Here is a 111,304-nt window from a genome sequence, read left to right on the forward strand (position 1 = left end):
AATAGTTGCTTGATCAAACGTCTGCAAGATGGACAGTCATCCTTCCTGCAGGCGCCTTCACAAGATACCTGCGCATACTTTCAAAGATCCGGGGAAGTGGCCTCAGCGCCGCTCCCGTGTGCTGCGAAGTTTCCTTCGTAGCGAGCCGCCCATTATGCCAGACTTTTGCAGTCCGTCAACACCTTCGTTCGATCATCTCGTTCGGGGTGGTGGGCGCCCTGGTGTCGCTCAAGCCCCTTGTTGGCGGCCCCTGCGACGGGGGAGGGAAAGTATGTCCCTGTTCGCCCCATTTGTGAAGGGGGTGTGGCGACTTTTTTCATCGGATGTTGGCACCGTTCATCCGACAGGCGCCCGATGAACGGCGCCACGAGCGGCCGGGTGTGTGCCCGGCGCTCGTCCGACAGGTCTCAGGCTGCGATCAGGCGCACACGGGCGAATGTGCGCTTACCCACCTGCAGCAGACCTTCGAAGCCCGGCCGCAGCACCTGCTGACCATCTTCCACGACCTCGCCATCCACCTTGACGGCGCGCTCCTTGAGCTTGCGGTTGGCTTCGGAGTTGCTCGGGGTCAGCCCGGCAGCGGTCAGCAGCGCCGCGATGCGCAGGCCTTCGGCCGGAATCGCCACGTCCTGCAGCGGCAACTGGGTGATGTCGCCCTGTCCGGTCACCGCCGCTTCCCAGCCCGCAATGGCCTGTTCGGCGGCGGCTGCGTCGTGGAAGCGGGTTGCCAGCTCCCGCGCCAGGCGCAGCTTCACCACGCGCGGGTTGAGACCGCCGCTGGCCACCTGCTCCCGCAGCTGCGCGGCCTCGGCCTGGCTGATATCGAAGGACAGCAGTTCGATCCAGCGCCACATCAGGGCATCGTCCACCTTCATGGTCTTGGTGACGATGTCGATGGCCGGCTCGCTGATGCCGATGTAGTTGCCCAGCGACTTGGACATCTTGTTGACGCCATCCAGGCCTTCCAGCAGCGGCATGGTCAGCACCACCTGCGGCTTCTGCCCGTGGTGCTCCTGCAGGCCACGACCCATCAGCAGGTTGAACTTCTGGTCGGTACCGCCCAGTTCGACGTCCGCCTGCAGGGCGACCGAGTCGTAGCCCTGCACCAGCGGGTACAGGAACTCGTGGATGGCGATGGACTGCTGTGCGGCGTAGCGCTTGGCGAAGTCGTCGCGCTCGAGCATGCGTGCCACGGTGTGCTGGCCGGCCAGGCGGATCATGTCGGCCGCCCCCATGCTGCCGAACCACTCCGAATTGAAGCGGACTTCGGTACGGCTGCGGTCCAGCACCTTGAACACCTGTTCCTCGTAGGTGCGGGCATTGGCCAGCACATCCTCGCGGCTGAGCGGCTTGCGGGTCAGGCTCTTTCCCGAAGGGTCGCCGATCATGCCGGTGAAGTCGCCGATCAGGAAGATGACCTGATGACCGAGGTCCTGGAACTGGCGCATCTTGTTCAGCAGCACCGTATGACCCAGATGCAGGTCCGGCGCGGTGGGGTCGAAGCCAGCCTTGATCCGCAGCGGACGGCCTTCCTGCAGGCGCGCACGCAGATCCTCGAGCTTGAGGATCTCGTCGGCACCGCGGCCGATCAGGGAAAGGGCTTCTTCAATCGAGGACACGTGACTACTCCCGGCAACGCCGATTCTTGTGTGGGGGTGTTAAAGCCAAGTTAACCCGATTGGCTTCACAAAAGCCAATGGGCACAAGGGTTTGACGCGCTTTTCTCAGGTGTCTATGGTAACCGGCGTTCAGGCCCGCGCTCCCGGGCCAGCCAGGAAAAACCGCCGATGCACAACTCCGAACAAGGGCGCGCACGCAAGCAGCGCTTCCAGGAACGCCTTCACGTCCTGCACGACAACGCCCTGCATCGGAAGCTCAGGCAACATCTTCCCGCCGCCTTCAATGAGCGCTGGACCCGGCGTCACTGGATGCATGCCAGCCTGTTCGCGACCATCGGTGCGCTGGTCGCCACGATCGTCCCCGGTTTCTCGCACACCATCGACGCCCCCTACGCCGACAGCCACACCAGCCTGGCCCTGCCCTTGCCGCCGCTGTCGCTGGCCCGCCAGCAGCAGGTGCCCGGTGACAGCTGGCAGGTCCTGCGCGTACAGCGTGGCCAGACCCTCAGCGAGCTGTTCGACCAGGCCGGCATTCCGGCGACCACCCTGCACCGCGTACTGGACCACCCCGGTGCCCGCGAATCGCTGACGAAGCTGCGTCCGGGCGCCGAGATCGCCTTCGACATGCCGCTGTCCGGCGACCTGCGCAGCATCCGCTTCGACCGCGACGGCGAGAACCGGGTCGAGCTGAGCCTGGCCGGCGACAACATCAAGGAAACCGTGACCAAGCGCGAGACCTCCACGCGCACGGTGGTCACCAGTGGTGAGATCACCAGTTCGCTGTATGCCGCAGCGCGCCGGGCCGGGCTGTCACCGTCGGCGATCGCCACCATGACCGACGACATCTTCAAGTACGACATCGACTTCTCCAAGGACCTGCAGCCGGGCGACCGCTTCAGCGTGGTGATGGATGAGACCTGGCGCGAGGGCGAAAAGGTCGATACCAGCAAGATCCTGGCGGCGACCTTCACCACCGGCGGCAAGACCTATTCGGGCTTCCGCTTCGAACGCAACGGCAAGTCCGAGTACTACGACATCAATGGGCGCTCGCTGAAGAAGAGCTTCATCCGCATGCCGATCCCGTTCGCGCGCCTGAGCTCGACCTTCGGCGCGCGCAAGCACCCGGTGCTGGGCAAGATGCGCATGCACAAGGGCGTGGACTACGCCGCCCGCACCGGCACGCCGATCATGGCGGCCGGCGATGCGCGCGTGCAGTTCGCCGGCGTGCAGCGCGGCTACGGCAATGTGGTGATCCTCGACCACGGTCGTGGCCACACCACCCTGTACGGGCACATGTCGCGCTTTGCGAACATCCGCACCGGCCAGCGCGTGGCGCAGGGCACGGTGATCGGCTATGTCGGCTCGACCGGCCTGGCCACCGGCCCGCACCTGCACTACGAATTCCGCGTCAACGGCGTGCACCGCAACCCGCTGACGGTGACCATGCCGCCGCCGGAGCCGCTCAAGGGCGCCGAGCTGGCCGCCTTCCGCGCCCAGACCGCGCCGGCGATGGCGCGCATCCAGGGCATGGAGAAGCTGATCTACGCCGACGCCAGCCCGGCGCCGACCGGTCGGGACGAGGCGGCCACGGAGGTGGCCAGCGCCAAGGACACGCAGACCCGCGGGCGCAAGCGCGGCTGAGACCTGCGTTGACGAACAAGGACGCGGCAGCCCAAGCTTGCCGCGTCCTTTTTTTTTGCGCGCCATGAGCACACCTGTCGACGCCAACACTCCCCTGTACCTGGGCCTGATGTCAGGCACCAGCGCCGACGGTATCGATGCCGCACTGGTGCAGTTTCCCGACGAGGGCGGCTGCCGCTTCGTGCATGGCCTGACCGCGCGCTGGGAGCCGCTGCTGCGCGCGCGGCTGGTGGCGCTGGGCGAAGGGGGGCCGCTGGCGTCGCTGGAGGAGCTTGGCGAACTCGATGCGCGGATCGCGATCGCCTTCGCCGACGCCGCCAACCAGTTGCTGGACGAATCCGGCGTGGACCGCACCCGGGTGCGGGCGATCGGCTCGCATGGGCAGACCGTGCGCCACCGGCCGCTGGCCGATCCGGCCTTCACCGTGCAGCTGGGCGACGGCAACCGCATCGCCGAGCTGACCGGGATCACCACGGTGTGCGATTTCCGCCGCCGCGACGTGGCTGCCGGCGGTCATGGCGCACCGCTGATGCCGGCCTTCCACCTTGGCATGCTGGGCACGGCCGACGAGGACCGGGCCGTGCTCAACCTGGGCGGCATCGCCAATCTGACCCTGATCCCGCGGGAGGGTGCCGTACGCGGCTTCGACACCGGTCCAGCCAATGCGCTGATGGATGCCTGGTGCCAGCGCCACACCGGGCGCACCTTCGATGCCGAAGGCGCCTATGCCGCCAGCGGTGTGGTGGATGGCCCCCTGCTGGCGGGCTGGCGTGCGGACCCCTGGTTCGACCTGCCCCCGCCGAAGAGTACCGGTCGCGAACAGTTCCATCTGGCGTGGGCGGAGGCGCACATGGGTGAAGGCCAGTACGCCGCTGCCGATGTGCAGGCGACCCTGCTTGAGCTGACCGTGGCGACCGTGGCCGATGCGCTGCTGGCGCAGCAGCCGCAGACACGCCGCCTGCTGGTCTGTGGCGGCGGCGTGCACAACCGGCAGTTGATGAAACGGCTGGCCGAACGGCTGCCGGCGCTGCAGGTGGAATCCAGCGCCGTGCATGGGTTGGACCCAGAGTACGTGGAAGCCATGGGCTTCGCCTGGCTGGCGCAGCGGACGATGGACGGGCTGGCGGGGAACCTGCCGAGTGTCACCGGTGCAAAGGGACCGCGGATTCTCGGCGCGATCCATCTGGCCTGAAGCGGCACCCGCCGCCGGGCATGGCCCGGCGCTACCCCTGCACCGCCATGCCCGGCGCACGCAGGTGCACGGGAGCGGTAGCGCCGGGCCATGCCCGGCGGATCAGGGCTGCGGCGGGTCGGCCACCGCCTGACCGTTGCCGAGCATCCACAGCATGATGGTCTTCTGCCGCACGTAGTTGGCACGCACGTAGGCATAGACCAGGCCGTGCCAACCATCGCGGAAACCGCCGCGGAAAATGAATCCCCGCCAGAAGCGCCAGGCCGGTGCCAGCACCAGCTTGCCCAGGGTGGCGCGCTTGCCGCGTGCGAACTCGTGCTCGGCCATCATCCGCGCGTACTTCTCGGTCTTGGCCAGTTGCTGCTGCAGCGAGCGGTAGGGGTAGTGGATGAGGTCACCGCGCAGGGTGCCGACGCTGCCATCGACGCTGGCGGCCTCGTGGATCTCACGGGTGCCGCGCCAGCCGCCGCGGCGGCGGTCGAACAGGCGCATCACCCGGTCCGGATAGGCGTTGCCGTGGCGCAGGAAGCGGCCGAAATACTCTGAAAGGCGGGCAAAGCGGTAGCCCGCGTGGCCGCTGAATCCCCCCTCGCGGGCCTGTTCGATGGAGGCGCGCAGTTCCGGGCTGATGCGCTCGTCGGCATCCAGGCACACCACCCAGTCATGTGCTGCCTGCTCGACGCAGAACGCCTTCTGGCTGCGGAAGCCATCGAACGGCCGCTGCAGCACGCGGGCACCGGCAGCCTCGGCGATGGCCACGGTGGCGTCGCTGGAATACGAGTCCACCACGATGATCTCGTCGCAGAAGGCCAGCGAGGCCAGGCAGTCGCCGATGCGGCCGGCCTCGTTGAACGCGATAATGCACGCCGAGATGCGAGGCCGTTCGATGGGAGCGGTCGTGGAGGACATGATGGCCGGGTACCTGTTGTTTGCGACGGAGCGCTATGCGCTGCCTATTCTCGCCCCGTTGGCGCAGGCCTTGCACGCGTCCGGGCAGGAGGTGGCTGCCTGGTTCGAAGGTGGCGCCGCCGGCAGCCAGTTGCCGGGCGTGCCCGTGATCGGCCTGAAGCAGGCCCTGGCGATGCGCCCGCGCGCGGTGTACAGCGCGGCCAACTGGGTGCCGACGTTCCTGTCCGGTGCCAAGGTGCAGCTGTTCCATGGCTTCAACGTGGAGAAGCGCGACAGCGCACGTGGCCATTTCCGGGTACGCGGGATGTTCGACCTGTACTGCACCCAGGGCCCGGCCACCACCGCGCCGTTCCGCGACATCGCCGCCCTGCAGGGTCACTTCGCGGTGGCCGAGACCGGCTGGCCGAAGCTGGACCCGCTGTTCCGCGACGATGGTGGCGAAAGCGCCGCGCTGCGCGCAGCGGCGGGCGGTCGTCCGGTGATCCTGTTCGGCTCGACCTTCACCGAGCGGCTCAGCGCCGCCCCGCACCTGCATGCGCAGATCGCCGCCGACATCGCGGCCGGGGAACGCTACTGGCTGCTGACCCTGCACCCGAAGTGCCCGCCGGAGCTGTTCGAGCGTTACCGTGCGCTGGCCGGCGCCAATGCCCGCTTCATCGAACCGGAGCAGGTCATGGCCGCACAGCGCGCCGCTGATGTGCTGGTGTCCGATACGTCTTCGATCGTTTCGGAGTTCATCGTCCAGCACAAGCCGGTGGTGACCTTCCGCAACCGCGTCCCGAAACCGCACATGATCGATTTCGACGTGCCGGCGCAGCTGCCCGTCATGCTGCAGCGCGCGCTGCACCCGGATGCCGCCCTGCAGGCGGAGATCGTGCGCTATGCCGACGCGATCCATCCGTACCGTGACGGCCGCTCCAGTGAGCGGGTGATTGCCGCAACCGAGGATTTCCTGTCCGGCGAGATGGGCGCGCTGCGCCGCAAACCCTTCGGCAGCTGGATGCGTGACCTGCAGATCCGCAGGGATCTGGGCTACTGGGGGCCATCACAGCGGTGATCGGGGGATGTAGAGCCACGCCCACGCTCGGCTGTGGCAAGCCGAGCATGGGCTCGGCTCTACAGTAGATCCACGCCAGGCGCGGAAGGGCGGCAACGGGTCACCAGCGCAGCTTGCGGCGCGGCAGCGCGGCGGCCAGCTGCGCCATCAGCGCCCGTGCCTGTGCGTGCGGCAGGTAATGCAGCGCCAGGGCCACATCACCATGCGCGCCTGCGGTGTCCAACTGCAGGCTGGCCGTGCCCAGCAGCCTGTCCAGCGGTGAGCGCTGCAGGCGCAGGCCCTGCAGCTTGTCCAGTTCCGCCCAGCGCCACCAGCGCCTCCACCATCCGCCGCGCACCGCGACGTAGCGATCATCCATATGCCAGCCCATGCGCGCCATCTGCCGATGGGCGACCCACAGCGCGACCGGCAGCCAGCCCAGCACCAGCAGGCCGGGTGTTCCCCAGCGCCAGTACATCGCGGCGGCCAGCAACGGCACCAGCAGTACGCTGCCCAGGCACAACCGCCACCAGCCGCGCTGCGGCACCGGCTGCCAGTGCGCGGGCGGCCACTGCAGCTGAGGCAGCAGGCGCTGCACCAGATGATCGCATTCGGCGGCCGGTGCCAGCGGCGCGAGTTCGCGCAGCGCCCGATCTTCCTCGCGGGTGGGGCCGCCGGCAGCGCTGTCGATCTGCAGCTGGCGCCGCCCAAACCAGCGTTGCAGGGTGCCTTCGCGCAGGGTCCAGGCCTGGATGCGCCGGCGCGCCACGCTGCTGCGCGTGCGGCTGAGCAGGCCTGCCGCGACCGTCAGCCGGTGTTCCTGCTCGGTCAGGGTGAAGCCGGCATAGCGCAGCAGGGCCAGCACCACCGACAGCAGGCGCATCAGCAGCCAGCCTGCGACCAGCACCAGCGCGGCCAGGATCAGCAGGCCGGCAAGGCCCTCGTGCAGCTGGCTGGCGTAGCCGAACGCCTCGCGTCCTCCGCTGGAGATCACGCCGTCCAGCGAACGGCGCGGGATCACCTGCAGCAGCGCACCGATGGCGGCGGCGAACAGCACCCAGCCGCGGTTGGACAGCAGGCCCAGCCGGATCACTTCGGCGGTGGACATACGCAGCAGCACTTCATCGGTCGGGTCGGCGGTGGCAGCCGGTGCGTTGCCAGGCGCCTTTCCGCGCTGCTTCACCAACTGCTCAAGTGCCAATGCCTGGTCCAACCGCAGCACCCGCATCTCTGCCTCCGGGCGCACGCCGCCGGCCGACTCCAGGCGCAGCTCGGCCACGCCGAACAGCCGGTGCAACGGGTTCTGCCGCACTTCCACGTTGTGGATGCGGGCGAAGGGAATTTCCCGGCGGTTGCGCGCAAGCAGCCCGCTGCGCACGGTGATCGCATCACTGCCGATGCGGTAGCGGTAGCTCAGGTACTGCAGCACCGAGACCACCACCAGCGCGGCGATGGCCAGCAGCGGCATCAACTGCGCCCACAGCGGGTCGCGGTCGCCGCGCTGGCCGAACACCAGCAGCGCGACCAACGGCAGGAAGTAGTGCCGCAGCTGCATCAGCAGCACGAACAGCCATGACCAGGGGTGCAGGCGCTGTTCGTCGCCGCCGCGTGGCAGCGGGGGCGGCAGGGGCGGTGGCTGGCTCACAGGGCGTCGGCGTCCTGGTCGAGCTGGTGGGCCAGGGTGTCGCGCAGGCGTTCGGCGTCGGCATCATCCAGGCCGCTGACAGTCACGGCACTGAGGCGGGTGCCTGCGGTGTGCACGATCAGCGTCGCCAGGCCGGCACGCCGCTCCAGCGGACCACGGCGCAGATCCAGGTGCTGCACGCGCGAGACCGGTACCTGCGTTTCGGTCTGCCACATCAGGTCCCTGCGCAGGCCCAGGCCCTGTGCGTCCAGGCGCCAGCGTGTGCGGGTCAGGCGGCGATGGCCCAGCCACGCGCCGAACAGGGCGCCGACCAGCAGGCCCGACGCTGCACCCCACAGCCCGGCAGGCAGATCGAAGAACCACCACGCGGCTGCCAGCGGTGCGCCTGGCACGAACAGTCCACCGAATGCGCCTTCCAGCGCGGCCAGGCGTGCGGCGCGGGCCGGCAGCGGCTGCCAGTCGTTGATGGGCACAGCAGGAAGAGGCTGGTCGGTCACACGGGCTCCGTCGGGCGGCAGGGCAGGCGGGGCGGCCGCAGCCGCACCGCGCAGACGGTAGCAGGTCGGGCGCGCTACTGCGCCGCCTGGATCAGTGCATCGACATCGAGCAGATGGCCGGCACGGTCGGCCTTGGTGCGCAGGTAGTGTTCGTTCTCGGCCGTGATCTCGCCAGTGACCGGAATGCAGTCCAGCACTTCGATGCCGGCATTGCGCAGGCGCTGTGCCTTGGTCGGATTGTTGCTGAGCAGGGCCACGCGGCTGATGCCCAGGCCGCGCAGCATCGCCACGGCGCTGCCATAGCGTCGCTCATCGGCGCCGAAGCCCAGTTGTGCATCGGCGTCGATCGTGTCCAGCCCGTCGTGCTGGTAGCCATAGGCGCGCATCTTTGCAGCGATGCCCGTTCCCCGGCCTTCCTGGTCCAGATACAGCAGCACGCCGCCGCCCAGTTCCTTCAGTTTGCGCAGACCGCGTCGCAGCTGGTCCCCGCAGTCGCACTTGAGCGAACCGAACAGGTCGCCGGTCAGGCACGAGGAGTGCACGCGTACCGGCACCACGGCAGACAGGTCCGGGTCGCCGACGATGATCGCCACCTGGTCGCGTTGTGCAACGCCGCCGCGGAACACCGCGAAGGTGGTCATGCCGACATCGCGCAGCGGTACCGGCGAACGGGCGACCAGCTCATAGTCGTGGGCGGCGTGCGCCGCACCTTCGGCCAGGTCGCACAGGGCGACGTCGGCGGCGCCGTCGAAGGTCGCATCATCCGCATCCAGGCGCACCGCGACCATGGCCGGCAGCAGCAGGCCCAGGCGGGCCAGTTCAACCGCGCCGGCATCGAAGGCATCGCCTGCGGTCCAGTGAGCCGGCATCGGCCCGGGCTCGCGCAGGTAGCCCAGCGTCGGCAGGGCGTCGAAGGCGATACCGGCCAGCGGCAGGCGCACACCGTCAGGTGCCTCCACCCCCAGCACGCGGGCGCGGGTCGCCGTCAGGAACAGGTAATGACGCTCGCGCGCTGCGCTGGCAAAGGCGGCAAAGCTGCTGGCGGTGGCGCTGTCCAGCGCGATCACGGCCAGGCGTTGGCCCTGGCCGTCGTGAAGCAGGACCGGGCGACCGGCGCGCAGTTCCGCGACCGCGCGCTCGCAGCGGATCGCGGCCGGGTCGCCGAACAGGGAGGAGGCAGCAGGCATGGCAGGACCGGGGGAGGCGGACATCGCAGTCTCTATGGGGGCGCCGGCGTCGTATTCAACGTGCTGCGGCCGCCGGTCGCAGGGCGGCACGGTGGGACTCAGTGGGGGTGTTCCTCGGTCGCGTAGGGATCATCCTCGCCGCTGCCCGGTGGCCGCAGCGTATAGCGCTTGTAGGTCCACTGGTACTGCGCCGGATCGCGGCGGGCGATGCGTTCGATCCCGGCGTTGAGGGCGGTGGCCGCAGTCTGCGGGTCCGGGTCGGCCACTGCGGGGTCGGCCGGCTCGACGTGCAGGGCGAATTCCATGTCCGGCCCAATGCGCTCGCACCAGCCATACAGGACGATGGCGCCGGTGCGTTCGGCCAGGCGGTTGACCAGGGTCATGGTCAGCGCCGGCACACCGAAGAACGGAACGAACACGCCGTCACCGGCCTTCGGCTGCTGGTCCGGCAGGATGCCGGTGGCGCCACCATCCTTGAGTACCTTGAACAACTGGCGCACCGCCGGGCCCTCGGCGCGCACCTGCTGCACGTTCTGGCCACCCCGCACCAGCTGCAGGAACGCGTCGCTGGCTTCATCTTCCGGCGGCTTGTAGACGATGGCGATCTGTCCGCGCGAGGCCAGCCACTGGTTCAGCAGCTCCCAGTTACCGAAGTGCGGCGCGGCCACGATCACGCCCCTGCCGCTGGCCAGCGCCGCGTCATACAGCGCTTCACCGTGACGCTGCTTCAGGTGCAGGCGCAGGTTCTCGGCCGGGGGGCGGCTCCACAGGCGCAGGGTCTCGATGGCCTGCAGGGCGGTGGAGCGCAGCAGATCGCGATGCAGGCGCTCGCGCGCAACGGGGTCCAGATCCGGGTAGGCCAGCTCCAGGTTGCGGCGGGTGACGCGACTCTCACGGGCGTTGAGACGGATCCAGGCCCAGGCCAGGGCCTGCGCGACGCCGCGCAGCAGCGGCCAGGGCAGGCGCGTGAACAGGGTGGTGGCGCGATAGGCCAGCCGGGCTTTGCGTTGCGGGTTCATCCACGCAAGTTTAGCCAAGGGCGCTGCTATCGTGGCCGGCCCCCTGACCGGAAACCCACAGATGCTCGTCCTGATCCAACGCGTCAGCCAGGCCGCCGTCCACGTCGATGGCGAGGCCGTCGGCCAGATCGGCCCTGGCCTGCTGGCCCTGGTGGGGATGGAGCCGGGCGACACCGAGCCGCAGCTGCAGCGCATGGCCGAGCGCCTGCTGGGCTACCGGGTGTTTGCCGATGAAGCCGGGAAGATGAACCGCTCGCTGCGCGATACCGGCGGCGGCCTGCTGCTGGTCAGCCAGTTCACCCTGGCGGCCGACACCCGGTCGGGCATGCGCCCCAGCTTCACCACTGCGGCACCGCCGGCCGAGGCTGAACGCGGGTTCAATCGATTTGTCGACATCTGCCGTGAAAATCACGCGCCAGGGGTGGAAACGGGCCGCTTTGGTGCCCATATGATCGTCAGCCTGGTCAATGATGGTCCCGTGACCTTCCTTCTCAGGCCCTGAAGCCGCCGGGACCACCGCCCGGCAGGCGGGGCCCCGGGCTGGTATAATGCTACGTTCCCTATTTCCTACCCAGCCGGTGGCGCGAGCACTACATGGCCAACGAACGTCCTGCCCAATCCGAAATCAAGCAACTGATCAGCAAGGGCCTGGAACAGGGCTACCTGACCTACGCCGAAGTCAATGACCATCTGCCGGACGACATGGTCGACCCGGAACAGATCGAAGACATCATCGGCATGATCAACGGCATGGGCATTGATGTCCATGAAGTTGCGCCGGATGTGGAGACTCTCCTCCTCAACGACGGCAACACCGGCAACCGCGAAGTCGACGACACCGCGGCCGAAGAAGCCGCTGCCGCGCTGAGCGCGCTCGACACCGAAGGTGGCCGTACCACCGACCCGGTGCGCATGTACATGCGCGAAATGGGTACCGTCGAGCTGCTGACCCGCGAAGGCGAAATCGCCATCGCCAAGCGCATCGAAGAAGGCCTGGGCCAGGTACAGGCCGCACTGGGCCAGTTCCCGGTGTCGGTCGAATCGCTGCTGTCCGATTACGAAGCCCACAAGGAAGGCAAGAAGCGCCTGGCCGAAGTGATCGTCGGCTTCAACGACCTGACCGACGAAGAGCCGGCTCCGCCGGCGGCCGCCGCCGATGACAGCGACGATGCCGACGCCGAAGCCGACGAGGACGAGGACGATGATGTCGACGGCGCCGATGAGGAAGCCGCACCGACCGGTCCGGACCCGGAGGAAGTCGCCGCGCGCATGCAGGCGCTGAGCGATGCCTTCAATGCCTTCAAGAAGGCCGCCGGCAAGGGCGACAAGAAGAACCTGCCGCGCCTGCGCGAAGAGATGTCGGCCGTGTTCGTCACCCTGAAGCTGCCGCTGCCGCTGACCGACGTGCTGACCAAGCAGCTGCGCGACACCATGGCCGAGATCAAGAGCCATGAGCGCCGCGTGCTGAACCTGGCCACCGTCACCGCGCGCATGCCGCGCAAGGATTTCATCCGCTCCTGGGAAGGCAACCAGACCAACCTGGAGTGGGTGGAAGACGCACTGAAGCGCAAGCAGAAGTGGTCGTCGGCGCTGCGTGAGGTGAAGGACCAGATCATTGCCGAACAGCAGGCCACGATCGACATCGAGAAGCTGACCCAGCTGGACCTGGAAGAGCTGAAGGAAATCAGCCGTGCCATGGCCTACGGTGAAGCCAAGGCGCGCAAGGCCAAGAAGGAAATGGTCGAGGCCAACCTGCGCCTGGTGATCTCGATCGCCAAGAAGTACACCAACCGCGGCCTGCAGTTCCTCGACCTGATCCAGGAAGGCAACATCGGCCTGATGAAGGCCGTGGACAAGTTCGAGTACCGCCGCGGCTACAAGTTCTCCACGTATGCGACCTGGTGGATCCGCCAGGCCATCACCCGCTCGATCGCCGACCAGGCGCGCACCATCCGTATTCCGGTGCACATGATCGAGACGATCAACAAGTTGAACCGCATTTCCCGCCAGATGCTCCAGCAGTACGGCCGCGAGGCCACGCCGGAGGAGCTGGCCAAGGAAATGGACATGCCGGAAGACAAGATCCGCAAGGTGATGAAGATCGCCAAGGAGCCGATCTCGATGGAAACCCCGATCGGCGACGACGAGGATTCCCATCTGGGCGACTTCATCGAGGACACCAATGTGGAGTCCCCGATCGAGAACACCACCAACATCAATCTGTCTGAAACCGTGCGTGACGTGCTAGCCGGCCTCACCCCGAGGGAAGCCAAGGTGCTGCGCATGCGCTTCGGCATCGACATGAACACCGACCACACGCTGGAAGAGGTCGGCAAGCAGTTCGACGTGACCCGCGAGCGCATCCGCCAGATCGAAGCAAAGGCGCTGCGCAAGCTGCGTCACCCGAGCCGCTCGGAACAGCTGCGCAGCTTCCTGGATATCGATTGATTCCAGCGGTTGTATCGTGAACTGGAAAACCCCGCCTCGGCGGGGTTTTCTTTTTTCGTAACTTAATTCGTAATTTAATTCAGGTGGTGAAGCGGCGTGGCCCTATGAGAATCAACGGGTTGCTTTGACCTGTGCCTTGCGCATCGCCTCATCATGTGGCGTGAATACGTAAATTAACTCGTAACGATATCGGTGCAGGGCCCGTCCCCGCACTCACATGGTCAACGACCTGCTGGAGCGCCTTCCCCCCGGCAGGTGGTGCCGGCGGGCGATCTTCTGGCGGGCCTTGGGATCACTCGCCCGACCCTGGGACGGCTGGTCGCCGACGCGGGGGGCGCGGTCGTGCGGCTGGGCCGCACCCGGGCGACTGCCGACGCCCAGCGCCAGGACACCCCCGCTGGCAGCGAATGGCCTCTCTTCCGCATGCGCGAAGATGGACGTCTGGAAGAGCTGGGGCAGGTCGTGGCACTGCGCGGCGACGCCTTCTACGTTCAGACGCAAGGGGATCGTTCGAATCTTGTCCTCCCGCCCGAGGGCGACATCATGGGTTGCTTCTGCGCGAGGCGGGTGTATCTGCAGCAGAATCGTCGCTCATCCAGACCGACAGCCACTCCTTCCTGGAGGTGAAGCGGTTTGATCGCTCGCCGGGCACCCTGGGACGGCGTGGATTCGTGTCGCTGTTGGCCCTGTCCTCCGCGTATGTGGGTGACGTAACCATGGATTGGGGGCAGGCGGGTGAGCAGTTGCGAGCGCAGCGGTGGATCCATCAGGAGACCACAACCGCCCTGTCGCGGCTGCACGCCTTTGGGCAATTGATCGGCAATACAAACATGCATCAGGGCAACGTCGGCTTCCATCTGCTGGATCGGGGGGCGTTGCCGCTTGCCCCTGCCTACGACATGCTGCCGATGTCCCTGGCCCCCTCGCGAACGGGCGTTCTGCGGGCGACAACGCCGCTTCCCCCGGTCGCACCACGGCGCGCAGGCCAGCTGGATCACCTGCAATGGGCGGCTCCGCTCGCGGTAGATTTCTGGGAGCGGGTTGCAGCGTCTGGCCTGCTGCGCTCCAAGGTGCTGCTGGGAGTGGCCGGACAGAATGCGGCTCGGGTCCGGGCCATGGGGAATCGTTTCGGCTGAGGCACGCTTCTGCGGCCGGTCGGTGGCGAGAGAAGGCCTGACTCAACTACACTTTCACGTTGCACGGGCCTATAGCTCAACGGTTAGAGCAGAGGACTCATAATCCTTTGGTTCCAGGTTCGAATCCTGGTGGGCCCACCACATTGACGTCCAGTGAAGTCCGGGGATGTCCGATAGTGTTAAATCAAGCTTTTTTACGGCGCTTGACCGTCCATCGGCGTCCGTTCACATCCACCTGCATCCGCAAAAAAGTGAGTCAGGCTGTGAGTCGAGGGTATGTAGTTACCGACCCTGACTCACCAGCGGATGACTCACATGCTCACCGACACTAAAGTTCGCACACTGAAGCCCAAGGCAGCGGCCTACTGGATCGCTGACTCGAATGGGCTATGCATCGAGGTGCGTCCAACGGGGTCGAAGGCTTGGCGGTACCGCTATAGGTAAGCCGGTAGGGCCAGCATCGTCGCCCTCGACGAGTACCCCTCAATGTCGCTGAAAGCTGCTCGCGCCGAACGTGACCGTCTACGTGCGCTGCTGCGCGGCGGAGGCAACCCCGCTCAGGTGGAAAGGGTCGAGAACGCAGTGCAAGGAGAGTGCGCCGCAAACACCTTCGGTGCCATTGGAATGGGGTTTCTCGCCAAGCGGACGAAGGAAGGTCTTTCCCCTGGATCCGTTGGATGAGCCCTGCATTGCCTTGGCTCTGGCCCAGAACGGCAACAGCCCCCAAGACAACCGATCGACCTCCCGGCCTTCGCAGCTATACAGAATCACTGAGGCGCGCTGCGTCGGCGCGCAGTGTGGCTGGGCTGAATCTCGGCGAGGCCGGGGCCGCGGAGCTGGCACGAATCAAGGCAGCGCTGTAGCCACGCAGAACTTCGGCCGAGACCAAGCTGGAGGCCGAAGCACATGCAAGTTGAATCAGCGCGTGGCACATCCCGGCAAAGGGTGTGACCTTCGCGAGAACCAAGAACTGGGATTACTGTGAGCGGACACCACATTGGGTGACGGCCTCGATGTATCGAGCCTGTCGGCGCTTCAGGAATTTGCTGTAGAACCTGATATCGCTTCCCCCTCCAGTTCGAGGGGCGACCTCGACAAACTCCGCCGGGACGCCGCCATTGGAGTTCGACACGGAGTAGCCATCGGAACGGGGCTCAAGCACATACTGCCATCGTGATCCTCCAATGCTCACCTCTCCCCATGCGTCACGGACACAAGTGGCAGCGGCTAAGGGATCCTGATTGGACGAAAAAGTGGCTACAGGTCCGGTACTGCGCATGTCGCCAACAGAAGTGCAGGCTGCCAGCAGCATAAGCGTGATTCCGGCTGCTGCGATCCTGAGGCGTTGAGTCGTTCCGTGCATGCGGCAGCTCCATAGGAAGTGACGAACTGTGACGCAATAGCGAGAGGGCTTCAACAGTGTAGTAGTCAGTTCAGCCAGTTGCCGGCCGTGGCCTGGATCAACGTGAAGGACCCGGTGAGACCGCGGGGCAGCAACCGCCGCCCCTGGAGCGGCCAGGAAACCTATCTCCCGGCCGGCTCGAACCTGAGGTCCTGGTAGTCGTAACTGAAGTCCGCAAGCGGTGACGCCGCTTTCATCGTGATGTTCGCCACGTGTCCTTCCGCGTTCAACGCAAAGGTCACGAACGCGGGTTCGAGCGCCGTGTCATCCCAGTCGACGCGGAACGTGTCGTACTGCCAATGCCGCAGCGTACCCACCATGTTGGGGGTGCGGGTGAAATCCATGCGGAGCGTTCCCCCCTGTTCGGCGACGGTCGCTTCGCCATACCACGCATCCGCGTAGCGACCCACGTAGCCGCGTGCCGGTAGCGATGGACGCGAAGCGGTGCGTGCGGTCGGCGCCATGTCTTTGAGTGCCTTCAGTCCGCCGGTCAGGCGATCCTGGTACCAGCTCGAAAAGGCGCCCACCCAATCGCGCCGCTCAAAGCCCAGATAATGATCCATCAGTTCGTAACCGAGGCCACGGAGCACGTCCACGTCCTCGGCGTTCATCTGCAGGGCGATACCGAGTTTCCGGTCGGGTACCAGCACGACGAACGTGATCACACCGAACACCGCGCCGCCGTGCTGTATCACCTTCACACCGCGATAGTCCTGCACGTACCACCCGTAGCTGTAGCCGGAAAACTGCGGGGTGATGTCGCTGATCGGAGCCGGATAGGGGCTGATGGGGGTCGGCACCTGCGGTGTCCACATCGCGCGTGCGGAGGCCTCGCTGTACAGGCGCGTGCCACCATCGGGCAGCGCGCCCTGACCCAACTGCACCAGCATCCAGCGGGCAAAATCCTTTGCGCTCCACGACAGGCCGCCGGCGGGAGCGCCCACCTGGCCCAGACCTTCCCGCTCAGGCAGCATCTGCTGCTTTCCCAGGCCGCGCAGCCGTGCGTCCAGGCGTGCATGCGGTTGTACCCGATTGGCAGTGGCGAACCGGTTGGCCTCGTCGCTGACGGCGGTTGTCATGCCCAACGGCTTGAAGATCCGGTTGGCCACGAAGGTTTCCCAGGACTGCCCGCTGACCTGGCTTATCAGTTCACCGGCTACGATGTACAGGATGTTGTCGTACGCATACCCACTGCGGAAACTGGTGGCGGGCTTGAGATGGCGCAGTGCTCTCACGATCTCCATGCGCGTGCGCGACGTGCGCGGAATGAACAGGAGGTCGCCTGCGCCCAGTCCCAGGCCACTGCGGTGCAGCAGCAGGTCCGCCACGGTCATTTCGCGGGTGACCCACGGGTCGTACATGCGGAAGTCCGGCAGGTGGTCGATCACCTTGTCGTCCCATCCCAGCTTGCCCTCATCCACCAGAATCGCCAGCGCGGCAGCGGTAACGGCCTTGCCGGTCGAGCCGGTGGGAAAGATCGTATCGCCATCGACCGGCTCGCTGCCTCCCAGGCGGCGTACGCCATATCCCCGGGCCTGCACGATCTGCCCGTCCTTGACGATGGAGATCGCCATGCCCGGTACCTCGCGGGATTTCATCGCCTGCAGAACACGGGCATCAAAGTCCGCCGGCAGCGAGGACTGTGCGTTGGCCAGTGCCGCCATGCAGAAAAGTGCGCAGGAGATCATTGTCTTCCATGTTCTGGACGTGCGGGTCATGCGCGATCTCCGATCAGGAATGGGCGGTAGGCGCCGTGCGGCGCGCAGCACGTTGCAACAGGCGCCAGCTGCCAACGGTCAGCAGCGGCAGGATGTAGAGGCACAGGAACATATAGGCCAGTCCCCGGTAGCCCTGCGCGATCAGCGCCACGAGGCCCACGCGATCAGCGATGAAAATGGAGCCGACCAGCAGAACGCCGGCGATCATCGACCGTGCGGGCTTGCCCAGTCCCGCACCATCACCTCCTGCGAACGTACGGGCGATGCGTTCGTTGCAGGCATGCACGACGGCCGTTCCGCTTTCCAGCAGTGCGCTGAAGATCATCAGCTGGAACAGCACATGGAATACCGGCAGGTTCAACTGGCGCAGGATGAAGTCCGAAGGCAGCGCGACGGTTCCGATCCGGGGATACCACGCCAGCATGCACAGAAAGAAGAACAGCCCCGGGAGCATCGCCAGCGGGCCGGACAGCACGCCGGCCATCACGGCATCACGACGGCTGAGGAAGTGCCTGGCCAGCGGCAGTATGATCACCGCGCCGACGATGTTGTAACCCGCGTAGGTCAAGCCGCCCTGGAGCCAGCCGGTGGTCGGTTGCGGCTCCGACAGCGTGGTGAACGCCGCATCGCCGAAGCGGGCCAGCACCAGCACCAGGAAGGCGGCATAGGTGCCATACAGCAGTACGGAGACCCATTTGAACAGGGCCTCCACGGTATCGTTGCCGAAGGTGACGAAGAATCCGATGGTCACCATCAGCAGCAGCGTGCCGGCCAGTGTCGGCCAACCCAGCAACGCCGAAAAGATTTCCCCTGCCGCTGCTCCGAACACCGCCAGGATGAGCACCATGAAGATGCCGTACGCCAGCTCGAACAGGAAAGCGAACGGCCCCAGCAGCATTTCAAAGAAGCTGCGGTAGTCGAAACTGCGGGTGGCGTGCGCCAGCGCGAAGGTCAGTGCGCAGACGAGGCTCCAGCAGGCCATCGCTACCAGGATCGCCAGCATGCCGCCCTGGGGGCCGCTGGGAATGAAGTATTCCGCCAACTCGCGGCCCGTCGCGTATCCGCCGCCGATCACCGCGGCCTTGAAGGCAAGACCGGGAAGTATCCAACGTTGGAATCGCGTCGCGGCGTTGGTCATCGGCTCATTCTGCCTGCTTGGCCAGGCAGGCGCTTACCAGGGCATCGAATGATTCCCCACCCCGCACGGGATCGGCCACGGGCATGCCGAGGCGGTCGGAAAGCGCATTGATGGCGCGGTACGCGGCGTCCGCCTCCAGTTTCGCGGTATTGAGGCTGATGCCGGCGCAACGGATGTCCGGGTTGGTGCGCGATCCCAGGGTCAGGGCCAGCTCGACCGTGTCTTCCAGCGAGGGGAGCGCATAGTGGGGATAGCCCAGCACATGGTCGCGTCCATGCTCGTGGCAGATCACCACCACGTCCGGCTGGCTGCCATGCAGCAGGGCCAGTGATACGCCGGCGTAGGCGGGATGTGAGAGCGATCCCTGGCCTTCGATCACGTCCCAATGGCAGGGGTCCGCATCGGGAGACAGCATTTCAGCTGCGCCGGCGGCAAAATCCGCGATGACCGCGTCCATCGGAATGCCGGCGCCGGCGATCAGGATGCCCGTCTGACCACTGGCGCGGAAATCCGCATCAACCCCGCGGGCCTGGAACGCGCGGGCCAGCGTGAGCGCCGTGTATTTCTTGCCGAGCGCGCAATCGGTGCCGACAGTGAGCAGGCGTTTGCCCGTGCGACGGATGCCGCTGGCGATGGGCAGGTTGCGTGGTGGCTCACGGACATCGATCAGCCTACGGCCGAGCGCGCGTGCCGCGTTGCGAAGGGTATCGATGTCCGACAGCCGCATGTGCATGCCGCCGATCAGGTCCAGGCCGGCTTCCAGTGCCTGCAACAGCAACGGAATCCACGCGTTGGGGATATGTCCGCCGGGGTTGGCGACGCCGATCACCATCGCCCGGGCGCCCGCCATGCGGGCATGCTCGGGGGTGAGGAAGGGCAGGCCGGCGCTGACGCCGACATCCTCGCACGCGAACTCACCCACGCAGCGCTCGCGTGCCCAGTCGCGAAGGCCGTAGGCGGTCTTCGCATAGTTCGGCTCCCGGGTGTCGCCGAGGAACAACAGGTAGGGCTGCGGAAGCGCTGCGGCTTCGTGCAAGCTCGAAACGGCGGTCTGCATGCGCGGGTCCCGAAGGGGGTGGGAGGATGAACGGCGGCAGTGAAGCGATGCAGGCCAGGCTCAGAACCGGAAGTCCAGCTCCATGCCGTACGTCCGCGGTTGTACGGGGACTGCGGCCACGTGCGAGTTGACCCGCGACAGCGCACCGGCGACGCGTGCCAGCGTCAGCCAGCCGTCCTCCCCGGTCACGTTGTTGACGTAAGCACGCAGTTCCCAGCTGCCACGGCCGATGCCGGCATACAGGTCGAGGGAATGGTTACTGCCGAGCTTCAGCGGCGAGGTGATGACGTCCGGCATCACCTGGGTATCTGGATCACCGGGGGCAGTGAAGCGCTGCCGTTCGGTGGTGCCATTGAAGCGTTCACCGGTCCAGCGGAACGCGCCGCCGATCTGGCCGTTGTAGCCGTTGGCGGTGGAAAACGCGTATTCGGCGGTCGCCGTCCAGGACAGTCGCGGGGAATACGGCATGCGATCGTCGGCCAGGCCGGTCCACTGGATGAAATCAAACCCATCCTGCGGAATCACGGTAGGGTCAAAATCGTTCTTCAGCCGTGAGTTGGTGTAGGCACCGTTGAGCCCGAGCGTCAATGCATCGGTGACACTGAACTGCGAAGAAAGCTCAACGCCTTCGCTGGTGGCCTGGCCGCCATTGACCAGGCCGCTGATGCCGTTGAACGAGGAGGAAACCTGGATGTCGTCCCAGTCGATGCGGAAGACGGAAAGATCGAACGTGACGCGGCGATCGGCGAACTGCGATTTGATGCCGACCTCATAGCTGTCGAGCATCGACGAATCCACCTGCGGCGGAATGCCGACCATCGCCACGTTGGGGCCGCCGGGCTGGTAGCCGGTGGCGACGCGGGCATACAGCATGATGTCGTCGGAGAGCTTGAACTGCGGGCTCACGCTCCAGGTGAACACATTCTCGCTGGAGGTTCCGGTGGTTACACCGATCGGCGCGAGGATGCCTTCCGATACCCGCTGGCTGTACCACTGGTCATTGCGCGCCTGGCGGACGCCGAGGTCCAGCTTGAAGCGATCGCTGATGCGCCAGGAGCCATTGGCGAACACCGCGTATTCCTTGTAGGTGCTGGGCAGGCCAATGACCGCCAGGGTGCCGAACTGCGCATCGTAGGGCGGCGGCAGCGGCGTGCCATCCCGCTCGGCGAGATTGGCCACCTGATCCTGCTTGCTGTCTTCCTTGGTGTAGAAGCCACCGACCATCCATTCGAATGTTCCACCATCCTTGGACAGCAGGCGGAACTCCTGGGTGATCTTGTCCATGTCGTAACCGTAGCGCAGGCTGGAACTTCCCGGCGCGGGCAGGCCCAGCAACAGGTCGGCCACTTCACCGAACTGTGTCGTCGCGTCGATCTGGTCCATGGTCTTGGTCTGCGACCAGCCGGTTGCGGATACGAGATTGCCCCAGCCCAGGTCCCAGTCCATGCTCAGCGAGACCAGCGTCAGGTCCTTGGAGAAGGGACGCGGCTGCCAGACGGTGTCCTTCTGTTCGCCGAACAGCGGCGTCAGTGTTTCCGGATCGAGCGCCACACCGGCGCGATCATCACTGCGGATACGCTGGTGCAGCACCGACAGTCCGAGATCGAATGCATCACCATCCCAGGCCAGCGCAGTACGGGCACCGATCTGGTCGCCGGTGTTGATGTCCTTGCGGCCGTCGATGACGTTGTCGGTGAAGCCGGCAAGACCGTTGCGGGCGAAGCTCATGCGCAGGCCGAGCCGCTCGTCCTTCAGCGGCAGGCTGGCGCCCAGGCGCGCGTTCCAGGCTTGGCCGCCGCCCTGCACGGAGCGCAGGCCGAAACCCACACGGGTTTCTTCACCCACTACTTCCGGCGCGCGGGTCACGTACTTCAGCAGGCCACCAATGGCGCCTGCGCCGTACAGGGTGCCCTGCGGACCGCGCAGTACTTCGACGCGGCTGATGTCGTAGGGCATCAGGTCGAGCATCAGCGCACTGGCGCCCTGGTAGATGCCGCTGGAGCCGACGGGCACGTCGTCGATGTAGGTGGCCACCGTCGCGCCGGACGACAGCGCGGAGATGCCGCGCAGGGACACGCGGGTCAGGCCAGGGGTGCCGTCGTTCTGCACCTGCAGGCCGGGAATATAGGCGGCATAGTCTGACAGCGAGACCGCGCCGGTGTTTTCCAACTGGCGTTCACCGATCACGCTGATCGAGGCGCCCACTTCACGCACATTCTCTTCGCGCTTGTTGGCAGTGACCACCACGGTATCGAGCTGCTGGGCATCGGTGCGCTGGGCACCTGCGTTCGCCGCGTTCGTGCCGTCCTGTGCGAGTGCCGAAGCACTGCAACAGGCCAGCGCGCCAGCGATCGAAAGGGAAAGGTGGGTGCGGTACCACGGCCGTGCGGACTGGAACTGGGTCATGCCTGCTCTCCCGGGCAAGGTTGAATCAGTGATGGTCTGGCGTCGACATGTCGCCCTTCGCACGCGAGCTGTCCTGATCCGGGATAATGATCCTAATCAGAGAATTGTCAATACATTCAGAAAAATCATGTGTGAAGCGGTCAGCGCGTGGCTGGCGTCCAGCCCGGCCCTCGGACCACCTGGCCCGGCGTGGCGCCGGTATGCTCGCCTTCGCGCAGCACCTGTACGCCGTTGACGAAGACATCGCTGACGCCGGTCGCGTACTGCTGGGGTTCTTCGTAGGTCGCGTGATCGGTGATGGTGCCGGGATCGAAGATCACGATGTCGGCATGACAGCCCGCGCGCAGGCAACCCCGATCAGTCAGCTTCCAGTTGCTGGCCGGCAGGCCGGTAAGTCGGTGGATGCCCTCTTCCAGCGGCATCAGCTTGCGGTCGCGGACGTAGTGGCCGAGGAAACGCGCCACGTTGCCGTAGGCGCGCGGATGCGTGCTGGATTTCAGGAAAACACCTTCCGGAGCGGCGGACTCGGCATCCGAACCCAGGCTCACCCACGGCTGCTTCAACCCCAGCTCGATGTTGTCCTCGCTCATCAGGAAGTAGGCGGTGCCGATGCGGTGGTCGTCCTCGACGATCAGGTCCATCGCTGTTTCTTCAACGGATGTCCCGCGTTCACGCGCGATCGCTGCCAGTGACTTTCCGGCCAGGGGCTTCAGTGCTTCGCTCTTGAATTCGATTGGAACCAATCGTTCATCCGATCCGGCGAGCATGCGCAGGTTTTCCCAGGGCACGTTCGGATCGCGCATTTCGGCGATCAGCCGCGCGCGCGTGGCGGGATCCTTGAGCCGCCGGATCATCGCGTCGTGGCCACCGGCCTGCAGCCACGGTGGCATGCTCGCCGCAAGCCATGTCCCGCCTGCGGTGTAGACGTACATGTCCGCACTCAGCTTGAGTCCTTCCTTGCGCGCTGCCTCGATGCGATCGATCGCCTGCTGCATCTTCGGCCAGTTCTTCTCGCCGGCTGCCTTCAGGTGGTAGATCTCGGCATGCTGGCCGGTTGCACGTGCGATGGCCACGACCTCATCGATGCCTTCGAGCAGGCGATCGGCTTCGCTGCGCATATGGGAGATGTATCCGCCACCGGATTCGGCAGCGGCCTTGGCCAGCGCGATCAGTTCGTCGGTTTCGGCGAACCTGCCCGGCGGGTAGATCAACGAACTGCCTACGCCCAGCGCTCCTTCGCGCATCGCCTGGCGAACCACGTCCTGCATGCGGGAAAGCTGCTCGGGGGTTGGCTTGACGTCGTCCTCGCCGAGCTCATGGATGCGGACCGTCGCAGTGCCGATGAACGACGCGACATTGGGTGTTACGCCCCGCTGCTGCAGATGTTCCAGGTAGCCACCGAGGGTGGTCCAGGGGATGTCGTATCGGATATCGGCCTGCTGCTTGAGGGCATCGGCCTTCATGCGTTCGTTGACCGGTCCCATCGACCAGCCTTCGCCGAAGATCTCCAGCGTCACCCCCTGCTTGGTATCACTGACACCGCGTCCATCAACGATGAGCGACTCCGTCGCCCAGCTCAGCACGTTGATGAAGCCCGGGGCGACTGCCTTGCCGCCGGCGTCGATCTCCTTCCCGGCGTGCGCCGCCTTGCCGGCGTGCAACAGCTCCACGATGCGACCATCCCGCACTGCCACGTCCACGCGCTGGGGCGGGCTGCCGCTGCCGTCGTAGACCACGCCGTTGCGGATTACCAGGTCGTAGCGCGGGAGCGCATCGGCGCTGCGGGCCGTGGTACAGGCGGCGAGGGCGAGGGTGAAGGCGAGCAGGGTCGGCGTGAATCGCGGCATGGTGCTTTCTCCATCAGGATGACAACGAACGTATCGGCCGATCCAGCCGCCACAGGATCAGCGCGGCAACCGCGGCCAGGCCGGCAAGCAGCAGGAAGAAACCGGCGTGACTGGTCCTCGACCACAGCGTGCCCACCAGTCCCGCCAGCAGGCTGCCGCTGAAGACGGCGAGGAACCAGGAGGCAACGGTGGTCGCACCCAGGCGTGGTGGCGCGAGCCGCGCGAACAGCCCCAGCCCGGTCGGCAGGATGTACAGCTCACCCAGCGTCAGGATCATGAAGAAGGCCACCAGCCAGAGTCCGTTGACCAGCATCTGGCCGGCACTCGCAGCGAGCCCGGCAAGCAGCACGTAGGCGACGGCAACGATCAAGGCACCGATGGCCATGCGACGGGCCGGGGAGGATTCCCGGCCCTGGTCTGCACGACGTCGCCACTGGGCCAGCAGTACGGGGGTGATCGCGATCACCAGCAGCGGATTGAGCGACTGGAACCACGTCATCGGTACCAGGAAGCCTCCGACCACACGGTCAACGCGGCTGTCGATCCACAACGGCAGTGTGTTGCCGATCTGCTCGTAGGCGCCACGGAAAATCGTCGCGGCCAGTCCAACGCCCAGCAGCAGCCACCAGATCCGCGGGTCGCTGCGGGTGGGCCCGGCATCGGTGATCACCCGCGTGCGGCGGGGTGGCTCCGGTGGCAGGTAACGGCGACCGGCCACGTAGATCAGCAGCCCGATGAACATGCCGATGCCGGCGGCGCCGAAGCCGTAATGCCAACCGTACAGTTCGCCCAGGGTGCCGCACACCAGCGGGGCCAGCAGACCACCGATGTTGAGGCCGACATAATAGACGTTGTAGGCCCGCCCACGGCGGGGATCGTCGCTGGCGTACAGGTCGTTGATCTGGCTGGGTAGACTGGGCAGGAACAGGCCATTACCCAGCGCGATCGTCGCCAGCGCGGGGTAGAGCATTGAATCGAACGCCATCAGGAAATGGCCGAAGGCCATGATGCTGCCGCCCAGGATGACCGCGTTGCGCTTGCCGAGATGACGATCAGCGATGATCCCGCCGATGATCGGCGTGAAGTACGCCATCGCCGTGTACAGGCCGTAGACGAAAGATGCTTTTTCCTGTGCGAAGAGCAGCTGCTTGGTCATGTAATAGACCAGCATCGTGCGCATGCCATAGTAGGAGAACAGCTCCCACATGTTGGTCAGGAACAGGATCGTCAGTCCGCGCGGCTGGCCGAACCAGGTCTTGCCATGGAGATCGGCCGGCATGCTCATGGGTGGGTCCGCGGCCCCCATACCTCGTCGCCGCAATCGATGAAACCATCCACGTAACGTACCGAAGGCGTGCGATCCTTCACCAGGAAGGTGGGGCCGTCCAGATCGACGATGTCGCAGAACTGCCCGAGCACGAAGGCCGGTGCCGCCGCGAGGCTGGTCCCGCACATGTTCCCGACCATCACCTGCTTGCCCAGCTCACGCGCGCGACGGGCCATCATCAGGCCTTCGGTCAGCCCGCCACATTTGTCGAGTTTGATGTTGATGACGTTGAAACGATGGTGCAACGCTTCCAGTTCGGCCAGGTCAAGGATGCTTTCATCGGCGGCGAAGGGCAGTGGGCGTTCGATGCCGTCCAGGTCGGATTCGTGCCCGCGCCGACAGGGCTGTTCCAGCAGCGAGATGTGCGCCTGGACCAGTGCCGGCAGCAGCAACGGCAGCGTGGCCGCGGTGTAGCCCTGGTTGGCGTCCACCCCGATCCACGGCGTCGGACAGCGTGCGCGTACGGCGCGCACGCGAGCTGTGTCCAGTTCGGGGTCGCCTGTCAGTTTGAGTTTCAGCGCGCGTGCCTGCGCATAGGCGGCTGCGCGCTCGGCCATGACCTCCGGTGTATCAGCGCCCACCGTGAAGGTCGTCAACAGCGGGCGCACACCATCCAGGCCGGCCAGCTGCCATACCGGCAGCCCGCTGCGCTGTGCCTCCAGTTCCCACAGCGCGGCATCCAATGCATTGCGCGCGCCACCTGCGGGCAGCAGCTGGCGCAGCGCATCGCGGTCGATGCCGGCTTCGATGCGTGGACGCAGTGCTTCCAGCGTGGCTTTCATCGTGTCCGGCTGGTCGTCGTTGTAGTAGACGCCGGCAGCCTCGCCGCGGCCGATGAAGTCCGCGTCGTACAGGGTCGCCACGGTGGCCGGCATTGCCTCGAAGACATGTCCGGCGATGCGGAACGGTGCCGACATCGGCAACGGTTCGTTGTGCAGCTCAAGTCGAAGGGCCACCACTGCCTCGTGCAGAAGGAAGGAGGGGGGCGGCCGGCGGAGGCCCCGCCGGCCGGTGGCATCAGTAGTTCGCGCCGAATCCGATGACATGCTGCGCGAAGCCGAGCCACAGCAGGAACAGGCAGGCCAGTGCCAGCAGCACGGCCCACAGCTTGGCCAACCATCTGCGCTGACTGCGCAGGACATGCCAGGCATTCCAGACCGCGAACGCTGCGCCGACGGGCAGGGCAACGGTGGCGAACAGGCGCATCGCATTGATCATGACGTCGCTTCTTGGCGAGGTCATTTCCAGGGCGCTCAGCATGCTCGCCACGAGCGCCAGCGCGGCGCTGGTGGCCAGCAGCGAGAGCAGCGCACCGATCCGCACCAGGCGATGGGCGCGTGCGTCCACGCCGCTCAGCCGGTAGGGCACGCCATAGTAACGACGGACCAGTGCCGACACCGGCCAGGCGACCACGGTCAGCAGCACGACGATCAGGCTGGCGATCAGCAGCGGCAGGTAGGCGGCGTGCCAGCTCGACAGGCGCTGGAAAACCATGATCGGTGCGTACGGTTCCAGGGTGAAGCGCGTGACCTTTCCATCCACCACGTCTGCCGCCAGGCGATCGGTGCTGGTGGTGTCCTGCCAGACGTATGGTGCGATCTCGCGCCACTTCTTCGGCGCGCCACCGTAGCCGATCGCCGCGCTCACGGTAAGGGATCCATCGTCGTTGGCGATGACCTTGACTGGTCCCAGAAGATTGGAAAGCGACACGAAGCTGGTGTCCGCACGGCGGCTGCTTACGTACGTGCCTGCCATCTGTGAAGCGTGCAGGAGGGCCTCCTCCTTCGACACGCCCTGGGGTGCGGCCGGCTTGCCGGGCAGGTAGCGGTCGGCGAAGCCGCGCGACAGCGCAGTGCGGATGTGCCCGGTTGCCCCGTCGCGCCCGGCGCTGTTCATCGACACGAACAGGCCGATGTCATCGTCCAGGAACAGCTGCAGGTCGCTATGGAACCACTGGGTATCGCCACCATGCGAAATGGCACGGTGGCCATTGACCGAGGTCTCGTAGAAACCCAGCATCATCCGGTTCAGCGGTCCGATCGACGCCTGACCGGTGGAGTGCATCTGCTGTGCAGTGGCGGCATCGAGGATGCGCGCATCACCAAAGGCACCGTCCTGCAGGTGGGCGATCATGAAACGGCCCATGTCCGATCCCGTGGCGGCCAGGCTGCCGGCGGGCGCCAGGCTGATGAATTCATACTCCTTGGCCTCGCCGGACGATGCGCGCTCATATCCCTTGGACATGCCGGACAGTAGCGTTGCCGGCAATGGCTGGCGGAAACTGGAGTGTTTCATGCCCAGTGGTTTGAAGATCTGCGCGTCGATGTAGTCGTAGAACGGCTGGCCCGAGGCGCGCTCGACGATGTAGCCGGCCAGTGCCGTGGCGTAGTTCGAATAGGCCGGTGTGGTGCCCGGTGCGTAGATGCGCTCGGGTGTCCAGTTCTTGAGTGCATCACCGAGCGGTACCACCTCGTCCAGGCGGGAGGTGATCAGCCCGCGGATCTGCTCTTCCATTCCGGTGGTATGGGTCATCACGTGCCGCAGCGTGATGGGCTTGCCGTCACGCTGCGGTATCTTGAAATCAAGATAGGTGTTGATGTCGGCGTCCAGGTCCAGCTTGCCCTGGCTGACCAGTTGCATCACCGCCGTCCAGGTGAACAGCTTGGAGACAGAGCCGGGGCGGAACAGCGTGCTTTCCGGATCAACCGGTGTGCGCTTCTCCAGGTCGGCGTATCCGTAGCCTTTCTGTACCAGGATCCGCCCATCCTTCACCACCACCACGACGGCGCCGGCGATGTCGCCGTTGGCCAGTGCATAGGGCATGATGCCGTCCAGCCAGGCCTCGGCGTCTTCGCGGGTCAGGACCGGCGCGCCTGCTGACGGCGCGGAAGGCGTGTTCTCTGCGGCCGGCAGCAAGGAGGGCGCGGTGGGTACGGGCGCCGTTGTCGGCGGCACCGATACGGGCGGAGCGATGGCCTGCTGGGCCTGCAGCGGCAGCGCAGCGACCATGGTCAGCACCGCGCTGCACAGGAGGACAGGGATCTTACGCATCGAACGGTCTCCGAACTGAAGCGACTGGACGGCCTCCTGTGCGTCTGGCACGTCGCACGGTGGCGGATATATCCTGATTTGGCGATAATGATCCTAATCAGAGAATTGTCAACCCATGCCGAAAGTCCCGGGCCAGGGTGCCTGGGCAGGGAACTGCTCTTTCCAAAGGACATCCCCGAGGGTGATCATGACCCGGGCTGGGAGGTTCCAGCAGAAGTACTGGTGTTCCAGGAGATACCGCAAGAATGACGTCACAACACCCCACCATTGGCGGACTGCTGCGGTCGCTGCGCGCTCGCAAGGGTTGGACGCTCAAGCAGATGAGCGAACACTCCGGCATTCCGCTGTCCACCTTGTCCAAGGTCGAGCACGATCGCCTGACCCTCAGCTATGACAAGCTCCTGCAGCTCGCGCAGCGGCTGCAGTTGCGGATGTCCGAGCTGTTCGCCGAGGATGCCGATGCCGTAGAGCCGTCGGTGACCGCGCGCCGCAGCATCGGCCGCATTGAGGACGCGATCCGGGTCACCACGCCAAACTATGACTATTTCTATCTCTGCCCGGAGCTGCGCCGCAAGCGCATGATCCCGGTACTGACCCGTGTGCGGGCGAAAACCATCGAGGAATTCGGTGCCCTGGTACACCACTCCGGCGAGGAGTACATCCACGTACTCGAAGGCCGCATGGAAGTGCATACCGAATTCTACGATCCGGTCGTGCTCGAGGCCGGGCAGTCGGTCTACATCGATTCCAACATGGGCCACGCCTACATCGCGGCCGAGGGCTGTGACGAGGTGGTGCTGCTTGGGGTCTGCTCCAGCAGCGATGAGCATCTCATGGAGTCGCTGCTGACGCTGCATGGCGACGAAAATGCGGTGCGCCCCGGCAAGGTGGAACGCCTCCCGCCACCGACGAAGATGGTGCCCAAGGCGCGTCGCCGGAAATCCCCGGCGTCATCGAAGGCCTGAAGCGAAGGCCGCCGGGCGTGCGTCATCGTGCGCGGCGGCCGGATCCCGTCATGGCCGATCCTGCAGCGCGAAGCGGACCGTCGCCTCGACGTGGATCGGATATCCAGAACTGTTTCAGTTCGTTTGCGGGTGGGCCCACCCCATCCTCAGCGCAACCGCACCTCCGTCTGCTTCCCTTCATCGAATGGCCCTTGATCCAGAAGACAGTCGATGAAGGCGCCCAGCAGGGCGGGTCGATGCTGCCGGCTCGGGTAGTAGAGGAACAGCCCGGGACGCGAGATCGACCAGTCCGACAGGACCCGGACCAGCCGCCCCTGGGCCAGGAGTTCGCCTACGCCGTCCTGCTCGAAGTGATAGGCAATGCCGAGCCCACCCAGCGCAGCAGCAATGCCGACGTCAGCGTGATTGGTGATGACAGGACCATCGACGGCTACATCGAGCCGATGCCCCTGCTTCTCGAACTCCCAGCGATAGTGCCTGCCATCCATCTCGAGTCGCCAGTTGATGCACGCGTGCTCGTGCAGCTCGGCCGGCGAGGTGGGGGTGCCTCGACGTGAGAGGTAGTCGGGGGATGCCACCGCCATCATCTTCATGTCGGGAGTGAGGCGGACGGCAACCATGTCCTTTTCGAGCTGGCCGCCGACGCGGATGCCTGCATCAAAGCGGCCCCGGACGATATCGGCCAGCGCATCGTCGACCACGATGTCGAGCACGACATCAGGATGCGCGCGATGGAAGCGCGCAAGCCGTGGGGCGATGACCGTCCTTGCCGCGATGCCCAGCGTGTTGATGCGCAGCGTGCCGCTCATCCGCCCCGTCGCCTCACCGGCATCCGCCACTGCAGCAGCCATCTCCCGGAACAGCGGGGCGATGCGCCTGTAGAGCAGTTCGCCCGTTGCCGAGGGTGCGACGCTGCGTGTGGTGCGATTCAGAAGGCGGGCGCCGATGCGACCTTCGAGCTGGCGGATCGTCTGGCTCAGCGCCGAAGGCGACAGGCCAAGATGCTCTGCGGCTCGCGCAAAACTCTGACGCTCCACGACGGCAACAAAGGCCCTGAGTTCAGCAAAGTCGGATCCGCGCATTATGTACTCGTTTCTAAAGAGCCCATCCGGATTCTAGGATATTCAATAAATTAGCCTGGGTGCGCATCCTACGGGCCATCCACCCGAGGAGACAGAAACGTGAGCGCCTTGACCCTTCCCGAGCCCATTGCGGCGTACTTCGCGGCAGAGCAGAACCCGGACGCCTTGACGCAGTGCTTCACGGCACACGCGGTGATGAAGGACGACGGACATACCTACGTGGGCATCGACGCCATCAAGGCGTTCATGGCCGAGGCAACGGCCCGGTACCACGCGACGAGTGTGCCGTTTGCCATCGAGCGGCAGGACGACATCCACAGGGTGCAGGCCGACGTCACCGGTGACTTTCCCGGCAGCCCGACGGTTCTGACGTACCGCTTTCGACTGGAGCGCGGCCGGATCGCATCGCTGGAGATCACGGCATGAACTTCGACCTTCAACTGAAGGACCTGAGGGCAGTGGTCACAGGAGGAACGCTGGGACTGGGGGCTGCCGTTGTGAAAACCCTGGCGGAGGCCGGAGCGCGCGTGACGACGTCCGCGCGTACGGTTCCCACCCAGACGCGCGAGGGCGTCACCTACGTCGCTGCCGACCTGTCGACCGCGGAAGGCACGGATCACCTTGCGCAGGCCGTCCTCCGGCAGTGGGGAGGTGTGGACATCGTGATCAATGTGCTCGGAGGCTCGAACACGCCCGGTGGTGGCTTCGCTGCCATTAGCGATGCGCACTGGTTCGCCGAGCTGAACCTGAATCTCATGTCCGCGGTGCGCCTGGACCGTGCACTGCTGCCCACGATGCTGCACCAGGGTTCGGGCGTGGTGATCCATGTCAGCTCCATCCAGCGCGTGCTGCCGCTGCCGGAGTCCACTACTGCGTACGCTGCGGCAAAGAGCGCTCTCACCACGTACAGCAAGTCGCTTGCCAGAGAGGTGACGCCCAAGGGCGTGCGCGTACTGAGCGTTGCGCCGGGCTGGATCGAGACCGAGGCGTCCGTGGCGTTCGCGGCGAGGATGGCCGCAGAGGCCGGAACGGATTACGAAGGTGGCAGGAAGATCGTGATGGATTGGCTGGGCGGGATTCCGGTGGGTCGACCTGCCAAGCCACAGGAGGTGGCCGACCTGATCGCTTTCCTGGCCTCCCCGCGCTCCGCGTCGATCGCAGGGACGGAGTATCGGATCGATGGGGGTACGGTCCCCACCGTGTGATCAACGGGCTTGGCGGTCGTATCGGGCGCCAGGCTGCACGCGTCTATGGGTCGCCGTTTCACAAAACTTCCATCTACCTGAATCAGCTGTTAGGCTCCGGGCGGAAGGTCGTCTCATTCAGGTACCAAAGTCCCCGCTGAACAGCCCGCATACAGGAATTGGAGAGAGCATGAAGCTCCGCGTGACAGGCAGGTCCCGTTCCAACGTACTGTTGTTTCTTCCCCTTGTTTCCCTCTGCGCCGGCGTGGCTATCGCGCCTTCGGTGAAAGCGGCGGAAAAGCCCACCGATATCGACACAGTTCAAGTGCGCGCCAAGCGCATACAGAACGAGATCATCCCGTGGCATCTGTTCGACATGGGGGGAGGAGGCGGACGCTGGGACTTCCTCGGCGGTGGTGGTGGCGGTGCAGCCCCCAACCAGACCGCCAAGGAGCAGGAGACCGACGACCGCGAGAAGCAGTGCGATGGAACGACCGGCAATCCGATCGTCCTGTACACCGGCAACAAGGTCGAGCACGAGCTGGACTTCGCAAGTGCCAGTGAGATGGGCTTGTTCCTGCGACGCAGCTACAACCATCACTGGAGTGCGACCGGCCTTTTCGGCAATCACTGGCTGAGCAACTTCGATTACTCGCTGGCGTTCTCTGATGGCCAGAACACTCTCTGGAACCAACGGCCGGACGGCCGCCGGATCAAGTTCCAGCGCGATCCCGCCAGCGGCCACTGGAACGAGGACAAGGCACAGCCCATTGCCTACATCGTCAAGAATGCGGACGGCAGTTTCACGCTTCACAACGATGAGAATGGTGCGGAGAACTACAACGCAGAGGGCTACATCACCCAGCTTCGCAACGAGCAGGGGATCGCCTGGAACTTCGTCTACAGCAACAAGTACCTGCAGACGGTCACGCACTCTTCCGGCCGCCAGGTGAAGTTCACCTGGAGCGGCAGCCAAGTCACGCAGGTGACCGATCCGGCCGGAAACATCTTCCAGTACGCCTATACACCCAACGTGTTCGGGACTGGCCGGGGGCGTCTGGCATCGACCACGCTGCCAGGCGCGCCAGCCACCACCATTACCTATCACTATGAGGACGCGCGGTATCCCGGCGGCTTCACCGGAAAGTCCTTCAATGGTGTGCGCTATTCCACCTTTGCCTACGACGAGAATCGCCGTGCGGTTCTCTCCGAGCATGCCGGTGGCGTCGAACGCCACACCATCAGCTACGTGGTGGAAAGCACGGAACAGGTGCTGCCGCCACCCGCGCCGGCACGGCCGGGTGGCATCTTCGTGGAAGCAGAGCGGGGCTGGTGCGAGGACACGCGCAACGGGATGATGTGCTATCAGCCGCGCTCTTTGCCGGGTGGCAGTGTTCCCATGGCAGGCACGGGCGCCGGCACGGGAATCGGCAGCATCCAGCTGTCCTCGACACCTGAAGGCAAGGCGCGCCCTGTCAAGATCAAAGCGATCGAAACCAATCCACTGGGTCGCAGGACAACCCACGCCTACGAAGATGGTCGCCCGGTGTCGGTGACCGGCGCCGCCTCGCCGCGCTGCGCAGCCAGCTACAAGGAGAGCAGCTACGACGCCAATGGTTATCCTGATCTGGTCCACGATTTCGCCGACAACCTGACCGACTTCGACTACAGCCCCCAGGGCTATCTGCTGAAGCGTGTTGATGCGGTAGGTACAGCCGTGCAGCGGACTACGACCTTTGAATGGGACACGGCACGCAATCGCCGGACCAAGGTGTCGGTCGCCAACGACAAGGAGACCAGCTACACCTACGACGCGCGCGGCAATGTTGCATCGGTGACAGAGAAGAACCTCTCCAGTCATGGTGCCCCGGGGCAGAGCCGTACGACCACGCTGACCTACACGTATCACCCGAATGGGCTGAAGGCCTCCATGAAGGTGGATGGCCCGTTGGCGCAGGATGACGCCACCTCGGTCTATGACGCCAATGGCGACCTGGTCAGCGTGACCAACGCGCTGGGACACAGCATTGCGTTCAGTGGTTACAACGGGTTGGGCCAACCGGCCCGCATCATCCAGGTCAATGGCCAGGTTCGCGAGTACAGCTACGACGCGCGTGGCCGCGTGGTCAGCCAGCGCGACAGCTTCGGCGACAGCTGGGCCACGACGACCTTCGGCTATGACGCGACGGGCAATCTGGCCAGCGCCACCCGGCCAGATGGAGTGATCGAGCGCTACGAGTACGACGCAGCACGGCGCCGCCTGGCGGAGGTGGTTCCCTTGGGTGACGGCACCTACGCATGGACGCGCTACAGCTATGACGCCGCCTCGAACATCACACGCAAGGAGGTGGCACACACCGACTTCCCACTGGGCAGCACGGTTACCGGCGTGATTGACGAACTGACCCACGACGGCAACTGGAACTGGTTCCTGCGTGGCTGGGCCTGCAGTACTGGATCCAACGCCTCCATCGAGGTCCATGGCTACGCGGAAGGTCAGTTCCTGGCCGCTGCGCAGGCCAACCTGGCCAGTGAACCGGGTGTCGCCTCTGCCTGCCAGGCGGGCGGCAGCGCTTACCGCTTCCAGCTGCCGGTGTCGCTGGCCCAGCGACAGCAGCTGGGCGGACGCAAGATCACCCTGTACGGCCTGTCGCCACAGGGCGGCGCCCACAATCGTGCGCTCGCCAATTCGGGCGTGTTCGCGGTACCGCAGGCGACTGTGGTGGGAGACATCGGTGGCGTCACTCATGACGGCAACGGCAACTACGCGGTAGAAGGCTGGGCCTGCTCGGTGGGTGTGGACAGTTCCATCGATGTGCATGCCTACGTCGGCGGTTCCGCCGGCGGCGGAGCATTCGCGATCGCCGGCACTGCCAACCTTCCCACTGATGGCAACGTTGCCAACGCCTGCCAGGCGAGAGGTACGGCTTATTGGTTCAAGCTGCCGCTGGACGCTGCGCTGCGCCAGAACCATGGCGGCAAACCGATCTACATCCACGGCATCTCGCCGGTCGGCCAGGCCAACCTGACCATCAACCGCTCGGGCGCATTCACGGTTCCATCGATTGTGCGCAGTGCCGAATTCATCACCTTCAACTCCAGTTCGTATCACATCTACAACGGCGACCGGGTGACCCTCACAGCGCAGGTGCGCAACACCGGCAATGTCACCTGGGACGGCAATACCTATCTCGCCTGGGGCCATGATTTCCCGACGCAATCACATGGATTGTCGGCACCTGTTCCGCCAGGGGGGATCGCCACTTTCAGCTTCGATATCGCGCCCTATCACGACGGCGTAGGCATCGGCGGCTATTCCTATGTCGCGCAGATGGCTACGAGCGGAACAGCGTGGGGCCCCCGTCCCTACGTCACCATCGTGGTGGAAAACGGGGACTGGCATTGCCCCAATGGTCCAAATGGTCCCAACTGCCAAGAGCCGATGCGGGTCACGCCGCCCATTTGGTTGGACGCTAAGGAAGGAGTCCGCTGATGTCTGTGATCACTCTGACCCTGATGGGATTGAACGCTGTGACGTTCAGCGTCAACTACGACTACGACGAACTGGGACGGCTCATTGGCGAGCGCGGCAATAATGGACAGAACATCCGGTATGCCTACGACGCCGAAGGCCGCCTTGTCCAGATCACGGATTCGCAGAACCGCGTGAGGCAACTCAGCTACGACGCGCTTGGGCAGATGGTGCAGGCAGTGGACCCGGCCAATGGCACCACTCACGTCTCCTACGATCCGGGTGGCCGCGTTGCGCGGGTCAGCGACCCGCGGGGGCTGGTGACGACCTACGAGTACGACGGACTGGGTAACTTGTGGAAGCAGGCCAGCCCGGATACGGGCATTACGTTACATCAGTACGATGCGGTCGGGGGGGGGGGGGGGGGGGCCCCCCCCCCCCCGCGACGGCAGCACCGTGGCGATGGGTTACGACGGACTGGGTCGACTGGCATCGATGCAGAGTGATGGCCAGCGGCAGGACTTCAGCTACGACTGGTGTGCGTGGGGCAAGGGCATGCTGTGCGGCCTCTCCGGCCCCGACACCGCGACCCACTTCGCCTACGTTCCAAGCGGGCAGTTGTGGATCCGGCGGGACTTCATCACTGTTGCCGGCCAGCAGACCGATCACAGCACGGAATTTCTCTACGACGGCATTGGGCGCCCGAACCAGATCACCTATCCCAACGCTGACCGCGTCAACTACGCGTACGGCGCCGGCGGACGACTGGCGTCGATGACCGCAACGATCGACGGCGTTTCGCGTGCGGTCATCGCCCAGGCCAGCTGGAAAGCGACCGGCGCGTCGGGCTGGCTGGCGTACGGCAATGGACTGGCCCGCGGTTACAATCATGATGCCGATGGCCGACTGACCGCGATGTCGGTGTGGGGCCCCAACAGCGCCCGGTTGAGCTACTGGGATTATCAGTACAGCGCGGACGGCGAGATGACTGCAATCATCGATGCCGCAGTGCCCGACCTGACCCAGACGATCGGTTACGACGCGCTCAGCAGGCTGACCCAGTTGAGGCGGTTCGGAATCGACAACCAGCTTTCCTATGATGCCGGTGGCAACCATGACCGCTACCAGGCCGGGAACCAGTTGACGCAGTACACCATCGACCCGGCAAGCAACCGGGTGCTGGGCTATGCCAACCAGGATGGGACACGGCAGTACCAGTATGACGCGCTGGGCAATCGCATCAGCGAGACGGCAGGAAGCCGGGTCAGCACGTATGAGTACAACGCGTTCAACCGGATGAGCCGTGCCAACATCGCGGGACAGGTCACCGATTACCTGATCAATGCGCAGGGGCAGCGTGTGGCCAAGGCCAATGCCACCGCTACCAGCCGATACTTCTACAGCGACCAGAACCAGATGCTGGCCGAGCTCAGCAACAACACCTGGACCAACTACCTGTGGTTCAACGGTGAGCTGGTGGGTCTTTCGCGCAATGGCCAGCTCAACTTCGTCCATACCGACCACCTGGGCCGTCCCGATTTCGTCAGCAGCCCGCAGCAGGCGACCGTCTGGAAGGCCTACAACTATGCCTACGGTCGAAGTGTGCAGCAGGATGATATTGGAGGCCTCAACATCGGCTTCCCGGGGCAGTACTACGATGCCGAAAGTGGACTCTGGTACAACGGGTTCCGCGATTACGATGCGTCCATTGCACGCTATGTCCAGAGCGATCCGATCGGCCTGGCAGGCGGCCTCAACACCTACACCTATGCTGCCGCAAACCCAATCCAACGCACCGATCCGCTGGGGCTTGAGCCTACAGTGGCATCTGTTGTGCTGTGCATCTCAGGCGCCGCCGGGGGCTACATGACGGTGGACGGAATCAAGGCCGCCAAGCAGGATTTCGATGCGATGCAGAAGGCCAGAGCCGAGGCTGCGGAGAAGCAGGCGTGCGAGGATGCCAAGAGCGATACCACGCGTGCCGGTGCGAGCAATCCTGCGCTGGCCAAGGCGGCGGGGGTTGTGGCGGACGCGGCCAGCGCCTTCTCCGACCAGGGGGCGTCGTTCAAGGCAACCATGGCCATGTCGGTGGTATCAGGCGCGATCGGCATCAAGCCGTGTACGGTGATCGGCGCCGCCATAGGCATCTTCGCGGCCGATGGCAGCGCAACCCGGAGAGTGGAGGCAATGACCAAGGCAGCCGGTGACTGGATGAAGGACAACACGCGATGAAACTGCCGGTCCGCTTCTGGGTGCATCTTCTCAGCCACCTGGCGCTCGTCGCGATCCTGGCTGGGCTGCTGGCCGGCTGGGTCGGGACGTTCTTCGAAGCCCTGGCCGGTCATTCCGGTGCCGCAACCGACGGCGCTCGTGTGGGCGACGTGGGCACGGTGTTCGGCTTCTGCATGCTGGCCCTGTTGCTGTTGGGGGCGCTGACGGTCACCGGCGAGCTGTTCGGTCTGGCCAGGCCGTACAGCCGCGACGCGCCCTACCGGAACGAGGCGCAGGCGATGTATCGAAAGGTGCTGTTGATCGCGGTGGCGCTGTTGTCCTGGGGAGGCCTTGCATCGGCCACCCTCATTGGATCGCTGATGCGCTCCGGCTGACCGGCCCGGGCGCTGTCGGCAGCCGCTCGAAGGCAACGATCCGGCGCGAGAGCCATGGCCAGAACATCCGCCTGCGCAACAGCAGGCCGCGCACCTCATCCAGGCTTGCATGGAGCAGGCCGATGCGGTGCGCCAGCTCCTCCAGCGTACTGTCGGGCAGGCGCGCAAAGCCCTCCTGCTCGATATGCCAGTTGTCGGCGTACTCGATCAGCTGCACGCAGCGCATCTCCAGATGGATACGTGCGTGGATCACATCCCAGTCGATCAGCTCGTGCGTTGGAATCTGACGCAGCGAGTTGAGCATGTCCATGCCGCAGGTGCGGTGGTAGCGATACAGCTGTGTGTCGCCGGATCGATCCGTGGCCAGCTTCGCCGCCTGCAGGAACTGGAAGAGGGTGATGCCGCACAGTGTCAGCGAGGTGGTGATGCGGCGCTGGGTCTGCGCGCGGGACATCTGCCAGGGCACATAGATGGCAGCGAAGCCGATCACCACTGCCACCAGCACCTGTGACCAGTCCGCCCATTCGCCGACCGGCAGGCAGGGACGGCCGATGATCCAGGGGCAGAAGGTATCCACCGTGTCGCTCATGCAGGACCTTGCGCGTTGCCGATCTGGAGCACCACGTAATCACAGGCTCGCCGATGCAGGCAAGGCAGGGGCCCGCAACCGGCGCGGTGTCGCGCGCCGGCGCAGATCGCGAAGGCGGGGGCGGGGTGAAAAACGACACGAGGCCACCCCCGTCAGCCACGGATGGACGAGGCTGCCCTCATCCGCGACGCCGGCGACCATCGATGCTGTAGCGGCCGGCGCCGGTGCAGGCCAGCAGAATGAAGCCACCGGCGATGCCCATGTTCTTCAGGAACATGATCTGCTGGTTGGGATCGTTGAACTGGTGATGGAAGATGAAGGCGGTCACCAGGCTGAAGGCGGCCAGGACCGCGGCGACCAGACGGGTCTGGAAGCCCAGCAGGATGCACAGGCCGGTAATGATCTCGAACGCGATGGTTGGCCACAGCAGGATGCCGGGCACGCCCATTGTCTCCATGTAGCTCTGTGTGCCGGCCAGGTTGCCGAGTTTGCCAAGGCCGGAGACCAGGAACAGCAGCATCAGCAGTACGCGTGCAACGAGGATGGCAAGGGGAGGCGATGAGTGGTTCACGTCGATATCCTCAGGCGGAGACAGGCAGGGCAACCGTGCGCAAGGGCACAGGAGATGGGCCGATCGGACTCCAGAGCCGGTGAAGCCCGCGTTGAGAGCATTCCGCGCACAGGGCTGCGGGGTGGGGTCATACGGCGCGTTTCACGCTACCCTGCGCGGGTCTGGAGACGAAGGAGGCACAGGATGGCAGACGATGGCGGCATGACGATTCCAGCGAAGATCCTGTACATCGCAGGCGCCGTGGCTGTGCTGGTGAGCCTGCTGGCGTGGTCGGTGGAGTGGAGCGGGCTGGCCTACGTCTGTCCCTATTGCCGTGTGCAGCGCACGGTCATCGGCGTGCTGGGGGTGCTGACCCTGTTCGCGCGGCCCGGCGGCATCGTCGTGCCCTGGCTCTCCTTCTCCGCGGGAGGCTTCGCGTTCGTGGTGGCGGCGATGCAGCACTTCAACGGCTGGAAGCGCATTTCCTCAGGCAGCTTCAGCTTCAACGCGCAGTGGTACATCGACCCGTGGTTGCTGTCGGGATGCGCGATGCTGATCCTGGTCGCGCAGTTGATGCTGGTGCAGACGGCCTGCCGGCGCAGCGCGCGCTGAAGCCACCGCCGGCGTCTGCCGGCGGCGGCCTCCATTGCATTCCGTGCCTGCGCTAGGCTGGATTCATCAGTGCGAAGAGCGTGTCGTAGGTGCCATCGCGTTCGGCCCAGCGTCGCGCCTGGTCCGGCTCCAGCAGCAACTCACCCCGCGGGTGGTCCCCACGCTCGAGCTTCAGCAGAACCTGCTGCACGTACTCCTGCACGGGCATCGCGCGCGGGTCGGTCGCCTGCGCCTCACCCGTCAGTCCGGTCTGCACGTACGGGGGCGACAGTTCCAGCACCTCCACCGGCAGATGGCGAAGCTGATGACGCAGCGATACCAGCCACGAATGCAGGAACGCCTTGCTGGCGCAGTAGGTCGGGAAGCTGGCCAGTGGCAGGAAGGCGAGCGCAGAACCGGTGGCCATCAAGGTGGCGCTGCGTTGTTGTGTCAGCAACGGCAGGAACGTGGCCACGGTGCGGAGCAGCCCCAGGATGTTGGTGTCGATGATGGCTTCGGCATCGAAGTCGTCCCAGTGGCCGCTGGCCAGGTTTTCCGGGCGGGAGATGCCCGCGTTGGCGATGAGCACGTTGAGGCCGGGGAAGCGGGCATGGACGATCTCGGCCAGGTCCGCCAGTGATGCAGGATCGCCCAGCTCCAGCGGCAGGGCGACGAGGCCCGGGCGCTGCTCGCTGACCGCCTGCAGCAGTGCCCGGTCGCGGCCGGTGATGATGACCTGGTTGCCGCGGTCGTGCAGCGCCTCGGCCAATGCACGGCCGATGCCGCGGCTGCCGCCGGTGATGAGGATGGTGTTGCCGGTGAGGTTCATGGGAGTGCCTTTCCAGAGGGTCTTGGGAAAGGCCACGGCGTGATGCATCCACTCCCGTAGGAGCGAAGGGCAGGGCAGTGCCGTGGCGCCTGTCGCCCGGGTTTCCTCTGCTGAGGCCCTCCCGGCTGTGGGCGCGTTGGATGACGATAACGCCTGCGGCAGCGCCGTTGCGGGGCTGCGGCGCAGACTGTAGGCGCAGCCTGGTGAGGCGTCAACCGTGTCGGCGCATCGGGGTCCCGCCCGATGCAGGGCTACCGGCTCTGGAAGACCGCCCGCTGGGCGGCGAATGCGCGCTGGTAGGCAGGGCGTTCCGTGGCCCGCGCCAGGTAGGCGGCCAGCGTCGGATACCCGCCGATCATGCCGCTGCTTTGAAGACGCAGCAGCACCGCCACCATCATCAGGTCGCCAACGCTGAATTCGTCCTCCAGCCAGGTCCTGTCGCCCAACCATGCCGACAGCTGGGACAGCCGTGCGTGCACGCGCTCGTCCAGCATCACCTGCCGCTGCGCATACCAGGGCTGCTCGCGTTCCAGCAGCCATGCCATGGATCGCTCGACGATGGGCGGCTCGACGGTGTTCAGCGCAGCGAACATCCACATGATCGCGCGCATGCGGGCGCTGTCCCCGGCCGGCAGCAGGCCGCGATGGCGCTCGGCCAGGTGCAGCAGGATCGCGCCGGATTCGAACAGCACCCGCTCGCCTTCCTGGTAGGTGGGGATCTGCCCGAAGGGGTGGCGCGCCAGATGGGCCGGCCGCTTCATCTCGGCAAAGGACAGCAGCTGGACGTCATAGGCCACGCCCAGTTCTTCCAGTGCCCAGCGCACGCGCATGTCGCGGGCCAAGCCCTGGCCGCGATCGGGCGAGGTGGCGAAGGCAGTGAGGATCGGGGTCATCGGAGGTGCTCCGGCCGGCGGGAGGCCTGCCTTCCCTGTGTCGACGAACGGCAGGACCGGAAATCGACCGTTGCTCAGCGCTGCGCTCGCCGCGGCGAGGACAGCAGCCCGGCAACCGTCTCGATCCGTGCGGCGCCTGAACGCTCCAGCGTCTGCAGTGCCACTCTCCTGCGAGCTGGCAGCGCCGCGGTGGCATCAGCCACCACGGTTACTTCGAACTCCCGCGCGTTGGCATCCAGCGCGGTCGCCAGCACGCAGGAATCGGTCGCCATGCCGGTGAGCCACAGGTGGCGGACCCCCAGTTTGGCCAGCAGGATCGGCAGGGGCGTGGCGAGGAACGCTGAGTGCTTCGGTTTGAGCACGAAATAGTGGTGAGGGGCCGGCGCCAACATGTCCGCGATGCGCGCGGCACTGCCACCGTCCCGCCTGCACTGCTCCACCTGCTGGCGGAAATCCCGTTGCCAGTCGGAGAAGTTGTCGTTGGCATGGATCACCGGCCAGCGGCGGGCATCGCAATGGTCACGCACCCTGCGGATGCGGGTCGCGGCCCGCTCCGCCAGGGGCGCCAGCGCGCCAGCGTCGGGAAAATCGAAGCGGCTGAACATGTCGATGACCAGCAGTGCGGTCGTGGCATTCCGGCGTGGCATGGCTCAGTCTCCGGTCTGCGCATGCGGCGCCTGCACGGGCTTGGACTGCGGGGAATCCTTCTGCCGCAGGAAGATGGTCAGCACGACCAGGGCCAGTACCGCCAGGAATTCGCTTTGCCAGTTCTGCATGGACTCGAACCAGAACGTGCTGCTGGTCAGATGCTGCAGGAAGGACGGAGGGGGCAGCCCCTGCAACTGCTGTTCCACCTGTTCTGCCTTCCAGCTGCCGACGGCGTGCAGACTGAAGCTGACCAGGAAGAGCAGTCCGAAGGCGATCGCCAGTGAATGTCCATAGAGCGTCTTCCATATACCGCCAAGCAGCACCGGCCAGGGTGTCGGGCCGGGCTCGATCCGTGCGTGTTCCTGTGCAGGGTCGAGCGGGCGCGATTCTGCAGAGCCGCGCTGGCGCAGGCTGACGGTGAGCAGCACGTACATGCCCATCTGCAGGAACTCGCTTTCCCAGTTCTCGAAGGTGGCACTGATGAAGTGGCCGCTGGCCAGGTAATGCCACAGATCCAGTGGCGCGCGGCCGTGGTGGACCAGCTCTTCGTTGTGCACCTGCAGTCCTGACAGTGCCTGGCCGGCAATGAACAGCACGGTCAGAGCCAGCAGAACCAGTGACAGACCGTTCCGCTTCCACATGCAGCACCTCGCCATGCAGATCCTATGGGGATGCGGTGAGCTTGCGTGGCCGGTCAAGAAACATCCGTGAATCCCGCGCATGCGGTCCGTGAGGCGGACTCAGCGATGGCGCTTTCCGGTGGGGTCCGGATCGAGCCGTTCATAGTCATCCGGGCGCGCCTTGGGGCCATCGCCATCGTCGGGCATGTCGTGCTCCTTCCATCTGGCGTTGTCGTTGCGGCGCTTGTCGGGTGTATGTGCCTTGGCCTGGTCATCGACATCGACGGTGGGGTTGAACGGCAGCTTGTTGCTCATGGCAGTCTTCCCGTGGATGGTGGATGGAGGCTTCAGCGTGCACGCGTGAGGGTTAACGCAATGGCGCAGTCGAATGAACATCCCGCACACCGTGCGGTCACTCTGCCCGCAGGGGGAGGGCTGCGATCCTGCAGGTCCGTTCCCTAGGAGAAGCACCATGCAGGCACTGACCTATCACGGCCGCAGGGATGTGCGCGTCGAGACAGTTCCCGATCCGGTGCTGGCGCAGGATGACGATCTCATCCTGCGCGTGACCGCGACAGCCATCTGTGGCTCGGACCTGCACCTGTATCGCGGCAAGATCCCGGACCTGCATGATGGCGATGTGCTCGGCCATGAATTCATGGGCATTGTGGAAGAGGTCGGCAGCGCCGTCACCCAGGTGCGTGCCGGTGACCGCGTGGTGATCCCGTTCGTGATCGCCTGCGGTGAGTGCTTCCATTGCCGCTTGGCCGAGTATGCCGCCTGCGAGACCACCAATCCCGGCAAGGGGGCGGCGCTCAACCAGAAAGGCCTGCTGCCTCCTGCAGCGCTGTTCGGCTACAGCCACCTGTACGGGGGCGTGGCCGGGGGGCAGGCTGAATTTGTCCGCGTGCCCAAGGCCAACATCGGCCCGCTGCGGATTCCGGACGGTGTGGCGGACGAGCAGGTCCTGTTCCTGTCCGACATCCTGCCCACCGGCTACCAGGCTGCACTCAACGCGGGCATCGGGCCGGGCTCGACCGTGGCCATCTTCGGAGCGGGTCCAGTCGGCCTGATGAGCGCAGCATGCTGCCGCCTGCTGGGTGCGGAAACCATCTTCATGGTCGACCACCTGTCCTACCGGCTGGACTATGCACGGGATGCCTACGGCGTCATTCCGATCGATTTCAGGGATATTCCGGATCCTGCCGACTACATCCTCAGCCAGACCAGTGGCCGGGGCGTGGATGCCTGCATCGAGGCCGTCGGATTCGAGGCCGAAGGCAGCGCACTGGAAACAGCGCTGACGACCGTCAAGCTGGAAGGCAGCAGTGGCGTGGCGATCCGGCAGTGCATCGCGGCCGCGCGAAGAGGCGGCGTGATCAGCATTCCCGGCGTCTATGCCGGTTTCATCCACGGCTTCCTGCTCGGCGATGCTTTTGACAAGGGCCTGACCTTCAAGATGGGACAGACGCATGTGCAGGGCCTGATGCCGGAACTGCTGGATGCCATCATGGAGGGCCGCCTCGACCCGGGCGACATCATCTCCCACCGCATGCGGCTGGCCGACGCCGCACAGGGCTACGCGATGTTCGATGCCAAGGACGATGACTGCCGCAAGATTGTGCTTACGCCGTGAGAGCAGCATGAGCGCCTCGGCCATGATGGTCCTGTACGTGCTGTGGCTTGCCGCAGGCACGCTGGACTTCCATTTTCATCGCCGCACCGATCTGCCCCACACCTCGGGCCTGCGCGAGAGCACGCTGCATGGGGTGCAGCTGGGGCTTGTGGGGACTGGTGTGCTGGCCTGGTTGCTGCTGGCCGATACGCGGGCGCTGGCGGTGTTGCTTGCCGTGCTGGCGGCCGCCCATGCGATCGCGGGGTATCTCGATACCGCCAGCGCGGATGGCCGGCGACGCATCAGTCCGGCCGAGCAGCATGTGCACAGCGTGCTGGATGTGGCACCGTGGCTGTTCGTGCTTTGGGTAGCCCATCACGCTGAACCGTCGTGGGCACTGCAATGGCGCCCGGCGCCGGCGCAGGAGTGGGTGCTCACGCTGCTGCCGGCGGTGGTGGTTGCGTTCTCATGGCTGTGGGAGCTGCTGCACTGCCTGCGCTCAGCCCGGTCTCTGTCGCGATGACGCCGCGTTGCGGCCGCCAACACGACTATGAATGCAGCGGAGTGTGACCGGGTCACGGTACGCGTACACAGGCGGTGAACGGGAGGCACGATACGCTCGGCGTTTGTGGGAGCAGGAGCCGGAGCGTGCCGAACAGAGCCATCGTCTACATCAGTGAGGCCAGCGAGGGCTTCACGACCGGGAAGCTGGAATCCCTGATGGCCGACGCCGCGCGTTTCAATCGAGGCGCGGGCGTAACCGGTGTGCTGCTGTTTGATGGGCAGCGGTTCCTGCAGTACATGGAAGGCCCACCGGATGGACTGGAGGTGGCCTACTCACGGGTGACGGGTGCCAGCAGCCATGGTGGCATCATCGAGTTGGCCCACGGTCGAGTCGGTCAGCGCCGGTTGCCGTTCTGGCCAATGCGATGCCTGCATACAGAGTCGGACATCCTGCGGGACATCGCCCGGGCGGACTGGACCAGCTTCATCCTGCGCGCTGCCGACGGTCACGAGGATGCAACGGCGATGGAGCGGCTGCTTGCCGTGGTCGAGCCCTACGCCCGCGCGGCCTGAGCCGCCCTCGGCGGAGCGCGTTTCGCTGCTGCACGATCTGGTTCAGCGCTGGCCTCCCGCCGCCGTATCGCTGCAGAGCGTCTGACGGACAGCGCGTTGCAGGCCCTCGATGTGGAACGGCTTGGCGACGAAGGGGGCACGCCGGTGGCGTGCAGGTACCAGCTGGTCGTACACCGCGGAGACGAACAGGTAGGGAATCTTCAGTTCGGCCAGGCGGTCGGCTACCGGAAACACCACGCCATCGCGCAGTTCCACATCCAGTACCGCGCCATCGAACCGTTGACGGTCCAGCAGGCCGAGGGCATCAAACACGCTGTAGGCATGGGTGACGTGGTCGCCACTGTCCTCAAGTGCCTGTTCCATCAGTGCCGCCAGATCGAACTGGTCCTCCACCAGAAGCAGATTGCAGGGAGGCTGGCCGGTCGTGCGAGGCATGAGGTAGGTCTATAGAGCCGTGGGAACGACAGTGTCCGCCGCAGGCCATCAAGGCGATGCGGAGATGATGTGGTGTCGACGCGAAGCCGCGCGGGCCGTGCAGGCGGCGTGCACGGAGGGGCCGGCAACGTTGACGATGCGTTGGCGATCACTGTGGATACTGCCGCCGTCCCCGCACGAGGAGTCGCCCAATGAACGCTTCCGGACCCCTGTCTGCGCCCCAGGTGCTGCGCGTGGAAAGCATGCCGCTCGCCTGCGGTGGGACGGCAGTCGTCGTCGAACTTGACGGGGTGCCCTCCCGCGCCTGGATGAAGTCGCTGAAGCGGGCACTGCTGTTGGCAGACGGTCTCGACGGCGCGCAGGCCAAGTTCGATGGCCGCTTCGTCTACGTGGTGGGCGTGGAGGCCGCGCAGCGCCGAGCGGAGCATCGGGTCATGCAGGTGCTGTCTGCCGCGGAGGGTCGCTCGGCCGGTGCTGCGCGCACGTACCCGATGCCGCCTGCGGCTCCCTCATCCGTGCTGCAGGCCTGAGCGCGGATCGGCGGCAACGGGCAGCACGACGCAAGAGTGTTAGCGCGGCATCGGCGTCATGTGGACGCGCCATTGGAAATCGCTCACCCATGACCACATGCGGCTGATCGACATGCCTTCAGCATGATCCTCGGTGGCATGTTGCCCCGCACCGGAGTGTCGTGATGTCCGAGAAGACTACGGCTCGCAGCGAGCGCCTGCTGAAGTGGCTGCAGGACGCGTACGCGATGGAGCAGGAAGCCGAGACCATGATGAAGGCCATGGCCTCGCGTATCGAGAACTATCCCGCGCTGGCTGCGCGTATCGCCCAGCACGTGCAGGAGACCCAGCAGCAGGCTGCATCGCTGCGCCAGTGCATTGAATCACTGGGTGGCAGCGTGCCCACGGCCAAGGGCGTGTTCGCCAGCCTGACGGCCGCCATCCACGCGGCCGGAAACAGCCTGATGGAGGATGAGGTCGTGAAGGGTCTGGGTCTGTCCTTTGGTTTCGAGAATACCGAGATCGCCACGTACCGCGCCCTGATCATCGCCGCCGAGCGTGCCGGCGCTGCCGACATCGCTGCCGTGTGCGGGCAGATCCTGCAGGAGGAGGTTGCCATGGCGCGCTGGCTGGAAGATCACCAGGACGGCCTGGTCGGCGCCTTCCTCAACCGTGATGAAACCCCGGGTGCTGAAGCCAAGCGCTAGGACAGGGCGTGCCCGCTACTGGAGATTGCCATGTTCTTCCACCACAAAAAATTGATGTACACCGTACGCGTGCGTGCGTCGAACCCGCAGCTGGCCACGCTGATGCTGGAGCAGTTCGGCGGGCCGCAGGGCGAACTGGCGGCGGCCATGCGGTACTTCACCCAGGGACTGGCGGAGTGTGATCCCGGGCGCAAGGATCTGCTGATGGACATTGCCACGGAAGAGATCAGCCACCTGGAAATCATCGGCACCATCATCGCGCTGTTGAACCGCGGGCCCAAGGCGATACAGTCCGAGGCGCTGGCAGAGGCCGAGGACATGCGGCTGCTGGGGCAGAACAGCACCAGCCACACAGAGCAGATCCTCTACGGTGCCGGTCCTGCGCTGGTGAACTCCAGCGGGGTGCCGTGGACTGCCGCCTACATCGATACGATCGGTGACCCCAGTGCCGACCTGCGCTCTAACATTGCCGCCGAGGCCCGCGCCAAACTGGTCTATGAGCGCCTGATCAACGTCACCGACGATCCCGGCATCAAGGACGCACTGCGCTTCCTGATGACCCGCGAGGTGGCACATATGAAGTCATTCGAGAAGGCGCTGCACAGCATCCAGCCCAACTTCCCGCCCGGCAAGCTGCCCGGTGACCCGGCCTACACGGATCTGTACGTGGACCTGTCGCAGGGCGAAGGATCGGAGGGATTGCAGGGGAGCTGGAACAGCGGCGAGCTCTGGGAGCGCGTCGACGACCGCGATGCGCAGATGGCCCTGGATGGCGGCGACGGCAGCGCCTCGGTGGAACTGGACACACGTGAACAGGCTGCCGTGCAGGCGATGACGGTGCGCACGATGTCTGATCCAGAGGCGAGGCCGGCGACCGGTGCCGAGCTGGGTGCCGGTCCTGGCTCGGGTGCGCTGGATCTTCCGGCGCGCGAGCCATGATGCAGCGATGGGCGCGGCACCCTGTAACGGATACATGGCCGACAGAACGTACACAGCGAGGCCGCCGCCGCTTCACCCCCTGATCGCCATAAATGGTTCTCCGGAGGGAGACGAGTGACCATGAACGACCCGCGCCCACGCACCAGCCTGTGGCTGGAGATGATGCAGAGCCATCCCTGTCCGCCGGCACAGGGCGACCTGCGCACGCAGGTGCTGGTGGTGGGCGCGGGGATGACGGGCCTGCTGACTGCAGCCCGGCTTGCCGATTGCGGGTTGGACGTCGTGGTGGTGGACGCGGGACGCATTGCTTCGCGTAATACGGGTCTGTCGACGGGCAATCTGTATGCACCGGTTTCGAACATGGCGGATCTGGTCGCGCGCTGGGGAGGCGATGTCGTGTCCCGCGTGGTGCAGTGGCGCGCCCAGGCGATCCGTGCGATCGAACTGCTGGTCAGACGATACGACCTGCGTTGCGGTTTCGACCGGGTCCCGATGCAGTACGGAGTCCAGGGCCGGGACCGGCAGGCGACACTGCAGTTCGAGAGGGAGCTGCAGGCGTACACCTGCGCCGGCCTGCCGTGCCGGCATCGGCAGCACGGACTTCCGTTCACGCTGGGCCACGCCTTCACACTCGAGGGGCAGGCGCAGTTCGACCCGGCTACGTTCTGCGCTGGACTTGCCACGCGACTGTCAGGCCGCGTCCGGATCCATGAGCACACCACGTTGACCGCGCTCGATCCCGAGGCGGGTATCGCCAGCACCTCGCATGGCTCGATCCGCGCCGACCATTTCGTACTCGCTACCCACTCACCTGCGGGCTTCAATCTCGTACAGGCAGAGATGGAGTGCTATCGCGAATACGCGGTGGCCGCGCCCGTCTCCGGGCCGCCCGCCGCCGGTATTCACTGGATTGCGGACCGGCACCGCTCCCTGCGGCGTGCGACCGGGCCGGACGGCGCGCCCTGGCTGGTGATGGTGGGTGAATCGCACCGCGTCGGAGAGACCCCCACCACAGATCCCTGTGCAGCCCTGGAGGCGGATCTGCAGCACCATTTCGCTGTGTCAGGCCCATCCGTGAGCTGGTCGGCGCAGCAGTTCCGGCCGGCAGACCGGCTGCCCTTCATCGGCAACAGTGCCCATGACAACGTCTGGATAGCCTCCGGTTACGGTGCTGATGGCCTGACCTGGGCGGGTGTGGCGGCGCATGCCATCTGCGAGGGCATCCAGGGTGTGCAGACCGATGCGGCGCGATTGTTCAGTCCCATGCGGTTCACACCGCTGCGTTCGATTGCCGGATGGGCCCGCTGCAACGCGACCGTCGCCAAGCATATGATCGCGGACCGGATGCGGGCGACACACATGCGCACGGCGAACATCGCGCCAGGCGAGGGCGTGGTCGTCCAGGTGGGCGGCGATCATCTGGCCGTGCATCGCGACGACGCGGGCGATGTGCATGTGATGTCAGCGGTATGCCCGCATCTGAAGTGTCTGGTGCAGTGGAACGGGCTGGAGCGCAGCTGGGACTGCCCTTGTCACGGAAGCCGCTTCAGCGCGACCGGCGCATTGCTGGAAGGTCCGGCCCGGACGGGACTGGAGCCGCGCCGTTGATGTGAAGATGGGCGGGAACGTTGCCCGCCCATCCGCTGTTGCATCCTGTCACGACCGATCAGCGCTGCTGGCCGCCACGGTTATTGCCGCCGCGTTGCTGCTGTTGCTGTTGCTGGCCGTCGCCCCGGTTTCCGCCGCCGCGGCTCGCCTGCCCGCCCTCGCGACCGATGTCGGCCATGTGCTGACGATCCTGGCTTACGGATTCGCCGCCCTTGCGGCCGGCTTCACGGGCTTCCTCCGGGCTGAACTCGTGTGCGTTGCCCGACTCATGCGCCGCGCGTCCGCCCTTGGCAGCGATGTCGCGCTGCTTGTCCTCGTCCATCGAAGCGAAGCCTCGGTTGCTGTTGCCCTGGTTCTGATTCTGGTTGGCCATGGAATGTCTCCAGTGTTGAGCCGTCGTATTGACGGCACCGACCATCATCCACATCCGCCGCTAGCCGGCGGTGCTTCATGCGGCAACACGATGTCGTCCGCGCTTGCCGTATTCCTCATGCCATCACCACGAGCGCACAGCCGGCGCCGCACTTGAACGCGGCTTGCACGCCGGAATCACCGCACCTTCGGTAGCAAGGACTAAGGTAGAGACCCCTGCAATCATCGGTGCCCCCATGCCTCTGCGCGCCATTGCCTATGCGAGCGAAGCCGTTGCCTCATTGAGCGCGGAACGGCTGCGCGGTCTCGTCAACGACGCGGTGGCATTCAATGAAGCAGCGGACATCACCGGCGTGCTTCTGTTCGATGGTCATCGCTTCCTTCAGTATCTGGAGGGGCCACAGCAGGGCGTGGACGCCGCGTGGCGGCGCATCCTCGACAGCAGCAGCCATCACAGTGTGGTCGAGCTCAACCGCGGTCGTATCGGTCGCCGCCAGTTCTCGCACTGGCGGATGGGTTGGCTGCAGGTGGAGCACACGGCACTCGGCAGGGTGGCCCTGTCCGACTGGACCGGGTTCGTGCGCAGCACGGCCAGCGGAATTCCGACCAGCGCGCTGGACAGGCTGCAGCTGTTGACGGCGCCTCTCCTGCGAGCCGATCAGGGCGGACCGATGATGCAGGCTGCGCCTGCTGATGGGAACGGGTCATGAGCGCTGGGCTGGAACCGCACCCTGCCGGAACGCGGATACGCATCGGTTGCGCAGGATGGTCCCTGTCGGCGGCGGATCGCTCCAGCTTCGGTGGAGGTGACAGTCTGCTGCAGCGCTACGCCACGCGCCTTTCCCTGGTCGAGATCAACTCCTCGTTCTATCGCCCGCACCTGCCCCAGACCTATCGGCGCTGGGCCGCTTCCGTTCCGGACGATTTCCGCTTCACGGTGAAGATGCCGCGTTCCATCTCGCACGAGCAGCGGCTGCGCGGTGCCGGCCCGCTGCTCGACCCGTTCCTGGCTGCGGTGGAAGAACTCGGCAGCCGGTTGGGTGCGCTGCTGTTGCAGTTGCCTCCCAGCCTGGCGTACGAGTCGCAGCACGTCGAACCGTTTCTGCACGATCTGCGTCGGCGCACGCGCAGGCCGGTGGCGTGCGAGCCTCGACATCCGTCCTGGTTCAGTGCCGAGGTGGATGCGCTGCTGGCGGTCAATGACATCGCGCGCGTGGCGGCGGACCCGGCGCGGGTCGCGCAGGCGGGCGAGCCGGGCGGGGCCCGCGGCTGGAGCTATTGGCGATGGCACGGCCAGCCGGATATCTATCGCAGCGCTTATGACGAGACCACACTGGCACGGCTGGCCGGGCTGCTCGGGGACCGCGCGCGTGCCGGCCATTGCGCCTGGATGATCCTGGACAACACGGCGCAGGGCCATGCGGTCAGCAATGCACTGCGATTGCAGGCACTGCTCGGAGAACACGGCCATGCCTGAAGGCCCTTCCATCGTGCTGCTGCGCGAGGCCGCCGAGATGTTCACCGGCCAGATACTGCGACATGTCGGGGGCAACAGCCGGATTGACCTGTCCATGCTTGCAGGGCAGCGCGTGCGATCCGTGCGCAGTTGGGGGAAGCACTTCCTGCTGGAGTTCGGCACGCATACCTTGCGGATCCATCTGATGCTGTTCGGCAGCTGGCGTATCGATGAGCGCAAGCCTTCGCCTCCGCGCGTATCGCTGAGGTTCGATGCCGGCGAACTGAACCTCTATGCCTGTTCGGTCAAACTCATCGACGGCCCGTTGGAAGAAGCCTACGACTGGCGCACCGATGTGATGAGCGATGCGTGGGACCCCCGGCTCGCGCGCCGCCGCCTGAAAGCGATGCCTGACGTCCTGGTGTGCGACGCACTGCTGGACCAGAACGTTTTTGCCGGCGTTGGCAACATCATCAAGAACGAAGTGCTGTTCCGGATCGGCGTACACCCGGCCACGCGTGTGGGTGACCTGCCGCCGCGCAGGCTGGGATCACTGATCCGCGAAGCCAGGACCTACAGCTACGAGTTCCTGGAATGGAAGCGTCGCCACGAGCTCAAGAGGCACTGGCAGGTGCATGCCAAACGCAGCTGTCCGCGATGTGGCGGCCCCGTCAGCAAGCAGTATCTGGGCAGAACCCGGCGACGCAGCTTTTTCTGTCCCCGCGATCAGGTCCTGTTCGGCGATCCCGGGCCGGCCGGTATCCGCCAGCGGTGATCAACAGGGGGGAGGGAGGAGGGCCTGCCTCTGGCGATGCCGCGCCAAGACCTGCCCAAGCAGAGCCGTCGCCAACAGAAGCAGATTGGTCACCACGAAGACGCTGCTGCCCAGCATCAGGCTGTAGAGGGTGAACAGCGCCGAGGCCACCATCTGGCCTGCGAACAACCATCGTGACAGTGTCTCGGGATGTGGCGAACGCCACTGCTTGACCATCTGCCTGAGCAAGGTGGCGACCAGCACAAGGGTCGCCATCCAGCCGATGATATCCGGATGCATCGGGATCTCCTGTTGCCGCCGCCGTCCCTGGCGGCGTATCGCAGTGGAACTCAGGCGGCCTGTGCTGCCTTGGCGTTGCCACCCCCCTTGGCCAGCAGGGTCAACTTCTCGTCGGTCGACTTTTCTTCGGCCAGTGTTTCCAGCAGCAGGGGGAGCGCGTCCTTGTAGCCCAGCTGCTTGGCCAGCGCGGCGATGGTGCCGTACGACGCAATCTCGTAGTGCTCGACTTTCTGGGCGCCACCGATCAGTGCGGCATCACGCACCGGTCCCTTGTCGATGCTGTCGATGACGTCCTTGCCTTCCTCCACCAGCCCTTCCATCGCTGCACACTTGATGCGCTTGAGACGGATGCCCAGCGTCTCGACCACCTGGTCGATCCGCTCGATCTGGCCCTGGGTTTCCTCCAGATGGGTTTCGAAGGCGGCGGCGAGATCCGGATTCTCGGCCGCACGGGCAAGGCGGGGCAGGGCTTTGGTCAGCTGCTTCTCGGCGCTGTAGATGTCCGAAAGTTCGTGGATGAACAGGTCTTCGGCAGTCTTGATGGCCATGTGCGGCTCCAGTCGGGAAGGAATGATGACCCTAGCGGGCCCGGCGTTGATGCCCGGCGTACATGCGGTGAGCGCGATATCGCTGTCCACCGGCATGGTCCATGCAGGGCCCTCACATGTGCACGCGCGATGCACATGGCGTGCACGTGCCGACGCTGGCGTATGCATCAGGCTGCCAGCGTCCGCATCGACAGGAGAAGACACGATGAACACGCCAGGAAAACCGACGCCGAGCTGGCGACAAGGGAAGGTGCTGCTGGGAGTGCTGGCCGCCGTGCTGGTGATTACCGGGATCATCCTTTTCGTGCCCTGGTAGCGGCGGTCAGGCCGCGTTGAGCGACGTGATGCATGCATCAAACGACGCTCACCCCGGGGCCACATTCCTTTGTCCAAGGTAGTGATGCAGGCAACGCACACCGTTGTCGGTTCCCAACGAATCTGAACTTCAGGAGCAGAACATGAGCACCCAGTCCACCATCGAACATCGTCTCAACGACCTGATCGAGATCGCACGCGACGGCAAGTCGTTCTACGAAGAGGCGGCCACGAAGGTGAAGGATGCCGAGCTGGCGGCACTGTTCACCCGCATTGCCGGCGTCAAGGGCCGCATCGTGTCGGCACTCAGTGGCGCGGTTGCGGCCACCGGTGGCAAGCCCGCAGAGCACGGCACCCTGGTCGGCTCGATGCAGCAGTTCTACGGCAAGGTGCGCGCAGCGTTCGGCGACACCAACTATGGCTACGTGGCCGAGCTGGAAGAATCGGAAGACCGCCTGCTGGCAGCTTTCAAGGACGCGCTGAAGGATGAGGGCCTGCCGCCGGCGGTACGCCAGGAAGTGACCCAGCTGCTGCCGGAAGTGCAGGAATGCCACAACGTGATGCGTGCGCGGAAGCACGCGATGAAGGCAGCCTGATCGCGCGGGCTGCATTCTCCGGAGAAAAAAAGGGGCGGCCCCAGGCCGCCCCAATGCTCTTCAGCAGGTAAGTTGAACGTGGATCAGAAGCGCACGGACCAGCGCGCCGTGGCGCCATGGTCACGGCTCTCGCTGCCGAACTGGCCGCTGTAGCCCAGCTCCAGCGACTGCCGCGGGGTCAGCCACGCGGACAGCCCCAGCTCGGCCACGACAGCGCTGTCGGCGATCGGCGCTCCGCTGACGGCGAACGCGCCGCCACCGTTGGCGAAGGCGAGGTTGGCCACCTGGCTGCGGTCGCCGGAGGCCCGGCGATAACCCACCGCGCCACGCAGGTGCAGCCAGCTGTCCTGCTGGAAGGACGCCTTCAGACCCTTGTCGAAGCGCAGCCCAGCGGTCGCCACGGTAGTACGGGTGTCTTTCACTTCGCCCTGCAGTGCGGCGGCGCCGCCCCGCTCGTTGATGCGCTTCAGGTCCACTTCGACGCGGGCAACCTGCAGGTAGGGCTCCAGGCCGCCTTCATCAGAGCCGAAACGGTAGCCGGCTTCGAGGAAAGCCTGGCGGGTACGCGCGTCATAACGGCCGGTGAGCGTGTCGCTGAATCCTGCGAACGCCAGCTCGCGGGTGCTCTCTGCCTCGTGCTTGCTCCAGGCCACGCCACCGCGCAGACCGAAGCCGCCCCAGCTGTGGCTGGCGTAGGCACCGACGTGGGTGTTGTCGATCTTCGACTTGGCACGGCGGTCGCGTTGCTTGACGTCGGTACGGCCGGTGCCGGCCAGCACGCCGGCCTGCCAGCCATCGAACTCGCGGTCAATACCGACCAGCAGGCCGTTGCTGTTGGCGTCGGTGCGCGCGGTTTCGACATCGCCATCGAGCTTGCCGTTGCCGCCGATCGCCTGTACCCACGCACCGGTCGCGTCGCCGGTGCTGCCCGGCGACGCATTGCCCGCACGCCGCGACAAGGCTGCATCACGCACGTAGCGGCTGCTCTCGACCAGCACCAGCGGCGTGGCGGCATGCAGCTCGCCGCTCAGGCCGTCCAGCGCGGGGCCGACCTGGGCGGGGAACAGCTGGGTCAGCGGGCGGGGCAGCCCCTGGTTGATCGCCAGGCCATCGGCTACGCCAGCGACGGCGCGCTGGTTGCGCGTGGTGGCCGCGGTGGCCAGCAGCGCACCCCGGGCCACGTCGATGCGCGCACCATTGGCGCTGTAGGCCAGGCTGAACTGCAGGAACGGCGAGAATGCACTGAAGTCGGTACGGGCGAACTGACCGTTGATGCCACCGTCGGCGCGCAGGATGTTGAACTGCTCACCCAGGTAGTACACGCCCGGTTCGGGCAGCGCGACCAGTGTGCCGTCCAGCGTGGCGGTGCCGGTGACGTGCAGCTGGTCGCTGCGGCCTCCCGGCGCCAGTTCAGACGCGAACACACCGGTAGCGCCCTGCACATAGTCACCGTTGACGGTCAGCGTGCCGATCGAATTGCCCGGCGCGATGATGCCGTCGACCCGGGTGGTGCCCAGGGTGCCGACACCCTTCAGCAGGCCATTGGCGCCTACGGTGGTATTACCGCCGGTCTGCGTACCGTTGAAGGAGATCACGCCGCCATCGACCACCAGGTTGCTGTGGTCCAGCACGCCGCCGGCGCTGACCGTGCTGACGCCGCCGGTGGTGTTCAGGGCGGTGGAGACCAGCGAGCCATTGAGCAGGAACTGGCCGCCCTTCACCTCCACTGCCGAGGTGAGCGTGTTGGCGCCATTCAATTCCAGGACGCCATCGTTCACCACCGCACCGTTGAAGCTGTTGTCGCCGCTCAGGCGCAGCCAGCCGATGCCGGACTTGGTCAGCTTGCCGGGGCCACCGATGTCGTTGGTCCAGTCATCCCAGGCCTCGCCTTCCCAGACCTTCAGGCCACCGGCCTTCTGGTTCATCACCACATCGGTGTCCACGCGCAGCGAGCCGAAGCCTTCGATGGCCTTGCGCAGGTCGACCATGCCCCAGCCGTAGATCTCATCGATGCCTGGATCGCCCAGATCGCGGGCGGTGGTCAGCAGCACGTCGCGGACCTGTGCGCTGTCCAGGTAGGGGAAGCGCTCAAAGAGCAGCCCGAGAGCGCCGGTGATGTGCGGGGCCGCCATCGAGGTGCCCGTCTTCAGGCCGTAGGTGTACTCGGTGTTCTCGCTGTCGATGATCAGCCGCAGGTACTCGCTGGTTTCCTCGATGCGTCCCTGGATCTCACCGGAGACGATGGTGCTGGCGATGTCGGTGCCCGGGGCGGAGATGCACCAGTTGGCGGCGGCACCGCAGATGCTGGAGCTGTCGTCGAGCACATAGTCGGTTTCGCCATCGTCGGCGACCGGCTGGCGCACGTTGGCCACGGCCAGCCAGTAGGGTTCGATCTCCGGCTTCCAGCGGGGCAGGGCCGCAGTGATGCCCGCGACGGCCCCGCTGCCGTTGCCGGCCGACCACACCTGGATCAGGGTCGACCCGGGGGCAGCGTCGCTGCCTGCGTAGATGCTGCCGTAGACGTCGTAATCCGCGCCAATCGCGGCGTACTGGCGGTCGAGCGCCGCGGCACTCATGTTGCGGGTCGAGATGCCCCAGCTGTGGTTGATGGCGCGCACGCCCTGCGCCTGGATCTGCGCATACATGTCCAGTACGGCGTCGTCGTCCGGGTCGGTGCGGTACACCGCGCGGGGGCGATAGAAACCATCCGGATCCAGGCGCCACTCATAGTAGGTGTCACCGAACACGCGCGCTGCCGTCAGGTCGGCACCGAAGGCCACGCCATGCATGCCGGTGCCGTCGCGGTTGGCGCCGATGGTGCCCAGCACGTGGGTGCCATGATCGGCGTAGCTGAAGCCGTAGGGCAGGCCGGCCGCGATCAGGCGACCGGCGAGCGCCGCCGGCACCCCGGCACCGAGGCCGTAATAGTTGTAGCCGGGTTGTTCGCCGCGGGTCTGCGAGCAGGCCCCTTCGCCGGCGACGATCCCCGCCGTCGCGCAGTCCGGGCCGATGGTGATGCTGGTGGTGTTGCGGCCGGCGAATTCCGGGTGGGCCAGCGCCGAGCCGGAATCGAACAGCGCCAGGCGTACACCCTGGCCGGTCAGGCCGCGGGCATAGGCATGGTCGGCCCCCATCGCGGCCAGGCCCCAGTCGGCATTGAACTCGTCGCTGTGCCAACTGGCGGCGTCGCCCGCATTGCCCAGGACCGGGGTGGACGTGGCCTGCGCCGAAGCACCGACGGTTGCGTCCGTCTGTGCACCGCCTGGCTGGGCCCACGCCGCCTGCAGCTGGCGCTGCTGTTGCCAGGCATCGAGTGAATCGGAGGCCATCGCCGGCAGGGCGGCTGCCAGTAGCAGGGAGCTGGCCACCGCGAGTGCCAGCGGGCGTTGCAAGGGGGAACGGGAGCGGGACGAACGGCCATGCAGCGGGTGATTCATCAGGCAAACTTCCTTGATTGACGGTCTACCCAGCCGCTAACTGTCCTGGATGCGTTTCACCCCCAGCGACGTGACGGGAATTTTGTTAACGCGCTAATGTTTCGTGACGAAAGCCACACTTTTCGCACCCTGCCGCATCAGTCTGTACACGCGTCCCTGAAGATTGACGGTGTGCCGGCCGGTCGCGCAGTTTCGTTTTTGCCCCTCATTGAACAGGAACGTCATGACTGTCAGACGCATCGTCGCCAACATCGCCACGCCCGATCCGGCGCGCGCCGCCGCGTTCTACGGTGGCATCCTCGGCATGCCGGTGGTGATGGATCATGGCTGGATCGTCACCTGCGCCGGGCAGGACACTGCACCTGCGCAGCTCAGTTTCGCCAGCGAGGGCGGATCGGGTACGCCGGTGCCGGACCTGTCGATCGAGGTGGACGATCTGGATGACGTTCTGCAACGGATCCGCAGCGCTGGCATCGACGTCGTGTATGGCCCTGTCGAGGAGCCATGGGGCGTGCGCCGGTTCTACGTGCGGGACCCGTTCGGGCGCCTGCTGAACCTCCTCAGCCACGGCTGAGGCGCGTCGCTCAGTCCTGCTGACCCGGTTCGTCGCGGCCCTGTGGACCTTGATCGGACTGCTGGCGCTGCTGTTGTGCGCGGGCGTGGCGTGCATGCCCGCCTTCGCGACCGATCGCGGCCATGTGCTGGCGATCGCGGCTGATGGCTTCGCCTCCTTTGCGGCCGGCAATGCGCGCCTCGGCGGGACTGAATTCATGGGCGTTGCCGGAGGCATGGGCGGCGCGCCCACCCTTGGCGGCGATCGCGCGCTGCATGCGCTGGTCCATCGACGCGAACCCGCGGTTGCTGCTGGCCATAGGGGATCTCTCTCGGCGTGGCGGAGCCTCATGCTTGCGGACGGCAGGCTAACGGTACGTCCGCAGATGGCGCGTGGTCTTCACGTTCTGCCTGCCTGTCGTTGACGCTGCACTTGCGCAGCGCCGCTATCGCCCTGGACACAGGCCACGCCTAGAATCGGTTCATCCCGGTAGCTCCCGGGCGCTGTTGAGTGAATGGACTCAATGAAGATTCTGTTGACCGGAAGTTCCGGGCGGATCGGGCGCGCGATCTTCGGCGCGTTGGCGGCCACCCATGAAGTCATCGGGCTGGATCGCAGCCCGTTCGCCACCACACGCATCATTGCCGATGTCACCAACACGAAGGCACTGGAGCGTGCCGTGCGCGGCGTGGATGCGGTGATCCACACCGCTGCGCTGCATGCACCGCATGTCGGGCTGGTGCCGGACACGGTGTTCCAGCAGATCAACGTGGAGGCGACCGCGCAGCTGCTGCGGCTGGCGCGTGACGCCGGCGTCGGACGCTTCGTGTTGACCAGCACCACCGCCCTGTATGGCCATGCCGTGGTGGCAGGCGGTTGTCGCTGGATCGACGAAGACACTGAACCCCTGCCCAGGACCATCTACCACCGCACCAAGCTGCAGGCCGAGGCGCTGGCCGAAGCCGCGGCATCGGAGGCATTCGCCGTGCGCGTGCTGCGCATGGGCCGCTGCTTCCCCGAGCCTCCCGAGCGCATGGCGATGTTCCGCCTGCACCGGGGCCTGGATGCACGCGATGTGGCCAGCGCGCATGCCGCGCTGCTGCACAACGGGGGCGCACCGTTCCAGCGCTACATCGCCTGCGCGCCGACCCCCTTCCGGCGCGAGGACTGTCTGGAACTGGCCACCCAGCCACGCCGGGTGCTGGCGCGGCGCGCACCGCAGCTGCTGGCCGAGTTCGAGCGCCGCGGCTGGCCACTGCCGCTGAGCATCGACCGCGTGTACGACGGCAGCCGTGCGGTTGCGGTGCTGGGCTGGCAGCCGCGCTACGGTCCGGACGATGTACTGCAGCAGTACGCGGCAGGCAGCATCGAAGTGCTGCCACGCACGCAGTGGTTGAAGGACCGGGTGGTCGAGTAGGTTCGCCGCACGTATGAGCCATCCCAAACTGAGTGCATTCAGCTTGACGCAGGGCAACGGCTCAACCCCGCCGCGGAACGGCCGCTAACCCGGTGCGCCCTTGCGGTGCCGGGCATCGCCCGGCTCAGACAGGTCGCCGCGCGAGGGATCGCGCACCAGCGCGGCGCCAACGCGGTGCCGGATGTCCTGACCTGCCTTGCGGACCCTCCCATGCCGTCTTCCCGCTCCGCCGCTGCCCGTCGTCCGGGCAGCATCGCCCACAAGCTGATGCTGGGCACCGCCGCCATCGCGCTGTTGTGCTTCGGCCTGACCGCCTTTCTGATCTACCGCCAGGCCAGTGCCAGCCTGATCAACGCGTCGCGGCAGACCATGGCCAGCGAGGCGCATGCCGAAGCGCGCCAGGTTGCGGCCGATCTGGGCACCGCCTTCGCCAGCAACGATGCCATGGTCGAGGCCGTCCTGGCCCAGCGCGCGCGGGGCGACCAGCCTGATCGTGCCAGCCTGGCGGCCGTGCTCGGCGAACAGCTGCGCGCGCACCCGGAGTGGCTGGGCAAGAGCACCATGTGGGAGGCCGATGCCTTCGATGGCAAGGACGCGGAGTTCGTCAACAGCGAGGCCCATGACGCCACCGGTCGCTACATGAGCTACTGGGCCTGGCAGGATGGCAAACCGCAGCAGTCGGTGATGACCGACTACACCGACACCGCCAGCGGTTCCGGTGACTGGTACATGGGGCCGAGCCGCGACAAGCTGCCCAAGGTGAGCGAGCCCTATGCCTATGAGATCGCCGGCCAGAAGGTGCTGATGAGCACCCTGAGCACGCCCATCGTGGAGAACGGCACGTTCCTCGGCGTGTTCACCGTCGATTTCTCGCTGGCGGCGCTGCAGAAGCATCTGGCGACGCTTGCGCCGATGGGAGCAGGCCGCGTTGAACTGCTTTCGCCCAAGGGCGTAGTCCTGGCTTCGGCCGACGCCGCCGAGATCGGCAAGCCGCGCACCGATGCCTTCACCCGCGACATGCTGGCCGGAATCGCGGCCGACAGGACCGTCGAAGCGTTCGAGCCGGATGCCGCCGGCAATGTGCGCCTGTACGTGCCACTGCGGGTTGGCGATGCCCCGCAGCGCTTCGCGCTGGGTGTGGTGGTGCCGCATGCCATTATCGTGGCCGAGGCTCGCCAGCTGCTGTGGCTGACGCTGCTGGTCGGCGTGCTGGCCGCGCTGACATTGAGCGCCGGTGTCTACCTGCTGCTGCGTCACCTGGCGATCCGGCCGCTGGCGCAGGCGGTACGCATTGCAGGTGACGTGGCGGCGGGCAAGCTGGACACCGCGCTGCCGGCGCGCGGCAACGATGAGGTCGGGCGCCTGCTCGAGGCGATGCAGGGCATGCGGGGACAGCTGCAGGCGGTGATGGCGGCGCAGGCGGAGATGGCACGCCGCCATGATGCGGGCGAGCTCAGTTACCGGATGGACGCGGCGGCCTTCCCGGGGGAGTACGGTCGCATGGTGGCCGACAGCAATCAGCTGGTGGCGTCCAGCAATGCGGTCACCCAGCGGCTGGTGGACGTGATGCAGCGCTACGCGGTGGGCGATCTGAGCGTGGACATGGAGCCGCTGCCGGGCGAGAAGGCGGTGTTCACCGCCGCCATGGCCACCACCAAGAGCAACCTTGCGGCGATCAACGAGCAGATCCAGCAGCTGGCCGCCGCTGCTGCCGCCGGCGACTTTGCCGTGCGTGGTGACAGTGAGCGGTTCGAGCACGATTTCCGCCGCATGGTGACCACGCTGAACGCGATGATGCAGGCCAGCGACCACAACCTCGCGGCGCTTTCCACGCTGCTGCGCGCCATCGCCGCCGGCGACCTCAGTGCACGCATGCAGGGCGACTTCCATGGTGTGTTCGCGGTGATGCGCGACGATGCCAACAGCACCGCGCAACAGCTGACCCATATCGTCGGCCAGATCCAGCAGTCAGCGGCGAGCATCCGCCTGGCGGCCGGCGAGATCGCCGCTGGCAACAGCGATCTGTCGCGTCGCACAGAACTGCAGGCGGCCAACCTGGAAGAAACGGCAGCGTCGATGGAGGAGTTGACCTCCACCGTGCGCCAGAATGCCGATCATGCCCTGCAGGCGAACACGTTGGCCGCATCGGCGGCGGACGTGGCCAGCGAAGGCGGAAAGGTGGTCGGCCAGGTGGTACAGACCATGCAGCAGATCGAAACCTCATCGCAGCGCATCGCCGAGATCATCTCGGTGATCGACGGCATCGCCTTCCAGACCAACATCCTGGCCCTGAACGCCGCCGTTGAGGCCGCGCGTGCGGGCGAGCAGGGACGCGGCTTCGCCGTGGTGGCCAGCGAAGTGCGTGCGCTGGCCCAGCGCTCGGCCGCAGCGGCGAAGGAAATCAAGGGACTGATCGACGCATCGGTGGCCCAGGTCGGCAGCGGTGCGCAGCTGGTGCACCGCGCAGGCAACACCATGCAGGAGATCGTCGGCCAGGTCGGGCGGGTCAACGAGATCATGGCCGAGATCTCGGCCGCCTCGCGCGAGCAGTCGGCCGGCATCGAGCAGGTCAACCAGACCGTGGTGCAGATGGATGAAACCACCCAGCAGAATGCGGCACTGGTGGAAGAGGCCAGTGCTGCCGCGCGCGCGATGGAAGAGCAGGCCGAGCAGCTTGCGGTGGCGGTGTCCCGCTTCCGGCTGCAGTCGGCCACGGGCACGACGGCCACGCTGCGCGCGGCCTGACGCCGGAAACGAAGACGCCCGGCGGGGGCCGGGCGTCGGTTGCATCCTTGCCGCGCGTCCTTGCGCAGGTCTGAGTGGCTCAGAACATTCCTTCAAACGGGTTCCAGCGGATCCGGCCTTCTACCTTCTCCAGGTAATAGCTGTAGTTGGTGCTGGAGGCGACCAGGACATTGAAGGCGATGAACACCGCGCGGCCGACGATGTCGGGCAGGAACATCGTGATGGCCGCCAGGGCGATGGCGATGCCGATCACCACCAGCGCCTTGCGCCACATGCCCAGGATCAGCAGGTAGATGGGGCCGAAGAACAGGGCAAAGATGTTCAGGTTGATCTTCAGGCGGTCGCCGAAGGACAGGGCCCGCCAGGCCTGCTTGAAGCCGGGCTCCTTGGGCGCGCCGTGCTGGCGGTAGAAGTTGAAGCGGAATTGCCACTTGGGGCTGAAGTGGGTGAGGTCGACGGTATTCATGGGAGGAACTTCCCTGTGAGAAAACGTTTTCATGCTACCGGAAATGCCTATTCAGGATCCAGCGCTGCGTGCCTGGAACGTGACACATGCCCTTTGCAGGCGCAGGCCTCACCGGCTTGCACGTCACCCATCCGCCTTGTTTTTAGGATAGGGTGCGCAGTTCCGCTGCCGCCCGGTTGGACCCGCGCGGCAGCGGGGATGTCCACGGAGGTTGCATGACCACACCCGCTACACCGGAAAACGCACCGGGACCGGTGCTTCTGCCCACACCCGAAGTGGTGCAGGCCCAACAACTGCTCGCCCGCCAGCAACTGGCGGTGGCGATGGACCGTGCGCGCACCGCTGCCCTGCAGGACGCGGCCGGCGTCGTCCTGCAGGACGAGTAACGCGCGCTGCTGAAGTACGATCGATCGCGTTGGCCCCGCCGCCAGCGCGACCGCCGAGGGATGTGTCGCCGCCCGTTTTGCTCGATCCAATTGCGGTCGATCCGGCAGGCCGTCGGCAGCCTCGCCTGCTGTTTGCTGAATGGGGAGAAATCCCGGCGTAGGCCTTCGCACCCGGCTTACATGTAGCGGCCTAGACTGGGCCGCATTTTCGATTCCGCCCCGTTGGAGATCGTGTGGGTTCCGGTAGTGACAGACAGCGACTGCGCGGCCTCAGGCCGACGCAGCCAGGACAAGTGCGGGCGCCGGGAAGGCGCGCCGGGAACCTTCGTGCATGCAGCCTGGCCCGGACGGCCGGCCATGCCGACTGCGCGGAGTAGGCGCCGATGGGGGTGCAGACCATCCATGCGGAGGCGGAATCGGCCGGGCCTGACGCCGGCTGGGCGCTGCTGCCTGCCGAAGTGCCCTTGCCGATGCCCGAGCAGACCCTGCGCGAAGGGCAGCTCAGGGTGCGCCGGCACCGCACCTCGCCACGCCTGATCGGCCTGCGTCGGCTGTACATCCTGGGCGGCACGCTGGTGATGACGGCAGCGGCCACCCGGATGATGTGGCGGGTGTTGTCGGTCAACGGCATCAGCGTGCTCGAAGCCTGCCTGCTGGTGCTGTTCGTGGGCCTGTTCGCCTGGATCGCGCTGTCGTTCGCCAGCGCGGTGGCAGGCTTCCTCACCGCCGTGTTCGACCGTGGCTATCGCCTGGGCATTGATCCGGACAAGCCGCTGCCCACCGTGCACAGCCGCACGGCGCTGCTGATGCCGACCTACAACGAGGATCCGCGCCGGCTGCTGGCCGGCCTGCGTGCGATCTACGAATCGGTGGCGGCCACCGGCCAGCTGGAGCGTTTCGACTTCTTCGTGCTCAGTGACACCCGCCGTGACGATATCGCGCGGGCCGAAGAGCAGGTCTTCGCCGAGCTCCGCGAGCAGGTGCCCGACGGCCGCGTGCGGCTGTTCTACCGCCGTCGTGGCGACAACAGTGGCCGCAAGGCGGGCAACATCGCCGACTGGGTGCGCCGCTTCGGCGGGGCCTACCCGCAGATGCTGATCCTGGACGCCGACAGCCTGATGACCGGCGACAGCATCGTGCGCCTGGTGGCCGGCATGGAACACAACGCTGACGTCGGCCTGATCCAGACCCTGCCGTCGGTGATCGGCGGACGCACCCTGTTCGCCCGCATGCAGCAGTTCGGTGGCCGCGTCTACGGGCCGGTGATCGCCCGGGGCGTGGCCTGGTGGCACGGCGCTGAAAGCAACTACTGGGGCCACAACGCCATCATCCGCACCCGTGCCTTCGCCGACCATGCCGGCCTGCCATCGCTGCCTGGGCGCAAGCCGTTCGGCGGCCACGTGCTCAGCCACGACTTCGTCGAAGCCGCGCTGATGCGGCGTGGCGGCTGGGCCGCGCACATGGTGCCGTACCTGGGGGGCAGCTATGAGGAAGGCCCGCCGACCCTGACCGACCTGCTGGTGCGCGACCGCCGCTGGTGCCAGGGCAACCTGCAGCACGGCAAGGTGGTCGGCAGCCGCGGCCTGCACTGGATCAGCCGCATGCACATGCTGATCGGCATCGGCCACTACTTCACTGCGCCCATGTGGGCGATGCTGATGCTGATCGGCATCGCCATCCCGCTGTTCCAGGAAGGCATCGACTTCAATGCCGTGCTGCACCTGGCGCCCGGCGTGTACTGGCGCGCGCAGGACGAGCAGCAGGTGGTGCGCCTGTTCGCCGCCACCATGGCGGTACTGCTGATGCCCAAGGTGCTGGGCTACCTGGCGATGCTGCTGGACCCGGTGGATCGTCGTGGCTGCGGCGGTGCGTTCCGTGCCTTCGTGTCGATGCTGGTGGAGACCGTGCTGGCGGCACTGATGGCGCCGGTGGTCATGTATGTGCAGTCCCGCGGCGTGGCCGAAGTGCTGTCCGGACGCGACTCGGGGTGGGACGCCCAGCAGCGCGACGACGGTGGCATTTCCTGGATGGCGCTGGTGCGCGGTTACGGCGGCCTGGGCCTGTTCGGCGCCTTCATGGGCGTGCTGGCCTGGCTGGTCTCGCCGTCGCTGGCGGCATGGATGGCGCCGGTGGTGATCGGCATGGTGCTGGCCATCCCGGTGGTCGCACTGACCTCGTCGCGCGGTCCCGGTGCGTTCCTGCACCGGCTGGGCCTGCTCGACATCCCCGAGGAGAACATTCCGCCGCCGGTGCTGGTACGCGCCGCGCAGCTGCGCCGGGAAGCGGCCGAACAGCCACCGCTGTACTGATCGCCCCACACCGGCGGCATAATGCGGCTCGCATCTGAAGGAGCCGCAACATGCTGCAAACGGTGGAACAGGAAACCGGCGCCTCGCCGCAGTGGTCGGTGATCTGGCTGCACGGCCTCGGCGCCGATGGCCATGACTTCGCCCCGATCGTTCCGGAGCTGGTGCGTCCGCACTGGCCGGCGCTGCGCTTCGTGTTCCCGCACGCCCCGGTGCGGCCGATCACGATCAACAACGGCGTGCCGATGCGCGGCTGGTACGACATTGTCGGCATGGATTTCCGTTCCCGCGCCGACATGGCCGGCGTGCGCGAATCGGTGGCCCAGGTAGAGGCCCTGATCGCCCGCGAGATCGAGCGGGGCATCACGCCGGAGCAGATCTTCCTGGCCGGCTTCTCGCAGGGGGGCGCGATCATTCTTACCGCCGCGCTGTCGCGCACGGCGCCGCTGGCCGGGCTGATCGCGCTGTCCACCTACCTGCCCGACGCGGACAGCGCCGAGCGCGTGGCTACCGCAGTGGACGTGCCGGTGTTCATGGCCCACGGCAGCGGCGACCCGGTCATTCCGCAGGCGGTAGCCGCACACAGCGCGCAGGCGCTGCGCGCGTTGGGCCTGCAGGTGCAGTGGCACAGCTACCCGATGGCGCACCAGGTCTGTGCCGAGGAGATCGATGCCCTGGGTGACTGGCTGCAGGAACGCCTGGGCGTCGCCTGACCCATGTCACCGGCCAGCACGCCTCCCTGGATGCCGGAACTGTGCCGCCTGCGGCGGCTGGCGGCGATGCTCGGCCTGGCCGAGCTGGTGGTGGTGCTGCTGGCCCTGGCGCCCGATGGCAGCCGTCACTGGACGGTGGGCGAGCTGCTTTCGGCCAGCGGTTTCGCACTCTGGCTGGCGCTGGCGGTGACCGCCAGCCTGTGCATGCTGCGGCAGGCGCTGTCGAGGCTGCCACCGCTGCTGGGCGCCGCTGCGGCGATCGCACTGGCGGCGCTGATCGCCGTGGTCTGCGCGGGCATCATCCACGCGCTGTATGCCGTGCTGGGCGACAGCTTCGCCCGTGGCATCAGCTTCTGGCGCTTCACCCTTGGCAGTGCGGCCACCAGCGCACTGATCAGCGCGCTGGCCCTGCGCTACTTCTACGTGAGCGACCGCTGGGCCGCGCAGGTGCAGGCCAACGCACGTGCACAGGCCGACGCACTGCAGGCCCGGATCCGTCCGCATTTCCTGTTCAACAGCATGAACCTGATCGCCAGCCTGCTGCATCGCGATCCGGCGGTGGCCGAACGCGCCGTGCTGGACCTGTCCGATCTGTTCCGCGCGGCGCTGGGGGCGGGCGATGGAGACTCCACCCTGCAGGCCGAATGCGAGCTGGCCGAGCGTTACCTGTCGATCGAGTCGCTGCGCCTGGGAGAGCGCCTGCAGGTGCATTGGCAGCGTGACGAGCCGCTGCCGTGGGAGCAGCCGCTGCCGCGGCTGGTGTTGCAGCCACTGGTGGAAAACGCGGTGCTGCATGGCATTTCGCGGTTGCCGGAAGGTGGCACCGTCGAGCTGCACGTGGCGCGCGAAGGCAACGAGCTGCACATCCGCGTACGCAATCCCGCTCCCGATCCACAGATGCCGGGGCTGGCCCTGGCCCGCGGCGCCGGGCATGCCCAGCACAGCATCGGTCATCGCCTGGCGTGGCGCTTCGGCAGTGCCGCACGGATGACGGCCGGCTGGAGCGAGGGCTACTATGCCTGCCAGGTGACGGTGCCGATCCAGTGAGGGAACGATCGTGAGGGTAGTCATCGCCGATGACGAACCGCTGGCGCGCGAGCGCCTGCGCAGCCTGCTGGCGGCGCAGGAGGGGGTGGACGTGGTGGCCGAGGCCGGTAACGGCGAGCAGGCCCTGCACGCCTGCGCGGAACTGCAGCCGGACCTGGTGCTGCTGGACATTGCGATGCCCGGACTGGATGGGCTGGAAGCGGCCCGTCACCTGGCCAGCTTCGAGCCACGCCCGGCGGTGGTGTTCTGTACGGCATATGACGCGCATGCCTTGTCGGCATTCGAAGCGGCGGCCATCGACTACCTGATGAAGCCGGTGCGTGCCGAGCGGCTGGCAGCGGCCATCGCGCGCGCACGGACCTTTCTGGCCGGGCGCGGGGGGCAGCCACAGCACGACGCGGGGCAACAGGCACGCAGCATGCTGTGCGCCCGGCTGCGGGGCAGCCTGCGGCTGATTCCACTGGATGACATCCATTACCTGCAGGCCGAGGAAAAGTACGTGGTGGTGCACCACGCGCGTGGTGAGGACCTGATCGAGGAGTCGCTGAAGTCGCTGGAGGAGGAATTCGCCAGCCGCTTCGTGCGCATCCACCGCAACTGTCTGGTGGCGCGGCACGAACTGGTGGAACTGCGTCGTGGCGTGGGCGGGCAGGTGCAGGCGGTGCTCCGGCATGGCAAGCAGCCGCTGGAGGTCAGCCGCCGCTGTGTGGCGACGCTGAAGCAGGAACTGCGGCATCTGTGAGTGTCCGGGGGGGGGGGGGGGGGCGCGGGGGGGGGGGGGGGGGGGGGCGCGCCGGGGGCCCCGGCGCCCCGCGGGCGCCTCCCCGCGCCCCCGGGGCGGTCCGGCGCCCCCCCCCCCCCCCCCCCCCCCCCCCCGGCCAAGCACGGCTGTTGCTTCAGCCTTGTCCCCAGCCAGCCACGAGGGGCTCCGCCGTTGGCCGTATCCGCGCCGAAGGCGCGATAATGACCGGATGGAAACCGTCCGCATCGCCACCCGCAAGAGCCCGCTCGCCCTCTGGCAGAGCGAACACGTCGCCGACCGCCTCCGCCAGGCCCATCCCGGCCTGCACGTGGAGCTGGTCCCGATGAGCACGCGCGGCGATGAAGTGCTCGACCGCTCGCTGGCCGCCATCGGTGGCAAGGGCCTGTTCCTGAAGGAACTGGAGCTGGCCATCCTGCGCGGCGACGCCGACTGCGCCGTGCATTCGCTGAAGGATGTGCCGATGGAACTGGATGCGCCGTTCGTGCTGCCGGCCATGCTGCCCCGTCATGACCCGGCCGACGGCTTCGTCTCCAACCTCTATGCCTCGCTTGATGCGTTGCCCATCGGCGCGCGCGTCGGCACGTCCTCGCTGCGCCGCCAGGCCCAGCTGCGTGCGCTGCGCCCGGACCTGGAACTGCTGGACCTGCGTGGCAACGTCAATACGCGCCTGGCCAAGCTCGACAACGGGGGCTACGACGCCATCGTGCTGGCCGTCGCCGGGCTGGAGCGCCTGGGACTGGGCGATCGGATCGTGCTGCGCCTGCAGCCGCCGCACTGGCTGCCGGCGCCGGCGCAGGGCGCGGTGGCCGTGGAGTGCGACGGCAGCAATGCGCCGCTGATGGCCTTGTTCGCTGCGCTCGATGACGCCGCGACACGCGCCTGCGTGGAAGCGGAGCGGGCAATGAACCGCGCGCTGCATGGCAGCTGCCATGTGCCGGTGGCGGCGATCGCGCAGTGGCAGGGGCAGGACCTGCACCTGCAGGGGCTGGTCGGCAGCGCCAGCGATGGCCGTGCGGTGCGCGCCGAAGGCGTGGGCCCGGCCAGCGACCCGGACGCGCTGGGCCAGCGCGTGGCGCAGAGGCTGCTCGATGGCGGGGCGGGTGAGCTGCTGAACGCCTGACCCGGCCGATTCCCTCGGCCAGGCGCTGCGGAACAGAAACGAAAACGGGCGCCAGGCGCCCGTTTCGCTTATTTGAACTTGTAGACCACGTTCATGGTGGTCAGCGTATCGGTCTTGCGCTTGTCCACCGCGACGTCGCTGTTGTAGCGGGCCTGCCAGCCGGCCTTCAAGGCCAGGTGTTCATTCATGCTCACCGACAGGCCGAAATCGTTCTGGCCGAAGGTGTTGTACGACCCCGATTCGACCAGCAGCGTGTTGACCAGATCGGTGTTCTCGGTAAGCGAGTACTTCATGTCGAACAGGCCACGACCGATCAGCCCGGTACGGGTGCGATCATCCTCGGTGCTGTGGGTGCGGCGCACACCGGGGCCGACCTGGGCATCGAAATAGAAGCGCTCGGTACTCCACAGACGGGTGCCGTAACCCAGACCGAACGAGCTCTGGCGGTCGTAGGTGGCGAAGTCATCGCGCTCGGTACGCACCGTGGCGGTCAGCTGGCGGTGCTCGCCCAGCTGCAGCGCGCTGCCGGCGCTGCCGGTGTAGCGGTTGGCGGTGGTGTTGTTGCGGCGGGTGGTGGTGCCGTCGTTGTTGGTCTCGGTCACCTTGGAGCTGGAACGCAGGCCGAACAGGTCCATGCTGTGCACCCAGTCACCGTCGGTGTAGCGCAGGCGCAGGCGGCCGTTGAAGCTCTCGGTGCTGCTGTTGCCGCGTGCCGAGGCGAAGCCGAGCTCGCCGCCGCTGCCGCTCCAGGGCGAGGACATCGCCGCCAGTTCGGATGCATCCTGCGCGTACGCCAGCGGGGCGCAGAGCAGCAGGGGAATCAGCAGGGACACGCGCAGGGACATCGAGACTTCTCCGAAGCGGTTAACAACCCGTGATGATACTGGAAGCGTGATGGCCGTCCGCCCCATGGCGCTGGCCGCTTCAGCAGGCGTTGTCACCGCTCCCCATTCAGGGCAGCTCGATGCGGACGGAGGGGTCGTTGAAGCGCGAATAGCGCAGGCGCAGCTGGAACACCTTGCCGTTGCTGCTGCCGCTGCGCACGATCTGGCGTGGCAGGCCCTGCCCATCCACCCAGTACTCCAGGCGCTCGCCGGGGCCGGCGCCACGCAGCCGGTAGCGCCGGGTCTGGACCCCGTCCAGCGTTTGGCTGCCCAGATCCTCGGCCTGCAGCGCCGCGGGCGCGACGTCGGCCGGCAGCGGCGTCCGCCATTGCTCGAGCAGACCGGGCGGCGTCGGCACCTGGCGGATGGCCCCGTCGGCCTGCAGGAACATCGTGTCACCGATGATGGTCTGTGCACCGGCCGCCGTCTGTACCCGGAATCGGTCCGGGGCCACGAAGTCCATCGCACTGCGGACCGGCTGTGGCGTACCCAGCACTTCCAGTTCCGCGTGGAAGCTGCGCAGGGCGGCGAACCGTTGGCTGGCGGCCAGTACCGCCTGCGCCGGGTCGGCCTGCGGAACGACCGCGTCGCCGCCGGACGGCGCTGGGGGGCGACCACAGGCAGCCAGCAGCAGGCAGGCCAGCAGGGGCAGGGCGGGCAACCGGCGCATGGAAGGGCTTTCGCAGAGGGCGGGGCGCCCACGATAGCCCAAACCCCCCACACAAGACCCGCGACTCGGACATAATCGGGGGCATGGACCGATACGAACGCATCACCGCCCTGCATCGTCTGCTCAAGTCCGCGCGCTATCCGGTGACGGTGGCGACCCTGCAGGACAAGCTCGGTTGTTCCCGTGCCACCGTCTACCGCGACCTGGCGTTCCTGCGCGACGCGCTGATGGCGCCGATCGAGGGCGATGGTGAGGCCGGCTTCCGCTATCACGCCGACGAAAGCGACCGCTTCGAACTGCCCGGCCTCTGGCTCAGCTCGGAGGAGCTGCATGCCCTGCTGGCATCGCAGCACCTGCTGGCCCGTACCGGCGGGGGCGTGCTGTCTTCGGTGCTGGCACCGCTGCAGCAGCGCATCGAAAGCCTGCTGGCCGCGCAGGCGGGGGTCTCCAGCTGGCCGGTGGACCGGGTGCGGGTCATTCCGCATCGCGGCCGCAAATTCGACGAAGGCAGCTTCCGCAGCGTGGCTTCGGCCGTGCTCGAGCGGCGCCAGCTGGGCTTCGAGTACCGCGCCCGTTCCACCGACGAACCGACCAAGCGCACTGTTTCGCCGCAGCGCCTGACCCACTACCGCGACAACTGGTACCTCGATGCGTGGGACCACGACCGCGAGGCCCTCCGCAGCTTCGCGGTGGACCGGATCCACAAGGCGCGGGTGATCGACCACACGGCCCGTGACGTGGCCGACAGCGAACTGGACGAGCAGCTGGGTGCCAGCTACGGCATTTTCTCCGGTGCGCCGAAGGGCTGGGCCACCATCCTGTTCAGCGCCAAGGCTGCGCGCTGGGTCGCCGATGAGCACTGGCATTCCAAGCAGCAGGGCCGTTTCCTGGCCGACGGCCGCTATGAACTGAAAGTGCCTTACAGCGTGTCACGCGAACTGCTGATGGATGTGCTGCATTACGGCTCGGATGCCGAGATCGTCGAACCGACGATGCTGCGCGAGCAGGCCAAGGCGCTGCTCGAGCTGGCCCTGAGCAACTACGATAGATCCTGACCTCCCCCCGAGAATCATTCCGCCCATGAAGAAGACCCTGTTGCTGCCCCTGCTCGCCGCTGCGCTGGCCCTGACCGCCTGCGGCAAGTCCGGCGAGCCTTCGCAGAAGCTGGTGGTGGCCGCCACGGCCGTGCCGCACGCCGAAATCCTCGAGGTGGTCAAGCCGATCCTCAAACAGGAAGGCGTGGAACTGGACGTGCGCGTGTTCAACGACTACGTGCAGCCCAACGACCAGCTGGTGCAGAAGCAGGTGGACGTGAACTACTTCCAGACCGAGCCGTACCTGGACGCCTACAACCGCGACCGCAAGACCGATCTGGTGACGGTGATCGGCGTGCACATCGAGCCGTTCGGCGCATACTCGCGCAAGATCAAGTCGCTGGCCGAACTGCGCGAAGGCGCGGATGTGGTCATCCCGAACGATCCGAGCAACAACAGCCGGGCGCTGATCCTGCTGCACAAGGCCGGCGTGATCGAGCTGAAGGATCCGACCAATGCGCTGGCAACCCAGCGCGACATCGTCTCCAATCCGAAGCAGCTGAAGTTCCGCGAGCTGGATTCGGCGATGCTGCCCCGCGTACTGGATCAGGTGGACCTGGCCCTGATCAACACCAACTATGCATTGGATGCGGGTCTGAACCCGACCCGGGATGCGCTGGCGATCGAGAGCAAGGACTCGCCGTACGTGAACTTCCTGGTGGCCCGGCCCGACAACAAGGATGATGCGCGCGTGCAGAAGCTGGCCAAGGCGCTCACCAGCGCACAGGTGAAGGCGTTCATCGAGACCAAGTACAAGGGTGCCGTGCTGCCGGCGTTCTGATGTTGGGGTAGCGCCGATCCATGCCCGGCGGATTGGGGATTGATTCGCCGGGCATGGCCCGGCGCTGCCGCCCTCAATCGACGTGGAAGGCCAGGGTGGCGGCGACCGCCTGCTGCCACCCGGCATACAGCGTCTCGCGCCGTGCTGCCGGCATCTGCGGCTCGAAACGGCGGTCCAGTCCCCATTGCGCGGCGATCTGTTCGCGGCTTTCCCAGAATCCCACCGCCAGCCCGGCCAGGTAGGCCGCGCCCAGCGCCGTGGTCTCGGTCAGCCGTGGCCGCAGCAGCGGAACGCCCAGAATGTCGGCCTGGAAGCTGGCAAGGAAGTCGTTGCCGATCGCGCCGCCGTCGGCACGCAGCTCGCTCAGGCCGATACCTGCATCGGACTGCATGGCATCGAGTACATCGCGGGTCTGGTAAGCCATTGCTTCCAATGCTGCACGCACGAAGTGCGACCTGCTGGTGCCCCGGGTCAGGCCGAACATCGCTCCACGCACGTCGCTGCGCCAGTAAGGCGCACCCAGGCCCACGAACGCCGGCACCAGATAGACGCCAGCGCTGTCGCCGACCTTCGCGGCCAGCGCCTGGCTGTCGCTGGCCCGATCGATCATGCGCAGGCCGTCGCGCAGCCACTGCACCACCGAGCCGGCGATGAAGATCGACCCCTCCAGTGCGTACTCCACGCGCCCGTCCAGGCCCCAGGCGATGGTGGTCAGCAGGCCATTGTGCGAACGCACGGCCTGCGTTCCGGTGTGCATCAGCATGAAGCAGCCGGTGCCGTAGGTGTTCTTCACCATGCCCGGCTGGAAGCAGGCCTGGCCGAACAGCGCGGCCTGCTGGTCGCCAGCGATACCGGCGATCGGAATCGGGTGGTCGAAGAAGAACTGCGGCCGGGTGTGCGCGTACACCGCGCTGGAGTCACGCACCTGCGGCAGCATGGCGCGCGGAATGTCCAGCAGCGCGAGCAGCTCGTCGTCCCAGTCCAGGGTGTGGATGTTGAACAGCAGCGTGCGTGCGGCGTTGCTGTAGTCCGTCACGTGTGCCTGGCCGCCACTGAGATTCCAGACCAGCCAGCTGTCGATGGTGCCGAACAGCAGTTCGCCACGCTCCGCGCGCTGTTGTGCGCCTTCCACGTGATCGAGGATCCAGCGCACCTTGGTGGCCGAGAAGTAGGCATCGATCAGCAGGCCGGTGCGTTCACGGATCAGCGCTTCGTGCCCCTGCGAGCGCAACCGCTCGCAGATGGCCTGGCTTTGCCGGGACTGCCAGACGATGGCGTTGTGGATCGGCTGGCCCGTGGCGCGTTCCCAGACCACGGTGGTCTCGCGCTGGTTGGTGATGCCCAGTGCGGCGATGTGGCGCGGGTCGATCTGTTCGCGGCTGAGCAGCTCGGTCAGCGTGGCGTAGACGCTGGTGAGGATCTCGCGCGGGTCATGTTCCACCCAACCGGGCTGCGGGAAAATCTGGGCGAACTCACGTTGCGCGCTGCCGACGATGTCGCCGGCGTGATCGAACAGGATCGCGCGCGAACTGGTGGTGCCCTGATCGATGGCCAGCACGTAGCGGGGCGTCATGCGGCGTCTCCGGTAGCGATGGGGAAATCCTACTGCATCGGCAGCGACGGGCCATGCCGGGTGTCACCGCGATCGGCCGGGCATGGCCTGGTGCTGCTGTTCCTCCAACCAGTCCTGCAGGCGTGCCACCTGTGCGGTGTCCAGCCGCAGTCCCAGCTTGCTCCGCCGCCACAGTATGTCCTCGGCGGTATGCGCCCATTCGTGATCGCGCAGGAACACGACCTCATGGGCGTGCAGCCCACCGCCGAAGTGTTCGCCGAGATCGTCCATGCCCTGCACCCCGTGCAGCAGCTCGGTGCTGCGGCTGCCATAGGCCTCGGCCCAGCGCCGCGTAGTGTCCTCAGGCAACCACGGTGCGAGTCTCCGCAGGTGAGAGCGTGCCTGCACGGCATCGCCCCAGTCGCTGCCCGGCAGGGGCGTCCCGGCTGCCGTCCATGCCGGCCCCATCTGCGGCAGGTGGGGCCGCAGCAGATCCAGCGCTTCTTCGGCCAGAACGCGGTAGGTGGTCAGCTTCCCCCCCAGCACGTGCACGGCGGGCGCGCCCTGCACCTGCAACTGCAGACGATAGTCGCGGCTGAGTCGTGCCGCGCGCGGATCCGGGTCGGCCAGCAGCGGGCGCACGCCGGCAAACTGCCAGACCACCTCCGTCGCCGTGATCGGCTGGCGCAGATAGCGGTTGGCTGCCTCGCACAGGTATGTCACTTCCGAAGGCAGCACGTGGCAGCGCGCCGGATCGCCCTGATAGTCGGTGTCGGTGGTACCCACCAGCAGGTGGTCGTGGGTGAAGGGCAGCAGGAATACGACCCGTCCGTCGGGCTGCTGCAGCAGGCAGGCGCTGTCATCGGGCCAGGGCCGGCGCAGCACGATGTGGCTGCCCTGCACCAGGCGCAGGGCCGGTGTGCCGCTGCGCGCCTGCATGCGTTGCAGCAGGCCTCCGGCCCAGGGACCGGCCGCGTTGGCCACGGCATGTGCATGCACCGTCTGCTGCTGTCCCGCTGCATCGACCAGTACCGCCCGCCAGTGGCCCTGCTCGCCGTGCAGTTCGACGCAGCGGGTGCGAACCTGTACACGCGCGCCGCGTTGCGCGGCATCCAGCGCGTTGAGCAATACCAGGCGTGCATCGTCCACCTGCGCGTCGGCATAGCTGAAGGCCTGGTGCAACGATGGCGACAGCCACGTGCCCAACGGGTCGTGTGGCAGGTGCAGTGCGCGCGAAGCCGGAAACGCTGCGCCGCGATGGCCGAGGTGGTCATACAGCCACAGGCCGAGCCGCAGCATCCAGCGTGGCCGCAGGTGGGGTTCCCAGGGCAGCACGAAGCGCAGGGGCCGGACCAGGCAGGGCGCCTGCCTGCGGAGCACATCGCGTTCGCCGAGCGCCTTGCGCACCAGGCCGAACTCGCCCTGTTCCAGGTAGCGCAGCCCACCATGGACCAGCTTGCTGCTGGCGCTGGAGGTATGTGACGCAAGATCGTGCTGCTCGCAGAGCAGCACGCGCAGGCCGCGGCCTGCGGCATCGCGCGCGATGCCGGCGCCGTTGATGCCACCTCCGATCACCAGCAGGTCGATGTTGTCCATCACGATCACCGGCCTTCCGTCCTTTGCAGAGTCAAGCCCTGCTCGACGTCCGGAAAAAAGCAGTCGAGCACGACCCGACTCTACACAGAACGCGGGTGACGGAAACGACGACGGGCCCGAAGAGCCCGTCGCGTACAGACAGTGAAGCAGACGGTGCTTAGAAGCGGGCGCCGATACCCACGCCGACAGTCCACGGATCCAGCTTGGCTTCGCCGATCTTCTCGCCACCAACCTTCACGTCCGGGCGGGCGCGCATGTAGCGGGCATCAGCACGGGCGAACCAGGTGGAGTTGATGTTCATGTCGACGCCGACGGTGCCGATCACGCCCTTGGCATCCTTCAGGCGGATGTCGGAGCTGCTGCCGTCAGCCAGCGATTCGTTGCTGAAGGCCGACTGGAAGTAGCCCACGCCCACGAACGGGCGGAACACGTTGTCGGCCTGGCCGAAGTGGTACTGGCCGCTCAGCGCGACCGGCTGCTGCTCGACGCTGCCCAGGCGGGTGTTGCCCGGACCCTTGACGCGGTGATCGAACTTGTCGGCAGCGCCCCACAGCTCAACGGCCCAGTTGTCGTTGACGTAGTAGCTGAAGCTGACGGTCGGCGCCGGGCCGCCATCGAGCTTCTTGACGCCGGTGATCGGATCATTCTTCGGCTGCAGCAGCGTGACGCCGCCAACCACGGCAAAATGCTTGCCCGAGGCGGTGTCGGTGGTGCTGCTGTTCTGGGCGAAAGCGGCCGGCGCGAAGGCGGCGGAGGTCAGCAGGGCGAGACTCAGGATACGGATGGAGCGCATGGGGGTATCTCCTAATGTTTCTTGTTTTTGGGCCCCCGGTTGCGGGGCGAGCACACCGTAGTCGCCTCAACATGAATCGAATCCGACGCGCGTTAAAAAATAGTTCGCTCTGTTCAGCGATGAGTTCGAAAAGCCTGTTTTCATGGGGTTTTTGCTCTGGAGGAATGTTCATGCAGTTGCACAAACCGTGAGCGCGCCAACGCTCTGCACCGGCCTGCCCGCGCAGGTGAACACGCGATCGCGCGTGTTGCTGCTTGGTTCGATGCCGGGTGCTGCGTCGCTGCACGCTGGCCAGTACTACGCGCATCCACGCAATCGTTTCTGGCCGCTCATGTCCGATATCTGCGGCTTTGACGCCGGTTTGCCCTATCCGCAACGCATGCGCGCGCTGAACGCCGCCGGTGTCGGGGTGTGGGATGTGATCGGCCGATGCGAGCGCCGGGGCAGCCTGGATGCGGACATCGTGCGTGGCACGGAAGTGGCCAACGCGCTGCCGGAACTGATCGCCCTGCTGCCTGAGCTGCAGCTGATCGGCTGCAATGGTGCTGCGTCGATGCAGGCATTCCAGCGCTGGGTGCTGCCTGTCCTGGGGGCGCCACCGCGTGTGCTGGCGCTGCCCTCGACCAGCCCGGCCAATGCGGCCTGGTCGCTGCAGCGCCTGCGTCAGGCATGGCAGCCGGTGGCCGATGCACTGGCGACATGAAGCGGACATCGTGCGGACAATACGCTACCCACTGGAGGTGCCTGCGCCCCATGGGCAACAGCGTGTCCCGGCTGCGTGCGTACTGAAAACACCTGTAACGGTTGGCGCTGGCCCCCGCTGGCCGCACAATAGACGTTTCCCTACACCAGATTGCCGGAGTTATCCCCATGGCCGAAATCAAGGAAGCACTTGTCCCCGATATCGGTGACTACAGCGATATCCCGGTAATCGAGGTGCTTGTCGCCGTTGGCGATACGGTCAGGAAGGACCAGGGCCTGGTGACGCTGGAAAGCGACAAGGCGACCATGGAAGTGCCGTCTTCGGTGGCCGGTGTGGTCAAGGAGATCAAGGTCAAGGTGGGTGACACCCTGTCCGAGGGCAAGGTCGTGGCGCTGATCGAAGTGGCGGCAGACGAGGCCGCAGCGCCGGCCGCTCCGGCCCCGGCCCCGGCCAAGGCCGCTGCCCCGGCGGCTGCCACCCAGAGCGCCCCGGCCCCGGCGGCTGCCGCGCCGGCCGCCCCGGCTGCCGGTGGCGGTGCGGTTGAAGCCCGGGTGCCGGACATCGGCGATTACACCGACATCCCGGTCATCGAAGTGCTGGTCGCCGTGGGCGACACCGTCAAGAAGGATCAGGGCCTGGTCACGCTGGAAAGCGACAAGGCGACCATGGAAGTGCCGTCCTCGGTGGCCGGTGTGGTCAAGGAACTGAAGGTCAAGGTGGGGGACACCCTGTCGCAGGGCAATGTGGTGGCCATCATCGAAGCCGAGGGTGCTGCTGCGCCGGCGCCGACCCGCGAAGCGGCTGCGGCGGCCCCGGCCGCTGCCGAGACCGCCACCAAGGTCGAGCCGGTCGCTGTGCCCGCCCAGCCGGACAAGCTGGCGGCTCGTGAGATCGCGTCGGCCGGCGCTCCGTCCAGCCCGCCCGTACAGTTCAACGCCGATGGCGTGCTGCCGGCCAAGGTGCCGTATGCCACCCCGGCGGTGCGCGTGTTCGCCCGCGAGCTGGGCGTGGACCTGCTGCAGATCAGCGGTACCGAGAAGGGCGGGCGCATCACCAAGAGTGACGTGCAGAAATTCGTCAAGGCCGCGCTCAGTGGTGGCGTTCCGGCCGCGGGCGGCACCGCTGCCGCCGCAGGCGGTGGGCTGAACCTGCTGCCGTGGCCGAAGGTCGATTTCAGCAAGTTCGGCGAGACCGAAGTGCAGCCGCTGTCGCGCATCAAGAAGATCTCCGGCGCGAACCTGGCCCGCAACTGGGCGATGATTCCGCACGTCACCCAGTTCGACCAGGCCGACATCACCGATCTGGAAGCACTGCGCGTGGCACTGAACAAGGAGAACGAGAAGGCCGGCATCAAGCTGACCATGCTCGCCTTCCTGATCAAGGCCAGCGCCGCAGCGCTGAAGAAGTTCCCGGAGTTCAACGCCTCGCTGGACGCCAGCGGCGAGAACCTGACCCTGAAGAAGTACTTCAACATCGGGTTCGCCGCCGATACGCCGAACGGCCTGGTCGTGCCGGTGATCCGCGACGTCGACAAGAAGGGCGTGGTGCAGATCGCGCAGGAAACCGGCGAGCTGGCCAAGAAGGCGCGCGACGGCAAGCTGGGCCCGGCCGACATGAGTGGCGGCTGCTTCTCGATCAGCTCGCTGGGCGGGATCGGTGGCACCGCGTTCACCCCGATCGTCAATGCGCCGGAAGTGGCCATCCTGGGCGTGTCCAAGTCCTCCATCCAGCCGGTCTGGAATGGCAAGGAATTCGCACCGAAGCTGCTGCTGCCGCTGTCGCTGAGCTACGACCACCGCGTCATCGATGGCGCCCTGGCCGCACGCTTCACCACGTACCTGTCGCAGGTACTGGCCGACATGCGTCGCGTGCTGCTGTAAGGCACCGCTTCGCCCCCACCGTGCGGCCGCTGCCCCCTGGCGCGGCCGCGTGAACAGATGCAGTGACAGCCCGCCGGCCAGCCCGGCCGGGCATGAGGAAAACCACCATGGCCACGATTGAAGTCAAGGTTCCCGACATCGGCGATTACAGCGATGTGCCGGTGATCGAAGTGTTGGTCGCCGTCGGCGACACGGTGAAGAAGGACCAGGGCCTGGTGACCCTGGAGTCGGACAAGGCCACGCTGGAAGTGCCGTCCTCGGCCGCCGGTGTGGTCAAGGAGCTGAAGGTCAAGCTCGGCGATACGCTGTCCGAGGGGGCCGTGGTGGTCCTGCTGGACACCGAAGGAGCCGCCGAGGCCCCGGCCAAGGCAGCCGCACCTGCGCCGGCGGCCGCCGCCCCGGCCAGCAAGCCGCCGGTGACCCCGTCGCATCGTGCCCCGGCCGAACCGGCCGCACCGAAGCCGGCACTGGCCAGCGGCAAGCCGGCCGACATCGAATGCGAGATGGTCGTGCTGGGCTCCGGCCCGGGCGGCTACACCGCCGCGTTCCGCGCAGCCGATGTCGGCCTGGATACGGTACTGGTCGAGCGCTACGCCAGCCTCGGCGGCGTGTGCCTCAACGTCGGCTGCATTCCGTCCAAGGCACTGCTGCATGCGGCGGCGGTCATCGATGAAGTCGCCCATGCCGGCGATTTCGGCGTGGAGTTCGGCAAGCCGACGATCACGCTGGACAAGCTGCGCCAGTACAAGGAAAAGGTCGTCAACCAGCTGACCAAGGGTCTGGCCGGCATGGCCAAGCAGCGCAAGGTGCGCAACGTGCAGGGGGTCGGTCGGTTCCTGTCGGCCAACGAGCTGGAGATCACCGCCGCTGACGGCAGCACGCAGCTGCTGCGCTTCCAGAAGTGCATCATCGCCGCCGGTTCGCAGGCGGTGAAGCTGCCGAACTTCCCGTGGGACGACAAGCGTGTGATGGATTCCACCGACGCGCTGGAGCTGGCCGAAGTGCCGGGTTCGCTGCTGGTTGTCGGTGGCGGCATCATCGGCCTGGAAATGGCGACCGTGTACGGTGCGCTGGGCAGCAAGGTTACTGTGGTCGAATTCATGGACCAGCTGATGCCGGGCGCCGACAAGGACCTGGTCAAGCCGCTGGCCGACCGCCTGAAGAAGCAGGGCATCGACGTTCACCTGAAGACCAAGGCGTCGGGCGTCACCGCCGATGCCAAGGGCATCACCGTGACCTTCGAGGCGGCCGAGGAAGGGCAGTCGCCGGCGCTGGCGCAGGGGACCTTCGACCGCGTGCTGGTCGCCGTGGGTCGTTCGCCGAATGGCAAGAAGATCGATGCCGAGAAGGCTGGCGTGCAGGTCACCGAGCGTGGCTTCATCCCGGTTGACCGGCAGATGCGTACCAACGTGCCGCACATCTTCGCCATTGGTGACATCGTCGGCAACCCGATGCTGGCCCACAAGGCCACGCACGAGGGCAAGCTGGCGGCTGAGGTGGCGGCCGGCCACAAGAAGGAGTGGGTGGCCCGCGTGATTCCGTCGGTGGCCTACACCAATCCGGAGATCGCCTGGGTGGGCGTGACCGAGACCGAGGCCAAGGCCAAGGGCCTGAAGGTCGGCGTGGCCAAGTTCCCGTGGGCGGCCAGTGGCCGCGCGATCGGCATCGGTCGCACCGAGGGCTTCACCAAGCTGATCTTCGACGAAGAGACCCACCGCATCATCGGTGGCGCGATCGTCGGTGTGCATGCCGGTGACCTGCTGGCCGAGATCGGTCTGGCCATCGAGATGGGCGCGGAAGCCGAAGACATCGGCCACACCATCCATGCCCATCCGACGCTGAGTGAATCGGTGGCGATGGCTTCGGAAATCTACGACGGCACGATCACCGATCTGTACATGCCGAAGAAGAAGTAAGGCGCTTGCGCCGGGCCATGCCCGGTGAAACGGAAAGCCCGGCGAAAGCCGGGTTTTTTGTTGGTGGCTTCTGTGGCTTCGGTGACTGTGGTCGCGAGCTTCCGGGCCGCTGCGCGGGTGGCAGGCATTTGGACACATGTCCCCCGTCGCCCGCCTGCGGCGGTCGCCTCCTCCTTTACTGTGTCCAAACGCCTGCCACCCACGCAGCGGCTCGGCGTGCGGACAGTCCAGCCACAGCGCCACTTCATCAGGCGCGCGAAGGCCTGATACGCGGAGGGAGAGGGGGCTGCGTGCGAAGTAAAGGAGGAGGTGACGGCCGCAGGCCGGCGCCGGGGGACATTCGCATGCAGCCTCCTCTCACTCCTGCGCGCCCGCGATCCTGCGAGTGCGGCCTATGTAATCGCGAGCGTCCGGGCCGCTGCACAGGCGGCAGGCATTTCGACACATGTCCCCCGTCGTCCGCCTGCGGCGGTCGCCTCCTCCTTTACTGTGTCGAAATGCCTGCCACCCGTGCAGCGGCTCGGCTTGCGGAGGGTCCAGCCGCAGAGCCACTTCAACAGGCGCGTGGAGGCCTGACACTCGGAGGGAGAGGGGGCTGCGTGCGAAGTAAAGGAGGAGGTGACGGCCGCAGGCCGGCGCCGGGGGACATTCGCATGCAGCCCCCTCTCCCTCCAGCGCTTCGACCATGCCGCTTTTACCCCGACAGGACAAAGCAGCACAAAAAAACGCGGCCCCCGATGTTCCGGAGGCCGCGCCAGGAGAGAGTGCGATGGAAGGGGCAGGAATCAGAACACGAAGCTGACGCCGGCCACCGGGCCCTTGAATTCCTGCTTCAGACCGATGGTGCCGTCGCTGCCCTTCTTGTCCGCATCCAGCTTGAACCAGTCGTAGCCGGCGAACAGGCCGAAGTTCTTGGTCAGGCGGTAATCGACGATGGCATTGGCGCGGCTCAGGTCACCCTTGTAGTCGTCGAAGCTGCCCCAGCGGGTGTTGAGGTACTGACCCTGCAGGGTGATCATCCACTTCTCGGACGGGGTGAAGCTCAGGCGTGCACCGACCACCGGTGCCACACCGTCGGTCTTCTCGTCCAGGAACTGGCCTTCATACACGGTGCCCAGGTCCGCATAGCCCTTGGTGCTGACCTTGGCGTACTCCGCACCCAGCTGCAGGCCCAGATCGAAGGTGTCGGTGTCGACAACGGAGTAGTCGTAGACCAGGCTGGCCACCTGGTACTTCAGCTCGGCCTTGACGAAGCTGTCAGCCGGCACGTTGACGCCGCCGAAGGAGATGTCCTGGCCCAGCGTCTCGCGCCGGTCCTTGTCGTACTTGAAGTAGTTGAACAGGAAGCGCTGGCGGTCGCTGAGGCGGAACATGCCGTCTACCCGCGGTTCCCATTCCTTGCCGCCGAGCTTGAAATCTTCCGAGAAACCGACGTCCTGGCCGGCGACAGTGGTGTTGCCGCGCAGCGTGTTGTCCGAATCGATGTTCATCGCACCCAGGCGCAGGGCGAAACGGTCATCGCCTTCGGCGGCATGGGCGGCGCTGGCGAACGATGCGCCGGCGGCAAGCAGGGAGAGGGCGAGCAGGGTGGGGACGGAGCGCATCGAAGAGTCCTTGCAGTGGTTCATCAGAATGAAGCCCACTGTGCAGGACGCGCTCGTCCACCATGCGTGAACGTATGGTCGATGGCGTGTGCACGGTTCAGCGCTGTCACGACCATGAAAAAGGATGGCCCCGGAGCCGGGCTTCGGGGCCATCGTGGACCTGCGGGGCGAAGCGTCGACGAGGTTGCTGCAGGCAGGTCGGAAGGTCGGACCGGCAAGGTCGCGGAAAGTTCCCAGGCGTGCGACCAAAGTTCAATACGCTGCACCGCAGCATCATGTGGACGTCATTGTCCCTTGGGCGGCACGCAAAAATGTAACCGTTACCGCAACTTGCGCCCTTCCGGGATGAACAGGCAGCGGTTGTCTCGCAAATTGTCCCATTGCTATAATTTGGCGGCTCGATGAGGCCCCCCTGCTGTAGCCGCCTCAGCCCTCCACTTGCAACCACGCGGGACGTCCTGTGCTGAACTCCGTTGAAGCGGGTCGGCGACTGATGCTGCGCGCCGCGGTCTACCCGCTGGCCGCAGTGGCTGTCCTGGCCCTGGCCTTCCTGCTGGTAGGGCCGAAGTACGCGCTCGGTGCCCTGGCATCCGGCGTGGCGATCTCGGCCGGTGGCTGGGTCGCGGCACGGATGGCGCTGGGCGGGGGTGCCCTGGCTGCGGGGTCGGCAATGGCACGGCTGATCATTGCGATCGTGGCGAAGTGGGTAGTCGTTTTCGGCGTCCTGCTGGTGGGGTTCCTGGTCTTCAAGCTGCCTGCATTGGCGCTGTTGGCCGGTATCGCCGTCGGCTTGATGTTCCAGGTCCTGGCGATGGCCAGGCGTTGACAGAATTCAATTAACTAAGGTTCCGGACACATGGCGGGCGAGGCTCTAACCCCTACCAGCTACATCCAGCATCACCTGCAGAACCTGACCGCACCGGTCGGCAACGGCGACGGGATGTTCTGGCATATCCACGTCGATACCTTCCTCACCGCGGTCCTGATGGGCCTGGTGATCGTGGTCGCCTTCTGGCTGGGCACCCGCAAGGCCACGGCTGGCGTGCCGGGCAAGTGGCAGGCCTTCGTGGAGATCTGCCTGGAGTTCGTCGACCGCCAGGCCAAGGACACCTACCACGGCAAGAGCAAGCTGGTCACGCCGATCGCCATCACGATCTTCTTCTGGATCCTGATGATGAACCTCATCAAGATGATCCCGGCCGACTTCATCGCCAAGCCGCTGGAGCTGGCGGGCATCCATTACTGGAAGCCGGTGCCGACCGCCGACGTCAATGCCACCCTGGGCATGGCCATCAGCGTGTTCTTCCTGATGCTGTTCTTCGCGCTGAAGTCCAAGGGACTGGGCGGCTTCATCAAGGAGTTCCTGACGGCTCCGTTCGGCAAGTGGATGATGCCGTTCAACCTGATCCTCAACATCGTCGAGTGGCTGAGCAAGCCGATCTCCCTGGCGATGCGACTGTTCGGCAACATGTTCGGCGGCGAAATCGTGTTCCTGCTGATCTGGGTGCTGGGTGGTGCCGGTTTCTTCGGCGCCATTGCCGGTGGTGCGTTCGGCCTCGGCTGGATGCTGTTCCACCTGCTGGTGATCCCGCTGCAGGCCTTCATCTTCATGATGCTGTCGATCGTGTACCTGAGCCTGTCGGAAGACGCTCACTGAGTTTCAAGCTTCAACGCGTTTCAACCTTCATCCGTTTCATCACCCTTAGCAACTTAAGTTCCTGGAGATAACCATGTACTTCGCCGTCCTGACCAACTTCGCGCAGATTCAGAGCTCCACCGCCCTCGCCGTCGGCATCATGATCGGCCTGGCCGCGCTGGGCGCCGGTCTGGGTCTGGCCATCATGGCTGGTAAGTTCCTGGAGTCGGCCGCCCGCCAGCCGGAACTGATCCCGGTCCTGCAGGTCCGCATGTTCATCACCGCCGGCCTGATCGACGCCGCGTTCATCATCTCGGTCGCCGTCGGCCTGCTGCTGGCCTTCGCCAACCCGCTGTCGGCCGCCTTCGCCGGTGCCGTCACCAAGGCTCTGGCCGGCTGATACAGCGGTTTGAGACGACCGGGTGCTGATGCACCCGGTTTCGGATGAAGGCCGGATGCGCCGCCCCGGCGGCGCGTCCACCCCGAAACCAGCGATCGAGCTAACCATGAATATCAATTTCACCCTTCTTGCGCAGGCGCTCGCCTTCGCTGGTCTGATCTGGATCATCGCGACCAAGATCTGGCCGCCGCTGATGAACGCGATCGAAGAGCGCCAGCAGAAGATTGCTGAAGGCCTCGCTGCTGCCGACCGCAGCCAGAAAGATCTGGCCCAGGCGCAGGAGAAGGTCAACGAAGCGCTGAAGGAAGCCCGCACCAAGGCCAACGAGATCATCGACCAGGCCCACGCGCGCGCCAACCAGATCGTCGACGCAGCCCGTACCGAAGCGATCACCGAAGCCACCCGCCAGAAGGAACTGGCCCAGGCTGAGATCGACGCCGCCGCCAACCGTGCCCGTGAAGATCTGCGCAAGCAGGTGTCCGCGCTGGCCGTGACCGGTGCCGAAAAGCTGCTCAAGCGCGAAATCGACGCCAACGCCCACAAGGCGCTGCTCGACGAGCTGGCCTCGGAGATCTAAGGATGAGCCAGGCCCTCACGCTTGCCCGCCCGTACGCCCGCGCCGCGTTCGCGACCGCGCGCGACGAAGGCGCGTTCGCGCCGTGGTCGGACGCCCTGGCGTTCTCCGCCCACGTCGCCGCCGACCCGCGCGTGGCGGCCCTGCTCGCCAACCCGGAGCTCGGTCGTGACGACGCTGTCGCCCTGCTGGCGCCGGCGACCCACGGCGAAAGCTTCTCGCGCTTCCTGGCCATCCTGGCCGAATCGCATCGTCTGCCGCTGCTGCCGGAGATCTCCGGCATGTTCGACGCCCTGCGCGCCGAAGCCGAGCACGTGGTCAAGGCCACCGTGACCTCGGCCGCCGAACTGTCGGCCGGCGAGCTGGACGCGATCAAGGTCGCGCTGCGCAAGCGCTTCAACCGCGAGGTCGATGTGACCACCGCGGTCGATGCCTCGCTGATCGGCGGCGCCGTGATCGACGCCGGCGACGTGGTCATCGATGGTTCGCTGAAGGGCAAGCTGGCCCGCCTGCAGACCGCGCTCGCTAACTGAATTCATTTAACGTCCGGCCCCGCTGCCGGCACTAGGACTTGACGATGGCAACCACGCTCAACCCCTCCGAAATCAGCGAACTGATCAAGAACCGCATCGAGAAGGTCAAGCTGGCCGCGGAATCGCGCAACGAAGGCACCGTGACCAGCGTGTCCGACGGCATCGTGCGCATCTTCGGTCTGGCCGACGTGATGCAGGGCGAAATGATCGAACTGCCGAACAACACCTTCGCCCTGGCCCTGAACCTGGAGCGCGACTCGGTCGGCGCCGTGGTCCTGGGTGACTACGAGCACCTGCGCGAAGGCGACGTCGCCAAGACCACCGGCCGCATCCTGGAAGTGCCGGTCGGTCCGGAACTGCTGGGCCGCGTCGTCAACGCGCTCGGCGAGCCGATCGACGGCAAGGGCCCGCTGGGCACCGACGTGACCGCTCCGGTGGAGCGTGTTGCACCGGGCGTGATCTGGCGCAAGTCGGTCGACCAGCCGGTGCAGACCGGTTACAAGTCGGTCGACTCGATGATCCCGATCGGCCGTGGCCAGCGCGAGCTGATCATCGGTGACCGCCAGACCGGCAAGACCGCCATGGCGATCGACGCGGTGATCAACCAGAAGGGCACCGGCATCAAGTGCGTGTACGTTGCGATCGGCCAGAAGGCATCGACCATCGCCAACATCGTGCGCAAGCTGGAAGAGAACGGCGCCCTGGCCCACACCATCGTCGTGGCCGCCACCGCGTCCGAATCGGCTGCGATGCAGTACATCAGCGCCTACTCGGGCTGCACCATGGGCGAGTACTTCATGGACCGCGGCGAAGACGCGCTGATCGTGTACGACGATCTGTCCAAGCAGGCCGTTGCCTACCGCCAGATCTCGCTGCTGCTGAAGCGCCCGCCGGGCCGTGAAGCCTACCCGGGCGACGTGTTCTACCTGCACTCGCGCCTGCTGGAACGCGCTGCCCGCGTGTCCGAGGAGTACGTCGAGAAGTTCACCGAAGGCAAGGTCACCGGCAAGACCGGTTCGCTGACCGCGCTGCCGATCATCGAAACCCAGGCCGGCGACGTGTCCGCCTTCGTTCCGACCAACGTGATCTCGATCACCGACGGCCAGATCTTCCTGGAAACCGACCTGTTCAACGCCGGCATCCGCCCGGCCGTGAACGCCGGTATCTCGGTGTCGCGCGTCGGTGGTTCGGCGCAGACCAAGATCATCAAGAAGCTGTCGGGCGGCATCCGCATCTCGCTGGCCCAGTACCGTGAGCTGGCTGCGTTCGCGCAGTTCGCTTCGGATCTGGACGAAGCCACCCGCAAGCAGCTGGAACGTGGCCAGCGCGTCACCGAGCTGATGAAGCAGAAGCAGTACGCGCCGATGTCGATCGCCAACCAGGCGCTGTCGATCTACGCCGTCAACGAGGGTTACCTCGACGACGTGCCGGTCAACAAGCTGCTGGCGTTCGAAGAGGGCCTGCACGCCCACTTCGCCAACACCCAGGGCGAGCTGATCAACAAGGTCAACGCCACCGGTGGCTGGGACAACGATATCGAAGGTGCCTTCAAGAAGGGCATCGCCGACTTCAAGACCACCGGCAGCTGGTAACAGCGCATGGGGAACGGGGCCTGGCCCCGTTCCACCGTTGAACAACGCGGGGCATCAGCCCCGCGCCACGGGAAACAAGAGATGGCAAGCGGACGCGAAATCAAAACCAAGATCAAGAGCGTGCAGAACACCCGCAAGGTGACGCGCGCCCTGGAGATGGTCTCGGCCTCCAAGATCCGCAAGGCGCAGGATCGGATGAAGACCTCGCGTCCGTACGCGCAGGCGATGAAGCAGGTGATCGGCCACCTGGCGCAGGCCAGCACCGATTACCAGCATCCGTTCCTGGTCGAGCGCGAGCAGGTCAAGCGGGTCGGTTTCATCGTGATCTCCTCCGATCGCGGCCTGGCCGGCGGCCTGAACAACAACCTGTTCCGCAAGATGCTGGGCGAAGCCAAGGCATGGCAGGACAAGGGTGCGGAAGTGGATCTGGTGACCATCGGCCAGAAGGCATCGACCTTCTTCCGCCGCGTCAAGGTCAACATGGTCGGCAGCGTGACCCACATCGGCGACGTGCCGAAGCTGGAATCGCTGATCGGTGTGATCAAGGTCATGCTCGACGCCTTCACTGAAGGCAAGGTCGACCGCGTGTACCTGGTCTACAACCGCTTCGTGAACACCATGACGCAGAAGGCCAGCTTCGATCAGCTGCTGCCGCTGCCGGCGGCCGAGAAGCAGGTCGCGCACCACGACTGGGATTACCTGTACGAACCCGATGCCGCGACCGTGCTCGAGCACGTGATGACGCGTTACATCGAGTCGCTGGTGTACCAGGCATTGCTGGAAAACGTCGCCTCCGAACATGCCGCACGCATGGTCGCGATGAAGGCGGCGAGCGACAACGCCAACAAGCTGATCGGTACGCTGCAGCTCGTCTACAACAAGGCGCGCCAGGCAGCGATCACCCAGGAAATCTCCGAAATCGTCGGCGGCGCGGCAGCAGTCTGACCGCGTTCGTTCAAAGCACACATTTAGAGGATGCAGCAATGAGTCAGGGCAAGATCGTTCAGATCATCGGCGCGGTCGTCGACGTCGAATTCCCGCGTGAGTCGGTGCCGAAGGTGTACGACGCACTGAAGGTCGACAACACCGAAATCACCCTTGAAGTCCAGCAGCAGCTGGGCGACGGCGTGGTGCGTACCATCGCCCTCGGTTCCACCGATGGCCTGAAGCGCAACCTGGTCGCCACCAACACCGGTCGTGGCATCTCGGTGCCGGTCGGCGCCGGCACCCTGGGCCGCATCATGGACGTGCTGGGCCGTCCGATCGACGAAGCCGGCCCGGTCGCTGCCAGCGACAACTGGGAAATCCACCGTGCGGCACCGTCGTACGAAGACCAGTCCCCGGCCACCGAGCTGCTGGAAACCGGCATCAAGGTCATCGACCTGATGTGCCCGTTCGCCAAGGGCGGCAAGGTCGGCCTGTTCGGCGGCGCCGGCGTCGGCAAGACCGTCAACATGATGGAACTGATCAACAACATCGCCAAGGCGCACAGCGGTCTGTCCGTGTTCGCCGGCGTGGGTGAGCGTACCCGTGAGGGCAACGACTTCTACCACGAAATGAAGGACTCCAACGTCCTCGACAAGGTGGCGATGGTGTACGGCCAGATGAACGAGCCGCCGGGCAACCGCCTGCGCGTCGCGCTGACCGGCCTGACCATGGCCGAGTACTTCCGCGACGAGAAGGACGAGAACGGCAAGGGCAAGGACGTGCTGCTGTTCGTCGACAACATCTACCGCTATACCCTGGCCGGTACCGAAGTGTCGGCACTGCTGGGTCGTATGCCGTCCGCCGTGGGTTACCAGCCGACCCTGGCCGAGGAAATGGGCGTCCTGCAGGAGCGCATCACCTCGACCAAGAACGGTTCGATCACCTCGATCCAGGCCGTCTACGTTCCCGCGGACGACCTGACCGACCCGTCGCCGGCGACCACCTTCGCCCACCTGGACTCGACCGTGACCCTGTCGCGTTCGATCGCCTCGCTGGGTATCTACCCGGCCGTCGATCCGCTGGACTCCACCAGCCGCCAGATGGACCCGCTGGTCATCGGCCACGAGCACTACGACACCGCCCAGCGCGTCCAGCAGACCCTGCAGAAGTACAAGGAACTGAAGGACATCATCGCCATCCTGGGCATGGACGAACTGTCCGAAGAAGACAAGCAGGCCGTGTCGCGCGCCCGCAAGATCGAGCGCTTCTTCAGCCAGCCGTTCCACGTGGCCGAAGTGTTCACCGGTTCGCCGGGCAAGTACGTGCCGCTGAAGGACACCATCCGTGGCTTCAAGGCCATCGTCGATGGCGAGTACGACCACCTGCCGGAGCAGGCGTTCTACATGGTCGGCGGCATCGAAGAAGCGGTCGAGAAGGCCAAGAAGATGGCCGAGAAGGCCTGATCCGGGAGGGGCGGGAGCGATCCTGCCCGACCTGACGCCGGCGCCGGGCAGCCGCCCGGGCCGGTGGACCTCCACGGTGGCATCGCGCCACCGCGAACAGCGAAGAGATTTGCATGAGCACGATCCGTTGCGACATCGTCAGCGCCGAGCAGGAAATCTTCCGTGGCGAAGCGACCCTGGTCGTGGCCACCGGTGAGCTGGGCGAACTGGGCATCGCGCCCAAGCACGCACCGCTGATCACCCGCCTGAAGCCGGGCAAGGTGGTGGTGACCACGCCGAACGGCGAGCAGCTGGATTTCGCCATTTCCGGCGGCATCCTGGAGGTTCAGCCGCAGGTGGTGACCGTGCTGGCCGACACCGCGATCCGCGCGCAGGACATCGACGAAGCCTCGGTCCGCAAGGCCAAGGAAGAAGCCGAGCGCATCCTGGCCAACCGTGGTGAAGCCATGGAAGTGGCCGAAGCCCAGCAGAAGCTGGCCGAAGCCGTGGTCCAGTTGCAGGCGCTGGAGCGCCTGCGCAAGAACCTCAAGCACTGAGGCTCGCCACACCCACAGGAACGCCGGCCTCGTGCCGGCGTTTTTGTTTGTGCGCCATCACCGCCGGTCAGCGGTAGACCACGTGGCGCATCAGCAGGAACGACACCGCCGCCAGTCCGCCCTCGACCAGCGGCTTGGCCAGCCACGCGTAGCGCAGGCCCAGAGCCTGGTCGACCAGGCTGACCAGCAGCGTGCTGGCCGCCGTCAGCAGCAGCCACAGCGCGCAGAAGCGCGCAAAGCGCTTCCAGCCCAGCTTGTGCGTGCCCGGCTCGGCGAACGTGTAGCGACCGTTGAGCCAGAAGCCCAGCAGCATCCCCGCCAGCCGGCCCGTGACGTTGGCCGGTGCAACCGGCAACCCCAGTGCGGTGGCTGCCACGAAGACCACCCAGTCGACCAGCAGCTGCACGAGCCCGATGACGAGGTAGGTGCTTCCCTGGCGGATGAGGCTCATCGGCATGCTGAAGAAGGAGGGGCATCCATGTTAACGGGCCACGCTCTAGAATCGGTGTCATCGAACCACGGATTCCCCCCATGACCCAACCCCTGCACGTGATCATCCTGGCCGCAGGTGCCGGCAAGCGCATGAAGTCGGTGCTGCCGAAGGTGCTGCAGCCGATCGCCGGGCAGCCGATGCTCGCGCATGTCATCGCTGCCGCCCGCGAGCTCGACCCCGCTGCGATCCACGTGGTGTATGGCCATGGTGGCGAGGCAGTGCGGCGCCACTTCGCCGACCAGACCGACCTGCAATGGGCCGAGCAGGCACAGCAGCTGGGGACCGGCCACGCGGTCGCGCAGGCGATGCCGCAGGTGCCCGACGCCGCGCAGGTGCTGGTGCTGTACGGCGATGTGCCCTTGATCCGCGCGCAGACGCTGCGCGACCTGCTGGCGCAGCCGGGCCGGTTGGCCGTGCTTGTGGCCGATGTCGATGACCCGACCGGTTATGGCCGCGTGCTGCGCGACGCCGAGGGACGGGTCGGCGCCATTGTCGAACAGAAGGACGCCAGCGATGACCAGCTGCGCGTGCGCACGATCAATACCGGCATCATCACCGCCGAATCGACCGCGCTGCGCCGGTGGCTCTCGCAGCTGTCCAACAGCAACGCGCAGGGCGAGTACTACCTGACCGACGTATTTGCCTTTGCAGCCCGTGAGTTCACCCCGGCCGAGATGGCACTGGTGGCCGATGTGCAGGAAGCAGAAGGGGCGAACGATCCCTGGCAACTGGCGCAGCTCGAGCGCGCGTGGCAGCGCCGCGCAGTACGTGCGCTGTGCGCGCAGGGCGCGCGCGTGCTGGACCCCTCACGGCTGGATATCCGCGGCAGCGTGACGGTCGGCAGCGATGTGCTCATCGATGTCGATGTCATTCTTGAGGGCAAGGTGGTGCTGGGAGATGGCGTGACCATCGGCCCGTTCAATCGACTCAAGGACGTGACGCTCGGGCCGGGCACCGAAGTGCGCGCGCACTGCGACCTGGAAGGGGTGGTCACCGAAGGTGCCGCATCGGTCGGTCCGTTCGCCCGGTTGCGCCCGGGCACCGTGCTCGCCGATGGCGTCCACGTAGGCAACTTCGTGGAGACCAAGAAAGTGACCCTCGGCGTGGGCAGCAAGGCCAACCACCTGACCTATCTGGGCGATGCGGTGATCGGCAGCAAGGTGAACATCGGCGCCGGCACCATCACCTGCAACTACGACGGCGTGAACAAGTCGACCACGACCATCGGCGACAATGCCTTCATCGGTTCCAACAGCTCGCTGGTGGCGCCGGTGCTGATCGGCGAGGGCGCCACCATCGCCGCCGGTTCGGTCATCACGCGCACCGCGCCGGACGGCAAGCTGACGCTGGCACGCGCACGGCAGGAAACCATCGATGGCTGGAAGCGGCCGGTCAAGAAATCCTGAGCCACGGATTCCGCATGCCGACGAGCTCGGCGTGCTGCCGGCGATCGAACAGCGTGCCGGCGAACTGCTGAAGGGCCACGAAGCCTATCCGGTGTTCGCCGGCCACGGCCTGGATCTGCAGGCGCTGCGGGACGGCCTCCGGCGTGGGCAGCTGTGGGTGGTGGATGACGCCGACGGCGGCGGCATCGCCGGTTACCTGCTGGCAGGCGGGCTGTGCGGCGAATTCCATGTGCTGCAGATGGATGTGGACCCGGCGCATGCGCGTCGTGGCCATGGTCGTGCTTTGCTGCGGCACGCGTTGGCAATGGCCAGGACCCAGGGCTATCGCTCTGCGGTGCTGACGACGCTGGCAGACGTGCCGTGGAATGCGCCGTTCTATGCCGGCGAGGGATTCGTGGGGCTTGCGCAGGAGGAATGGGGTGACGGGCTGCAGGCCGTGATGGCGGAGGAAGCCGCATTGGGGTTTCCGATGCATCTACGGGTGGCGATGCGGCGTGTCCTGTCTTCGATGGATGGCTGAAGGTCGTTCCGGGGTGCCTTCGCCAATGATGTCGGGCAGCGCCGGGTCATGCCCGGCGGGCGGAGCGGCCGCTTCCGCTTCCCGGAGCGTCACCTCACCCCGCCGGCAGCAGGATCGAAACACACAACCCACCCTCACTGCGGTTCTGCAGCGACACCCGTCCACCGTGCGCCTCCACGATCTCCCGGGTCAGCGCCAGTCCCAGCCCGGTGCCGTTGCGCTTGGTCGAATAGAACGGCATCAACGCATTCTGCAGTACCTGCTCGTTCATGCCTTTGCCGCGATCAAGCACATCCAGACGCAGCCACTGGGGCAGGCGGGTCAACTGCACCTGCACGTCATCGTTGGGCGGATCGGCTTCCGCGCAGGCTTCGTGCGCGTTCTTCAGCAGGTTCAGCAGTGCCTGCCCGAACTGCGCGATATCGATGCGGCTGCTCATCTCCTCGTCCGGCTCCTGCTCCATGCCGAACGGAATCTGCTGGCGCAGGCTGGACAGGAACGGGGCCCAGTGCACGGTCTGCAGCTGGGGCTGTGGCAGCTTGGCGAAGCGTGCGTATCCGCGGATGAACCCCTCCAGGTGGCGGGCGCGATCTTCGATGGTGGTGAAGATCTCCGGCAGGCGGTCGAACCGCTCACGCTTGACCAGTTCCCCTCCGGAATGCGCCAGCGAGGCAATCGGTGCCAGCGAATTATTCAGCTCGTGGCTGATCACCCGGATCACCTTCTTCCAGGTCTGGACTTCCTGCCGGCGCAGCTCGGCGGTGAGCAGACGCACCAGCAGCAGATCATGGGGCCGTCCATTGAGATGGAACGCGCGCCGCGACAGGTGGTAGACCTGCTCGTCATCCTCGTCGCCGTCCTCGCCTTCGGCCTGCACCGCGAACAGGCTGTCGCCGCCGCGGGCGATGGCGTCGCGCAGTTCCACCGGCACCTGCTCCAGCACCTCCTCCAGGCGCTGGCCCTCCAGCTTCCAGCCACCATGCAGCAGCTTGCGCGCAGCCAGGTTGGAGAACACCACACGGGCGATGCCATCGCCGCCTGATGCGATCAGCAGCATCGCCACGGGCGTGTTCTGCACCATCGTGTCCAGCAGCAGTTCGCGTTGCACCAGACCCTGGCGCTGCTCGCGCAGCACGTCGCCCAGCTCGCGATGTGCCTTCACCAGGTCACCCAGTTCGTCGTTGCCTTCCCAGTGAACGCCGAAGTTGTACTCTCCATCGCGGTAGCTGCTGGTGGTGCCGGACAACGCACGCATCAGCGAGCGGACCGGTGCGGTGGCGCGGCGCAGCGCCCACCACATCAGGGCAAGCAGGATCACCGTGGATACGATGGCCACCGCCCAGCCGTGGTCGAGCCAGTAGGCCAGCAGCCAGGGCAGCGCGGCAGCCAGCGCCAGCACCGGCAGCAGGCGCAGGAACAGGCGGAAGGTGAACGAGCGTCGCTTCATTCGCGCGGAATGCCGTGGCGGTCCATGCGCCGGTACAGTGCCTGGCGGCTGAGACCGAGTTCGGCGGCCGCCTGCGCGATGACCCCATGATTGCGCGCCAGTACCTCCTCGATGCGCGTGCGGTCCGGATCGTTGCCGGCGCTCGGCGCCGGGCGTGGCGCAGCCGGAGCGCGTGGCAGGTTGAGATCGGTCACTTCGATACGGTTGCCGGTGGCCAGCAGCTCGGCGCGCTGGATGACGTTGCGCAGTTCGCGCACGTTGCCCGGCCACGGGTGCCGTTGCAACGCGGCAGCGGCGGCGCTGGACAACGGCTTGCCACCCGCCAGGAAGCGTTCGGCCAGCGGCAGGATGTCGCCGGGCCGCTCGGCCAGCGGCGGCAGCACCAGCTCCACGGTGTTGAGGCGGTAGTACAGGTCCTCGCGGAACGTGCCGTCGCGGATCATCGCCGGCAGGTCGGCATTGGTGGCGCTGACCACGCGAACCTTGACCTGGCGTTCGCGGTTGGAGCCCAGGCGCTCGAAGCGACCGGTCTCCAGCACGCGCAGCAGCTTCATCTGCCCGCCCAGCGACAGGTTGCCGATCTCATCCAGGAACAGGGTGCCTCCATCGGCCGCCTCGAACTTGCCTTCGCGCGCCTTGTTGGCACCGGTGTAGGCACCTGCCTCGGCGCCGAACAGCTCGGCTTCGATCAGCTCGGACGGCAGCGCACCACAGTTGACCGTGACGAACGGTCCCTTTGCCACCAGCGAATTGGCCTGGATGATCTGCGCGATCTTCTCCTTGCCGGCGCCATTGGGTCCGGTGATCAGGACCGGCAGTTCGGAGCGTGCGACCTGGCAGGCCAGGGCGATCACGCGTTCACTGGCGGGATCGGCGAAGACGGCACCACTGAGGTCGTACTTCTGTTCCAGCGCGGTGCGCTGACGCTGCTCGCGTTCGCGCCGACGGTCCAGTTCGCGACGTGCTTCGGACAGTTCCAGCAGGTTGTTGACCGTGGTCAGCAGCTTGCGGTCGTCCCAGGGCTTGGCCAGGTAATCGGCCGCGCCGGCCTTGACCAGGTCCACCGCGCTGCTCAGATGGGTCCAGGCGGTCAGCAGGATCACCGGCAGGTCGGGGTGGCGTGCGCGGATCTGCGCGAACAGGGCTTCGCCTTCCTCGCCGGAGGTGGTGTCCTCGCTGAAGTTCATGTCCTGGATCACCAGGTCCACCGGCTGCGATTCGAGCAGGGCCAGGCCTTCGGCCGGGCTCTGTGCCTGCAGCGTGTCGATGTCGTGCAGGGAGAACAGCACGTCCAGCGCGGTGCCCACGCTGGCGTTGTCGTCGATGATGAGGATCGCGGGCATGGACCGGTTCTGGAAAAAGGGATGGGCAGCGCCGGAGAGAGCTGTAGGTTCCAGGGCGCCGGCAGGAGCCGGCGCCACCCATCAAGCATAGCTAAAAGCTGCCGCCCTGCAGCCGGTGCCGGATCACCGTCGTGGCGGCGGCGGAGCCGGCGGCGGTGGTGGTGCGGTGGGCGGTGACAGCAGGGGCCGCCAGCCAGCCAGGGACACCGGCACGGTCAGCGTCTTTCCATCGCGCTGCAGCAGCAGCCGTACGCTGGATGCGTCGGTGGCCTGCATCGCGGCTGTCAGCTGGTCGACCTGCTGCACGGCGGTATCGTCCACGCGCAGGATGCGGTCGCCACGGCGCACGCCGAAGCGCGCCTCCGGATGCGCCGCATCGACCCGCACGTGGCCACCCGAGGACGCCAGCGCCACATGGGCGCCGTCGTCCTGCCAGCTCATGGTCTGCTGGTTGCTGCTGCCGGCAAGGGCCGGCAGCGGCAGCATCAGCATCATCGCCAGGAAAGGTGCGCGCATGTCAGGCCCCCCGCGTGGCGACGGCCGGAGGCACGGCGGCCGCCCGGCGCGCAGGGCCGAACACGGCGATCTGGCCCAGTGCCCACAGCAGCACCGCACCCAGCGGCAGGTACAGCAGCGGCATGCGAGGCAGCTCGTACATGTTCATCAACCACAGATTGATGGCGTAGGCCGCCAGCATGCCCAGCACGATGCCCAGCGAGGCCAGCAGGAAGTTCTCGGTCTGGAAGTAGCGCAGCACCTGGCCGCGGGTGGCACCGAGGGCACGGCGGATGCCGATCTGCTTGCTGCGCTGCTGCACCCAGAAGCTGGCCAGGCCGACGATGCCCAGCGCCGTCACCACCAGCAGGGCGATGCATACGGTGACCAGCAGCCCGACCATCGCCCGGTCGTTCTTGAAGTAGTCGTTGCGCTGGTCCTCATAGCTGAGCTTCTCGCGCACCAGGCGGTTGGGATCGTTGCGTTCCAGAGCCGCCAGGGCACCCTTCAGCACTTCATCGCGGCGTTCGGGCGTGGTGCGCAGCATGTACGGGCCGCCGCTGGCAAAGTCGGTGCGCACCGGCAGGATCATCGACAGGGTGGTGTTGTTGTTCCAGTCCGTCGGCGGCGCGAGGTGGGCAACCACGCCCACCACGTGCAGCGCCTGCCGACCCATGTAGAAGGTCTTGCCCAGCGGGTTCTGGCCCGGGAACATCTTCTCGGCCACGGCCTGGTTGAGGATCACCGCCGAGGCCTTGTCCGGTGTGGTGCTGGCCGACTTGCGTGCGTCCTCGAAGTCGATGTACTCGCCGGGCAGGAAGTCACGGCCGGCCACCAGCTGCAGGCCCAGGGTGGACAACGCACCTTCGTTGAACATGTACAGCGTCGCCGAGGTCGTCGGCCGTTCCTGGTCGCGCTCGCGCGAGATGCTGGTATTGGACGAGCTGGGGCGGAACGGCAGCTGGTTGACCTTGGTCACGCTGGTCGCACCGGGAACGGCGCGCAGCGCGGCCAGGTCTTCCTGGGTACGCGCCATGGCATTGGTCTGGGTACCGATGCCACTGGTACGGACGATCACCAGTTCGTTCTCGGCCAGGCCGCTGGGCTGGGTGATCTTCTCCACGCGCTGGCTGACCAGGAACAACGCGTTGCAGACGATGGCGCAGGTCAGCGCGATTTCCAGCACGATCAGGGCAGCGGCGGTCTTGTGCCGGCGCAGCGTGCTGAGGATGGGGCGGATATCCATGGCAGTGTCCTTGTGCTTACTGCGACTTGAGCTGGATGGCGGGGGTGACCTGCATGGCACGCCAGGCCGGAAGGAATCCGGCGGCCAGGCTGGCCAGCAGGGTCAGGCCGAGGGCGAGCAGCAGCATGCTGCCGTCCAGATGGGCCAGCTGGGCGTACTCCACCGGCTGCCTGCGCACTGCGGCCAGACCGATCAGGGCCAGGCCGATGCCGAGCACACCGCCGACCACACCGATGGCACCGGCTTCGACCAGGCACTGCAGGAAGATCTGCCCACGGCTGGCACCCAGCGCACGCCGCACGCCGATCTCACCGCTGCGGCGCAGGAACTTAGCCAGCAGCAGACCGACCGTATTGACCAGGCACACGCCCAGGAAGCCCAGCGCCAGCCACATCTGCAGGCGCACGTCGCTGGGCACCGCACCGTTGAAGTCCAGCCACTCCATGACGCTGCGCACACGCACGTTGGCGGGACGCTCGAAGCGGCCTGCAGCGCGCTGCTGGTCGGAGTAGTTCACCAGATAGCGGCGGTAGTCATCGACCTTGCCCGGCTCCAGCTCGACCCAGTACTGGATCCAGGTGCAGGCCGCACTGAGCGAGTGGCTGTCGCCGCCCGGGCCGCCGTCGCGGAAGCAGTTCATGTTGCCGTTGTTGCCGAAATCCAGATCCATGGCAGTGGAGAACGGCACCAGCAGGTCCTCGTCCTTGCCGTAGGAACCGGTGGTCAGGTCGAAGAACTGCGGTTCGGGATTCCATTCCTTCATCACGCCGATCACGCGCAGCGACTGGCTGTTCACGCGGATCTCGCGGCCCACGCTGTTGGCGCCCTGGAACAGCTTTTCATTGATGGCCTTGGACAGCACCACCACGCGGCTGTGTGCATCGTCGTCGCTGGCAGACCAGGCGCGGCCGTACTGCATCGGCACGTTGAACATCGGGAAGAAGTCCGCCGAGGTCCAGCGCGTATCCACCGAGAACGGCTTGAGGGTGCTGCCCTCCGGCTCGACGATGGCACTGCCGCCACTCATCATCGCCTGGTGCACGGCGCGCTTCTCGCGCAGCAGGGCTTCGGCGTCGAACCGCGTCATCTGGCCTTCCGGCTCCTCGTCCGTCAGGTAGCCGGAGCGCGGCCGCGGATCGAGCTGCGCGTAGAACAGGCGGTCGCTCTTCTCCGGAATCGGATCGCCGGACAGGACATGGAACACGGTCAGGGTGGTCATCGACGCACCGATGCCCAGTGCGATGGCCACCACCATCAGCGCGGTCAGTACCTTGTTGCGGCGGAAGCTGCGTACCGCCAGTCGAGCGTAGTAGGCGAACATGGGCATGCCCTCACTCGTTGACGGCGACGATGCGGCGCGGGGTGGCCAGCACCGGCTCGCGCACCAGGTCGGTGACCTGGCCATCGACGATGTGCACGTTGCGCTGTGCACGCGCGGCCAGTTCCGGATCATGGGTGACCATGACGATGGTGGTGCCGGCCGCGTTGATTTCCTCCAGCAGCTCCATCACGCCACGTGCCATCTGCGTATCCAGGTTGCCGGTCGGTTCGTCGGCCAGCAGCAGGCGCGGGCTGCCGGCGAGGGCACGGGCAATCGCCGCGCGCTGCTGCTGGCCGCCGGACAGTTCGTTCGGGTAGTGCTTCATGCGTGAGCCCAGGCCGACCTGGGTCAGCGCCTTCTCGATGCGCTCACGGCGCTCGCCGGCACTCATCTTGCGGTAGCGAAGCGGCACGTCGACGTTGTCGAACAGGTTCAGGTCCGGAATCAGGTTGAAGCCCTGGAAGATGAAGCCGATCTTCTGGTTGCGCAGGCGGCTGCGCGCATCGTCACCGAGCTGGCTGACATCCTCGCCATCAAGCAGGTAGGTGCCGCTGGTGAAGGTTTCCAGCAGGCCGGCGATGTTGAGGAAGGTGGTCTTGCCGGAGCCGGAGGGACCGGTGACGGCGACGAACTCGCCCTCCTTGACCTGCAGTTCCAGCGAGCGCAGTGCATGGGTTTCCACCTGTTCAGTGCGGAAGACCTTGGCGACCGAACGCATTTCGAGCATGTACATGGGGTGTCCTCTCTCCAGGATGTATCAGTTGACGGAGACGCGTTCGGCGTCCTTGAACAGGTCGCTGCCGGAGACCACGATACGGTCGCCCGGCTGCACACCCGACTTGATTTCCACTTCGCCCAGGCTGCTGACGCCCAGTTCCACCGGACGGCGCACCGCCGTGCGGCCATCCATCACGTAGGCCACGCCGTTGCCCTGTTCGACGAACGGGCCGCGCTCGACCTTCAGCACGTTCTTGCGGGTATCCAGCAGCACCCGGACCGACATCCGCTGGCTCTGGCGCAGGCCTTCGGGCTGCTTGTCGGCGAAGCGCACGCGGGCATTGACCTCGCCGTTCACCACTTCCGGCGACACCGCGCTGATCTCGCCCGGGAACGGCTGGCCGTTGCCGCCGGTGAGCTGTGCGGGCATGCCGATGGCCAGATCACGAGCGAAGCTTTCCGGAACCTTGATCTCGACTTCGAACTTGGACAGGTCCACCACGCCCAGCACCGGCGCATTGGCCGCCAGGTTGGTGGACTGGGTGGCCTGTACCTGGCCCACCTGGCCATCGAACGGCGCGCGCAGGGTCAGCGCATCGACCTGGCGCTGCACTTCGGCCACCACCGCCTTCTGGCGATCGGCCAGCAACCGCTTGTTGCGTGCATCCAGGTCGGCGCCCTGGCTCTGCAGGCGGGCATCGGTGGTGGCGTTGGCAAGGCTGATGTCGGCCTTCTTCAGGCTGTCCTGGGCCTTGGCCAGGTCGATCTGCGGCACCGCACCGCCGTCGAAGCCGCGCTGGTAGCGTTGCAGGTCGCGATCGGCAGCCTGGCGCTCGATGGTGGCCTGATCGGTTTCCTTGCGCGATTTGGCGCGGGCCAGCGTTGCGTCCAGCGCGGCGCGGCTGGCCTCGGCTTCCAGGCCAGCCAGGGTGGCCTGTTCCTGGGCCAGCTTGCTGCGCAGTTCCGGGCTGTCGATGATGGCCAGCTCCTGTCCCTTCTTGACCACGTCGCCGGCCACGACCTTCAGGTCCACGGTACCGGCGGAGATCGCATACAGCACCGGGCTGTTGGCGGCGATCACACGGCCGTCGGCAGCGATGTCACGCACCAGGTCGCCACGTTGCACTTCGGCGATGCGCACCCGGCTGCTGTCGAACGAGCGGCTGGCGTTTGCCCAGGCGTACACGGCCCAGCCGATGCCGGCGAGCAGGGCGATGCTGCCCAGTGCCGGCCAACGGTAGCGATGCCAGGCGGCGGCGGTCGGGCGGGCCGGGGTGGAGGAAACGATCTGGTCCTGGGCGGAAGTGTCGCGGATCATCGGGTTCGTGCCTGACGGTGGTGATCCATACCAAGCACGTTGCGTGCCAACTTTATTTCCTTTCCTATCAATAAGTTGCAATTCGAGTGGCGGTGTCCGGGTGTCCGCGGACACCTGTGCGGACACATTCATTAAGCGGACAGGAGGGGGAAACCGGACACGCACGCTAGAATGCCGCGACCGTCTTCAAGGAAATGCGTGACATGTGTGGAATCGTGGGAGCGATCGCTGATCGCGACGTGGTGCCGGTGCTGATCGAAGGTCTGAAGCGACTGGAGTACCGCGGCTACGATTCTTCAGGCATCGCGGTGATCGACGCGACCGATCGCCCTGACGTGCACCGCGTCCGCCGCACCGGCCGGGTCGCCGAGATGGCCGCGGCCGCCGCCGCCGAGGGGTTCAATGCGCAGCTGGGTATCGGCCATACGCGTTGGGCCACCCATGGCGGCGTCACCGAGGCCAATGCGCATCCGCACATCAGCCAGGGCGTGGCCCTGGTCCACAACGGCATCATCGAGAACCATGAAGAACAGCGCGAGCGGCTGCGCGCGCTGGGCTACACCTTCGAGTCGCAGACCGACACCGAAGTGATCGCCCACCTGATCCATCATCATCTGCAGAGCGGTGACGATCTGCTGGTGGCGCTGCAGCGCACCGTGAAGGAACTGACCGGCGCCTATGCGCTGGCCGTGGTCAGCCGCGCCGAGCCGGAACGCTTCGTCTGCGCACGCATGGGCTGCCCGCTGCTGGTCGGCCTGGGCGAAGGCGAGAACTTCGTTGCCTCCGATGTCTCGGCGGTGATCTCGGCCACCCGCAAGGTGATCTTCCTGGAGGAGGGCGACACGGCCGAGGTGCGCCGCGAGGGCGTGCGCATCTTCGACGAGCACGATCAGCCGGTACAGCGCGAGGTGCACCTGTCCGACGTGTCGCTGGCCTCGCTGGAACTCGGCCCTTACCGCCATTTCATGCAGAAGGAAATCCACGAGCAGCCGCGCGCGCTGGGTGACACCATCGAGGCGGCGATCGACGCCGGTGGCTTCCCGGCCGAGCTGTTCGGCAGGAATGCCGAGGCGGTGCTGGCGGGCATCGAAGGCGTGCAGATCCTGGCGTGCGGCACCAGCTACTACGCCGGCCTGACCGCGCGCTACTGGATCGAGTCCATCGCCGGCCTGCCGTGCAGCGTGGAGATCGCCAGCGAGTACCGCTACCGCGCGGCGTATGCGAACCCGAAGCACCTGGTGGTGACGATCTCCCAGTCCGGCGAAACGCTGGACACGATGGAGGCGCTGAAGTACGCCAAGTCGCTCGGCCACCAGCACACGCTGTCGATCTGCAACGTGCCGGAAAGCGCGATTCCACGCGCCAGTGAACTGGTCTGCTATACCCGTGCCGGGGCCGAGATCGGCGTGGCCTCGACCAAGGCGTTCACTACCCAGCTGGCCGCGCTGTTCCAGCTGACCGTGGTGCTGGGCAAGCTGCATGGGCGCGTCGATGCCGCACAGGAAGCCGACTATCTGGAGCAGCTGCGCTTCCTGCCGGGCAGCGTGCAGCACGCGTTGAACCTGGAGCCGCAGATCGCGGCCTGGGCCGAGCGCTTCGCGCGCAAATCCAACGCGCTGTTCCTGGGTCGTGGCCTGCACTATCCGATCGCACTGGAAGGTTCGCTCAAGCTCAAGGAGATCTCCTATATCCACGCCGAGGCGTATCCGGCGGGCGAGCTCAAGCACGGTCCGCTGGCGCTGGTGGACGAGGACATGCCGGTGGTGGTGATCGCCCCCAACGACAGCCTGCTGGAGAAGGTGAAGTCGAACATGCAGGAAGTCCGCGCGCGGGGAGGCGAGCTGTTCGTGTTCGCCGACCAGGACAGCAACTTCTCCGAAAGCGAAGGTGTGCATGTGATCCGTACGCCGCGCCACGCGGGCGTGCTCAGTCCGGTGGTGCATACCATTCCGGTGCAGCTGCTGGCCTACCACACCGCACTGGCGCGTGGCACCGACGTGGACAAGCCGCGCAACCTGGCCAAGAGCGTGACGGTGGAGTAACCGCCATCGGCTGCATGGGATGCTTCAGGTGAAGGGGGCCGCGTGGCCCCCTTTCGTTTGCGCCGCTCACAGCGCCAAGTGGGACACGCGCAGGGCGTTCTGTCCGCGCTCGGCAGCAGGCAATCAATCTTTAACGTGCAGCACCGCGTGTGTTCAGCGGCGGTTTCAGCCGCAGTGCCATTCTCTGGATCGTCGGCAGGTTCCCACGACGTACTGTCCTATCGATGCCGGTAGTGACCGAGGATCGCAGTCGTAGAATCGAGCCTACCGAGATACGGGTTGCGTTGCCGGACCCGCCTCGTTCGCGTTGCAGCACCTCGCCTTGCCGATGCATTCCCCATGGGCAGACCGGTGCGCCAGACGTGCGCTGAAAGGTCTGTTCCCGGGGAGGGGGCGAATCGGAAGAGCACACTTTTTTGACTTCAGTGACCTGCAACAGGAAACAAGAATGAACGTCCGCGAACTCCTGCAATCCAAGAAAGAAGCTGTCATCACCATCGATGCGGAAGACACCATCGGTGCCGCCGCCCACAAGATGAGCGCGAACAGGATCGCTGCCCTGGTGGTGATGAAGGATGATGCGCCGGTCGGCATCATCTCCGAGAAAGACATCGTGCGTACCCTGGCTGACGATGGCCCGCAGGCCGGCCGCCGGGTGATTTCCACCTTGCCATCCACGGGACTGGAAGGCATCGCACCGGAGGCCACCCTGAAGCAGGCCATGTCGTTGATGACGTACTCGCGGCGCCGTCATCTGATGGTCACCGATGGCGCGCGCCTGGTCGGCATCCTCAGCCTGGGCGACATCGTGAAGAATCTGCTGGGCGAGCTGGAGCTGGAAAAGGCCGTGCTGCAGGACATCTACATGGCCGCGCATTGACGCCGGCGCAGTAGAAAAAAAGAAGCCGGGCACTGCCCGGCTTCTTCGTTCACGGCAGCGGTGGAATCAGAACGTCACCTTCACCGAATCGGCGCTGTAGCGCGCCGGGCCGTGATAGACCACCTCGATGTTGTTGCCATCCGGGTCAAGCACGAACGCGCCGTAGTAGCCCGGATGATAGGGGCGCTCGCCCGGTGCGCCGTTGTCGGTGCCGCCAGCGGCGATGGCGGCAGCATGAAACGCATCGACGGTCGCCGCATCGCGCGCCTGGAATGCCAGGTGGTGGCGTCCGGTCAGCTGGCCGGCAGCGGCTTCGCTGCTGGCGGTGGAAATGAACAGCTCGTCAGCCCAGAAATAGTCCGGCCCTTCGCCGGCAACCGGAATGCCGATCGTGTCGAACACCGCCTGGTAGAAGCGGCGGCTGGCCGGCAGGTCGCGCACCACCAGCTGCAGGTGATCGATCAATCGACCGCGGTGCAGTTCCATAGTTTCCATGCGTACCTCTACAGAAAAGGGGACAGTGTGGATAGCGCCGGGCCGCGCCCGGCGAGCGCGCAGCGCGGCCTGCTTCCCGTGCGATGAATATCGGAGCAAGGCCGCCGGGCATGGCCTGGCGCCAGCGCAATTGTGCCCCTTTCCGGATCAGGCGTTGGCGATGATTTCCACCCAGTAGCCGTCAGGGTCCTTGATGAAGGCGATGTTCTTCATGCGACCGTCGGTCAGGCGCTTCTGGAACGGCACGCCCAGATCTTCGAAGCGCTGGCAGGCAGCTTCCAGCTCGGGCACCGAGACGCAGATGTGGCCGAAGCCGCGCGGATCGCTGTTGCCGTCGTGGTAGACCGGGCCATCCTGGGCTTCGGTGCCGTGGTTGTGGGTCAGCTCCAGCACGCCCGGCAGGCCGGCCATCCACAGGCGGCGCTCGGCATCGTCTTCCGGCACCACGGCGCCGGACGGCACGTAGGCCAGGAAATACAGGCTGAACTGCGCTTCGGCGAAGTCACGCTTGTCGATCAGCCGGTAGCCCAGCACGCGGGTGTAGAAGTCCAGCGAGGCGGTGATGTCCTTCACCCGCAGCATGGTGTGGTTGAACACGAAGCCGGTGGTTTCGGTCGGGGCCTGGGCGGCGACGCCGGGGACCTGTTGGAGGGAAGAAAGGCTCATGATTCGCGTCCTGTCAGCAATAGAGGGAAATGACCCGCGGAGAGTGGCTGGAAGTTGCATCTGAAACCGGCAGTTGCCGGAACCCGCACTTCGCTTGCATCCTCGTTGTCGATCTGGGATCGTCGGGTCATGTTGCAGCGCAGGATAATCGGTGTGCGTCCGCAATGGGATGAGCGCTTCCGCAACGCCGGGTGAAATGCCTGCAACAGAGCAGTACGGCGCGGCAGTGGGACGCAGGGGAATCCGGCAGGGATGGCGAGACGCCCGCGCATCGTCGCGGGCGGTTGACAGCCCGTTGCCTGCCGCGCTAATGATTGTATGTATATACAAATAACCGAGGGTCTTCAGGGGTCCCATGCCTTACCGCCGATGGCTGCCGCTGCTGCTGATGGCCGTGCTCCTCTTCGAAGGTGTCTTCGGAGCGTGGGCGGGGACGCGCATGGCGCTGCCTGGCGGGGACGCTGCAGGCTCCGCGGGCCGGGCGATTGCGGGCTGCCAGGCAACACCGCGCAGCGCGGCACCGGCGTCGGGCCACACCCGCCATGATCAGGCGCCGGTGGCCGCCGGCGACGTGCACAAGGATCACTGCAGCTGTGTCGATGCGGCCGGCTGCGACTGCCGCTGCCTGTTGAGTCTCTACCCTCCGATGCCATCGCTGCTGCTGCCCAGCGCCCATCCGCGCATCGCGCTGGACATTGCGCTGCCGGCACTGATCCTGCCTGCCAGCAAACTTTCCCGCGTATTCCGACCTCCCATCGCCTGAGCGGCTGTCCCCGCGTCGACATGACGCCGTCGTGTCCCTTTGCCCGAATCGTGGCGGGGGCACCCAGAGACAGTATTCCTGCGGGAGAGAGAACATGTATCTGAAGTCCAATGCCATGGCTGCGGCCATCGGCAGTCTGCTGTGCGTCTCCGTTGTCCACTCCGTCGCCGCGCAGGATGCGCAGTCGCCCGATGCGAAGGCACGCACGCTGGATACCGTGCAGGTGACCGGCAGCCACATCAAGCGCGCGCAGCTGTCAGGCGTCGGCCCGGTGAGCGTGGTCGATGCCGAGGCCATCGAACGTTCCGGCGCCACCTCGGTGGAAACCCTGCTGCAGCGCCTGCCGGCCTCGGCAGGGTTCGCGGGCAGCCAGAGCAATGCGTACTGGGCCGAGAACGGCTACGGCACCACCCAGGTCAATCTGCGCGGTCTCGGCATCAACCGGACCCTGGTCCTGCTCAACGGCCGGCGCATCGTCAATGGCGGCACTGGCGCCAACAGTTCGGTCGACCTCAATGTCATTCCGGTCTCGCTGATCGAGCGCGTGGAGGTGCTCAAGGACGGTGCCTCGGCAATCTATGGCGCTGATGCGGTGGCTGGCGTGGTCAACATCATCACCAAGCAGGGATTCGAGGGTGCCGAAGCGGTGGTGCGCTATGGCCAGACCAGCCAGGGCGACGGCGAGGAAACCTCGGTCGATGTCAGCTGGGGTGTCAGCAGCGAACGCGGCTCGCTGATGGCTGCGGTCAGCTACTTCGACAGCGGCGCGGTCAACATGGCCTCGCGCGCGCCCTGCGGCCTGATCGAATCCGATGGCCGGCTGGTCTGCTCCGGCAGTTCGTCCACCATCGGTGGTCGTGCACTGCTGGCAGATGGCCGACGGGTCAACTTCAACCAGGTGCCCGGAGGCGACGGCGATTTCTACGAGCCCTATTCGGCGGCCAAGCACAACTACAACGGCAATCCCACGCTCAACGCGGTCAACCCGATCGAGCGGCTCAGCCTGAGCGTGTTCGGCGACAGCCAGTTGAATGACAGCACACGCGCGTTCATCGAAGCGATGTACACCAACCGCCAGTCCAGGCAGCTGGCGACCTCGGGTGGGCTGGGTGTCTACCGGCCGATCAACATCGCCGCCGACCATCCGACCAATCCCACCGGGCAGGATCTGCTGCTGCAGCGCCGGCGCCTGGAAGAGGCCGGTCCCCGCCACTTCTTCCAGGAGACCGACACCTACCGGGTGGTAGCGGGCCTGAAAGGCCAGTTCGGCACCAGCTGGGACTGGTCGGTGGCCTTCAACTGGGGGCGCAACACCGGCGTGGATGGTTCGGACAATGTCGCCAACCTCGATCGCGTCGACCAGACGCTGGACCGGTCCCTGTGCAGTACCGCGCCCGGCGCAGCGATTCCCTGCGGCGACTATCTCGGCTACGGGGACCTGAGCCGTGACGTGCTGGATTACATCCTGTACACCTCGCGCGATACCGGCGGAAACGAGCAGAAGAGCTTCACCGCCAATCTCAGCGGGCAGATCTTCGAGCTGCCGGCAGGCTGGGTGGGATTCGCCGCGGGCGTGGAGGTGCGCAGGGAGCGCGGTTGGCGTGATCCGGATCCGTTGACCGTGCTCGGCATCGGCAACACCAACCAGCAGGATCCGATCGCCGGGCGATACACGGCCAAGGAAGCGTACATGGAGCTGGCGGTGCCGCTGCTGCAGGACGCGGTCATCGCAGATTCGCTGTACCTCAACCTGGCCGGCCGCGTGTCCGACTACGACCTGTTCGGGCGCGACTTCAACTACAAGGCCGGGCTGGACTGGCAGGTCAGCCCTTCGCTGAAGCTGCGCAGCACCTATGCTACGGCATTCCGCATTCCCAACATCCCCGAACTGTTCGGTGGCGTGTCCGAGGGCAACCTCACCACCACCGACCCCTGCAGTGGCTGGAGCGGACTGCCGGCCAGCTCGATCGTGCGTGCGAACTGCCAGGCCGATGGCGTGCCGGCTGGTTACGTGCAGCCGGGCAATACCATCCTGACCACGTCCGGCGGCAATGCGGATCTCGAGCCGGAAGATGCGACCTCCTTCACCGCCGGGGTGGTGTGGACACCCACGTTCGCACCCGGGCTGACGCTCACCCTGGACTACTACCGCATCCGCATCGAGAACGCGATCCAGCGTATCGCCGGCTCCACCAAGCTGGCCATCTGCTACAACACTCCGTCGCTGGCGCATCCGTTCTGCGACGCCAGCAACTTCACCCGCGACCCGCGCACCGGCGAAGTGAACTACCTCTCATCGCAGCCGGTGAACACGGCCGATGAGCAGGTCAGTGGCTACGACCTGGGCGCACTCTACGAGTTCAAGCCGTGGGGCATGGACGCCAGCATCAGTGCCGACATCTCCTACCTTCAGCGTTATGACGTGCGCCCGTATGCCGGAGCAGAGGTGATCACGTATGCCGGCAGGATCACCGGCGGCCGTGGCAGCTATGCCAAGTGGCGTGGACTGATGTCGATGAACGCGTCCCGTGGGCAATGGTCCGGTACCTGGACCACCCAGTACATCGGCCGGGCCGACGACATCAATGCCGCGCGTGGCGACATCGGTGATCATGCGCCATCGGTGTTCTATCACAATCTCCAGCTCAGGTACGCGGTCAGCAAGGCGCTGGATGTGGCGCTGGGCGTGGACAACGTCTTTGATCGCTCGGCGCCGTTCATCCAGAGCTATACCGACGCCAACACAGACACCATGACCTACGACCTGCTCGGTCGTCGCTGGTATGCACGCATCGGCTACCGCTGGTGATCGCACGCGCCCCCGTCGCCTGCGGCGGGGGTGCTCCGCAAGGGAGACAAGGTAGATGAAACCCGCATTCTGGGCGCGCCGCGCCCATAAATGGATCGGACTGGTGATCGGTGTGCAGGCGCTGTTGTGGATGCTCAGCGGGGTCTACATGACCGTGGTGCCGCTGCAGGTGATCCATGGCGACCACCTGGCCCATGTCCGTGGCGAACCGCTGGCGCCGGTGCATGATCGGGTCGGCGTCGATGTGCTGGCCGCGCGTTATCCCGGCCTGCAGTCGTTCCGCCTCAAGCGGCTGCTGGAGCGTGAGGTCTACGACGTGCAGCGCGGACCGGAACGCTTCCTGGTCGATGCCCGCAGTGGAGAGCGCCTGCCGCGGCTGGACCGGGATGGCGCCATCGCGCTGGCCACAGCGCTGTACCAGGGCGCAGGTGAGGTCGCGCGGGTGGAATGGGTGACCCGTGCGCCGTCGGAAGTGAAGACGCGACCGGTGCCGATGTGGGCCGTCCATTTCGCTGACCGCGGAAGCACCACGCTGTACCTGTCACCGGACAGCGGTGAACTGCTGGCGCGCCGGCACAGCCTGTGGCGCTGGTTCGATTTCCTGTGGATGTTCCACATCATGGACTACGAGCAGCGCACCGACGTCAACAATGGCCTGCTGCGCGTCGCATCGGTGATCGGGCTGGCATTCGGCCTCAGTGGCGTGTGGCTGCTGTTCTACAGCTTCGGCCAGAGGAGGCGCGCATGACGCCGTGGCTGCGCCGGCTGCACAGGTGGATCGGGGTGCTGGTGGGACTGCAGTTCCTGGTCTGGCTCGGCAGTGGACTGGGCATGAGCCTGCTTGACCCGGACCGGATCGCCGGCACTTCGCAGCGGGCTGCGCCCGCGGCGCCCCTGGCATGGCCGGCAGATACCGTCTCACCGGCCGATGCGCTGCGTGCTGCGCGGTGGCCGGCCGCGACCCTGGACAGCGGCTGGCTGCTGCAGGCGCCGGTGTATCGACTGCAGTCAGCGGAAGGCACCGAGGTGATCGATGCGCGTGATGGCAGGCGCATCACCATCGATCCGGTGATCGCGCTGCGCGTCGCGCAGGCCGCCTACCGTGGCCAGGGCGTGCCCGCAGCGCCGGTGCATCTGGCGCACAGTCTGGAGACGCGCGGCCATCCCGACGCGGTGTGGCGGGTGGACTTCGGCGATGCGCAGGACACCACCGTCTACGTCTCCGCCGACAGCGGACAGGTGCTCGAGCATCGCACCGCAACGTGGCGGCTGTTCGATGTGTTCTGGATGCTGCACATCATGGACTACGCCGCGCGGGCCAACTTCAACAATCCGCTGGTGGTGGGGATGGGGCTGGGGGGGCTGTGGATGGCCTTGACCGGCGCGTGGCTGCTGCTGGCGAGCGTCCGCCTGCATGAGTTCGTTCCACATCGATGGCGCAGCCGCCGGCAGTTGGCAGTGTTCGCCCCAGGAGGCACGCACCTGCGCACGGTGGCTGCGGCGCAGGGGGACAGTGTTTACCTGGCGCTGGCCCGCGAAGGCGTGAACCTGCCCTCCAACTGCGGCGGCGGGCAGAGCTGTGGACTGTGCGAAGTCCGGGTCCGTGGACAGGCCGGAACCCCTTCCGCCGCAGATCGGGCGCACCTGGCCGGATCGCGGCTGAAGGTCGGCTGCCGGCTCGCCTGCAACCTGCAGGTGGGGGCGGATATGGAGATCGAGGTGTCCGGCGGTGCCAGCCTGTGGACCGAGCATGAGGCAACGGTCGAGCGGATCGAAGCGGTGACCCCGTTCCTGCGCGAGATCCACCTGCGTCCCGACCAAGCCGCCGACGCACTCTATCAACCCGGCTGCTACCTGCAGCTGCATGTGCCCGAATACGAGTTGCCCCGTTCCGCGCTCTGGCATCCGGACGAACACCGGCAGGACTGGGCACCGTTGGCCCTGCCGGAAACCTTGCACAACAAGGCGGCGGTGCGTCGTTCGTACTCGCTGGCGATGCCGGTTGCCGCCGAAGCGGGGCGCCTGGTGCTGCTGGCCCGGTTCAGCCCCGGCTGGCAGCAGGGCAAGCGGCATCCGCCGGGCAAAGGGTCCAGCTATCTGTACGCGTTGCGCCCCGGCGATCGCGTCCGCTACAGCGGACCGTTCGGTGATTTCGCGCTCAGCGGCGTGTCCCGGGAAAAGATCTTCATCGGAGCCGGCGCCGGCATGGCGCCGCTGCGGGCGATGATCGAACATCGGCTTTCCGAGGGAGGGCAGGAGCGCATCCACTACTGGTACGGTGCCCGCAGCGACCGCGATTGCCCCTACATGGCGCAGATGCAGGCCCTGCAGGCAGCGCACGCGAACTTCAGCTGGCATCCCGTCTGGTCCGGGCAGGGAACTGGCCGGCGCGTGCATGACGCCATCCATGAGGATCTGCTGCAGCGGCATCCGGATCTTTCCGGCTGCGAGTTCTACCTGTGCGGGCCACCACCGATGCTGGCCGCGACCCGGCAGCTGCTGCAGCGGCTGGGGGTGACGGAAGAGCGGATCGCATACGACGATTTCAAGATCTGAAGTGGAGGCGCCGTGGCCGTGCAGGGCGGCCGCGGCGCCCGTTGCAGCGGTGCGGGCGGAGTAGAATGCCCAGCTGTACTCACCGAAGTGGCGTTCCATGTCCCAGCGCGCCTGGGTGGCTGCGGCCATCCGCAAGATCGAAGCCGATTTCAACCGGTCCGCCGATACCCACCTGATCCCGATGGCGCTGCCCGGGTTCGAAGGCATCGATGTCTACCTGAAGGATGAATCCAGCCACCCCACCGGCAGCCTCAAGCACCGCTTGGCGCGTTCGCTGTTCCTGTACGCGCTGGCCAATGGCTGGCTGCGCGAAGGGCGACCGGTGATCGAGGCGTCGAGCGGCTCGACCGCGGTGTCCGAAGCGTATTTCGCACGCCTGCTGGGGCTGCCCTTCATCGCGGTGATTCCGGCCACGACCTCGCCGGAAAAGATCGTTGCCATCGAATTCCATGGTGGCCGCTGCCACCTGGTCGAGCGCGCCTGTGATCTCAACTGCGAATCGGAACGGCTGGCGCGCGAAACCGGCGGTCACTTCATGGACCAGTTCACCTACGCCGAACGGGCCACTGACTGGCGCGCCAACAACAACATCGCCGAGTCCATCTTCAAGCAGATGGCCGAAGAGCCCAGCCCGGTACCCGAGTGGATCGTGTGCAGCCCAGGCACCGGCGGCACTGCGGCCACGCTGGGCCGCTACGTCAGCTACCGGCGGCACGACACCCGCATCCTCTGCGCGGATCCGGAGATCTCGGTGTTCTTCGAGGGCTACCAGGCGGCGGTGGCGGGCGAGCAGCAGTGGCGTGACCTGACCTGCAGCGGTGGCTCCCGTGTGGAAGGCATCGGCCGACCGAGGGTGGAGCCGAGCTTCATTCCAACCAGCGTCGATGCGATGGTGAAGGTGCCGGATGCATTGAGCCTGGCAGCCATGCGCCACGTCAGCCGGCAGCTCGGTCGGCGCGTGGGAGGCTCCACCGGCACCAACTTCATCGGTGTGCTGCAGGCGGCGCAGTGGATGCGCGAAGCCGGCCGCCACGGCAGCATCGTCAGCATCCTGTGCGACAGTGGCGAGCGCTACGCGCAGAGCTATTACGACCCGGCGTGGTACGCACGACAGGGCATCGATGTGGACGGTGCCGATGCGCAGCTGGCCGCGGCCGTGGCGGGT

General features: G+C 66.2%; 102 protein-coding genes, 1 tRNA gene and 1 pseudogene (1 of these 104 cut by a window edge). 59 read left to right on the forward strand and 45 right to left on the reverse strand.

What is annotated here, in order from left to right:
- Nucleotides 1–407 precede the first annotated feature (407 nt).
- Entirely contained in the window at nt 408–1,619 is a 1,212-nt protein-coding gene (tyrS, locus tag ACVOMM_RS05400) for a tyrosine--tRNA ligase (RefSeq protein ID WP_279942202.1), read from the reverse strand.
- 168 nt (nt 1,620–1,787) lie between these two features.
- Here tyrS and ACVOMM_RS05405 point away from each other — a divergent pair, with 168 nt between their 5' ends.
- A complete protein-coding gene (locus tag ACVOMM_RS05405; protein WP_053516486.1) occupies nt 1,788–3,260 on the forward strand; it encodes a M23 family metallopeptidase in 1,473 nt (490 codons plus the stop codon).
- Nucleotides 3,261–3,324: 64 nt separating this feature from the next.
- Nucleotides 3,325–4,452, forward strand: coding sequence for an anhydro-N-acetylmuramic acid kinase (locus tag ACVOMM_RS05410; RefSeq protein ID WP_065181995.1), 1,128 nt, complete (start codon nt 3,325–3,327; stop codon nt 4,450–4,452).
- Nucleotides 4,453–4,554: 102 nt separating this feature from the next.
- Here the strand turns inward: ACVOMM_RS05410 and ACVOMM_RS05415 are convergent, their stop codons facing one another.
- On the reverse strand, nt 4,555–5,361 hold the full coding sequence (locus tag ACVOMM_RS05415; protein ID WP_053517120.1) for a glycosyltransferase family 2 protein: 807 nt from the start codon (nt 5,359–5,361) through the stop codon (nt 4,555–4,557).
- On the opposite strand from ACVOMM_RS05415, the gene ACVOMM_RS05420 reads away from it, so the two are divergent.
- Nucleotides 5,360–6,418, forward strand: coding sequence for a CDP-glycerol glycerophosphotransferase family protein (locus ACVOMM_RS05420; protein WP_065181628.1), 1,059 nt, complete (start codon nt 5,360–5,362; stop codon nt 6,416–6,418). The two genes, ACVOMM_RS05415 and ACVOMM_RS05420, sit on opposite strands and share 2 nt — an antisense overlap.
- Before the next feature lie 100 nt (nt 6,419–6,518).
- Here the strand turns inward: ACVOMM_RS05420 and ACVOMM_RS05425 are convergent, their stop codons facing one another.
- The 4 genes from ACVOMM_RS05425 to ACVOMM_RS05440 form a co-directional block, all read right to left on the reverse strand.
- On the reverse strand, nt 6,519–8,042 hold the full coding sequence (locus ACVOMM_RS05425; RefSeq protein WP_481525960.1) for a PH domain-containing protein: 1,524 nt from the start codon (nt 8,040–8,042) through the stop codon (nt 6,519–6,521).
- The gene (locus tag ACVOMM_RS05430; protein WP_053517123.1) at nt 8,039–8,539 is read right to left on the reverse strand and encodes a PH domain-containing protein; all 501 of its coding nucleotides are present in this window, start codon (nt 8,537–8,539) and stop codon (nt 8,039–8,041) included. Before ACVOMM_RS05430 ends, ACVOMM_RS05425 begins: the two co-directional genes overlap by 4 nt.
- 74 nt (nt 8,540–8,613) lie before the next feature.
- Nucleotides 8,614–9,750, reverse strand: a complete 1,137-nt coding sequence (ribA, locus tag ACVOMM_RS05435; RefSeq protein WP_074899932.1) for a GTP cyclohydrolase II RibA — start codon at nt 9,748–9,750, stop codon at nt 8,614–8,616.
- A 74-nt stretch (nt 9,751–9,824) separates the two neighbouring features.
- Entirely contained in the window at nt 9,825–10,745 is a 921-nt protein-coding gene (locus tag ACVOMM_RS05440; RefSeq protein ID WP_065174456.1) for a lauroyl acyltransferase, read from the reverse strand.
- 61 nt (nt 10,746–10,806) lie between these two features.
- Here ACVOMM_RS05440 and dtd point away from each other — a divergent pair, with 61 nt between their 5' ends.
- The 5 genes and pseudogenes from dtd to ACVOMM_RS05465 all read left to right on the forward strand — a co-directional run bounded on the left by dtd (nt 10,807) and on the right by ACVOMM_RS05465 (nt 15,010).
- Nucleotides 10,807–11,247, forward strand: coding sequence for a D-aminoacyl-tRNA deacylase (gene dtd / locus ACVOMM_RS05445; RefSeq protein WP_053517128.1), 441 nt, complete (start codon nt 10,807–10,809; stop codon nt 11,245–11,247).
- Nucleotides 11,248–11,339: 92 nt separating this feature from the next.
- Complete coding sequence (rpoD, locus tag ACVOMM_RS05450; protein ID WP_053517130.1) at nt 11,340–13,193, forward strand: RNA polymerase sigma factor RpoD; 1,854 nt, start codon at nt 11,340–11,342, stop codon at nt 13,191–13,193.
- Nucleotides 13,194–13,741: 548 nt separating this feature from the next.
- The gene (locus ACVOMM_RS05455; RefSeq protein ID WP_277381112.1) at nt 13,742–14,329 is read left to right on the forward strand and encodes a HipA domain-containing protein; all 588 of its coding nucleotides are present in this window, start codon (nt 13,742–13,744) and stop codon (nt 14,327–14,329) included.
- Between the two features lie 65 nt (nt 14,330–14,394).
- A tRNA-Ile gene (locus ACVOMM_RS05460) sits at nt 14,395–14,470 on the forward strand.
- Nucleotides 14,471–14,644: 174 nt separating this feature from the next.
- A pseudogene (locus ACVOMM_RS05465) lies at nt 14,645–15,010 on the forward strand (Arm DNA-binding domain-containing protein).
- A gap of 843 nt (nt 15,011–15,853) precedes the next feature.
- Here the strand turns inward: ACVOMM_RS05465 and ACVOMM_RS05470 are convergent.
- The 8 genes from ACVOMM_RS05470 to ACVOMM_RS05505 form a co-directional block, all read right to left on the reverse strand.
- Entirely contained in the window at nt 15,854–17,449 is a 1,596-nt protein-coding gene (locus ACVOMM_RS05470) for a serine hydrolase (protein ID WP_481525961.1), read from the reverse strand.
- A gap of 13 nt (nt 17,450–17,462) precedes the next feature.
- Entirely contained in the window at nt 17,463–18,587 is a 1,125-nt protein-coding gene (locus ACVOMM_RS05475; protein ID WP_481525962.1) for a YkvI family membrane protein, read from the reverse strand.
- A gap of 4 nt (nt 18,588–18,591) precedes the next feature.
- On the reverse strand, nt 18,592–19,644 hold the full coding sequence (locus ACVOMM_RS05480; protein ID WP_481525963.1) for an N-acetyltransferase DgcN family protein: 1,053 nt from the start codon (nt 19,642–19,644) through the stop codon (nt 18,592–18,594).
- Nucleotides 19,645–19,704: 60 nt separating this feature from the next.
- Complete coding sequence (locus ACVOMM_RS05485) at nt 19,705–22,050, reverse strand: TonB-dependent receptor (RefSeq protein ID WP_346480474.1); 2,346 nt, start codon at nt 22,048–22,050, stop codon at nt 19,705–19,707.
- A gap of 140 nt (nt 22,051–22,190) precedes the next feature.
- Entirely contained in the window at nt 22,191–23,897 is a 1,707-nt protein-coding gene (locus tag ACVOMM_RS05490; protein WP_180876542.1) for an N-acyl-D-amino-acid deacylase family protein, read from the reverse strand.
- Between the two features lie 13 nt (nt 23,898–23,910).
- Nucleotides 23,911–25,182: a peptide MFS transporter gene (locus ACVOMM_RS05495; protein ID WP_481525964.1), complete on the reverse strand. Its 1,272-nt coding sequence runs from the start codon at nt 25,180–25,182 to the stop codon at nt 23,911–23,913.
- Nucleotides 25,179–26,180 carry a dipeptide epimerase gene (locus ACVOMM_RS05500; RefSeq protein WP_239519772.1) on the reverse strand — a complete coding sequence of 334 codons (1,002 nt, stop codon included), beginning with the start codon at nt 26,178–26,180 and terminating at the stop codon, nt 25,179–25,181. Before ACVOMM_RS05500 ends, ACVOMM_RS05495 begins: the two co-directional genes overlap by 4 nt.
- A gap of 61 nt (nt 26,181–26,241) precedes the next feature.
- Nucleotides 26,242–28,275: a serine hydrolase domain-containing protein gene (locus ACVOMM_RS05505; protein ID WP_481525965.1), complete on the reverse strand. Its 2,034-nt coding sequence runs from the start codon at nt 28,273–28,275 to the stop codon at nt 26,242–26,244.
- A 245-nt stretch (nt 28,276–28,520) separates the two neighbouring features.
- On the opposite strand from ACVOMM_RS05505, the gene ACVOMM_RS05510 reads away from it, so the two are divergent.
- Nucleotides 28,521–29,240: a helix-turn-helix domain-containing protein gene (locus tag ACVOMM_RS05510; protein ID WP_164151289.1), complete on the forward strand. Its 720-nt coding sequence runs from the start codon at nt 28,521–28,523 to the stop codon at nt 29,238–29,240.
- A 146-nt stretch (nt 29,241–29,386) separates the two neighbouring features.
- Here ACVOMM_RS05510 and ACVOMM_RS05515 read toward each other — a convergent pair whose 3' ends face one another.
- Nucleotides 29,387–30,322 (reverse strand): LysR family transcriptional regulator, encoded by a 936-nt coding sequence (locus ACVOMM_RS05515; protein ID WP_065181598.1) that lies wholly within the window; start codon nt 30,320–30,322, stop codon nt 29,387–29,389.
- A 99-nt stretch (nt 30,323–30,421) separates the two neighbouring features.
- Between ACVOMM_RS05515 and ACVOMM_RS05520 the strand changes: the two genes are divergently transcribed.
- The 6 genes from ACVOMM_RS05520 to ACVOMM_RS05545 all read left to right on the forward strand — a co-directional run bounded on the left by ACVOMM_RS05520 (nt 30,422) and on the right by ACVOMM_RS05545 (nt 37,584).
- Nucleotides 30,422–30,748, forward strand: a complete 327-nt coding sequence (locus ACVOMM_RS05520; protein ID WP_065174462.1) for a nuclear transport factor 2 family protein — start codon at nt 30,422–30,424, stop codon at nt 30,746–30,748.
- On the forward strand, nt 30,745–31,527 hold the full coding sequence (locus tag ACVOMM_RS05525; RefSeq protein ID WP_065174463.1) for an SDR family oxidoreductase: 783 nt from the start codon (nt 30,745–30,747) through the stop codon (nt 31,525–31,527). Before ACVOMM_RS05520 ends, ACVOMM_RS05525 begins: the two co-directional genes overlap by 4 nt.
- 244 nt (nt 31,528–31,771) lie before the next feature.
- Nucleotides 31,772–34,999, forward strand: a complete 3,228-nt coding sequence (locus ACVOMM_RS05530; protein WP_241685919.1) for a DUF6531 domain-containing protein — start codon at nt 31,772–31,774, stop codon at nt 34,997–34,999.
- Nucleotides 34,999–35,484: a hypothetical protein gene (locus ACVOMM_RS05535; RefSeq protein ID WP_481525966.1), complete on the forward strand. Its 486-nt coding sequence runs from the start codon at nt 34,999–35,001 to the stop codon at nt 35,482–35,484. Before ACVOMM_RS05530 ends, ACVOMM_RS05535 begins: the two co-directional genes overlap by 1 nt.
- Nucleotides 35,441–37,210 carry an RHS repeat-associated core domain-containing protein gene (locus ACVOMM_RS05540; protein WP_481525967.1) on the forward strand — a complete coding sequence of 590 codons (1,770 nt, stop codon included), beginning with the start codon at nt 35,441–35,443 and terminating at the stop codon, nt 37,208–37,210. Before ACVOMM_RS05535 ends, ACVOMM_RS05540 begins: the two co-directional genes overlap by 44 nt.
- A complete protein-coding gene (locus ACVOMM_RS05545; protein WP_164151281.1) occupies nt 37,207–37,584 on the forward strand; it encodes a hypothetical protein in 378 nt (125 codons plus the stop codon). The genes ACVOMM_RS05540 and ACVOMM_RS05545 overlap by 4 nt, the downstream gene beginning before the upstream one ends.
- On the opposite strand, the gene ACVOMM_RS05550 is transcribed toward ACVOMM_RS05545, so the two are convergent.
- Nucleotides 37,556–38,173, reverse strand: a complete 618-nt coding sequence (locus tag ACVOMM_RS05550) for a hypothetical protein (protein ID WP_197600686.1) — start codon at nt 38,171–38,173, stop codon at nt 37,556–37,558. The two genes, ACVOMM_RS05545 and ACVOMM_RS05550, sit on opposite strands and share 29 nt — an antisense overlap.
- 178 nt (nt 38,174–38,351) lie before the next feature.
- Entirely contained in the window at nt 38,352–38,744 is a 393-nt protein-coding gene (locus ACVOMM_RS05555) for a DoxX family protein (protein WP_481525968.1), read from the reverse strand.
- Nucleotides 38,745–38,927: 183 nt separating this feature from the next.
- Here ACVOMM_RS05555 and ACVOMM_RS05560 point away from each other — a divergent pair, with 183 nt between their 5' ends.
- Nucleotides 38,928–39,335 (forward strand): hypothetical protein, encoded by a 408-nt coding sequence (locus tag ACVOMM_RS05560; RefSeq protein ID WP_481525969.1) that lies wholly within the window; start codon nt 38,928–38,930, stop codon nt 39,333–39,335.
- Nucleotides 39,336–39,387: 52 nt separating this feature from the next.
- Here the strand turns inward: ACVOMM_RS05560 and ACVOMM_RS05565 are convergent, their stop codons facing one another.
- The 5 genes from ACVOMM_RS05565 to ACVOMM_RS05585 all read right to left on the reverse strand — a co-directional run bounded on the left by ACVOMM_RS05565 (nt 39,388) and on the right by ACVOMM_RS05585 (nt 42,619).
- The gene (locus ACVOMM_RS05565) at nt 39,388–40,143 is read right to left on the reverse strand and encodes an SDR family oxidoreductase (protein WP_481525970.1); all 756 of its coding nucleotides are present in this window, start codon (nt 40,141–40,143) and stop codon (nt 39,388–39,390) included.
- Between the two features lie 251 nt (nt 40,144–40,394).
- Nucleotides 40,395–41,036, reverse strand: a complete 642-nt coding sequence (locus tag ACVOMM_RS05570) for a glutathione S-transferase family protein (RefSeq protein WP_481525971.1) — start codon at nt 41,034–41,036, stop codon at nt 40,395–40,397.
- Between the two features lie 74 nt (nt 41,037–41,110).
- Nucleotides 41,111–41,683, reverse strand: coding sequence for a cysteine hydrolase family protein (locus ACVOMM_RS05575; protein WP_065174468.1), 573 nt, complete (start codon nt 41,681–41,683; stop codon nt 41,111–41,113).
- Between the two features lie 3 nt (nt 41,684–41,686).
- A complete protein-coding gene (locus ACVOMM_RS05580; RefSeq protein ID WP_481525972.1) occupies nt 41,687–42,325 on the reverse strand; it encodes a DUF6766 family protein in 639 nt (212 codons plus the stop codon).
- A gap of 99 nt (nt 42,326–42,424) precedes the next feature.
- Nucleotides 42,425–42,619 (reverse strand): hypothetical protein, encoded by a 195-nt coding sequence (locus ACVOMM_RS05585; protein WP_053517152.1) that lies wholly within the window; start codon nt 42,617–42,619, stop codon nt 42,425–42,427.
- Nucleotides 42,620–42,776: 157 nt separating this feature from the next.
- Here ACVOMM_RS05585 and ACVOMM_RS05590 point away from each other — a divergent pair, with 157 nt between their 5' ends.
- From ACVOMM_RS05590 to ACVOMM_RS05600, 3 genes are all read left to right on the forward strand, one after another.
- The gene (locus ACVOMM_RS05590; protein ID WP_476343056.1) at nt 42,777–43,940 is read left to right on the forward strand and encodes an alcohol dehydrogenase catalytic domain-containing protein; all 1,164 of its coding nucleotides are present in this window, start codon (nt 42,777–42,779) and stop codon (nt 43,938–43,940) included.
- Between the two features lie 7 nt (nt 43,941–43,947).
- A complete protein-coding gene (locus ACVOMM_RS05595) occupies nt 43,948–44,442 on the forward strand; it encodes a hypothetical protein (RefSeq protein ID WP_180876548.1) in 495 nt (164 codons plus the stop codon).
- Between the two features lie 125 nt (nt 44,443–44,567).
- The gene (locus ACVOMM_RS05600; RefSeq protein WP_111186234.1) at nt 44,568–44,996 is read left to right on the forward strand and encodes a BLUF domain-containing protein; all 429 of its coding nucleotides are present in this window, start codon (nt 44,568–44,570) and stop codon (nt 44,994–44,996) included.
- Nucleotides 44,997–45,038: 42 nt separating this feature from the next.
- Here ACVOMM_RS05600 and ACVOMM_RS05605 read toward each other — a convergent pair whose 3' ends face one another.
- On the reverse strand, nt 45,039–45,431 hold the full coding sequence (locus ACVOMM_RS05605) for a response regulator (protein ID WP_053517160.1): 393 nt from the start codon (nt 45,429–45,431) through the stop codon (nt 45,039–45,041).
- A 191-nt stretch (nt 45,432–45,622) separates the two neighbouring features.
- Here ACVOMM_RS05605 and ACVOMM_RS05610 point away from each other — a divergent pair, with 191 nt between their 5' ends.
- The 4 genes from ACVOMM_RS05610 (at nt 45,623) to ACVOMM_RS05625 (ending at nt 49,194) form a co-directional block, all read left to right on the forward strand.
- Complete coding sequence (locus ACVOMM_RS05610; RefSeq protein WP_231107744.1) at nt 45,623–45,961, forward strand: hypothetical protein; 339 nt, start codon at nt 45,623–45,625, stop codon at nt 45,959–45,961.
- A gap of 164 nt (nt 45,962–46,125) precedes the next feature.
- Nucleotides 46,126–46,647 carry a ferritin-like domain-containing protein gene (locus ACVOMM_RS05615; protein WP_053517162.1) on the forward strand — a complete coding sequence of 174 codons (522 nt, stop codon included), beginning with the start codon at nt 46,126–46,128 and terminating at the stop codon, nt 46,645–46,647.
- A 30-nt stretch (nt 46,648–46,677) separates the two neighbouring features.
- Entirely contained in the window at nt 46,678–47,586 is a 909-nt protein-coding gene (locus tag ACVOMM_RS05620) for a manganese catalase family protein (RefSeq protein WP_053517164.1), read from the forward strand.
- 120 nt (nt 47,587–47,706) lie between these two features.
- Nucleotides 47,707–49,194: an FAD-dependent oxidoreductase gene (locus ACVOMM_RS05625; protein ID WP_481525973.1), complete on the forward strand. Its 1,488-nt coding sequence runs from the start codon at nt 47,707–47,709 to the stop codon at nt 49,192–49,194.
- Between the two features lie 58 nt (nt 49,195–49,252).
- On the opposite strand, the gene ACVOMM_RS05630 is transcribed toward ACVOMM_RS05625, so the two are convergent.
- Complete coding sequence (locus ACVOMM_RS05630) at nt 49,253–49,567, reverse strand: KGG domain-containing protein (protein ID WP_053517166.1); 315 nt, start codon at nt 49,565–49,567, stop codon at nt 49,253–49,255.
- A 235-nt stretch (nt 49,568–49,802) separates the two neighbouring features.
- Between ACVOMM_RS05630 and ACVOMM_RS05635 the strand changes: the two genes are divergently transcribed.
- From ACVOMM_RS05635 to ACVOMM_RS05645, 3 genes are read left to right on the forward strand one after another with little or no spacing between them, the layout of a single operon-like run.
- Complete coding sequence (locus ACVOMM_RS05635) at nt 49,803–50,276, forward strand: BLUF domain-containing protein (RefSeq protein WP_164151273.1); 474 nt, start codon at nt 49,803–49,805, stop codon at nt 50,274–50,276.
- Nucleotides 50,273–51,043, forward strand: a complete 771-nt coding sequence (locus tag ACVOMM_RS05640) for a DUF72 domain-containing protein (protein ID WP_481525974.1) — start codon at nt 50,273–50,275, stop codon at nt 51,041–51,043. The genes ACVOMM_RS05635 and ACVOMM_RS05640 overlap by 4 nt, the downstream gene beginning before the upstream one ends.
- Nucleotides 51,036–51,797: a DNA-formamidopyrimidine glycosylase family protein gene (locus ACVOMM_RS05645; protein ID WP_197600679.1), complete on the forward strand. Its 762-nt coding sequence runs from the start codon at nt 51,036–51,038 to the stop codon at nt 51,795–51,797. The genes ACVOMM_RS05640 and ACVOMM_RS05645 overlap by 8 nt, the downstream gene beginning before the upstream one ends.
- Here ACVOMM_RS05645 and ACVOMM_RS05650 read toward each other — a convergent pair whose 3' ends face one another.
- Nucleotides 51,798–52,076 (reverse strand): hypothetical protein, encoded by a 279-nt coding sequence (locus tag ACVOMM_RS05650; RefSeq protein ID WP_481525975.1) that lies wholly within the window; start codon nt 52,074–52,076, stop codon nt 51,798–51,800. It lies immediately after the preceding gene.
- A 50-nt stretch (nt 52,077–52,126) separates the two neighbouring features.
- Nucleotides 52,127–52,624: a YciE/YciF ferroxidase family protein gene (locus ACVOMM_RS05655; protein ID WP_065174478.1), complete on the reverse strand. Its 498-nt coding sequence runs from the start codon at nt 52,622–52,624 to the stop codon at nt 52,127–52,129.
- A gap of 458 nt (nt 52,625–53,082) precedes the next feature.
- Here ACVOMM_RS05655 and ACVOMM_RS05660 point away from each other — a divergent pair, with 458 nt between their 5' ends.
- Nucleotides 53,083–53,535 (forward strand): PA2169 family four-helix-bundle protein, encoded by a 453-nt coding sequence (locus ACVOMM_RS05660; RefSeq protein ID WP_053517176.1) that lies wholly within the window; start codon nt 53,083–53,085, stop codon nt 53,533–53,535.
- A gap of 83 nt (nt 53,536–53,618) precedes the next feature.
- Here ACVOMM_RS05660 and ACVOMM_RS05665 read toward each other — a convergent pair whose 3' ends face one another.
- Entirely contained in the window at nt 53,619–56,972 is a 3,354-nt protein-coding gene (locus ACVOMM_RS05665; RefSeq protein WP_481525976.1) for an autotransporter domain-containing protein, read from the reverse strand.
- A 223-nt stretch (nt 56,973–57,195) separates the two neighbouring features.
- Between ACVOMM_RS05665 and ACVOMM_RS05670 the strand changes: the two genes are divergently transcribed.
- Nucleotides 57,196–57,546: a VOC family protein gene (locus tag ACVOMM_RS05670; RefSeq protein WP_481525977.1), complete on the forward strand. Its 351-nt coding sequence runs from the start codon at nt 57,196–57,198 to the stop codon at nt 57,544–57,546.
- Between the two features lie 10 nt (nt 57,547–57,556).
- Here ACVOMM_RS05670 and ACVOMM_RS05675 read toward each other — a convergent pair whose 3' ends face one another.
- Nucleotides 57,557–57,844, reverse strand: a complete 288-nt coding sequence (locus ACVOMM_RS05675; RefSeq protein ID WP_053517182.1) for a hypothetical protein — start codon at nt 57,842–57,844, stop codon at nt 57,557–57,559.
- Between the two features lie 204 nt (nt 57,845–58,048).
- Here ACVOMM_RS05675 and ACVOMM_RS05680 point away from each other — a divergent pair, with 204 nt between their 5' ends.
- Both ACVOMM_RS05680 and ACVOMM_RS05685 read left to right on the forward strand, forming a co-directional pair.
- Nucleotides 58,049–58,942: an NAD-dependent epimerase/dehydratase family protein gene (locus tag ACVOMM_RS05680; protein WP_053517184.1), complete on the forward strand. Its 894-nt coding sequence runs from the start codon at nt 58,049–58,051 to the stop codon at nt 58,940–58,942.
- A 210-nt stretch (nt 58,943–59,152) separates the two neighbouring features.
- A complete protein-coding gene (locus ACVOMM_RS05685) occupies nt 59,153–61,687 on the forward strand; it encodes a methyl-accepting chemotaxis protein (RefSeq protein WP_481525978.1) in 2,535 nt (844 codons plus the stop codon).
- Nucleotides 61,688–61,766: 79 nt separating this feature from the next.
- Here ACVOMM_RS05685 and ACVOMM_RS05690 read toward each other — a convergent pair whose 3' ends face one another.
- On the reverse strand, nt 61,767–62,153 hold the full coding sequence (locus ACVOMM_RS05690; RefSeq protein ID WP_065174483.1) for a DUF2628 domain-containing protein: 387 nt from the start codon (nt 62,151–62,153) through the stop codon (nt 61,767–61,769).
- A 215-nt stretch (nt 62,154–62,368) separates the two neighbouring features.
- On the opposite strand from ACVOMM_RS05690, the gene ACVOMM_RS05695 reads away from it, so the two are divergent.
- The 6 genes from ACVOMM_RS05695 to hemC all read left to right on the forward strand — a co-directional run bounded on the left by ACVOMM_RS05695 (nt 62,369) and on the right by hemC (nt 68,488).
- Nucleotides 62,369–62,539, forward strand: coding sequence for a hypothetical protein (locus tag ACVOMM_RS05695; RefSeq protein WP_164972337.1), 171 nt, complete (start codon nt 62,369–62,371; stop codon nt 62,537–62,539).
- A gap of 383 nt (nt 62,540–62,922) precedes the next feature.
- Entirely contained in the window at nt 62,923–64,848 is a 1,926-nt protein-coding gene (mdoH, locus tag ACVOMM_RS05700) for a glucans biosynthesis glucosyltransferase MdoH (RefSeq protein WP_262218941.1), read from the forward strand.
- Nucleotides 64,849–64,898: 50 nt separating this feature from the next.
- Nucleotides 64,899–65,558 (forward strand): alpha/beta hydrolase, encoded by a 660-nt coding sequence (locus tag ACVOMM_RS05705; RefSeq protein ID WP_065174484.1) that lies wholly within the window; start codon nt 64,899–64,901, stop codon nt 65,556–65,558.
- 3 nt (nt 65,559–65,561) lie between these two features.
- Nucleotides 65,562–66,605, forward strand: a complete 1,044-nt coding sequence (locus tag ACVOMM_RS05710) for a sensor histidine kinase (RefSeq protein ID WP_053517194.1) — start codon at nt 65,562–65,564, stop codon at nt 66,603–66,605.
- Between the two features lie 10 nt (nt 66,606–66,615).
- Nucleotides 66,616–67,347: a LytR/AlgR family response regulator transcription factor gene (locus tag ACVOMM_RS05715; protein WP_053517196.1), complete on the forward strand. Its 732-nt coding sequence runs from the start codon at nt 66,616–66,618 to the stop codon at nt 67,345–67,347.
- A gap of 229 nt (nt 67,348–67,576) precedes the next feature.
- Nucleotides 67,577–68,488, forward strand: a complete 912-nt coding sequence (hemC, locus tag ACVOMM_RS05720) for a hydroxymethylbilane synthase (protein ID WP_053520328.1) — start codon at nt 67,577–67,579, stop codon at nt 68,486–68,488.
- Nucleotides 68,489–68,556: 68 nt separating this feature from the next.
- Here hemC and ACVOMM_RS05725 read toward each other — a convergent pair whose 3' ends face one another.
- Together ACVOMM_RS05725 and ACVOMM_RS05730 are read right to left on the reverse strand one after the other, a co-directional pair.
- Nucleotides 68,557–69,333 carry a DUF481 domain-containing protein gene (locus ACVOMM_RS05725; protein ID WP_481525979.1) on the reverse strand — a complete coding sequence of 259 codons (777 nt, stop codon included), beginning with the start codon at nt 69,331–69,333 and terminating at the stop codon, nt 68,557–68,559.
- Between the two features lie 106 nt (nt 69,334–69,439).
- On the reverse strand, nt 69,440–70,042 hold the full coding sequence (locus ACVOMM_RS05730) for a LolA family protein (RefSeq protein WP_053520326.1): 603 nt from the start codon (nt 70,040–70,042) through the stop codon (nt 69,440–69,442).
- Between the two features lie 83 nt (nt 70,043–70,125).
- Here ACVOMM_RS05730 and ACVOMM_RS05735 point away from each other — a divergent pair, with 83 nt between their 5' ends.
- Nucleotides 70,126–71,097: a helix-turn-helix transcriptional regulator gene (locus ACVOMM_RS05735; RefSeq protein ID WP_053520325.1), complete on the forward strand. Its 972-nt coding sequence runs from the start codon at nt 70,126–70,128 to the stop codon at nt 71,095–71,097.
- 25 nt (nt 71,098–71,122) lie between these two features.
- Nucleotides 71,123–71,917: a MetQ/NlpA family ABC transporter substrate-binding protein gene (locus tag ACVOMM_RS05740; RefSeq protein ID WP_065175202.1), complete on the forward strand. Its 795-nt coding sequence runs from the start codon at nt 71,123–71,125 to the stop codon at nt 71,915–71,917.
- A gap of 73 nt (nt 71,918–71,990) precedes the next feature.
- On the opposite strand, the gene glpK is transcribed toward ACVOMM_RS05740, so the two are convergent.
- The 3 genes from glpK to ACVOMM_RS05755 form a co-directional block, all read right to left on the reverse strand.
- Nucleotides 71,991–73,490 carry a glycerol kinase GlpK gene (gene glpK / locus ACVOMM_RS05745; RefSeq protein WP_065181792.1) on the reverse strand — a complete coding sequence of 500 codons (1,500 nt, stop codon included), beginning with the start codon at nt 73,488–73,490 and terminating at the stop codon, nt 71,991–71,993.
- Nucleotides 73,491–73,553: 63 nt separating this feature from the next.
- Nucleotides 73,554–75,065 carry a glycerol-3-phosphate dehydrogenase gene (gene glpD / locus ACVOMM_RS05750; protein ID WP_053520329.1) on the reverse strand — a complete coding sequence of 504 codons (1,512 nt, stop codon included), beginning with the start codon at nt 75,063–75,065 and terminating at the stop codon, nt 73,554–73,556.
- A 157-nt stretch (nt 75,066–75,222) separates the two neighbouring features.
- Nucleotides 75,223–75,858 carry an OmpW/AlkL family protein gene (locus tag ACVOMM_RS05755; protein WP_481525980.1) on the reverse strand — a complete coding sequence of 212 codons (636 nt, stop codon included), beginning with the start codon at nt 75,856–75,858 and terminating at the stop codon, nt 75,223–75,225.
- Between the two features lie 187 nt (nt 75,859–76,045).
- On the opposite strand from ACVOMM_RS05755, the gene ACVOMM_RS05760 reads away from it, so the two are divergent.
- The 3 genes from ACVOMM_RS05760 to lpdA all read left to right on the forward strand — a co-directional run bounded on the left by ACVOMM_RS05760 (nt 76,046) and on the right by lpdA (nt 80,357).
- A complete protein-coding gene (locus tag ACVOMM_RS05760) occupies nt 76,046–76,561 on the forward strand; it encodes a DNA-deoxyinosine glycosylase (protein WP_053518745.1) in 516 nt (171 codons plus the stop codon).
- Between the two features lie 167 nt (nt 76,562–76,728).
- A complete protein-coding gene (aceF, locus tag ACVOMM_RS05765) occupies nt 76,729–78,441 on the forward strand; it encodes a dihydrolipoyllysine-residue acetyltransferase (RefSeq protein WP_180876806.1) in 1,713 nt (570 codons plus the stop codon).
- A 107-nt stretch (nt 78,442–78,548) separates the two neighbouring features.
- On the forward strand, nt 78,549–80,357 hold the full coding sequence (gene lpdA, locus ACVOMM_RS05770; RefSeq protein ID WP_065175199.1) for a dihydrolipoyl dehydrogenase: 1,809 nt from the start codon (nt 78,549–78,551) through the stop codon (nt 80,355–80,357).
- Between the two features lie 785 nt (nt 80,358–81,142).
- Here the strand turns inward: lpdA and ACVOMM_RS05775 are convergent.
- On the reverse strand, nt 81,143–81,961 hold the full coding sequence (locus tag ACVOMM_RS05775; RefSeq protein ID WP_053518741.1) for a hypothetical protein: 819 nt from the start codon (nt 81,959–81,961) through the stop codon (nt 81,143–81,145).
- A gap of 460 nt (nt 81,962–82,421) precedes the next feature.
- Between ACVOMM_RS05775 and ACVOMM_RS05780 the strand changes: the two genes are divergently transcribed.
- From ACVOMM_RS05780 to ACVOMM_RS05820, 9 genes are all read left to right on the forward strand, one after another.
- Nucleotides 82,422–82,787, forward strand: coding sequence for a hypothetical protein (locus ACVOMM_RS05780; RefSeq protein ID WP_180876808.1), 366 nt, complete (start codon nt 82,422–82,424; stop codon nt 82,785–82,787).
- Nucleotides 82,788–82,817: 30 nt separating this feature from the next.
- Nucleotides 82,818–83,618, forward strand: coding sequence for a F0F1 ATP synthase subunit A (gene atpB / locus ACVOMM_RS05785; protein ID WP_053518739.1), 801 nt, complete (start codon nt 82,818–82,820; stop codon nt 83,616–83,618).
- A gap of 73 nt (nt 83,619–83,691) precedes the next feature.
- Nucleotides 83,692–83,997: a F0F1 ATP synthase subunit C gene (gene atpE, locus ACVOMM_RS05790; protein ID WP_005411133.1), complete on the forward strand. Its 306-nt coding sequence runs from the start codon at nt 83,692–83,694 to the stop codon at nt 83,995–83,997.
- Between the two features lie 106 nt (nt 83,998–84,103).
- Nucleotides 84,104–84,574, forward strand: a complete 471-nt coding sequence (locus tag ACVOMM_RS05795; RefSeq protein WP_053518738.1) for a F0F1 ATP synthase subunit B — start codon at nt 84,104–84,106, stop codon at nt 84,572–84,574.
- Between the two features lie 2 nt (nt 84,575–84,576).
- Nucleotides 84,577–85,104: a F0F1 ATP synthase subunit delta gene (locus tag ACVOMM_RS05800; RefSeq protein ID WP_053518737.1), complete on the forward strand. Its 528-nt coding sequence runs from the start codon at nt 84,577–84,579 to the stop codon at nt 85,102–85,104.
- 44 nt (nt 85,105–85,148) lie between these two features.
- Nucleotides 85,149–86,696, forward strand: coding sequence for a F0F1 ATP synthase subunit alpha (gene atpA / locus ACVOMM_RS05805; protein ID WP_053518735.1), 1,548 nt, complete (start codon nt 85,149–85,151; stop codon nt 86,694–86,696).
- Between the two features lie 81 nt (nt 86,697–86,777).
- Nucleotides 86,778–87,641 (forward strand): F0F1 ATP synthase subunit gamma, encoded by an 864-nt coding sequence (gene atpG, locus ACVOMM_RS05810; protein WP_053518734.1) that lies wholly within the window; start codon nt 86,778–86,780, stop codon nt 87,639–87,641.
- Nucleotides 87,642–87,679: 38 nt separating this feature from the next.
- Nucleotides 87,680–89,086: a F0F1 ATP synthase subunit beta gene (atpD, locus tag ACVOMM_RS05815; RefSeq protein WP_049429233.1), complete on the forward strand. Its 1,407-nt coding sequence runs from the start codon at nt 87,680–87,682 to the stop codon at nt 89,084–89,086.
- Nucleotides 89,087–89,199: 113 nt separating this feature from the next.
- Entirely contained in the window at nt 89,200–89,622 is a 423-nt protein-coding gene (locus tag ACVOMM_RS05820; protein ID WP_005419509.1) for a F0F1 ATP synthase subunit epsilon, read from the forward strand.
- Between the two features lie 67 nt (nt 89,623–89,689).
- On the opposite strand, the gene ACVOMM_RS05825 is transcribed toward ACVOMM_RS05820, so the two are convergent.
- Complete coding sequence (locus ACVOMM_RS05825; protein WP_053518733.1) at nt 89,690–90,073, reverse strand: GtrA family protein; 384 nt, start codon at nt 90,071–90,073, stop codon at nt 89,690–89,692.
- A gap of 80 nt (nt 90,074–90,153) precedes the next feature.
- On the opposite strand from ACVOMM_RS05825, the gene glmU reads away from it, so the two are divergent.
- Both glmU and ACVOMM_RS05835 read left to right on the forward strand, forming a co-directional pair.
- Nucleotides 90,154–91,521, forward strand: a complete 1,368-nt coding sequence (gene glmU, locus ACVOMM_RS05830; RefSeq protein ID WP_065175197.1) for a bifunctional UDP-N-acetylglucosamine diphosphorylase/glucosamine-1-phosphate N-acetyltransferase GlmU — start codon at nt 90,154–90,156, stop codon at nt 91,519–91,521.
- Complete coding sequence (locus ACVOMM_RS05835) at nt 91,490–92,041, forward strand: GNAT family N-acetyltransferase (protein ID WP_111186217.1); 552 nt, start codon at nt 91,490–91,492, stop codon at nt 92,039–92,041. Before glmU ends, ACVOMM_RS05835 begins: the two co-directional genes overlap by 32 nt.
- Nucleotides 92,042–92,135: 94 nt before the next feature.
- Here ACVOMM_RS05835 and ACVOMM_RS05840 read toward each other — a convergent pair whose 3' ends face one another.
- The 7 genes from ACVOMM_RS05840 to ACVOMM_RS05870 form a co-directional block, all read right to left on the reverse strand.
- Nucleotides 92,136–93,488, reverse strand: coding sequence for a sensor histidine kinase (locus ACVOMM_RS05840; RefSeq protein WP_053518729.1), 1,353 nt, complete (start codon nt 93,486–93,488; stop codon nt 92,136–92,138).
- Nucleotides 93,485–94,831 (reverse strand): sigma-54-dependent transcriptional regulator, encoded by a 1,347-nt coding sequence (locus ACVOMM_RS05845; protein ID WP_074899853.1) that lies wholly within the window; start codon nt 94,829–94,831, stop codon nt 93,485–93,487. Before ACVOMM_RS05845 ends, ACVOMM_RS05840 begins: the two co-directional genes overlap by 4 nt.
- 123 nt (nt 94,832–94,954) lie before the next feature.
- Nucleotides 94,955–95,347: a PDZ domain-containing protein gene (locus tag ACVOMM_RS05850; RefSeq protein WP_180876814.1), complete on the reverse strand. Its 393-nt coding sequence runs from the start codon at nt 95,345–95,347 to the stop codon at nt 94,955–94,957.
- A 1-nt stretch (nt 95,348) separates the two neighbouring features.
- Nucleotides 95,349–96,572, reverse strand: a complete 1,224-nt coding sequence (locus ACVOMM_RS05855) for an ABC transporter permease (RefSeq protein WP_053518725.1) — start codon at nt 96,570–96,572, stop codon at nt 95,349–95,351.
- Between the two features lie 16 nt (nt 96,573–96,588).
- On the reverse strand, nt 96,589–97,893 hold the full coding sequence (locus tag ACVOMM_RS05860; protein WP_053518747.1) for an ABC transporter permease: 1,305 nt from the start codon (nt 97,891–97,893) through the stop codon (nt 96,589–96,591).
- 10 nt (nt 97,894–97,903) lie between these two features.
- Complete coding sequence (locus tag ACVOMM_RS05865; protein ID WP_053518723.1) at nt 97,904–98,626, reverse strand: ABC transporter ATP-binding protein; 723 nt, start codon at nt 98,624–98,626, stop codon at nt 97,904–97,906.
- 24 nt (nt 98,627–98,650) lie between these two features.
- The gene (locus ACVOMM_RS05870) at nt 98,651–99,928 is read right to left on the reverse strand and encodes an efflux RND transporter periplasmic adaptor subunit (protein ID WP_053518722.1); all 1,278 of its coding nucleotides are present in this window, start codon (nt 99,926–99,928) and stop codon (nt 98,651–98,653) included.
- Between the two features lie 203 nt (nt 99,929–100,131).
- Here ACVOMM_RS05870 and glmS point away from each other — a divergent pair, with 203 nt between their 5' ends.
- Both glmS and ACVOMM_RS05880 read left to right on the forward strand, forming a co-directional pair.
- On the forward strand, nt 100,132–101,970 hold the full coding sequence (gene glmS, locus ACVOMM_RS05875) for a glutamine--fructose-6-phosphate transaminase (isomerizing) (RefSeq protein ID WP_262218934.1): 1,839 nt from the start codon (nt 100,132–100,134) through the stop codon (nt 101,968–101,970).
- Nucleotides 101,971–102,418: 448 nt separating this feature from the next.
- Entirely contained in the window at nt 102,419–102,850 is a 432-nt protein-coding gene (locus tag ACVOMM_RS05880) for a CBS domain-containing protein (protein WP_164150638.1), read from the forward strand.
- Nucleotides 102,851–102,916: 66 nt separating this feature from the next.
- On the opposite strand, the gene ACVOMM_RS05885 is transcribed toward ACVOMM_RS05880, so the two are convergent.
- Together ACVOMM_RS05885 and gloA are read right to left on the reverse strand one after the other, a co-directional pair.
- The gene (locus ACVOMM_RS05885; RefSeq protein ID WP_053518717.1) at nt 102,917–103,345 is read right to left on the reverse strand and encodes a VOC family protein; all 429 of its coding nucleotides are present in this window, start codon (nt 103,343–103,345) and stop codon (nt 102,917–102,919) included.
- 147 nt (nt 103,346–103,492) lie between these two features.
- Nucleotides 103,493–104,011 (reverse strand): lactoylglutathione lyase, encoded by a 519-nt coding sequence (gene gloA / locus ACVOMM_RS05890; protein WP_481525981.1) that lies wholly within the window; start codon nt 104,009–104,011, stop codon nt 103,493–103,495.
- Between the two features lie 355 nt (nt 104,012–104,366).
- Between gloA and ACVOMM_RS05895 the strand changes: the two genes are divergently transcribed.
- The 5 genes from ACVOMM_RS05895 to ACVOMM_RS05915 all read left to right on the forward strand — a co-directional run.
- Nucleotides 104,367–104,774: a CopL family metal-binding regulatory protein gene (locus ACVOMM_RS05895; RefSeq protein WP_053518715.1), complete on the forward strand. Its 408-nt coding sequence runs from the start codon at nt 104,367–104,369 to the stop codon at nt 104,772–104,774.
- Nucleotides 104,775–104,868: 94 nt separating this feature from the next.
- Nucleotides 104,869–107,583, forward strand: coding sequence for a TonB-dependent receptor (locus ACVOMM_RS05900; RefSeq protein WP_111186214.1), 2,715 nt, complete (start codon nt 104,869–104,871; stop codon nt 107,581–107,583).
- Between the two features lie 55 nt (nt 107,584–107,638).
- Nucleotides 107,639–108,331 (forward strand): PepSY domain-containing protein, encoded by a 693-nt coding sequence (locus ACVOMM_RS05905; protein WP_065181783.1) that lies wholly within the window; start codon nt 107,639–107,641, stop codon nt 108,329–108,331.
- The gene (locus tag ACVOMM_RS05910) at nt 108,328–110,139 is read left to right on the forward strand and encodes a 2Fe-2S iron-sulfur cluster-binding protein (protein WP_481525982.1); all 1,812 of its coding nucleotides are present in this window, start codon (nt 108,328–108,330) and stop codon (nt 110,137–110,139) included. Before ACVOMM_RS05905 ends, ACVOMM_RS05910 begins: the two co-directional genes overlap by 4 nt.
- A gap of 97 nt (nt 110,140–110,236) precedes the next feature.
- Nucleotides 110,237–111,304 carry the 5' portion of a PLP-dependent cysteine synthase family protein gene (locus tag ACVOMM_RS05915; RefSeq protein ID WP_481525983.1) on the forward strand. Its footprint extends 45 nt past the window's final position, so only the first 1,068 of its 1,113 coding nucleotides appear in the window; the start codon lies at nt 110,237–110,239; the stop codon falls past the right edge of the window.

It is taken from the genome of Stenotrophomonas sp. STEN009, from assembly GCF_056760395.1.

What these genes read in the sequence shown, in the direction of transcription:
- ACVOMM_RS05405 (WP_053516486.1), top strand. Translation starts at nt 1,788, where the DNA reads ATGCACAACTCCGAACAAGGGCGCGCACGCAAGCAGCGCTTCCAGGAA.
- ACVOMM_RS05410 (WP_065181995.1), top strand. Translation starts at nt 3,325, where the DNA reads ATGAGCACACCTGTCGACGCCAACACTCCCCTGTACCTGGGCCTGATG.
- ACVOMM_RS05420 (WP_065181628.1), top strand. Translation starts at nt 5,360, where the DNA reads ATGATGGCCGGGTACCTGTTGTTTGCGACGGAGCGCTATGCGCTGCCT.
- ACVOMM_RS05415 (WP_053517120.1), bottom strand. Translation starts at nt 5,361, where the DNA reads ATGTCCTCCACGACCGCTCCCATCGAACGGCCTCGCATCTCGGCGTGC.
- ribA (WP_074899932.1), bottom strand. Translation starts at nt 9,750, where the DNA reads ATGTCCGCCTCCCCCGGTCCTGCCATGCCTGCTGCCTCCTCCCTGTTC.
- ACVOMM_RS05440 (WP_065174456.1), bottom strand. Translation starts at nt 10,745, where the DNA reads ATGAACCCGCAACGCAAAGCCCGGCTGGCCTATCGCGCCACCACCCTG.
- dtd (WP_053517128.1), top strand. Translation starts at nt 10,807, where the DNA reads ATGCTCGTCCTGATCCAACGCGTCAGCCAGGCCGCCGTCCACGTCGAT.
- rpoD (WP_053517130.1), top strand. Translation starts at nt 11,340, where the DNA reads ATGGCCAACGAACGTCCTGCCCAATCCGAAATCAAGCAACTGATCAGC.
- ACVOMM_RS05470 (WP_481525961.1), bottom strand. Translation starts at nt 17,449, where the DNA reads ATGACCCGCACGTCCAGAACATGGAAGACAATGATCTCCTGCGCACTT.
- ACVOMM_RS05475 (WP_481525962.1), bottom strand. Translation starts at nt 18,587, where the DNA reads ATGACCAACGCCGCGACGCGATTCCAACGTTGGATACTTCCCGGTCTT.
- ACVOMM_RS05480 (WP_481525963.1), bottom strand. Translation starts at nt 19,644, where the DNA reads ATGCAGACCGCCGTTTCGAGCTTGCACGAAGCCGCAGCGCTTCCGCAG.
- ACVOMM_RS05485 (WP_346480474.1), bottom strand. Translation starts at nt 22,050, where the DNA reads ATGACCCAGTTCCAGTCCGCACGGCCGTGGTACCGCACCCACCTTTCC.
- ACVOMM_RS05490 (WP_180876542.1), bottom strand. Translation starts at nt 23,897, where the DNA reads ATGCCGCGATTCACGCCGACCCTGCTCGCCTTCACCCTCGCCCTCGCC.
- ACVOMM_RS05495 (WP_481525964.1), bottom strand. Translation starts at nt 25,182, where the DNA reads ATGAGCATGCCGGCCGATCTCCATGGCAAGACCTGGTTCGGCCAGCCG.
- ACVOMM_RS05505 (WP_481525965.1), bottom strand. Translation starts at nt 28,275, where the DNA reads ATGCGTAAGATCCCTGTCCTCCTGTGCAGCGCGGTGCTGACCATGGTC.
- ACVOMM_RS05510 (WP_164151289.1), top strand. Translation starts at nt 28,521, where the DNA reads ATGACGTCACAACACCCCACCATTGGCGGACTGCTGCGGTCGCTGCGC.
- ACVOMM_RS05515 (WP_065181598.1), bottom strand. Translation starts at nt 30,322, where the DNA reads ATGCGCGGATCCGACTTTGCTGAACTCAGGGCCTTTGTTGCCGTCGTG.
- ACVOMM_RS05525 (WP_065174463.1), top strand. Translation starts at nt 30,745, where the DNA reads ATGAACTTCGACCTTCAACTGAAGGACCTGAGGGCAGTGGTCACAGGA.
- ACVOMM_RS05535 (WP_481525966.1), top strand. Translation starts at nt 34,999, where the DNA reads ATGTCTGTGATCACTCTGACCCTGATGGGATTGAACGCTGTGACGTTC.
- ACVOMM_RS05540 (WP_481525967.1), top strand. Translation starts at nt 35,441, where the DNA reads ATGGGTTACGACGGACTGGGTCGACTGGCATCGATGCAGAGTGATGGC.
- ACVOMM_RS05545 (WP_164151281.1), top strand. Translation starts at nt 37,207, where the DNA reads ATGAAACTGCCGGTCCGCTTCTGGGTGCATCTTCTCAGCCACCTGGCG.
- ACVOMM_RS05550 (WP_197600686.1), bottom strand. Translation starts at nt 38,173, where the DNA reads ATGAGCGACACGGTGGATACCTTCTGCCCCTGGATCATCGGCCGTCCC.
- ACVOMM_RS05560 (WP_481525969.1), top strand. Translation starts at nt 38,928, where the DNA reads ATGGCAGACGATGGCGGCATGACGATTCCAGCGAAGATCCTGTACATC.
- ACVOMM_RS05565 (WP_481525970.1), bottom strand. Translation starts at nt 40,143, where the DNA reads ATGAACCTCACCGGCAACACCATCCTCATCACCGGCGGCAGCCGCGGC.
- ACVOMM_RS05570 (WP_481525971.1), bottom strand. Translation starts at nt 41,036, where the DNA reads ATGACCCCGATCCTCACTGCCTTCGCCACCTCGCCCGATCGCGGCCAG.
- ACVOMM_RS05575 (WP_065174468.1), bottom strand. Translation starts at nt 41,683, where the DNA reads ATGCCACGCCGGAATGCCACGACCGCACTGCTGGTCATCGACATGTTC.
- ACVOMM_RS05580 (WP_481525972.1), bottom strand. Translation starts at nt 42,325, where the DNA reads ATGTGGAAGCGGAACGGTCTGTCACTGGTTCTGCTGGCTCTGACCGTG.
- ACVOMM_RS05585 (WP_053517152.1), bottom strand. Translation starts at nt 42,619, where the DNA reads ATGAGCAACAAGCTGCCGTTCAACCCCACCGTCGATGTCGATGACCAG.
- ACVOMM_RS05590 (WP_476343056.1), top strand. Translation starts at nt 42,777, where the DNA reads ATGCAGGCACTGACCTATCACGGCCGCAGGGATGTGCGCGTCGAGACA.
- ACVOMM_RS05595 (WP_180876548.1), top strand. Translation starts at nt 43,948, where the DNA reads ATGAGCGCCTCGGCCATGATGGTCCTGTACGTGCTGTGGCTTGCCGCA.
- ACVOMM_RS05605 (WP_053517160.1), bottom strand. Translation starts at nt 45,431, where the DNA reads ATGCCTCGCACGACCGGCCAGCCTCCCTGCAATCTGCTTCTGGTGGAG.
- ACVOMM_RS05610 (WP_231107744.1), top strand. Translation starts at nt 45,623, where the DNA reads ATGAACGCTTCCGGACCCCTGTCTGCGCCCCAGGTGCTGCGCGTGGAA.
- ACVOMM_RS05615 (WP_053517162.1), top strand. Translation starts at nt 46,126, where the DNA reads ATGTCCGAGAAGACTACGGCTCGCAGCGAGCGCCTGCTGAAGTGGCTG.
- ACVOMM_RS05620 (WP_053517164.1), top strand. Translation starts at nt 46,678, where the DNA reads ATGTTCTTCCACCACAAAAAATTGATGTACACCGTACGCGTGCGTGCG.
- ACVOMM_RS05625 (WP_481525973.1), top strand. Translation starts at nt 47,707, where the DNA reads ATGAACGACCCGCGCCCACGCACCAGCCTGTGGCTGGAGATGATGCAG.
- ACVOMM_RS05630 (WP_053517166.1), bottom strand. Translation starts at nt 49,567, where the DNA reads ATGGCCAACCAGAATCAGAACCAGGGCAACAGCAACCGAGGCTTCGCT.
- ACVOMM_RS05635 (WP_164151273.1), top strand. Translation starts at nt 49,803, where the DNA reads ATGCCTCTGCGCGCCATTGCCTATGCGAGCGAAGCCGTTGCCTCATTG.
- ACVOMM_RS05640 (WP_481525974.1), top strand. Translation starts at nt 50,273, where the DNA reads ATGAGCGCTGGGCTGGAACCGCACCCTGCCGGAACGCGGATACGCATC.
- ACVOMM_RS05645 (WP_197600679.1), top strand. Translation starts at nt 51,036, where the DNA reads ATGCCTGAAGGCCCTTCCATCGTGCTGCTGCGCGAGGCCGCCGAGATG.
- ACVOMM_RS05650 (WP_481525975.1), bottom strand. Translation starts at nt 52,076, where the DNA reads ATGCATCCGGATATCATCGGCTGGATGGCGACCCTTGTGCTGGTCGCC.
- ACVOMM_RS05655 (WP_065174478.1), bottom strand. Translation starts at nt 52,624, where the DNA reads ATGGCCATCAAGACTGCCGAAGACCTGTTCATCCACGAACTTTCGGAC.
- ACVOMM_RS05660 (WP_053517176.1), top strand. Translation starts at nt 53,083, where the DNA reads ATGAGCACCCAGTCCACCATCGAACATCGTCTCAACGACCTGATCGAG.
- ACVOMM_RS05665 (WP_481525976.1), bottom strand. Translation starts at nt 56,972, where the DNA reads ATGAATCACCCGCTGCATGGCCGTTCGTCCCGCTCCCGTTCCCCCTTG.
- ACVOMM_RS05670 (WP_481525977.1), top strand. Translation starts at nt 57,196, where the DNA reads ATGACTGTCAGACGCATCGTCGCCAACATCGCCACGCCCGATCCGGCG.
- ACVOMM_RS05675 (WP_053517182.1), bottom strand. Translation starts at nt 57,844, where the DNA reads ATGGCCAGCAGCAACCGCGGGTTCGCGTCGATGGACCAGCGCATGCAG.
- ACVOMM_RS05680 (WP_053517184.1), top strand. Translation starts at nt 58,049, where the DNA reads ATGAAGATTCTGTTGACCGGAAGTTCCGGGCGGATCGGGCGCGCGATC.
- ACVOMM_RS05685 (WP_481525978.1), top strand. Translation starts at nt 59,153, where the DNA reads ATGCCGTCTTCCCGCTCCGCCGCTGCCCGTCGTCCGGGCAGCATCGCC.
- ACVOMM_RS05690 (WP_065174483.1), bottom strand. Translation starts at nt 62,153, where the DNA reads ATGAATACCGTCGACCTCACCCACTTCAGCCCCAAGTGGCAATTCCGC.
- ACVOMM_RS05695 (WP_164972337.1), top strand. Translation starts at nt 62,369, where the DNA reads ATGACCACACCCGCTACACCGGAAAACGCACCGGGACCGGTGCTTCTG.
- mdoH (WP_262218941.1), top strand. Translation starts at nt 62,923, where the DNA reads ATGGGGGTGCAGACCATCCATGCGGAGGCGGAATCGGCCGGGCCTGAC.
- ACVOMM_RS05705 (WP_065174484.1), top strand. Translation starts at nt 64,899, where the DNA reads ATGCTGCAAACGGTGGAACAGGAAACCGGCGCCTCGCCGCAGTGGTCG.
- ACVOMM_RS05710 (WP_053517194.1), top strand. Translation starts at nt 65,562, where the DNA reads ATGTCACCGGCCAGCACGCCTCCCTGGATGCCGGAACTGTGCCGCCTG.
- hemC (WP_053520328.1), top strand. Translation starts at nt 67,577, where the DNA reads ATGGAAACCGTCCGCATCGCCACCCGCAAGAGCCCGCTCGCCCTCTGG.
- ACVOMM_RS05725 (WP_481525979.1), bottom strand. Translation starts at nt 69,333, where the DNA reads ATGTCCCTGCGCGTGTCCCTGCTGATTCCCCTGCTGCTCTGCGCCCCG.
- ACVOMM_RS05730 (WP_053520326.1), bottom strand. Translation starts at nt 70,042, where the DNA reads ATGCGCCGGTTGCCCGCCCTGCCCCTGCTGGCCTGCCTGCTGCTGGCT.
- ACVOMM_RS05735 (WP_053520325.1), top strand. Translation starts at nt 70,126, where the DNA reads ATGGACCGATACGAACGCATCACCGCCCTGCATCGTCTGCTCAAGTCC.
- ACVOMM_RS05740 (WP_065175202.1), top strand. Translation starts at nt 71,123, where the DNA reads ATGAAGAAGACCCTGTTGCTGCCCCTGCTCGCCGCTGCGCTGGCCCTG.
- glpK (WP_065181792.1), bottom strand. Translation starts at nt 73,490, where the DNA reads ATGACGCCCCGCTACGTGCTGGCCATCGATCAGGGCACCACCAGTTCG.
- glpD (WP_053520329.1), bottom strand. Translation starts at nt 75,065, where the DNA reads ATGGACAACATCGACCTGCTGGTGATCGGAGGTGGCATCAACGGCGCC.
- ACVOMM_RS05755 (WP_481525980.1), bottom strand. Translation starts at nt 75,858, where the DNA reads ATGCGCTCCATCCGTATCCTGAGTCTCGCCCTGCTGACCTCCGCCGCC.
- aceF (WP_180876806.1), top strand. Translation starts at nt 76,729, where the DNA reads ATGGCCGAAATCAAGGAAGCACTTGTCCCCGATATCGGTGACTACAGC.
- lpdA (WP_065175199.1), top strand. Translation starts at nt 78,549, where the DNA reads ATGGCCACGATTGAAGTCAAGGTTCCCGACATCGGCGATTACAGCGAT.
- ACVOMM_RS05775 (WP_053518741.1), bottom strand. Translation starts at nt 81,961, where the DNA reads ATGCGCTCCGTCCCCACCCTGCTCGCCCTCTCCCTGCTTGCCGCCGGC.
- atpB (WP_053518739.1), top strand. Translation starts at nt 82,818, where the DNA reads ATGGCGGGCGAGGCTCTAACCCCTACCAGCTACATCCAGCATCACCTG.
- atpE (WP_005411133.1), top strand. Translation starts at nt 83,692, where the DNA reads ATGTACTTCGCCGTCCTGACCAACTTCGCGCAGATTCAGAGCTCCACC.
- ACVOMM_RS05795 (WP_053518738.1), top strand. Translation starts at nt 84,104, where the DNA reads ATGAATATCAATTTCACCCTTCTTGCGCAGGCGCTCGCCTTCGCTGGT.
- ACVOMM_RS05800 (WP_053518737.1), top strand. Translation starts at nt 84,577, where the DNA reads ATGAGCCAGGCCCTCACGCTTGCCCGCCCGTACGCCCGCGCCGCGTTC.
- atpA (WP_053518735.1), top strand. Translation starts at nt 85,149, where the DNA reads ATGGCAACCACGCTCAACCCCTCCGAAATCAGCGAACTGATCAAGAAC.
- atpG (WP_053518734.1), top strand. Translation starts at nt 86,778, where the DNA reads ATGGCAAGCGGACGCGAAATCAAAACCAAGATCAAGAGCGTGCAGAAC.
- atpD (WP_049429233.1), top strand. Translation starts at nt 87,680, where the DNA reads ATGAGTCAGGGCAAGATCGTTCAGATCATCGGCGCGGTCGTCGACGTC.
- ACVOMM_RS05820 (WP_005419509.1), top strand. Translation starts at nt 89,200, where the DNA reads ATGAGCACGATCCGTTGCGACATCGTCAGCGCCGAGCAGGAAATCTTC.
- ACVOMM_RS05825 (WP_053518733.1), bottom strand. Translation starts at nt 90,073, where the DNA reads ATGAGCCTCATCCGCCAGGGAAGCACCTACCTCGTCATCGGGCTCGTG.
- glmU (WP_065175197.1), top strand. Translation starts at nt 90,154, where the DNA reads ATGACCCAACCCCTGCACGTGATCATCCTGGCCGCAGGTGCCGGCAAG.
- ACVOMM_RS05835 (WP_111186217.1), top strand. Translation starts at nt 91,490, where the DNA reads ATGGCTGGAAGCGGCCGGTCAAGAAATCCTGAGCCACGGATTCCGCAT.
- ACVOMM_RS05840 (WP_053518729.1), bottom strand. Translation starts at nt 93,488, where the DNA reads ATGAAGCGACGCTCGTTCACCTTCCGCCTGTTCCTGCGCCTGCTGCCG.
- ACVOMM_RS05845 (WP_074899853.1), bottom strand. Translation starts at nt 94,831, where the DNA reads ATGCCCGCGATCCTCATCATCGACGACAACGCCAGCGTGGGCACCGCG.
- ACVOMM_RS05850 (WP_180876814.1), bottom strand. Translation starts at nt 95,347, where the DNA reads ATGCGCGCACCTTTCCTGGCGATGATGCTGATGCTGCCGCTGCCGGCC.
- ACVOMM_RS05855 (WP_053518725.1), bottom strand. Translation starts at nt 96,572, where the DNA reads ATGGATATCCGCCCCATCCTCAGCACGCTGCGCCGGCACAAGACCGCC.
- ACVOMM_RS05860 (WP_053518747.1), bottom strand. Translation starts at nt 97,893, where the DNA reads ATGTTCGCCTACTACGCTCGACTGGCGGTACGCAGCTTCCGCCGCAAC.
- ACVOMM_RS05865 (WP_053518723.1), bottom strand. Translation starts at nt 98,626, where the DNA reads ATGTACATGCTCGAAATGCGTTCGGTCGCCAAGGTCTTCCGCACTGAA.
- ACVOMM_RS05870 (WP_053518722.1), bottom strand. Translation starts at nt 99,928, where the DNA reads ATGATCCGCGACACTTCCGCCCAGGACCAGATCGTTTCCTCCACCCCG.
- glmS (WP_262218934.1), top strand. Translation starts at nt 100,132, where the DNA reads ATGTGTGGAATCGTGGGAGCGATCGCTGATCGCGACGTGGTGCCGGTG.
- ACVOMM_RS05880 (WP_164150638.1), top strand. Translation starts at nt 102,419, where the DNA reads ATGAACGTCCGCGAACTCCTGCAATCCAAGAAAGAAGCTGTCATCACC.
- ACVOMM_RS05885 (WP_053518717.1), bottom strand. Translation starts at nt 103,345, where the DNA reads ATGGAAACTATGGAACTGCACCGCGGTCGATTGATCGATCACCTGCAG.
- gloA (WP_481525981.1), bottom strand. Translation starts at nt 104,011, where the DNA reads ATGAGCCTTTCTTCCCTCCAACAGGTCCCCGGCGTCGCCGCCCAGGCC.
- ACVOMM_RS05895 (WP_053518715.1), top strand. Translation starts at nt 104,367, where the DNA reads ATGCCTTACCGCCGATGGCTGCCGCTGCTGCTGATGGCCGTGCTCCTC.
- ACVOMM_RS05900 (WP_111186214.1), top strand. Translation starts at nt 104,869, where the DNA reads ATGTATCTGAAGTCCAATGCCATGGCTGCGGCCATCGGCAGTCTGCTG.
- ACVOMM_RS05905 (WP_065181783.1), top strand. Translation starts at nt 107,639, where the DNA reads ATGAAACCCGCATTCTGGGCGCGCCGCGCCCATAAATGGATCGGACTG.
- ACVOMM_RS05910 (WP_481525982.1), top strand. Translation starts at nt 108,328, where the DNA reads ATGACGCCGTGGCTGCGCCGGCTGCACAGGTGGATCGGGGTGCTGGTG.